A 115,343-nucleotide genomic window follows, 5' to 3' on the forward strand; every position below is an offset into this window, starting at 1 on the left:
TATTGTGGTAACCGTTAATCCAGGAGTATGCCCCGGAGCCAGCTGAAAACTGAAACAATCATACAATGGATTGTTGAAGTCATAGAACTTCAACTTGGGCTTAATGACTTTTAATATATTTTGGAGTGCCGGAATAATCTGACCAAGCAATTCCGGTTTAGACTTCAAGGCACTATTATTAAAATCTTTAATGGAGGCATTCATCCAGAAATCATATTCAGTTTTTGAAATGAAAATGGCTGCATTCGGGAAAACAAGAGTGTTTTGCTTATCTACTACTCCTCCAATATGATCAGGGTGTGCATGAGAAATAAAAACATCAGTAATATCTTTTGCCGAGAAACCTGCCTTTTGGAGGCTTTTCAACAAAAATCCAGATCTTTCATCAGCAAAAATTCCCATTCCTGTATCCAGTAAAATCAATCTGTTCTTTGTTTTAACCAGTAGAAAATTCAGGGCCATATCAATATAATCTTCCGATCTAAAATGATCTTTAAGAATGGTTTTCAATTCTGAAACTTTTCCTCGTGGAGCAAATGAATTTAAATCTGTTTCATGGATATATCCGCCTGTAAGGACAAACAATTCCAACTCTCCCAATTTTATTTTTTTAAAACCGGATAAATCATCTTCAAGGTTTTCCGAATCCGTCTTTGTGTCTGCAAAAACATTAGAAAAGGGAACAAAACTCAATGCTCCCGCCAATAAACCGTTTTTTAATAAGTCTCTTCTATTCATATTGTAATGTGGTGTTTTTCAATTTGTATATCCAACAAAAAAATGAGTTTCTGTAATTCAGAAACCCAGTTTGAGTAGAATCTTTAGTTGTTTACTAATTTCATAGAGCCTTCGCTGTATCTATCTCCTACATTTGGATATTTTTTCAGAATGGCATCAATGGTGTCCAAGTCGGATTGGGAAAAATCAATAGTAGCGGCTGCAATATTTTCTTCCAGATACTTGATTCGTTTGGTTCCCGGAATTGGAATAATATCATCTCCTTGGTTCAGTACCCAAGCCAATGCCAATTGAGTCCCTTTCACGCCTTTGGAAGCTGCAAAATCATTAATTTCATTAGCCAGCTTAGTGTTATTCTCCAGATATTCCTGTTGATAACGAGGTAATGATTTTCTGAAATCATCATCTCCAAGGTTTTGTACTTCATTGATATTCGCAAAAAGACCTCTTGCCAGTGGTGAATATGGCACCAAAGAAATTCCTAATTCTCTGATGGTTGGCAATATTTCACTTTCAACATCCTTGGTAAGGATAGAATATTCTGATTGTAAAGCAGTAATTGGGTGAATTTTATTGGCTTTTCTTATTGATTCTGCTGAGGCTTCAGATAGACCGATATATTTTACTTTTCCGGCTTTTACCAATTCAGCCATTGCTCCTACTGTTTCTTCTACAGGTACATTGGGATCAACTCTGTGTGCATAATACAAGTCTATGGTATCTATTTTTAATCTTTGAAGACTTAAATCCACTGCTTGTTTAATCCATTCCGGGGAGCCGTCAAAATAGGTACCCGGAGCACCACTATGGCTGGCTTTCCCATCTTTAAACCTGAATCCAAATTTAGTTGCAATAAAAATCTTATCTCTGTTGGGAATTAAGACCTTGGAGATCAGCTTTTCATTTTCTCCGTTGGCATACATATCTGCAGTATCCCAAAAGTTAACACCTAAATCTAATGCTCGATGTAAGGTATTGATACTTTCCTGTTCATCTGCGGGCCCATAGGCAAAGCTCATTCCCATACAACCTAATCCAATAGCAGAAAGCTGCTCTCCTGTATTTCCTAATTTTCTAAATTTCATGATGGTTTTGATTTTAATTTTACAAGACAAAATTAGAGTATACAGCATCTATCTTTGGTATAGAATTCAAACCAAGAACTATAAAATTCAAACAAGGTTCATTCTAAGGGCATTGGGGGTTACTCCAGTTTGTTTTTTAAAGTAATTGGTAAAATAAGCCGGTTCTTCAAAGCCCAATCCATACGCTATTTCAGCAACATTCCAATCTGTGTGAGTCAACAGGGCATTGGCTTCCTGAATAATTCGTCCTGTAATCTGCTGACTCGTGGTTTTTCCTGTAATCTCTTTCACTGAACGGTTTAAAGAGTTGACATGAATGGAAAGACTCTGTGCATAATCATTCGGAGTTTTTAGCTTTAAAAATGCCTCCGGACTATCAATCGGAAATTGTCTTTCCAGCAGTTCCATAAATAAAGAAGCAACTCTTTGTGATGCATTTTGATAAGGCTCAAAGGTTTCTGCCGGATGCATTCTCATCGTCTCATGAATCATCAGATGGAGATAGGCTCTAAGCATATCATATTTATGAATGTAATCCGACTGAATTTCTGTCATCATTTTGGTATACAAATCCGAAAGTATTTCCTGCTGCATTTCTTCTACAAAAAAAACCGGAGTTCCGCCAATCTTAAAAAGCGGAGAATCCTGAAGATTTCCCAAACGGCTTCCATTTTGCAAAAACTGTTCTGTAAAAAGGCAAAACCAGCCTTTCTGATCTTCATCATCAGCCTCCCAGGAGTAAGGAACAATAGGATTTGAAAACAACAATGCAGGGCGATCTACCTGAATCCACTTATCAGCATAATGAAGCTTTCCCTTTCCTATAATTAATGAAATTTTGTAGTAATCTCTCCTGCTATAAGGAGATAACAGAGAGCAGAATTCCCTTGAAAAAACATTAAAATGTCCCATCCCGTTTGTTCCGATACATTGCAATCCCTGATCAGGAGCATTTCGTTCATAAAAACCGCTTAATGATTCTGTTGATTCCATCTATCAAAGTTATAAAATTCAAACAAATTAAATTATAAAATTATTTTTTAACACTTATATTTCAATACTAATTTTACCCATAAAAAAGACTGACACGAATGCCAGTCAATTTAATAGTGAATATATAGAGTTGATAATGGTCTAATCCCAATCGCCATGGTGCCCATGATGCTTATTTTGTTTTTTATAATACTTGGAACGTTCTTTATAGTATTTCTCTTGCTGCTTACGGTATTTTTTATAGTCGTTCTTATTTCTTCCGTATACAATTACAGGATTTTGTCCTTTATAATATCTCTTCTTAAAAATGATGTATTTTTCTCTTCCCAGAATTCTTTCCAGCTCTGAATATCGATCTCCTCTCCATCTTCCGGGATCTACAACATACGCCCTGTTCCAGGAATCATAATCACGATATCTGTCATTCAATACATAAATTTGTTTAGTCTGCACACTCGAAAGCACTAAATCTGTGATTACATTTTGCCAGTTAACATCTGTAATGCTTCTCCTGTAATCATTATAATAATCTGATTGGGCATAGCTCATACTAAATGTCCCAATCAAAAATAAGGTTAACAATAACTTTTTCATTTCATTCCTCTTTTAAATTAAACATGATGACCTAGTCAATTAAAGTGCCAATAATTAAAAGGAATTGCCAATAATTGTTAACAAAAAGTATAAATAACTGATTATCTTTTAAATAATTTTATAAATTATTTATTTTATCCGTTGAATAAATTCCGCTTATCATTTTTTTGACTTCTTAAACAGTCGGGATAAGGGCTCTAATTTTCTATGCTCAAGATGCTTATTTTGAAATCTTTAGTTTTGTGATATTGCCGGGTGATCTTCATTACTACATCTGAGCAGGGTAAAGACCACTCCTATAGCTATTGAAGTTTAATAATAAAAAAAACTTAGCTCTACCCTAATTTTTAAATCTTTTAGTTTTCATTAGTATATCTATAAAATTCGTTAAGATTCCCAAAAACTATCATTTCATATCAATTAATTTTGTAATTTTAATGGAGAGAAGGTTTTCGGAAGTTCCTTAAATTATTTTTTAATCAACCAAATCTTAGTAATTATGGAAAGTATAAAGTTTATGGTATCTCCATATCAGGATGAATTGCAGCTACTCATTGATGGGCAAAAAGCAGGTTATATGTCCATAAAGGTTGATGGAAGACTGCTCATTGTTTATTACACCAAGCTTGACGAGGAACGTGAGGGGAAAGGCTATGCTAAGCTTCTGCTGGATGAATTAGTACGCTATGCGGAGGAAAAAGATTTGCTTGTAGACCCTGAATGTGATTTTGTTCGTCAGCAATTTGAAAATCATCCCGCAAGGTATAAAGACATTTGGCATGCCTAATCAGTCTTCCCACCAGGCTGTAAATTGTTGATTTGAATTGTTTAGATCAACTACCTCTCCAATCATCGGAGTAAGGACATCAAGGTCTTTTTCTTTTCCAAGACTTGTTATCTTTTGTAAAGGCTCATTCCAGGGGTGAAGTGCCAGTGCAAATTTGGCAGCATGAACCGGAATAATTTTTTTAGCATTAATATCCATACTTGCCTGTATTACATCTTCCGGTAATGTATGAATATATCTCCATGCTTCTCCGTACTGTCCATTTTCAAGAATAGCATAATCAAAAGGACCATATTTTTCCCCAATCATTTTGAAATGGAAATCATAGCCGCTATCTCCACCCCAAAAGAGTTTCTTTGTGGGGGTTTCCAGTACATAGGAAGTCCAAAGAGTGTCATTCTGCCGTACTCTTCTACCGGAAAAGTGCCTTGCTGGGGTAAAGACAATTTTTATATTATTCTTCAGTTCTACTTCTGCTCCCCACTCTTCTTCAATTAGCTGATTTTCTTTATATCCCCATCTTTCCAGGTGTACCCCCGCTCCCAGTGGAACAATAGCCTTATGAGTTCGATCCTTGATGGATTGCACTGTAGGATAATCCAAATGGTCAAAATGATCGTGGGTAATTATCAAATAATCTATTTCCGGAATGTCTTCTGGTTTATAGATATCCGATCCTTTAAATGCTTTGTTAAAATATTTAAATGGCGAACCATATAAGCTCAATACCGGATCTATAAGAAAAGATACCCCATCGGTCTGTATATAATATGATGAATGACCCAACCAAATGAAAACATTAGTGTCTTTATCAAGAGCTCTCAAATCTGTATGAATAGATGGAATTCCTTTCAAGGGTTTCAGTAGCGGATGCTTTTTGCCTAAAAAGAAATCATAGGTAACTTTTGACATTTTGTAGCCCTCAGCAATAGAAGGTGTATGGCTAATATTCTGAAATTGTTTATTTCTATACAGCTTTGACTGCTTAATACGTTCCAATCTCTTTCCTTTTGGCACTCCACCAAATGGTTTCCCGTTTATCACGATAAAATAGGTTACTATCAAGAGTGTTGCAATCGTAATAATCCAATAATACATCATTAGTAGTAAAATAATCACCAAAGGTATCAACTTTTAGATTTACATGAAAATATGAGGCATCTGGCTTTATTTTTTAACTAAATTTATCATGTATATCGGAAAATTTATTATTCATTTAAGTGATGATTAATTTTAAACTCTCTATTTTAGCAGCTTAAAAACTCAAAGGTATATTGAAAAATTACTCGGCAATATTTATTCTGGCTATGCTTTCGTCATGCGCTTCCATTAGAAGACACAATGAACAGCGGGCTTCATGTATTCCTCCTGACCAGCTTAAAGAGGATGTAGACTATGCTTATGCAAAGCTACAGCAAATGCACCCTCAGTTATATTGGTACATTCCCAAACAGGAATTGGAACAGAAATTTGATAGTCTTAAGAAAACCCTTAATGAGCCCCTTACTCCGCTACAGTTTTATTTTAAGTTTCAGCCGGTAATTGCGGGCATTCGTGAAGGACATCTTTCGTTAAGAATGCCAAGAAAAAAATTCACTAAAAAGGAAATAAAAAAACTGGAGCATAAAAAGGGATTGTTTAGCCGATTTGAATATTATATTTCTAATGATCAGATGTATATTATTCAAAACAATGACTCTATTGAAAACATCCAGCCGGGAACTGAGATTTTATCCATCAACAATGTTCCTGTCTCAGACTATATAAAAAAATACAGAAGCCTGATCAGCAGTGATGGCTATAATACTACGTTTCAACCTTACTTTTTAAAGGATTTATTTTTCAACTACTACACGGCAGAAAACGGGCTTTCTGATAAGGCAGCCATTGAAACCCTTTATAAAGGAGAAAAGCATACCTATATTCTAAACAGGGAATCTAAATCTGATACCGATGTTGAAAAGGATAAGGAAATGAAGAAACGTACTGAGGATAAAAAATTGAATGACTATGTGGCTGCCAGCAATTCTTATAACCGAAGTTTTAAATTTTTGGATAAAGACAGTACCATTGCCTATATCAAAGTGAAAAGTTTTTCAAGAGAATATTCCGAGGAATTTTATAAAAAGACATTTTCAAAGATCAAAAGCGCGAAGGCAAGTTACCTCATCATAGATGTTCGTAATAATTATGGGGGTTCTCTGTATGAGATTAATAATCTGTACTCCTATTTGACAGATAAGCCTTTCACCTTGATAAAACCCTCTCAAGTGACATCGAGAGATGTTCCTTTAAGAACTAATTATTTCAGAAAAAGTACCCCGCTGGAATTTGCATTTAAAAGCATAGCTTACCCAAGTTATTTCTTTGCTCAAGCGTTTAGTACTTATACGAAAGATGGAAAGGTTTTCTATAAAATGAAAGCCGATAAGCCCACAAAACCTAATAAGGAAGCTTTCAACGGAAAGGTATTTGTACTCATTAATGGTGGAAGTTTTTCTGCTTCATCCATTATTACGGCAAAACTTAAGAATGATAAAAGAGCAACCCTTGTAGGGGAAGAAACAGGAGGTGCCAATGATGGGACAGTAGCTGGTTTTTATTCTTATCAGAAACTTCCCAATTCTGAAATAAAATTTCCTATCGGACTGCTTCTTGTACAACCCGACATTAATTTTTCAGACTCTAAAAAGGGAGTTGTTCCAGATGTAGTTATTCATGAAAGCATGCAGGATATCATTGATAAAAAAGATCCACAGCTTGACTGGATAAGGAATGAAATTTCTCGGGAAAAGACCAATTGATTATTCCTGCTTATCTATTTTGTTTGAACAGACATTGAATTATAGATTATATAAAATAAGACTCGGCGGGCTTTCAGCCCGCCGAGTCTTATTTTATGCCTTTAGTTCCTCCAAAAGAGTTTCAATATACTTGATATATCGTCCATAATAGCGATAAAACCAAAATCTTCCGCATACGAAAAGCAAGAATAATCCTCCTATCACAGAACCTATTAATATGAGCGCAATTTTCACCTCTCCCAGAGGTTTTGGCCAGGGTATAAATTCTAATACAATAAGCATTTCGCATACGATAAACGGAGCAAAGCTAATGTAATAAGACAGATAGTACTGCTTATTCAGATTGAGCTGATTAACAAGATCCTTTAAAGATTCGTACGTTTTAAGCTCCGTATTGCTGATATCGTTATATAGCTTAAAAAATTTACTAAAAAAGAAAATGGTAACAATAAGCATTGAAGCAACCAAAACGGTTATGTACAGCTGGAACTTAAAGGGTTTACATAGTGAGCAAACCATAAATGCAAAAACAAAGATAGCAATGACCCACCAAAATTCTGCACGCATATTCTTTCGTACTTTTTCAAGAGGAAGATTAATTTTATTTTTTTGTTCTATGCTTATTTCCGGAGTCTTATCTACAATATCTTCGTTCCAGGCATTTTTCAATTCATCTATATTCATTGGATTAGTGATTTAATGTTGGTTAATTTTATGTTGGTTTAAGATATCTTTAAGTTTATTTTTTGCACGGTTCATTTTTACTCTTACGTTCCCCTCAGAGATTCCTATTTCCTCGGCAATCTGCTTTCCTGAAAAATCCTCAAGATAATAGAATATAAAGGCTTTATCAATGGGGTTCAGTTGATGGATGGCCTTATACATCTCTGCCAGGCGCTCTTCCTTATCATAGTCATAATCTTCCTGAGAGATTACATAATTAGAAAGGTCTTCATTAGCTATAAAGCTTCTTCTTTTATCTGTTTTAAGGAAAATAATGGCTGTATTTAATGCAATCACAACCAGGTAGAAAATTCACTCTGCCCTTTGAAGCTCGGATATGCTTTCCAAATCTGATAAGTGATCTCCTGAAAAAGATCGTCCTGATCATCTTTTTCAGACCTATACATTTTGGAAATCTTAAAAATGATTCCCTTATGTTTTTTAATCTTCTGGATAAACTCTTGCTCTAATGAGGTCATAGCTTGTTACTCTATAGAGTTAGTTTCTGTTAATAAAAATTGTTACAAAAAAATAGTAAGAAAAATAAAAAAGCCCGACAGAGAAGTCTGTCAGGGCTGCATAATATTGTTGTTTTTAATTCAATCTGTTTAGTGCTCTTTGCAGCGTTGTTATATTGATTAAATCCAATTTAGCTCCGATAATAATGATGATTAAAAGAACCAATGTCAGAAACAAAATAATAAAAATGTATACGGATACAAACCATATCACTGTATTCAGAATATTCCCCTTGATTCCTAATTTGTTCATAAAAAACTTCTGAGATCGCTCAAACCAGGTCTTTTTCTTTTCAGTCCTAGGCAGTACTTCCACTCCATTAAGCTCATCTATTAAAAGTATCACATCATCTATATATCTTCCATACATATAATAGATCCAGTATTTTATAATAAAGCAAACCAGCAGCAGTGTAATCAGAAAACTAATCCCGAAGATCGCCAGATTATATTCCATATCAAAATGAAAATTAATCTTAATCAAGGATAAGAGAAATGCAAGTGGAATGTAGGAAATATAATAGGAAATATAGATTTCTTTCGATATCAGCAACTGGGTTTTAAGGTTAAACAGATCATAATTGGTATTAATGCTGTTTTTTTGAAGCAATTTATAAAGCTTAAGAAAGCGGGAATAAAAGTAAACGATAAAAACAATGGTCAAAACCGTGACAAATGTTGAGATGGTCCTAATGTTAGAGTCCATAGAAGCAAATGGAAAACTGGTAAAAAGTAACGGCAATGTGACCACCATCAGCCAAAACTCGGTTTTCATATTTATTTTCAGCATTTGAAGCGGAGAATGAATCTCACGCTGTTTTTCCAGGGAAATTTCAGGGGGATCCTGCCCTGTATCTTTATTCCAAAGTTCTTTAAAGTTGTCTAACTCCATAGTGTAATCTATTAATTTGAACCCATACCTTGCTTAGCAATGATCTCCTTTAGTCTTTCCTTTGCTCTTTTAAGCTTCACTCTTGCATTCACTTCAGTAATTCCTAATTGGCAGGCAATTTCTCTTCCCGAAAAATCTTCCAAAAAGAAAAAAATCAAAGCTTTGTCAATAGGACTCAGTTGGTGAATAGCCTCATACATCATCTTCATATTCTTATCATCCGTGTCATTATAAGGTTCCTGTCTGGCATTCAGTACATCAATGTTTTGATTCTGTATAAAACTACGTTTTTTTTCACTTCGCAAAAAAACAATTGCTGTGTTGAGCGCAGTTCTGTACAGCCATGTTGAGAAATCACTCCTCTTTTGAAAATCGCCGTATGATTTCCAGGCTTGGTAAATAATCTCCTGATAGAGATCATTTTGGTCGTCCTTATTATCCATATACATTTTAGAGATCTTGAAAACAACACCTTTGTGCTTTTCAATTTTCTCTAAAAATTCTTTTTCGGGTGAAGACATGATTTACACACTAATCCATAGGCAACGTTAAAAAACGTCCCCTTATTATAACACAATACTCAATTTCCAGCTATTAAGTTAAAAAATCCTTAAAAAACAAAGGTGTTTATTAAGGATTTTTATTTTATGTTAAATACAACTTGAGATATGAACTAGAAAATATAGTCAGTACTTAAGAAGTTGGAATCATGTTCTCTCACAATGGTATTTAATAATGCTTTGTTGGATTCTGTCAGTTTTGCAGCCACTAAAGATCGAATTGAAAATGAACGGAGGGCATCAAAAACAGAAAGTGTTCCCTCTGCACTATCCTTTCTACCGGTAAACGGGAATACATCCGGACCACGCTGTGCCTGGCAATTGATATTCACGCGGCTTACCAAATTCACAAAAGGATCAATGAGTTTGGCTACCTCATGCGGATCTTCACTGAAAATACTTACCTGCATTCCATGGGAAGCATTTACCTGATAATCTATAGGCTCTTCAATATCCTCAAACGGTACAACAGGAATCACAGGACCAAACTGCTCTTCATGATACAGCTTCATATCACTGTTCACAGGATATACCACTGCCGGAAACACAAAAGATTCTTCCGTATAGCCTCCGTCTTTGTTCAAAACCGCAGCCCCTTTCGATAATGCATCATCAATACATTCTTTCAAATAAGGAGGTTTATTCACTTCCGGAAGCGGGGTAACTTTCACATCCTTTTCCCATGGCAATCCGGCTTTTAAGGCAGAAACGGCTTCACTTAACTTTGTGGTAAATTCTGCTGCAATTTCTTTCTGAACAAAGATTAGCTTGAGGGCTGTACAACGTTGTCCGTTAAAGGAAAGTGCTCCCAAAATACATTCACTCACCGCCACATCAAGATTAGCATTTTTGGTTACAATCGCCGCATTTTTAGCATCAAGACTTAAAATTGCTCTTAACCGATTAACTTTTGGATGCAGCTTTTTCAGCCCGTTAGCCACTTTACTTGATCCGATAAAGGCTAGTACGTTGACTTTTCCGCTTTCCATGATTGGGGTAATGATCTCTGAGCCTTTTCCATACAAAGTATTCACTGTGCCCTTCGGGAAAGCTTCTTTAAATGCGTTCAATAAAGGATAATGAGCCAATACGCCATGTTTTGGAAGTTTAAACAGGATTGTATTTCCCATGATCAGTGCAGGAATCAATGTAGTAAAGATCTCATTTAACGGATAATTGAATGGCCCCATGCTCAACACTACTCCAAGCGGTGCTCTTCTGATTTGCGCAATGGTTCCCTCAGCCTCCTGGAAACGAGAAGATTCTCTATCCAGATCCTTAAGCGCATCTATTGTCTGGTTGATGTAATCTACGGTACGATCAAATTCCTTGGTAGAGTCCGCCAGCGTTTTTCCGATCTCCCACATCAATAATTTAATGATCAGATCACGTTGCTGAATCATCAGGTAGACAAACTTCTGCATACATTTGATTCTTCCCTCCACAGACATCGTGGGCCATTCACCCAGGCCGTTATCATAGGCTTTTACACAGGCTTCAAGAACTTCCATTGCTTCATCAGGACCAATATTAGGAATACTTCCCAATAACTTCCTTTCCAATCCGTTTTCTGTCGGAATACAAACCGGAGAATAAATATTTTGGGTATCCCCTTTCCACTCTACTAATTCACCATTGAGAAGATAGACTTTCTGATGGATTTCAGGAACTTTGAATTCTTCGGGAATTTCGGTTTCACTTTTAAAAATATCTTGAAATGATGCATTGTTTGCTGAACTCATATTTTTAGTATTTAATAATTTGAATCTGAATTTTTGAAGAATAAAGGTAGACGTAAAAATTGATTTTAAGAATAATGATTTAATAGATTTGCTCTATTTAAAAGCTATTTGAATGAAAATTAACTCAGCTAACTGAAAAAAGAATAATTTTGCTAAAAATAAATTTCAATGTTTTCAAAAATAGTTTTCAGCACATTATTTTTCTTATCAGCGTTTAGTTTTGCTCAAAATACCAAAACAGCCAATACCGTTTTGATGAGAGGAACACCTGTACGTACGTATTCCAAATTGCCAACGCTAAATAAGCCGGCTCCGAAATTTACCCTTACAGACGTGGATATGAAAGAACAAACTTTAGATTCTTACAAAGGAAAATATGTGATTCTTAATATTTTCCCAAGTGTAGACACAGGAGTTTGTTCAGCATCTGTTCACCATTTCAATGAGGATGCAGGAAATCTTCCTAACACGGTGGTTCTTTGTATTTCTAAGGATCTACCATTTGCCCAAAAGAGATTTTGTGGGGCGGAAGGAATCAAAAATGTGGTTATGCTTTCTGACTTTCGTTCTGATTTCGGATGGAACTATGGGGTAGAAATGATAGATTCTCCTATGAAAGGTCTTCTCAGCAGAGCTGTAGTAGTGATTGATCCATCAGGAAACATTATTTATGAAGAGCAGGTACCGGATATTTCCCAAGAACCAAATTATGAAGCAGCTATTAATGCTGTAAAGGGATAAATTTCTTTCTAAAAAATAATTTAAAACCTCTGATAATATGAATGATCAGGGGTTTTTGTTTTTAGTTGTAATCACAATCACTCCATTTTTAGCTTCCTTTCCATATAATTTTATTCCTTCTTTACCCGAAAAAGAATTAATTGTCTCTATAGTATCATAGTTCAACACTCTTAGATCTTCAAGAGAAATATTTTTATTATCCAGGAAAATTAATGGTTCTGCTGCAGGCATTGAAGAGGGGGCTCCCATAGTTCTCGCTGTATAGTTCGTATCATGGATAACCGGAGAATCTCTTAACAATTCCACATGTTTTATTTCCTGAGGTTTTAGTTCTTGTGCATTTACTGTGGCTAAAGCACCAGTTGCAACCAATAATCCTAATGCCAGTTTACCCGCAATTGAAACATTTAAATTTCTACCCAGCTGATCTTCCCTGAATCTACCACATATATTTTCATCCGAATTAAAGCTACTAATCAGATTTTCATCCGAAAAGTCTGTAAAATCGTGAACGGTTTTGGAACAGACTGAACAGAATTTTCCTTTTTCATCGGAAGTCATATTCTCCCAATTCTCATGACATGGTTTAGGTATGATTAGTTTCATGTTTCCTTTTATTTATAAGGATGCTCTATTAATAAATAAGGTTGGAAAGATATTAAAACAATTCTAATTTTCAATTAGTATTTATAGGTATAGTTGGAAATCGCAAGGGCGCAAAGTTTTTTAATCTTAAAACTTTTTTAGACGCAAGAAAATCATTGATTTTCGGCAAGTGGGGACTATACTTTATTTGCTCGCAGATTGAGCGGATTAGGCGGATTTTTCACAAGCATCTGCCTACGTGAGGTTTAAAAAATATACATTGTTCGATTTTATAACAAATAAAATCTCTGCGCTTTAACGCAACCTCTTTTTTATTATCATTTTGCGCCTTTGCGAGTCCAACTATAAAAGTTTTGCCGTTCAAGAAAAAAACATTTAAGATTCTATCAGCATGCTCCCATCTTTCAAAGTCGTATACTCCTGCCCCACTTGTTCCGATACGCTTTTCAAATCATAATGATCAAATACCTGAGGAATATAAAATTTCTCATGAGCAAACAATCCATAGTGAATAGGAACCAGTTTTTTAGCATGTAATAAATGAGCTGCTGTAAAGGCTTCTTTTAGATTGAGGGAAGCGGGAACGGGACTATATTCCAATCCGATGACTTCAAAATTGACAACGACTCCATTTACCGGCAGAAATGCGTAATCTATGTTGGGGTTTTCTTTTCCAAGCTTCCAGAATTGGTTGTGCCAGATGGTATCTCCGCCATGAAATATTTTTGTAGTTGGGTCTTCCACAATCCATGAGGACTGAATTTCTCCTACTCCATCCATTGCAAATACAGGTTTAAAGGTGATATTGTTTTCTGTGAATGTTTCATCCAGATTTAATACGATCATTTGAACATCATCATCAAATTTTCTTACAAAGGGCTCTAATCCTGAGTAGATAATCAACTTTCCGTTCTTTTTTAAGCATTTTCTGATGACACTTTTGTCAAAATGGTCTAGATGTAAATGGGTAAACAAGATGTAATCTGCTTGTACATGATCTGAGAATTTCAATAGTTCTTCCACAGCTTCTCCCAAGACAGGTTTATAGTAGGAAAAATCTTCTACGGCATCTATCAGGATAGTTTTGTTTTGGGAAACAAGCTTTATGCCTGCCCAGTTTAACTTTTGTATTTCCATTTTCTTTTTTCACAAAGGAAGAGACTTATGGAAGGCTAAACAATAAACAAAAGTTAATTAATTCTCTTTCGGATTCGGCTTAATGAGATAGGAGTAATCCCGATGTAGGAAGCCAAATACTTTAATGGAATGTTCTGAATGTAGTGAGGTTTATTTTCCAGCAGATATTCGTAGAGATCCTGTGGGGTGTTTTTCAGCAGGAGCATTTCCCGCTTCATGGCAGCATTCAGTTTTCTGCTCAGATAATAGTTTTGTACGAAGCGACATTGAGGGTTAACGATAAACATTTCCTTTACCTCATCCAGGGTAATTTCCCATGCCAGCCCTTTATTGATGGATTCATAAATAGCATCAGATCCTTTTTCTTCCACGGTAAAAATATCTCCAGGAAAGTAAAACTCTGCACAGACTTCTGTATCTATGTCTGAGGTGCTATTGATATAATATTTTCGGACAAGCCCATCTTCTACAAGATAGGCTTTGTTGTCCGAGAATCTATTTTTTCTTGAAAACTCAACTTCAGCAAATTTTTCCCAAACAGGATCACCATCCTCTACATTCAGGTGTGAAAACAGTGTTTTATTAATACTTGCCAATGCTGAATCAATTATAATTTACAGTAAATTTTCATCTACAAGGTTCGGAAGGGTCACCTTTAGATTAGGCTCAGCCTCCATTGCTCTTTTAATAGCGAAAATAGCCCCTTCATTTCTTGCCCAGCTTCTTCTGGAGATTCCGTTATTCACGTCCCAGAAAAGCATAGACTTTAATCTTCTGTCTGCATCATCACTTCCGTCCAAGAGCATTCCGAAGCCTCCGTTAATTACTTCTCCCCAGCCTACTCCGCCACCATTGTGAATAGAAACCCAGGTTGCCCCACGGAAACTGTCACCAATAACATTGTGAATAGCCATATCTGCAGTAAATCTGGAACCATCATAGATATTGGAAGTTTCTCTATAAGGAGAGTCTGTTCCCGAAACATCATGATGATCTCTACCCAGTACTACAGGTCCTATTTCTCTATTTTTAATAGCTTTATTGAATGCTTCTGCAATCTTCATCCTTCCTTCTGCATCTGCATAAAGGATTCTTGCCTGAGAGCCTACAACCAGCTTGTTTTCCTGTGCTCCTTTAATCCACTGAATATTATCCTTCATCTGTTGTTGGATTTCTTCAGGGGAATTTTTAATCATTTCCTCTAATACTGTGCATGCAATATGGTCCGTTTTCTGTAAATCTTCAGGATTTCCACTTGCACATACCCAACGGAATGGTCCAAAACCATAATCAAAGCACATAGGTCCCATGATATCCTGAACATAGCTAGGATATTTGAACTCTCTTCCCAATGTTGGATTTTCTGACATTACATCTGCTCCTGCTCTGGAAGCCTCCAATAGGAAAGCATTTCCGTAATCGAAGAAGTATGTTCCTTTTTGGGTGTGTTTATTGATTGCTGCAGCGTGTCTTCTTAATGTTTCCTGAACTTTTTCCTTGAATAATTCAGGGTTCTCAGCCATCATTGCATTGGACTCCTCGAAGCTTTGCCCTGCCGGATAATATCCACCAGCCCAAGGATTATGAAGAGAGGTCTGATCTGAACCGATATCAATTCTTAAATCTTCCTGATCAAACTTTTCCCAAACTTCAACAATATTTCCAAGGTAAGCCAGGGAAACAGTTTCTTTATTTTGTTGTGCTTCTCTTACTCTTTTCACCAACTCATCAAGATTCTCATGGATCTCATTGACCCATTTCTGTTCGTGACGGATTTTCGTGATTTTTGGATTTACTTCCGCACATACGGTAACGCATCCTGCAATATTTCCTGCTTTAGGCTGAGCACCACTCATTCCTCCAAGACCAGACGTTACAAAAAGACCTCCATTTGGTTCTTTATTGATCTTTCTGAACGCGTTTAAAACCGTAATGGTAGTTCCATGAACAATTCCCTGAGGTCCGATATACATATAACTTCCCGCTGTCATTTGTCCATATTGAGTCACTCCAAGTGCGTTGAATTTCTCCCAGTCATCCGGTTTTGAATAATTTGGAATCATCATCCCGTTTGTGACCACTACTCTTGGCGCATCTTTATGAGAGGGGAATAATCCCATCGGATGTCCGGAATACATCACCAATGTCTGTTCATTGGTCATTTCAGACAAATATTTCATGGTCAACAGATACTGTGCCCAGTTAGAGAATACGGCTCCGTTTCCACCATAAGTAATTAACTCGTGAGGGTGCTGGGCAACTGCGTAATCCAAATTGTTCTGAATCATTAGCATAATCGCTTTTGCCTGCTCAGACTTCCCAGGATAATCTGCAATAGATCTCGACTTCATTTCATAATCCGGACGGAAACGATACATATAAATTCTTCCATAGTCTTCCAGCTCCTGCTTAAATTCAGGAATTAGCTCTGCATGAAACTTTGGATCGAAGTAGCGTAAAGCATTCTTTAATGCCAGCTTTTTCTCCTCCTCGCCTAAGATTTCCTTACGCTTTGGAGCATGGTTTATAGTAGTCTCGTATAATTTTGTTTGTGGCAGCTGATTGGGTATCCCCTGCTGTATCTGTTCTTGGAATGTCATATTGCTATTTAAAGTTCTATGTTTAAACAATGTTTGAAGTTTTAAAGATATTCAAATTAGGAAATATAGGCAAGTAAACAAGGGAAAATGATTGATGATAAAGCCTTAGCATTACTGTTTATTTACCATCTTTCTATTTAATACTCTATTTGAATAGATGAACCTTAATTCCCCTCTCTTGGAGGGGAATTTTGTACTTACGAATAGGTTCGTTATTCTAAATAAAAAAAACCTCACTGAAAATCAGTAAGGCAGGTATTGTAGGTATTTAAAATCTAAGTTAAAACATCATCATTTTGCTCTTCATGGTCATCTTGGTTGTCGCTAAGGCTCCAATAATTATTTTCTTCATCTTCCTCTCCTATTTCTTCCATTTTATCATCATCTTCTGCACCGGGAATATCCAGTCCTTTATCTATTTTATCATCATCTGCATATTCATCAAAAATAGGATTTCCATCGCCATCAAGCGAAATATGTTTTTCTTTTTTAAATATATCTTCGGTGGGATCATAATCCATGCGTTCCAACCTTTCGTTCTGTTCATTTATATTGTTTTCTGGTGCCATAATTTTTAGGTTTTAATGTTTATATATTCAGAACAAAAATAATTCCAAGTTGCTATGAAGGATGGGAATAAACTTCCGGATTGGCACAATGAGGCATTTGCTCCCCTTTTGAAAAGGCTATCAAATTCTCTGCAGCCAGCCTGGCCATTCCGTTTCTGGCTTCAATGGTAGCAGAACCGATATGCGGAAGAATACATACGCTTGACAACTCCAGGATTGGATCATCGGCTGACATGGGTTCAGGATTGGTCACATCAAGTCCTGCTCCCCATATTTTTCCCTCCACCAGTGCGTTGTATAAGTCTTTCTGCTGATGAAAACCTCCTCTTGCGGTATTAATAAAAATAGAATTTGGTTTCATCTTTTCAAATACTGAATGATTAAAAAGATTGGCGTGTTCAGGTGTAAAATTGGCATGAATACTCAATACATCAGAATTTTCAATTAATTCGTCAAATGAAACATAAGTTGCTGCCAGTTCTTTTTCCGCTTGTTCATTATGACTCCTGTTGTGATAAATAATCTTCATATCAAAGGCCTTTCTGGCTTTTTCGGCCATTTCAAAACCAATTCTTCCCAGTCCGAAGATTCCTAGGGTTTTCCCGTAAAGTTCTTGCCCCAGGGCGTGTAAAGGATCAAATGTATTCCAATTGCCTTCCTTTACTTTCTGAAAGTTATAACTAGCTCTTCTTGCCACCGACTGCATCAGTAGGAAAGCAACATCTGAAGTGGCTCTGCTCAACACATCCGGTGTATTGCCAATCGGAATATTTCTTTGAGAAGCCTCTTTGGTATCAACATGATCAAATCCTACGGAATACAGTGCAATGGCTTTAACATTCGGGCAGGTCTCAAAAAATGTTTTATCATATTTAAAATCACCACCGACATTTAAAATGACATCTGTATTTTGACTGTACTTCAACCATTCGTCATAAGACAGGTTCTCATTTGCAGGAAATACAATCTTTACTCCTGCTTCTTCCAACATTTTGATCCCAATTTCAGGGATCATTTTATTTATAAAGACTTTCATTGTTAATGGATTAATGAATTTAAATAAAAAAACCTCACTCGCAAAAAGTAAGGTTATTCAACTTTAATATTAAAAAAATTATTTCTTTTCATCCGAATGATTTTATTCTTCTCCGTGCCTATGCAATTTATTGAATCTACTCTCAAATATTGCTGCATTATTTTAGAGGTTAGGGACTTAAGAGTATCCAATTTTCATTCCGAAATAGGTTAAAATCATTTTAATATTGACTTATTTTTTATTGATTGGTATTTCCCAGCATAGGAACAAATTTGTAAGCTCCAAATTCTTCTTTTTCGAATTCTGTAGGTCCTATCTTTGTAAACCTGAATAAAACCTGTTCATCTGTAGGACCTAATGGAATAACCATTTTGCCTCCTACTTTCAATTGTTTTAAAAGTTCTGTAGGTAAGGTTGAAGCCCCGCAGGTTACAATAATTTTATCAAAAGGAGCAAAAGTCGGAAGTCCGGCAAAACCATCTCCAAAGCTTTGAAACTTGGGGTATAAATGAAGTTCTCTAAGCTTATTTTTTGAGAAATCAAATAGATCTTTCTGCCTTTCCACCGTATATACATGGGCTTTCATTGCCAATAAAACTGCGGTCTGGTAACCACATCCCGTTCCAATTTCCAGTACTTTTTCTCCGGCTGTTATCTGTAATAACTCAGATTGTTCCGCTACCGTTGAGGGATGAGAAATGGTTTGATGTGCCAGAATCGGGAAAGCTCTGTCTTCATAGGCAAAGTCTTCAAAAATACTTTCGATGAAAAGGTGTCTCGGAACTTCATTCATTGCCGAAAGTACATTTTCATCCGAAATACCAATTCTGTATCTAAGATATTCTACTAAATTCTTTCTTTTTCCTTTATGTACAAACGAATCCTGCATCATTATTTAAATAATAGTTATTACGGTTACCGCTATTAGTGTTACAAAAGTAACAAAACAAACCGTACTAATCAACCTAGGCATAGTCCTTTTCTCCTATTATTTCCGCAAAAAAATAAAGCAATCAAAAAATGACTGCTTTATTTTTATTTCTTAATTCCATCTTATCGGATAAGGTCCATAAAAATCGCTGAAGGTATTATCAGCACATCTTTTTCTAACAAAAAAGTTATAGTTCATTGTTTTACTTAACCCTACATAGATGGCTTTTTGACCTGCAAACACCAAATCTCCACTTGCCGGAGGAGCTGAACTTGTTGTCAAAACCGTTTCATATGCAGAAACCCCATCATTTTCCCAGGATACTGTAGCATCAAAAATAGAAGAATTCTCAGAAGAAGTTGTTTTTGAATACGTTGCATACTCTGGTTTTACACAAGTTGTTGTTTTGCTGGCCAAAACGGTAACAGGCCCCGCCCAGTTGCTCCAGCCAATATCTATTCCGCAATTTTTTCTCACATAAAGGTCATATTTATTATCTTTATATAGAGGGAGATTATAGAAATTCTTATTGGTGACAACGGTGATTCCCTTTCCTAAAGAAAAACCATGCTCCCCATACTGCACTTCATAATATCCTTCGCCCTGACTAATAATGCTCCAGGAAAGCTGGTTATTTCCTTTTTCAAAATTCAAATTTGTTGGGGTTCCACATTTAGCCTGCGGGTCATATGGACTATCTCCTATACATCCTGCAGTACATAATCCAAAGAAGAGTACAATCGAAATTAGTCTTTTCATCGTTATTTTTGAGACCGTGAATTTACTGTAATTTCTTTAATGTCTGAATATGTTCAAACTTAAATATCTTCAAGTGAAAAGTCATATATTTTATAAATGTACATTCACTATCTTTACAAAAATTTAATACAGCTATGTTAAAAGCAGGTTTGGTAGGTGCCGGACACTTGGGAAAAATACACTTAAGACTTCTTAATCAATCTGATAGATATGAGTTTGTAGGTTTCCACGATAAAGATGTTGAAAACGGAAAAAAATTAGAAGCCGAATTCGGATATAAATATTTTGAAAATTTTGATGAATTGCTGGAGCAGATTGATATGCTGGACATTGTCACCCCGACAATTTACCACTATGATTATGCTTTAAAAGCGATTGAAAAAGGACTTCATTTCTTTATTGAAAAACCGGTAACCCAAACTCTTGAACAGGCAGAAGAAATCCTGCGTCTATGTCAGGAGAACGGTATTAAAGCACAGGTAGGACATGTTGAAAGATATAATCCTGCTTTTATTGCGACTAAGGAGTATATCAACAATCCAATGTTCATTGAAATTCACCGTTTGGCAGAATTTAATCCTCGTGGAACTGATGTTTCTGTGGTATTGGACCTTATGATCCACGATTTGGACATCTTATTAAGCATGGCTAAATCTAAGGTAAAAAACATCCATGCAAGCGGAGTTTGTGTGGTAAGCAAAACACCGGATATTGCCAATGCCAGAATAGAGTTTGAAAACGGATGTGTTGCCAATCTTACGACTTCCAGAATTTCTATGAAAGCCATGAGAAAAAGCAGATTCTTCCAGAAAGATGCTTATATTTCAGTAGATTTCCTTGAGAAAAAAGCAGAGGTCATCAGAATGAAGGATGCTCCTGAAACTCCCACTCCATTTGATATGATTATTGAAAATGCGGATGGAGAGAAAAATCAGATTTTGTTTGAATATCCAAATATTCAGCCTAACAATGCGATTCTTGATGAACTGAATTCGTTTGCAGATGCCATTACAGATGATAAAAATGTGGAAGTTTCTCTTGAAGACGGAACTGAGGCGTTAAAGATTGCCTTACAGATTATGAAATTGATTTCTTAATTATTAAGGTTTAAATATATATAAAAGGCTGTCTTTTTGAGACAGCTTTTTTCTTTACAATTTATTGCAAACTCAGAAAGTCTAATAGATTTTTTCAAGGTTTATAATGTTATGGCTTCCCTTATCACAACAGGAAATATTAATTTTAATTATTTGAAATAGAATCACAATAATTATCTTAAATTGCAATTCCATTTTTAACCTTTAAAAAGAGGACTTTACCTTTAGCCTTATGAAAAAAATAGCATTTCTTTTTCTTTTAATTTCGGCATTTGCATCATCACAGAAATCTGAATTGGAACAGAAAATAAGTTCTATTACAAAAGGTAAAAAAGCTACGGTGGGGGTTTCCGTTCTTGGGTTTGAAAACAGTTTTAAATACAGTGAAAACGGGGATCAAAAGTTACCACTGATGAGTGTTTTCAAGTTTCACATTGCCTGTGCTGCGCTGAATCTTATCGATAAGGGTCAATTATCACTGGACCAAAAAGTATTCATCAAAAAAGCCGATCTTCATGAAAAAACATGGTCTCCGTTTCGGGAAAAGTATCCTAATGGAAATATTGAAATTACTTTACATGAAATCATTGACTATACGGTAGCTTTAAGCGATAATAATCTTTGTGATGTACTCATAAAACTTGTTGGAGGTACCAAAGCCATCCAGCAATTTATGAATTCTAAAGGAGTAAAAGACTTCCAGATCAAATATACTGAACATGACATGGCTCTAAATGACTGGAAAGCATTGTATGAAAATTACAGCACGACCAATTCTACTGTACAAATGCTGAAAACATTCTATGACGGAAAATTGCTTTCCAAAAAATCTACAGATTATCTCATGCAAATTATGCTGGGGACTAAAACAGGAACCAATAAAATTATAGAACAACTCCCCAAAGGAACTCCTGTTGCCCATAAAACGGGGTCTTCGGGTAAACCCAATAATATTCTTACCGTTGCAGAAAATGACATGGGAGTCATCACTCTTCCCAATGGAAAACACTATGCAATTGCCATATTTGTAGTCAATTCTACAGAGGTAGAATCAACAAACTGCAAAATTGTGTCTGATATTTCCAAAGCGGTTTGGGACAATTTTAATAAGTAAAATAATAAGCTTAATTTTAGAGCAGAGAATTAGATCCATTCTTTGAATTCATCAGTATGAAAAAAGTAATATTAGCGGCGGCTTTATTTTGTTTTACATTCATCTTTTCACAGAAGAATCAAAACTATTTAGAGATTAGCTATGGAAGTGTTTGCTGTGGTCCTCTTTCTGAAAAACCAGTCATCAGTTTCTTAAAAGAGTTTAAGAAAAAAAATCAAATAAGAAGTCTGGAAATTCTTATGCAGAAAGGAATGGGAAGAGAGGGAGAATTTAACCTGTATGTTGGTACAGATTTTCTTACAACCAATCAAAGAAGTCGCCTTGTAAGGGGAATTACAGCAGCTGTTTCCAATCAGAACAACAACAGAAAAAGTGAAAACAATGGTAATGTAAACTTTGATCCGACAACCATTGTACACCAACAGGATCTTATAAAAGGAAAAAATTTAACTATCTATAAAAAATAAAGGAAAATGATCAAAAACATTGTAGTTATCGGAGCTGGAACCATGGGAAATGGTATTGCACACACTTTCGCACAAAGCGGTTTTAAGGTAAATCTTGTAGATGTATCTCAAGATGCCTTAGACAGAGGGTTGAAAACCATTACTACGAACCTTGACAGAATAATTGCAAAGGGTAACCTTACGGAAGAACAAAAAGCGGAAACACTAGGAAACATCACTACTTTCACAGCACTTAATGATGCAGTTGGAGCGGCAGATCTTATTGTAGAAGCTGCTACAGAGAATATGGATCTTAAATTAAAGATCTTCGGTCAAATGGATGAATTGGCTCCTGCTGATTGTATCCTTGCAACGAATACCTCTTCTATTTCCATTACTAAAATTGCTGCAGCTACTAAAAGAGCTGATAAAGTAATCGGAATGCACTTTATGAATCCTGTTCCTATCATGAAGCTTGTAGAGATCATTAAAGGATACTCCACTTCTAAGGAGACTTTTGATGCCATCTATGAAATGAGCAAAACTTTAGGTAAGGTTCCTGTAGAAGTAAATGATTATCCTGGTTTTGTGGCTAACAGAATTCTTATGCCAATGATTAATGAATCTATCGAGACACTTTACAACGGTGTGGCCGGAGTTGAAGAAATTGATACGGTAATGAAATTAGGAATGGCTCATCCAATGGGACCTCTTCAATTGGCAGATTTCATTGGTCTTGATGTATGTCTTGCCATCCTTAATGTGATGTATGACGGTTTCAAGAACCCTAAATATGCTCCAAATCCGCTGCTTGTAAACATGGTAACTGCTGGAAAACTGGGGGTAAAATCAGGGGAAGGCTTCTACGATTATTCTGAAAGCAAAAAAGCTGAAAAAGTTTCAAAAATGTTTTTGAAATAATTTTAAGTCAATAATTTTATTTATCTTTGAGAAAGTTAAAACATTAAAAAAATGAAATTACCAAAGTTTTTATTGGCAGATAATTCGGAATTTCCAGAAGATCTATTCGTAGTCCACACAGAATATCCAAGATTTATCCTAAACGTTGAGGAAGAGGAAGTTGAATGGTTAGATGATCTAGAAGGAGATGATGAAGAGACTATGGCAGACGAAGCTACAAAAGTAGTAGAAGCAGCATTCAAATGGTGTGATGAAGAGTTGGCTAAGTACGACGAAGAAGAGGAAGATTAATTACATAACACTCTAAACATAAAAAAGGAACTCAAATTGAGTTCCTTTTGTTTTATTCTGATTTGTTGAATTTCAACAATAAAAGATTGTCTTTATAAAGTTCTAAGGTATTCCCGGAAATTACGTACTTGTTGGCTTTCCCCATCATATCCATAAAGTTCTGTTCTACTCCAATGTTGTTACACATCATTTTTGTAGATCCCATCTGACCGGCAGAGAAGCTCCCTGAAGCAGGATCTATTTGTGCAGTTCCAAAATAGTTATTACAACCTGCATTTCCTGTGATCTTTTCTCCTTCAATATTCAATGTTGGAATTTTACCTTTTACATTGTCAGCCAAAGTCCATTTTGTATTGGCAAGAGCCGCCTGAGCTTTTCCTACTTTAGAGGCAGATGCACTGGTCATAGTTCCACATGAAGCTAATACCGCTGCTGTACATATACTTAAAAAAAGATTTTTCATTTTTTTCTTTTTGAATTAATCCAAATTTACGGATTTTATATTATTTAAACGGTTTCTGTAGAATTTTATTGTTCTTTAACAGTGGCTATTTTGGCTTTATTTTAAACACAAATACCATGAATAGCTTCATACCTAGCATCACTTTATCATAGACATCAGTCAATACCTATAAAAATATCACAAAAAAAACGGACTTAAAAAAAGCCCGTTTTATATATCTGTTATCTCTTATAATTAAGATCTTAATTCTGCATTGAATTCTTTCTGGAAAGACTTAATCAGGGAATCCATTACTTCTGTGATTTCCTTTTCTTCCAGTGTTTTTTCTTCGTTTAATAGCTCGAAGCTCATGGCATAAGATTTCTTGCTTTCAGGAAGATTTTTACCTTCGTATACATCGAATAGGTTAATACTCTTAATGAAAGGAGACTTATTTTTCTTTGCTGTCTGGTATAGTTCCTGATAGTTTACATTCTTATCAATCAATAAAGCAAGGTCTCTTCTGATCTTGTTGAATTTAGGAATATCCTTAAACTTCAATTCGTTTTTAGAACGTAATTCCTGTGCAAACTCAAGTTCAATTTCTGCATAGAAACAATCCTGGTCAATATCGAAATCCTTTAAAAGAGCCGGAGCAACTTTTCCGATTCTTACCAATGCTTTTCCATCTGCTTCATAAGTAAGGGCATCAGAGAATCTGTCATCAGATAAAGCTACTTCTTTGTAGTTGATCCCTAATCTTTCTAATAAAACTTTAACATAAGCTTTCAGATTGTAAAAGCTTACTGCTGATTTAGGCTGTAACCAGTTCTCTGCAACATCTCTTCCGGAAACAATAATCGCTAATTGTTTTCTTTCTTCGTATTTATCTTTTTTGTGATAGATCTTTCCGAATTCGAAGAACTTGATATCCTGATTCTTTCTGTTGATGTTATATACTGTATTCTGAAGAAGTCCTTCTAATAAGGATTTTCTCATGAATGCAAGATCACCACTTAGAGGGTTTAATAATTTCACTGCATCCGTTTCGTCTTTTACTGAAGTTAATGAGTTATTCATTACTTCATTGAAACCAAGACTTTGTAAAGTTCTTGCCCAGCTGTTTTCCAATTCATCCTGATCGTTGGCACTTAGCTTAACAGGGGTAAATGAAATTTTTTGCGGGGCATCAATTTTATTGTAACCGTAAATTCTTAAAATCTCCTCAATCACATCAATTTCTCTTGTTACATCTGCTCTGTAAGCAGGAACAGAGATTTCAAAACCGTTAGGAATTTCATTTAAAACCTGAATTTCCAATGCCTTTAAAATTTCCTTTACTTTTTCTCTGTGAATTTTTGTTCCTAAAATCTGCTCAATTTTAGAGAATCTAAGGATCACATAGCTATCCTCAATTTTTTTAGGATATTCTTCCAGCAATTCTCCAACTAGTTTCCCTTCTGCTATCTCCTGAATCATTTTAATAGCGTGAGTAATTGCTGTTCTTGTAATATTTGGATCTACCCCTCTCTCAAATCTGAAAGATGCATCTGTATTCAAGCTGTGAAGTTTTGCTCCTTTTCTTACTGCAATTGGATTGAAGTAAGCACTTTCAAGGAATATTGTTTTTGTAGTTTCAGATACTCCGGAGTTTTCTCCTCCGAAAACACCTGCAATACACATTGGATTATCTTTACCATCCTTGATCATGATTTCGGAACCATTCAATGTTCTTTCCACACCATCCAGGGTAGTAAACTTTGTTCCAGGTTTTACAACTCCTACTTTCACTTTTTTGTCTGCAATTTTATCTGCATCAAATGCGTGAAGCGGCTGTCCGTATCCGTGAAGAATATAGTTGGTAATATCTACTACGTTATTAATTGGGCTTAATCCGATTGCTTTTAGCCTGTCTTTTAACCAAGCCGGAGATTCTGCAACTTTTACATTCTCAATAACAGCTCCGATATATCTTGGACATAGCTCTGCGTCTTCAATTTCCAGTTTGAAATCATGAGTTCCTTCGTTATTTAAAACTTCTGAAGCTACTTTGTGGAACTTCGACTTCAATTGGTTGGTAGAAAGATAGGCATTCAGATCTCTTGCAACACCGTAGTGAGACATAGCATCTGTTCTGTTTGGTGTTAAACCAATTTCAAAAACCTCATCATTTGTCAATTCAAAATAGTCTGCAAAATTCTTTCCTACTTCATATTTGGTTTCATCCAACACCATGATTCCTCCATGATCTTCGCTAAGACCAAGTTCATCCTCCGCACAGATCATCCCCTGAGAAACCTCACCTCTGATTTTTGCTTCCTTAATTTCAAAAAAGTTTCCAGTTTTGTCATAGATTTTTGTCCCAACAACTGCTACAGGAACAGTTTGTCCTGCATCTACATTAGGAGCTCCGCAAACGATATTCAATACCTTTCCGTTTCCTACATCTACTGTTGTTTTCTTTAGTTTGTCAGCATTAGGATGTTTTTCACAGGTCAAAACCCTACCTACGACAATACCTTCCAGACTACCTCTTACACTTTCAAATTTATCTATCCCTTCAACCTCAAGACCTATATCTGTAAGGAATTCACCGATTCTTTCAGTTTTCAATTCCGTTGTCACAAAGTCCTTCAGCCAGTTGTTTGATATTTTCATTTGTTTATCTATCTACTTTTTTAATTGGTCAGATGAAACCGAAAGGTTCGCCTGCTTTATTTTGAAACTTTTATTTGAAACATCACGCAATTATTTTACGTAATTTTTCGAGGTACAAATGTCGTGTTTTTTTGAGAAATACAGAAATTTAGAAACAACTTTAAGACAAATAATTTTGATTCATTTCTCTTCGGAAGATTGGATAAATCGCTATTTTATTGACTTCATCTTAAAAATTCTTAATTGACAGCTGGCTTAACCACTTTCTTTACACTATCCGAAAACAATACAAGTCCGGCCGCCATCATGATAATATCCTTCAATACAAGACGTCCCGCTCCCGATAAATACGGAAATCCATACTGAGGGGTTGGGTAATCTCCCCCAAGATTAGGGACATAGACTTCCGGGGTCGTAACAAGAAATGAAAGTGTAACCAATGACATTAAAAATGTTAAAGCTCCTCCTATGGCACCTATTTTAGGAAACCAAATTCCCGATAATACTAAAACACCTATGATTAGAATCATTGCACCCAATCCGTATGAAAACCCATATGTTCCATTTTCCGTATGCCAGTCAATGTTTTTCTTGACTACTTTTCCTTCCGGATTTTTGTATAGTGTATATTCTGAAACCAGCTTTTGGTCATCATTAAGGGCCTTATTCCCTGCATTTTTATAAAAGAAACTCATCAGTGGGCTGTTGGCAACAAAGGAAACAATTCCGTCTGCCTCATATTGAAAAGCTTTAAGCCCGCCAATCCAGGCCATAACGATGAATATTGAAATTCTCAGAAAGTTGAAGAAATAAGTATCCAGTCTTAATAAACGGTAGTATAGTCTGCTGTTTTGCATATGATTTACTTTTTTTAACAAAGGTATTTACATACACAGCGCCTTAACATAGATATTTCAGGACATTACATGGACATTTTTGCCACTACAGAAATTCCTACTTTCTCTCTATATTTTTTGGGGGAGCAGCCTACAGATTTTTTAAAATACCTGCTGAAGTAAAATTCATCACCGAATCCTAGTTCCGAGGCAATTTCCTTTATGGAACGATAGGTTAAATGAAGCAATTTTTTGGCTTCCAGAATGATTCTTTCATTAATAAGCTGGGAAGGTGTTTTGGAAAATTTTTTTTTAACGGCTTTACTTAGAGTATTGTTCGTAATACTAAGCTTATCACTATAAAATGAGAGTTCCTTTTCATCCTTGAAATGAATTTCCAGCAGTTTCTGAAATTCAACAGTATTTTTACTGGGGAGCTTTTCATTGGAAACAGAACTACGTTCAATGCCGCTCTTTTGTTTACTGCATAAAGCAAGAATCAATTGGATGTAAGTCTTGATGATGGATTGTGAAAACAGATGGTCTTCAGATTCTTCTTTTTTGATATGTTTAAAAAGTTCCAGAATATAATCAAAACTGTCCTTTGTAAGCTCTATCCCCGGATTCATGTAAATATTATTGAAAAGAAGTCCGTTGCAGGCTACTTCTTCTTTATGATATTCAATGCAGTAATAATCGCCATGAAAGAAAAGAACATTAATATTTTCTTCAGATTCTGAGACTAATCTCAACTTTTGATAAGGTGAAAGAAACAGGATATTGTATCCATTATAAGAATAATTGATATCATCCACAGAAAAAAGACCCAACCCCTGCCACAAAACAACACTATAGTTTTCAGTGGTAAAATCTGAAAGAAAATCTGAAGGATGATAAGACTGTATTCTTGCTTCCATGATTTAAGATAAATTTCTTATTGAGTATAAAAAATAAAAGCCGGAAATTTAATTCCAGCTTTTATCTATTTGTCATTTAATATTACAATCCGATTACCGGCATTGATAACATTAAGATATTTTCGTTTTCTTCAAGACCATCAAGAGGCTCAATAATCCCCGGTCTGTTGGGTTGAGACATTTTCATGGTAATATCGTCAGAACCTAAGATCGTTAACATTTCAGTTAAGAATTTAGAGCTGAATCCGATATTGATATCTTCTCCGTTGTAGTCACAAGGTATCTGCATATCTGCCTTGTTTGCATATTCAGTATCTTCTGCATGCAGGTGAAGAATGTTTCCTGAAAGCTTAAATCTTACCTGATTGGTAGATTTGTTAGACATGATAGATGCTCTTTTGATCGCTCCCAGCAACAGGTTTCTGTTGATGGTCAATACATTTGGATTTTCCTTAGGAATTACCGCTGTATAGTTTGGATATTTTCCATCAATCAGTCTACAGATCCAGATATGCTTATCAAAAGTAAATTTAGCCATATTCTCATTGAAGTCGATTTTAACGTCTTCATTGGAACTTGCCAGAATATTCTTAAAAATATTCAACGGTTTTTTAGGCATGATAAACTCCATTGGTTCAGCATTCATAAGGTCTGTTCTTTTATAAACAACCAATCTGTGAGAATCTGTAGAAACAAAGTTGGTTTCATTTTCTCCAAACTGGAACAGAACTCCTGTCATTACCGGACGTAGAGAGTCATTACTTGTAGCAAATAATGTATTGGTTAAAGCTTCAGACAAAACACCTGCTGGCATTGTCACACTTTGTGATGCATCAAATTCTGGTAGCTCAGGGTAGTCATCAGCGTTGTCCAATGCTACTGCGAAATTATCTTTTTCATCTAAAATCTCAAGCTGGCTTCCAGTTCCCTCCGCATTGTCCTTTACAACAAATGTTAAAGGCTGTTCTCCATATGTCTTGATAAAATCCTGAAAAATTTTAGCAGGAACGGCAAATTTACCTGAATCATCAGACTTCACTTCCAAAGAAGTTACAAGAGTCGTCTCGCCGTCAGATGCTGTAATGGTAACATTATTTCCGTCTAATTCAAAAAGATAGTTTTCTAAAATCGGTCTCGATTGAGAGCTTGATATTACGCCACTTACAGTTTGCAACGCCTTCTGCAGTTCACCACTTGAAATAATAAATTTCATAGATTTATAAAATAAGTTTCTACAAATATAATAAATACATACAACAAAGAAAAAAATAATAGGGAGGAGTTTTGAACAAACATCGTCAATCTGTTTTAAGACCTGATATTATGTTCGCATTTCCAAGGGCTTCCACTTTTTTATCAAAAATATAGCTTTTGAAATCACTCCCATTGATTTTTCAATCCTGTATTCCAAATATAGCAGATTAAATTCAACAATCAAAGTACAAAACCTATCTTTGTTGAAAAAAGTAAAAGAGCCATGCAAAAACCGCAACTCCATAAAAGTTTTCTCAATGCTTTCCGCGGTGTTTTGGTGATGCTAAAAACGGAAAGGAATTTCCGGATTGAGTTTCTGGCTTTTCTTATCAATCTGTTTTTAATTTTTTATTTAAAACTATCCAACATTGATGCAGCTATTATTCTCATTGCCTCAGTGGCTGTTTTAAGTGCTGAAATTTTCAATACTGCCATTGAAAAGATCTGTGACATCATTCAGCCTGATTTCGACAAAAGAATAGGCTTTATTAAGGACATTTCAGCAGGAGCCGTAGTATTATTGGCTGCCATTTCTATAGTTATTGGCATCCTTGTTTACGGGAAATATATTTTTTAAGCGGTTCATCCCATCAAATTTTCATAAAATTCATATAAAGTTCCATTCATTTAATAATTTTTATTAAGTTCGCCAAAAATTCATTTTATGAAAAAGATAGTCGCTGGAATTTTAATATTGGGAACTCTTTCATCATGCAGCCTTGGTGATGATACTCCAACAGGAAATAATAACAACAATATTTATGACACTAATATTGTTGGACTTTGGAAAATACAAACTGAATATCAGATTTCAGGATCCGATAAGTCAACGGTAATCCATGAAAACACTCCTGATGATTGCAAAAAAAAGGGAACTTATGAATTTCGGAATGATGGAAAGTATTATATGAATGACTATAATACAGTGGGTTCCGCTTGCCAGAAAACAGAATCTACTCTTCCCTATTTTTATGATTCGACACAGATGAAACTTACCATTAACAATAATAATGCTGAAGTTCTGGATCTTTCCACCAGTAAACTTGTCATTTTAACTCCTGCTAACTATGATTATAATGGTGATAATACCAATGACTATATAAAAACTGTTTTTTATAAATAACCAGTGTAATAAAAATACTGAAGCCTCCTGATCATTTTTCAATGCTGGAGGCTTTTTTATGGTTAAATGGATAATGAAGTATTGCTATTTGCTTTATTGTATTGCAATAAAAATATCTACTTCTGCGTCTTCAGGATTCATTGCTTTTTCTCCATATATTTCAAAGTCGGCTGTAAATGTTCTGCCCAGATCCATGTTCCAGATTTTGATCCATTCGTTGATCACCAGATTTTCTGCTAAATTTCCCTTAGGTGTAAATTTCACATAGTCTCCACCATCAAAGGATTTACCAACCATTCCTTCTGGAACATGATCCAGACTGGCTACTTTGCATCCAAGGATTGTGGTATAAGGTTTTGTATGGTCTTTTTCATAATCTGTATAGATAGAATAAACTGCATTATCGATCTTATTGGGAATATTCTCCACAATATTTTCTTTCATTAATTGTTCCCACAACACCGGAATATCCTTTGCGGCCTGATTATTTTCATTGGTAGTTCTTACCGCAATTCCTATCACCTTAAAAGGCTCGACTTTCACGTTATTCATGTTTTAATTTTTCTTTTGTCTTTACCAAAGATAGAAATGAATTGTGACAACTGTTTGTCAGCAGGATTTCTGATAGCATTCAAATAAACAGTACGGAAAACTCATGCAAATTTTAAGTTTTGGCTAAAGCCTATGGATTGGTGGTTTAAAAATAAAACGGGCTAAAGCCCGTTTCTATTGATCTATTATTGTAATATTTATCGTTCTGTGTTTTATCTTAATCAATTCTAAGAAATGGAGATTATACTCCTACATAGATAAATCCTTTTTCTCCGGATTTAAAAATGGTTTCGATTCTTTTGTAATCATCTACTTCATATTCGTCCGCCTGAAGAATTTCATTCTCTGTGACTTCAAAAAGCATTCCTTCTACTTGATCTTGTTCATTTCCTGAGAACTCCAGAACGGGATGGTATTTCTGACCACTTTTCCGTAATACTTCAGGGTCTGTAATTTCAAGCATCCTTAGCGTATACCCTGATAGGGACTCTTTTTTCCCTTGTAAAATTCGTCCAAAGGTTTCAAGTTGAACCTGCTCTTTCTGCAATGTTCCGTAAGAAAATAAATGGGGCATTATAAGTATTTTTCAATGATTGGGATTGCAATTTCAGCCATCATTCCATAGCCTTTTTCATTCGGATGCACTCCGTCGGCGGAAAGCAAAATTTCTTTATCGGCCAAGATTGCTGTATAAAAATCTATGTATATTAAAGAATGATCCTGGGCAACATCCTTGAGAATTTGGTTGTAGGCAACTACTTCTTCGTTGGTCCTTACCTTCCCTGAACCGACTGCTACTCCATCTATATTTTTTGAAACCGGAAGAATACTTACCAAATAAATATCCTTTGAGAACTCTTTTGCATGTTGAACGGCTTTTATCATATTACTTTTAAATGTTTCCGGCTCTACCACCTGTACCCCTTCTTTTTTGGCAAGATCATTGGCTCCATAACTTATAAAAACCAAATTTCCGTCTGCTGAATTTCTAGCCTCTATTTCAGTGGTCATTCTCTTTAATAATCCTTCTGTAGTTTCCCCACCAATTCCCAGATTAAATAAAATTAATTCATCACCATTTCCCTCGTGGAATTTTTGCAGGGCATATCTTTTTAAAATATCAACCCAGCCCCCGAAAACGCCGTCATATTCTCCATACGTTATACTGTCTCCAAAGAACAGTCCATATACAATTTTCTTCATTCAATTCGTTCTTTTATTTATTATCTAAACCTGTTCAATGACTCAGGCTAAAAGCATTTAAAAATAGTATTCAAAGTAAAATAAAATCTTCTGAATACGCTCCATCTCTGTATGTTTTTTTAACATCTTTTTTAGGAAAAACAGACAAGTAAGAAGTTATAATTAAACTTCCGCCTTCTTATTTTATCAATCTAAGGTGAGGCTAATATTAGAATGAGACTGAATAATTTCAATTAAGACATCAAACAACGTCTGTCCTTTTCCTTTCATCAAATCATTCAATTTTTGCTGAATCAGTTCTCTATTAAACGGTTTTCCCTGTCTGATTTTATTCTCATAGAATTCTTGAGTAGCCTTAAACCCCAGATCTTCTTTTGATTTTTGAGATTCTTTCCAGACGATTTCAACTTCTTCATTGTTATCAAAAACACCGAAGCCTCCGTAAAGGATATCGTCAAAGCCATCCAAGGTTCCTACTTTCCAGTCAGTATCTTTCATTAAGACATCGGAAACTTCTTCATAGAATTCTGCTAAAGACGAAAAATGACCGCCATTGATGACGATCATTTTTCTTTTATTGTTATTTGAAGTATTCAACACCGTTTTTGAATATGTTGTGATAATTCGCGGTTGGTATATTCTTCATGAGACCCTCTGCAAAACGCTCCGGATGGCCCATCCTTCCGTAGATCTTTCCACATGGGCTTGTGATTCCTTCAATTCCGAATAATGAATTATTAGGGTTGAATGGCATTCCGTGGGCAATGTTTCCATCAAGATCAATGTATTGGGTTGCAATCTGTCCGTTTTCATATAACTTCTTGATTTCCTCTTCTGAAGCCATGAAACGTCCTTCACCGTGAGAAATAGGAATAGTGAACGTTTGACCTTTCATTCCTTTTAACCAAGGGCTTTCGTCATTTACAACCTGTACTGTTACCATCTGAGAGATATGTCTTCTGATAGCATTGTGAGCCAAGGTTGGTGAGTTTTCATCCAGATCCTTGATTCTTCCGTAAGGCAGCAATCCTGATTTAACAAGCGCCTGGAACCCGTTACAGATCCCGACGATTATCCCATCTCTGTCCAGTAATTCATGAACCGCATTTCTCATTTTTTCGTTTTTCAGAACGTTTACAATGAATTTTGCAGAACCATCCGGCTCATCACCGGCTGAGAACCCCCCTGAGAAAGCTAGAATCTGGGATGTTCTGATCTCTTCTACCCAAGCATCAATACTTTCATCCAGTAACTGGTGATTAATATTGATTAAAGGTAGGCTGCTTACTACAGCACCTTCTTTCTGGAATGCATTCAGCGTGTCATACTCACAGTTTGTCCCCGGAAATACTGGAGCAAAAACTTTAGGCTGTGCTATTCCATGTTTTTTGATAATGATATTTCTTGGATGGATTGAGTTTGACTTTTCGTCAATTTCCATCGTTATTTTTTCTTTTTCTACTGTTGGGAAAAGGCTTTCGAATGTACTGGTATTGGCAGACACAAGATCCAAGATACTAGATTCAAGATTGTTAATTTTCAAAATCCCTGAATCTTTTACTTCTCCAATCAACTGAAGAGCTGTTGAGCTTAATTCTTCTTTTGATTCAATGATTAAACTACCGATATTTTTAGCTAATAAAACAGTTTCATCAGCATTGATCTCAGCACCCAATCTGTTTCCGAAGCTCATTTTAGCTGCAGCTACTGCAACTCCACCCTCTTTCACTGTTTTTACAGAAACTATTTTTCCTGACTTGATGTTTTCAAAGATGAATTCATATACTTCTTTTAATGCATCATAATTCGGAAGACCACTTTCCTGAGAAATATGGTTAAAGAAATACAACTTGTTCCCCGCCGTTTTAAATTCAGGTGAAATGATATTTTGTTTGTCTCCGTTAGCACATGCAAAAGAGATCAAAGTTGGAGGAACATTCAGGTCCTGATAGGTCCCACTCATTGAATCTTTACCTCCAATGGCTGCAAGGCCAAGGTTGATCTGTGCGTCATAGGCTCCTAAAAGTGAAGCTAAAGGTTTACCCCATTTTTCAGGAGACTGGCCCAGCTTTTCGAAGTACTCCTGGAAGCTTAATCTGATATTTTTGTAATCACCCCCCATGGCAACAATCTTCGCCACACTTTCTACCACAGCATAAGATGCTCCTAATAGTGAGTTTTGCTTTGATATCTCAGCATCAAATCCCCAGCTTGCCAAGGAAACGGTTTTGATATCTTTTGCTCCTAAGACAGGGAGTGCCTGTACACTTCCTTCCATTAGGGTTTGCTGATATTTTCCTCCTAAAGGCATCGCAACAGTTGTTCCTCCTACTGAAGAGTCGAACATTTCCAATAATCCTTTTTGGGAAGCTACATTTTTATCTTTTAAAATGGTGATGAAGTTTTCTGCAGTGAATGCTTTCGTTTCTGCTTTTACTTCTCCAAGGTGATTGATTTTTACTTCCTGAGATTTTGAACATCCGTTGGTATCCAGAAATTCTCTTGAAAGGTCTACAATTTTGTCTCCTTTCCAGAACATCTGCATTCTTCCTGAATCTGTTACTTTTGCTACTTCTACGGCAACAATATTTTCAGCTTCACAGAACTTGATGAACTTTTCTTTATCTTTTGGTTCTACCACAACTGCCATTCTTTCCTGAGATTCGGAAATAGCTAATTCTGTTCCGTTTAATCCTTCATATTTTAATGGCAATACATCAAGGTTTACTTCCAGAGAGTCTGCAATCTCACCAATTGCCACAGAAACTCCACCGGCACCAAAGTCATTTGATTTCTTGATTAATCTTGTTACTTCAGGGTTTCTGAAAAGTCTTTGAATCTTACGCTCTTCTACGGCATTTCCTTTCTGAACTTCTGAACTCATGGTGTGAATAGAGGTTTCATCCTGTTCTTTTGAACTTCCGCTTGCTCCTCCAACACCGTCACGACCTGTAGCGCCTCCTAAAATGATAATTGAATCACCGTTTTCAGGCTTTTCACGTCTTACCCAATCAATAGGAACCGCTCCGGTAACGAAGCCTACTTCCATTCTCTTGGCTTTGTAGCCTTCATCATAGATTTCGGAAACCATTGTAGTGGCTAATCCGATCTGGTTACCGTAAGATGAGTATCCGTTGGCAGCTTGCTTTGTAATTGTTTTTTGAGGTAATTTACCTGGTAAGGTTTTATCAACTGATTCTAAAACGTCTGCAGCCCCTGTTAATCTCATCGCCTGGAACACGAAAGATCTTCCGGACAATGGATCTCTGATAGCTCCTCCCAAACATGTTGATGCTCCTCCAAAAGGTTCAATTTCTGTTGGGTGATTGTGGGTTTCGTTTTTGAATAATAAATACCAAGGTTCTTTTTTACCATCGTATTCTGCTTCAATCTGGATGGTACATGCATTGATCTCATCAGAAATCACCAGGTTATCCAGATTTCCAGTTTTATGGAAGTATTTACCACATACTGTTGCCAGATCCATTAAAGAGATTGGTTTCAGCTCACGGCCTAAGAATTTTCTTTTTTCGATATAATCATTGAAAATGGTTTCCAAGGTATGCTTGAAGTCTCCTTCAAACTGAATGTCTGACAATTCTGTTTCGAAAGTCGTGTGACGACAGTGGTCGCTCCAGTAGGTATCTAATACTTTAAGTTCAGTTTCTGTAGGGTTTCTCTGCTCAGTTTTAAAGTAGTCCTGAATAAATTTCAGGTCATCTAAGCCTAATGCAAACCCATGATTGTTATAGAAGTTTTCAAGCTCAGCATCGTTGAAATTGATGAAATTTTCGTGGATCAAAACCTTTGAAGGTGTTTCGTCTGCAGGAATATCCAGAATGGAAAGATCTTTTTCCTGAGATTCTACTTTATTGATCAAAAGATCCTTGATTTTAACAAGATCAGCTTCAGACACTCCTTCAAATTCGATCAGTTTACCACTTCTTACTTTTGACTTTTCATTTTCTGTCAGCAAAGCAATACACTGTTGTGCAGAGTCTGCTCTCTGATCATACTGGCCAGGCAAAAATTCCATACTGAAATGGGTATTTTTTGCAGGGTTTTCTGTGTGTAAAATATCAGTAACAGGGTCTACGAAAGTGTTGTTTACCACTTTTTCAAATTCTCCATCATTCAAATTGAAGATGTCATACACATTGTAGACTTTTACACTTTGAATTGCCGGAACAACCGCTTTTACTTCATCAAAAATTTTTGGACTTTCAACATCGAAAATTCCTCTTTTTTCTACGAAAATTCTTTTGTTATTAGACATTAGATGTCAGATTTTAATATTAGATTTATTTTTCTTTTTACTTTCTGAGTTCAGAGCATCCGTATGAGATTACTGTCTACGCTGGTTGCTCTTTTGGGTGTTACCATCCACCCTATAATATTGATTACAAATTTACTCTTTTTACTTTCTTTTTCCTCAATCTTTTTTTTATAATACCAATGCCAGATTATTATCTTTGGTGCCATCATTATTGGATGCATTTTTAGAAGCTCCAATCCATTCTTCTTTATTCAATACAAATTTAAAAGAATAGGGCTTTCCTTTTTCAAATTGAGAGACAGGAACCTCCAATTCATAGAGATTTTTATCCTTTTTGATCATCTGATATCCTTTATTTTCAGAATCCCAATTATTGAAACTTCCTGCTACAGCAACGGTATTGATCAGGTTTCCGTTCAGGTTTTTCGGATGCGTGTAAGAAAAAACGATTTTATCTCCCTTTACGGAATATCCATACACCTGCTTTTTATCTGAAGTTGAAGTAAGATCGGCTACTAAACTGTCCGTCCCATTATAAAGCGCGGTAAATGTTTCAGGTCCATTGATGTTCACGATTATACAAATTCCAATATTCAGCTCAGGAAATACAGTAAACAAGCTATTTATTCCATAGGATCCACCATGTTTAAATCCTCTTTTACCATGTTCAGTAATCCAGTATTTATCCCAAAAATATCCATACCATCCTTCTTTACTGTTGTTAATGTTTCTTTGAGACTCCTGTACTATTTTATCTTGTGGATTCAGTTCTTCTTTTAAAAACTTCACCATATCTCCCATTGTAGATTCGGTTTTCGAACCACCTGAACCCCATAAAAGGCTTTGTCCCACAGGCATCAGACGATAATTTTCATGATATCCATTAGCCTGAGCTTCATTTTTACCAAGTTCGAGTTTGGTATGATTCATTCCAGCTTTTGAGAAAATATTTTCTTTTAAAAGCGTTTCATAGCTTTTTCCGTAAATATTTTCCAGCATCAGACCAGCCAACTCAAGGCTTAAATTACTATAATTGTATTCTTTACCTGGCTCCATGTTTAGTTTGACAGTCGCCAGATCTTTTTTAAAGTCTTCTTTTGTATATCTTTCGTTAAGCTTCTCATAAAGAAAAGGAGTTTCATCCGTCATTTTTTTCCTTAATTCATCATCGTTAGGAAGATTTCTTGGAAGCGCTGTTTCGTAAGAGATTAAGTTTTTTATTTTTATGGGAACACCATTATATTCTAAGTTAGGGTAAGATCCTTTCAAGTATTTTCGAACATCATCATCAAGACTTATTTTACCCTCCAATACTGCCTGTGCCAATAACTGTCCTGTAAAAAGCTTGGTAATGGAAGCTATTGCAAAATAAGTAGTATCGTCTGCTTTATTTCCTTTTCCTTTGTCTATTTCACCAAAGTGCTTGGTGTAGATTTTTCCATCTTTAATGATTCCGACAGAAACAGAATATGCTTTGGACTCTTTTACCACTTTCTGAGCAGCAGCATCTATGATTGAGTAGACTTTTTTATCACTTTGTGCATGGTTCTTTGCAAATGCCAAGGCAAAAATAAATATAAGTATGCTTTTTCTCATTAAGTTTAATTCTGGTTATTTTTTGAATTTATTCGGGTTATTAGAATGTTTTTTTTGGTATTCTTCTGCTTGTTTGATCTCCTCTTTCAGCCATTTTCCGAAAGGAATCATTTTATCTTCATAATTTATTGTAAAAACGCTTTTCCCATCTTCTGACACAAAAAATTTCAGATCATCAAATGCTGCTAAGTTTGTTTTCTTATTATCATAGGTATTGATCTGATAATACGGAAAGTTTTCCTGTGGTCTTTCTACAATTTCAAAAAGAAGTTTTTTTTCATCTTCAGACATTTCATTATAAATGTTGACATAATGAACTGCCGAGATTATTTTATTGTATTTTTCAAAGAATTGAAGGATATTTTTTTCTTTTTCACTGTATTGAAATGAATATGGATAATATTTTCCATCGATATCAATGTCTTTCTCTGAATGTTTTGTAAGCGGCTGAACAGTTTCTCCTTTGATATTCATCACTCCCCAAGTACCCCCTACGATTGCAGGATGCTCATCATCTGTTTTCTCCCAGTCACAACCATCACAGAATACGGCATATCCATAATTAAAAGATGCTGAAAAGTCATGATTAGGCTGAATGACGGTTTTTCCATTTCTGTCTGCAAATCCTATTTTTCCATTTTTTACAAACCTCCTTAGTCCTTCTGAAAAATAGTCTGCTCCGTTATCGTACAAATAAGGTTTGTACAAAAAATTACCTTTTCTGTCATAAACGTATCCAAAGCTATTTTTTTCATATTTGTCGTTTCTTTTCCCACCAGGAAAGAGAATGGTTTCATTGCCAATTCCATCTTGCAGTAATTCTCCGTCTTTGATTCCGGTATAATCTTTAAATTCTGCAGGAATGATGATTTTTCCAGTCTGGTCTTTAACTCCTATTAAAGAATCTTTGGAAATAAAATACCTCAGTGCTTCTTTCTTCTGAGAGAAAAACAGTACGGGAATCATTGCAATCAATAAAAGGGTTTTGTTCATGGCAGGTTAGAAATAAAAAATGCAGCCCAAAAAGGCTGCATCCTGTTTTATACTTTAAGATCAGCTTCTAATCCTATCAAGTCTTTATTTTGGTCTATAATCGGCTGCACTTCATTCTTGACAAATTCTTCTGTCTGAATCGGTGCGAACCCAATAAAGTTCTTCGGATCTAAAACTTCTTTTAATTTTGATTTATCTAACTTTAAAGAATCATCATTTAGGATTCTTTCGATAAGGTCATTTTCTTTCCCTTCCTCTTTTACTTTCTTGGAAGCTTCCATAGAATGAACTCTGATGACTTCGTGAATTTCCTGACGGTCACCACCTGCTTTCACTTCTTCCATGATAATATATTCTGTTGCCATGAAAGGAAGTTCTTCTTCAATGTGCTTGTTGATTCTGTTAGGATACACTACAATTCCGTTCATAATATTGTTCCAGATCAATAAGATGGCATCTACTGCCAGGAACGCCTGTGGAATAGTTAATCTCTTGTTTGCAGAATCATCCAGTGTTCTTTCAAACCACTGGGTAGAAGCTACCATTGCAGAACTCGTCGTTAAGGACATTACATATTTTGCCAATGCTCCAATTCTTTCACTTCTCATTGGATTACGCTTGTAGGCCATTGCCGATGAACCGATCTGGTTTTTCTCGAATGGTTCTTCAATTTCCTTAAGATTTTGAAGTAAACGTAAATCGTTCGTGAATTTGTGAGCAGACTGAGCGATATTTCCTAATAAGGCAACAACCTTAGCATCAATTTTTCTGTCATAAGTTTGTCCGGAAACTCCGAAAACTTTTTCAAAACCGAATCTTTTTGAAAGTTCTTTATCTAAGTGTTTTACTTTAGAATAATCACCGTTGAAAAGCTCAAGGAAACTGGCAGCCGTTCCTGTAGTTCCTTTTACGCCTCTGAAACGAAGGGTTTCCAGGAAGAAATCAAGCTCTTCAATATCAAGAACTAAACTCTGTAACCAAAGTGTAGCTCTTTTCCCAACCGTTGTTAACTGAGCTGGCTGGAAGTGGGTGAATCCTAACGTTGGAAGATCTTTATATTGAATGGCAAAATCTGCCAAGTTTTTCATTACGTTAACTAACTTTTTCTTTAGAATTAAAAGTCCGTCACGAATTTGAATTAAGTCTGTATTGTCTCCTACAAAAGCTGAAGTAGCTCCCAAGTGGATAATTCCCTTTGCTGAAGGTGCCACATCACCATACGTGTGAACGTGAGCCATTACATCATGACGGAATTTCTTTTCGTATTCTGCTGCTTTATCAAAATCGATATTTTCAGCATTAGCCTTTAATTCAGCGATTTGTTCGTCTGTAATGTCAAGACCTAAGTCTTTTTCGATCTCTGCTAAAGCGATCCAAAGCTTTCTCCAGGTACGGAATTTGTTATTATGTGAGAAATTAAACAACATTTCTTCACTGGAATAGCGCTCTTCCAATGGATTTTTGTAGGAATTCATTCTTTCTTTTACTTTTTAGATGTACAAAAATACGGTTTTTCAGTGAGAGATAAAAATCTTGCTTTTATGATTTTTGTAGTCTTTATTATGGGAAGACCTTCTGAAATTTTCTCGGCTATAAATCCAGTAAGATTTCCATTTTTATCAACTGTTGTTCTTCCTTGCTTGATACTTGTAGTTTTTATAACTACCCACTCCAAAGACTACATTATCCGTCTTTAGATGGTTCATCCCAAATGGGTAATAGTCATTGGCATCTGTAATCTCCAGAGCTCCTGCGCTGTTTTTGGCAAAGCTTACCCTCGCGTTTCCTAAATGATTCCTATACTGGTAAATATACATTTTTCTTTGAATTACAGCATCCTAAATGAAGCGCCCTTGAAAAATAGTATGATACAAGACAAAATCATAATAGGAAGATTCTATTATGATTTAAATATTTTTGAGTGAGTAAACTATTCAATCTTTTTAAGGACAAGATATAAAAACAAAAACCCCTCGCAATTTGTGAGGGTTTATTTTTTGTGAGAGTTTATTTTTATCTGCTCAAAGTTACAAACTTTGCGCAGCGGGGGATTTTTCTATTTCATCAGGAAGAAGAGTCTTTTGAGAACAAAAAAACAACAGTATTGTATCTTCTTTTAATCAGTAGTAAAATAAATAATGACAGCCTTTTCAATATAATGCAGATGGTCTCAAAACAGACAGAGGGAAGATTTAACGTCGTACCGATTGCACATTCAGGGGCGTGGATACAGGAGCATCTTTGGGAGTATCAGGGGTTTTTCCAAAAAGTGATGATTCCTGAAAATTCAATATTCCAGGCAGATGTTCCAACGGTAATCCATTGGCACAAAGAACAACTGTACTCAGATACCTGCGCAATGCAGTACAGGGACTGTAATGAACTGTATAATAAGTATAAACTATTGCGCTCACAGGAAGAACTAAAATCCAATGAGGGTTTAGGGTTGATTCTGAGTGCGCTCTTTTATAGGATTGGCGCCATATTTCCGTATGCAACTCTTGGTTACCGTCCCAACGACATCAACATCCGGATTCTCTGGAAGCTCTGCGAGTACGCAGACCCAAAGGTCAAAAACCTTGACTACCTTATCCAAAAACTGCCGTTTGATTTCTTCGAGTTCATTAATCCAAACAAAAACCTGTACAGGAACTCCCAATTCCTTGACGAAGACACTCTTTTCATCCTCGATGAACTGGCGCAGGGTTTCCTTGACATTTTGGATGGTCATCTTGAATGGTCATTTTGTTAATTAAGAACAATGAAGCCAACTCAATTGAGTTGGCTTACTTATTATATCCAGATTAAAAATCCAAGCTATTGAGTATCTTTATTTTTTTGCTGTTCGATATATTCTTCAGAATAAGGTCCTGTGTGATTTTGTTTTGCTTGTGCAAATAATAAATAATATGAAAATAGCATATTGCTAATTATCAAGATTATCACACTCCAAACAATTAACCCTCCTTTTTTATTTTTCTCTTTTGGTAACTTATCAAAGTTATTGACCATACCTTTCCATTGATTGTTATGATGAAAAATAAAATAATTGGGGATGACTATAAATAAAATTCCTATCCAAACAATTGTATTACCTAATTCTTGATGATTATCCGTAAAAATAGAATAATATATAAATAGCGGAAACAATGTAAAAAAACATAATACATCTAAAACCAAACCTGCTTTCCAATCACTCCAAAACTTTCCTCCCGATAAATCTGAAGTATATTCTATAGAACGGTAAATTTTATAAAAGAAATAATAATAGGCACTTTTTATCTTTTTCATATCTATATACTTATTATTGTTTCATTGCTCCAGGAAACATTTGATAATCAGGATTTATAGCTTTATTTTCCTGATACAATCTATCTTGGTCTGCTGCTGCTCCAGCCCATCCACCAGGATAAAATGCGTCTATTCCAAAATAAGCTGCAGAAACTACCGCACCAGGAGGACCGCCCCAAACCCCAATAGCTCCCATTGTTGTATTCAATCCTGCTTTTGCCGGATGAACAGCATTTGGAGAATTAGGATTTTGAGTATAATTATACACACCAACTCCGTCCATTGCAACACCTGCGAAAAAAGAAGCCTTACCTGCAATACCTCCCCATTTCCCAAACTTAGAAATTGGAACAGTTGCATCTGTCATTGCTGATTTACCAAACAAGCTAAGATTTCTGCCCGTTAACTGATAATTTCCTGATAACCCTCTCCTGATACCTTGGGAGTACATTTGGTCTGAATTTAAAACACCTTTAAATCCTGATAAAGTAGCCCCTGTCCCAAAAGCCCAATTCGCTTGCCCTCCAGGACCATACCAATTTGTAGTTTCTTTTGGTTTTCCCGAAGCTATAATTAGTGCAGATTCCTGAACTCCATCGTTAGCATAAGTTTCACTGGAACCTTCAGTTCCTTTTGTATAACTAACGTGGTTGGTCTTATCATTAATTGAATATGAACCGTCTTTATTTTTAGTGATTCCTCCACTAATATCGTGTTCTCTCCTGTACTCTCTCGCTTCTCTTCTTGTTTCGAATAATCCTGTTGGGTCTGAAAAATTAACTGGATTATCAAATCCGAAACGATATGGAGTTAATGTAGGTAATATTTCAGAAAGCCTGTCCATTCCCGTAAATCTACCAATGTCCGGCATATAATGACGGAAGTCCATTGCGTACATCCCGGTCTCCTGAAGTTCCTTTCCGTTGTACTTATAATTCTTGTAAGAACCTTGTCCATAAAACGAATTCCCTGTCTTCAAATGGTTCATCCCAAAAGGATAATAGTCATTGGCATCTGTAATCTCCAGAGCTCCTGCGCTGTTTTTGGCAAAGCTTACCCTCGCGTTTCCTAAATGATCTTTGTACTGGTAAATATACTGATCTTTTTTATAATCATAATATCCCTCGGCAGTAGGGAAAAATACAAGATCTTCATCCTTTGCGGGAACCACAATGAGGCCTCCTCCACCGCCAATGGGAGGGTCAATACCAGGTTCTAAAGGCTTGATAATTCCATCCATAGTATAGGCCTGCGTTTCCATGGCCTTGGACATCTCCCTGCTGGCAAGCAACAGCTCAGTACTTCCGCCTCCTGTGGTTGTTCTGTTTACATACTGAAACCCGTCAAGGTAATCTGAAACGGTATTAACGGTATAGCAGTTTGTAATGCCGCACTCCATCATGGAGTTTGTCTTTTGAAGCTTTGTTCCGTTGGCCGTATACTTGTAGCCAATAGCTCCATCCTGCAACCCGGAAACCTCAATTCTTTGAGGCAGGTTAAGGAAATTGTACTTGATGGAGGTTAGTTTTTTATCCCTCATATTCTCCATATTTCCGTTCGGGTCATAGGTAATGGTATTTCCACCGCCCTCATACCCTGACGGGTTGGTGGATATATCATTGATGCTGGTAAGCCTGTTTCCTGTGTAATTATAGGTAAGCCTGTCGATGACCGTTGCCGTTGTACTATTCTCAATGACAGAAGTTCTGTACATGTTGGTAATGTTTCCATTAAGGTCATAGTCGATTGCCTCGGTATGTTCCTTGCTCCATGGGTTGTTGGGGTTCTGGTAGTATCCTGCAGTCAGCCTGTTTAGTGTATCATAGGCATAGCTATACCTCTTCGGTTCCAAGGGAGGATTGGCTCCGGGTGACTCCATTGTTCTCCAATCAACCTCCACAATGTTTCCGTTATACATGGGCTTTACATTCTTTCCAATAAATAGTGCCTGGTCAGGGTTGGTGGTTCCATTCTTGTGATTATATTTGATCTTGTAGGAAAATAGCTTTCCGTTCAAAGTAGGGGCAGACATGTCATTTTTATTAATATCCGTCATCCATCCCCTGATATTGTAGGCATAATCCATGCTTTGCAGGTTATTGCCTACTTTTTTATTGATGAGTTGGGAAAGTTCGTTGTACTTATTCTGAGCTAAAATTTCCACAGGATTGGAGTCTACCTGATGCTTGTGTACCAGCAGCCTATTTTGGTGGTCATACTCAAAGTTCTCCGTGATTATCCTTTCCGTATCCGTATTTAACCTTTTGTGCCTTGTAACAACGGTTTGGGGAACCCCAGCAAAGTCCAGCTTGGACTCCGTCCTTGTATATCCTCCCAAGTGATTGATGGAATGGGTTTGGATTTCCCGCCCCTTAAGGTCATACCATATATAGTCCCTGGTCCAGTTGGTATCAGTAATGTTTCTTACATAGCTGGCGGTAGGCAGTCCTTTTGTACTGCGGCTTGTCATTACACCATTTATTTCCATAGGCGTGGGTGTTAGAACTCCCTGCCCCAGAACTGGCCCTGATTGTAACAATGGAAGATCTGGAGGATACTCGTCATAGTATTTCACGGTAAGTATGGCTATACTCTCCGTAGGAAATACCTTCTTTGTGTAATAGATGTTCATGTCATTCTGAACAATTGGAGTGGAACTTGTCTCCTCGTTGTTCCCTGCATTGGATGCCATTGTGTTGACCAAATCCTGTATTACATGCCTTTTATCGGTATTGGCAAAGAAGCCGGTATATACAGTTCTTCCAAGCTTGTCATACTTGGTAAAGATCCAGCCCTTGGCTCCAAAGTTAGTATTGATGGTCCTCAGGTTGCCATCCTGAACTAAAACAATTCTGTCCTGCTTGTCATACACCATAAACTCCCAATCCTTTCCCGGAAGCTTCTTCTCAACCAGCCTGTTTTTGCCATCATAGCGGTACTGGTAGTATAAATTGTCTAGTGTGGAGGGAGATAATGATCCGGAGACCGATGCCAATGGAGGAATAACAAAGGCCAATTGGTCGTACTCATTGTAAACATAGTAGGTATCTGCATTTTCTGTGGCGCTTAATACTTTTCTTACCAAAATGGTTTGTCCCTTGCCATTCTTAAACTCGATGGTTTTGTTCTCATCCTCATCGGTAACTACATTCTTGTAGAGCTGTCCGCTTTTGTAGAATCCGTTTTCAGAGTTCGGATCAGTAGCTGGGCTGACGGTTGATTGGGTGGCTCCGTTCACCCATGAGGTAGTGGTGGTGAACTTTTTTACCTCTCCTGTGGTATTGGCTTCATACTGGAACTTGACGGGTTTGTTGGCCCAGTCAGTACCTACCTGGATCTGCTGCTGGATTCTGCTCAATGGAGAACTTTCCAGGATCTTTTCTGAATAGATCTTTTCTGAGCCGTAAATACCCGGCTGGGCAGCATTGGACAATGGGTCTGCAATAATGGCTCCATTCATGGTATTGGCCTGTGGAACAGGCAGGTAATCCAACACCTGTCTTCCAAAGCCATCGTATTCAATCTTGGTGACAACGTCCCTGCCCAGTGGAGAAGCCTTTACGTTCACCACTTGCTTTGGACGTCCTAATCCATCAAAATACTGAACGGTTTCCGATGTTTTCGTAGGAGAAGTTCCATTATAGTCGAGATAGATTTTGGTTTGAATATAGTTTTCTGTAGGGGTAAGCTGTGCCTGAACCAACTGGGTGATCAGCAGCATACCTATGGGGATTATTATTTTCTTCATCAGTGTTAGTTTTTATAGTGGTAGTTGAATTCCTTTAATAATTTACCTGTCTGGCTGCCTTCTCGGATTTCCTTAAGTCTATTGGCGGAGTCATACAGATAAACCTCCCTGATTCCGGATGGCGGGGTAATACTTCTCACCCCAATCAAAGGGTCATAGCTGTAGGTCGTGACCTGGTAGTTGGACAGGCTGTTTCTAAAGGTGTCAAGAGCAGTCAGAAATCCTGTTTCATTATTACCCGGGACATCTTGTCCATCTGTATCGGATGCTGTTACTATGGCACTGATCAATGAGTCGGGAATGTCTTCCAGCTTTGCATTTTCAATCTTGGCAATGGGCTTGGTTTTACCATATCCCCAGATGATGACCGTTGATACTCCATTGCTAATGGTGTACTGTTGCAAATTACCCTTGGAGTCATATTTATCATAGGAAATTTCCTCTCTAGGAATATCATTATTCTGAAGATCATAAGACTGCACAGAAGTGGGAAATACATGAGCGAGATTATCATATTTCGTCTCTGTCTTGGAAATAACTTTTCCTGAAAGATCATTGATGTTCTGCTTTTTTAAAGTTTTGGTTTCTAATGGAACGCTTATCATATTAGCAGTGATCAGCTTTTGATTTCCTTTTTCATGAGCATATTGATAGCTGGTTTCCTGGCTTGTACCATCTGAATAGGTGGTCTTTTCAAAGGTGACCTGATGATGGCTTAGACTCTCATTGGCAGTGTTTATGATAGTGGTCTTTACAGGTAGTCCATTTTCATATTCTGTCTTGACCTTTTGGTAGTTTTTGATCATTGCACCATAAAAGAAAGCTGTCCTGTATATATTAGGGGATTGATTGGAAAAGTCAAATTCATTTACATAGTTCCCCCATTTATAGATAGGAATACTTTTAATATAATGGGAAAAAAGATAGCTTGGAGGTGTTTGGGCCGGAGGTAGCGAAATCAACTCTGTAGGAGGGGCGTTTGATGTGATATTACCATCAAACATTCTATAATATCTGTAGGGATGAAATTCCTCTCCTGAAAAGTTATACTTATTTTCAAGGGTTTCCACTGTTTTTCCGGCAGCATCATAGCTTGTTGTTTTCAGATTCAACCCTCTTGCCCAATCCATATCATTAGGCAAATGATAGGGAAATTTATAGTAGCTTCCTCCATCCGGGGAGTTACTGAAATTATATTTTCTGGTCCAAAGTACAGTGTTGTCTGCAGATAAAAAAGATTCTGTTACCTGGGAATAGCCTACCTGCCCGCCATTGTTAAAGCTTGACATGGGTTGTATCCTGTTTGACAGTTGTCCTACTACCATGGGAATATTTCCATATTTTTTCATAATGAGCATATAGTCAGGAATTCCTAAAAGCTTTCCGGAGGTTGTACCATTATCCAAGGTATAGGTAAATTTTCTTTTGGTAATCTTTCCATTGTTGTCATTGGTCTCAATGCCGGAAATTCTTCGCCCTCCTCCCACAAAGCTATTAAGAGAGACATTGGGCCTATATTCTGTCCAGCGCAGCAATACCGAAAAAGGGTTGCTTTCCATATTTTCGGAATCATTGAGGGTAAAACTCGAATTGGAAACCTCCAGACGATAACTTCCACTCTCCATGGGAGGATTGATCATCTCAACATTATTACCCTGGGTAATATTGTAGGTTACTAAAGGATTACCTGTATTTTTATCAAATCGGTGAAGCCGCACCTTGGTTTTACAGTCTGCTGTTTCCACAGAGGTACATCCGGCTCCCAGCATGGCATTAAATGAAAATTTCGGTTTGTAGATATTATTAATTTCAAATTCTTTTATGTATTTTCCGAGGGTGGTACTGCCGTTGCTTAAAACAAAATATTCTGATCCCTTGGCAATGGCTGTAGCCTTATTATCATATAGAATTCTTGATGGATTGGCCAGTATAAATTCAGAAAAATAGGGCGAAACCAAGACATTATTATCTTCGTAGTAAAAACTCTCACTTCCTCCTGTAGGGTAAGTTATTTTTGTCAAAATACCGGCCTCAGCATTGCTCCCATGCACATCTCGATTACCATCCTTAATATCTGTAAAGATGTTCATGCTATTTTGCACTCCATTATAATATCCCCAGTAATCAATGGAGTTGGAATGGCGGTTGGGCAGTTCCTTGGGGTTATACTCAAGCTTATAGGAGGAAACAATGCCGTCATCCCTTCCTGCTTCATCAACTTGATTTAAAAACAATCGTTTGTCTGATTTTGGATCTTCCTGAAGAACCAGCGAATGAATATTCATGTGATTTCCATCACCCAGACGATAGCTTTGTATAAAAGATATCTTTTTTATTTGTGCTCCTCCATTATCCTTTAGTATGATGGTATTTAATGCTTTTCCTCCTTTCAGATCTTCCCGTTCTGACGAATGGTATACAAACGACAAACTCCCTTGAGGAAAAGAAATTTTTTGAAGTACCTGCTGTGTGGTTCTTGTAGTGCTTAGGGATATGGAACCCACATTATCCCCTTTGTTTAGGTCTGACTTTGAATAGGTAACCACCTGCTCAGGGGTATAATCAAATAGATAGCTTTCCTTTTGTGTTTTTATCTCCTTTAGATGCCAAGCTGTCTTATATCCATTTTCCTGGGCAGGTGTACTTGCTGAAACGGGGGCAATTAATTTTGAATTGATGGAGGTCACAATATCATAGGCTGAATTTATGCCGGCAGAATCTTTCCCAAAGTAATAGTTGTTCCCTTGTTCATCGGTTATGACAATTTTATTAATTCTAAGATTTCCGGCATTCATATTCTCGTAATCGATCTCAACTTTCCAGTCATCGAAGCCCTGAACAACCGCTTTCTTGGTAACATTGTCAATAATAAATTTCCCTGATCTTCCAAGAAAGCTAATGAAAAATAAATCCGGATCCTCATCCACAGGTGCTACATCATCTCCAAAACTTATATTTTCATCATAGAGTTGCTTTCTCAAGGCTGCATTGGCTTCAAAATCCGAATTATAGGAATAGGTAAGGTATCCCCGCCCATTTTCATCAGGCCGCTGTCTTACCTGACGGGTTATTAATCCTCCTGTACTTAGGCTCCATCCTGCACCTACCGATGAAGCAGCTTCACCTACTCGAACTCCCTTGGTGTCATACTGTATGGACACATTCAAGGGAATATCCCCGGCATTTATATTGAATAGAGGAATGCTGACATTTGCCGAACCTCTGTAGTAGGAAACCGGACTCTCTACAAACTTTGCTATAGAAGCAGCATTGGGTGATGGAGGAATAATTGTTGGAATATATTGGGCATTCATTGTTGAATATAAAAGGAGAATTGTTCCTAACGTTATAATCTTTCTTTTCATCGTAATTATTTCTTAATCAGTTTAGCATTTGCAGTCTTATTACTATCAGTCTTGATGGTCACCAGATAAGCCCCCTGAACCAGAGCCTGTGTATTGATCTTCGTTACCTTGTTCTTGGTTTTCAAATTTTGTAGTTGTCTTCCGCTCATGTCATAGAGTAGAATATCAGCCTCCTTGAAATCGAAGCCTATTTCAACGTAGGCATAATCAGAGACAGGGTTTGGATAGATCTTGATGTCATATTTTTCAATCAAGTCACTCACCTGCTTGTCCCCTAGCTTTACAATCTTCCAGTTCTCTTTTCCTAGTTCTTCAGCACTCGTTCCTGCCAAGATAATGGAACCATCCCTGTTGAGTCTTACATCTGAAAGTCTTTCCTCACGCTTCTTGGATTCTCCCTTGATGTACTTTCTCCATTGCTCATTTCCAGCTCCGTCCAGGTATAGTAACCAAAATGTTTCATCTCCCTCTTCCATTCTACCCTCAGTCTGCGTATAGCCGCCCAATAAAATCCCTTTCGTTAAGTCCTGATCCCGAATCACATTCATTCCCATTAGGACATCCCTGTTTCCAAAGGTGTAGGACTTCTGCCACTGTTCATCCCCATGCTCATTCAAGGATACGATCCAAAGGTCTGTTCCCTCTTCAATTCCCACGGTCTTGTTTCCTGATCTTTCCGATCTGGATTCTCCGCCAATAATGTAGCCATTGGAAGTCAATGCAAGGGTTCTGATGTGGTCATCTCCCTTTCCGCCAAGGTTCCTTTCCCATTCAACCTTGCCATTCTTGTCGAGCTTAATGATCCAATAGTCGCCCTCACCAAAGTTTTCGCTTTGCTTGGAGGTTGTAGACGTCTGGTTGCTGTTAGTTGGTTTCTCTGTTGATTGTCCATTATTATTGACAATCCCACTTCTGGAATAGATGCCCAATAATGCACCGCCATCCCTTGTGGGAATCATTTTTTCAACCTCGTCAAGGCCTCTTCCCCCCAAAATGAGTTGGGAAAGCTCCTTGCCATTTTTGTCAAGTTTCACCACCCATACATCCTTGGAGCCCTGTCCCTTGGGGGAGTTTTGAATGTTTCCAGCCACAATGAATCCCTGATCCGTGGTTTGGATCACGGATCTTGCTTCCTCATCCGAGGAGCTTCCCAGGGTTTTCTGCCATAGCTCATCCCCAAATTCATTGATGCGGATCAACCAAATATCTGAACCGCCCCTGGAGTCATCCTTTTTATCCAGTCCCTTGCCTGAATAGGAGGTTCCCGCCAAAAGAAATCCACCATCCTGGGTGGTTACCGTTGCTGAAAGATAGTCGTGGTTGTTTCCTGAGAAGTATTTTTCAAAAACCGATTCTCCCTGCTGGTTCAGTTTTACCAGATGGAAGTCGTAGCCGTTGTTTTGCCTGCTGTTTTGTTGGATTTTGTCGCCCTGAATGGAGCTTCCCGTAATCAGGTACTGCTGATCGATGGTGGTGGTCACCTGGCTTAGAAAGTCCTGTGTGGAGGACTTGATGTCCCGTTGCCATAGAACTTCCTGGGCAGATACCCCCACACAGCGCACAAGGTAAATGCACCGAGATAGATCTTTTTCATCTTATGTTTTTTAAGTTAGAGATTAGTTTTATTATATAGCTGTAAATTTAATATTTTTCATGAGTTAAAGCGCGTAGTAGAGGGATTTGATATAAAAATCATCTACCGATATATTTTATCATGCTATAATCATCTGGAAACAAAGATATTTTAAGGAAACGACAGAACATGGCGTATTATTTTCACCCTGAAAACAATTGATTATCTGATAATTATACCCTTACAATGGAATAAAACGGGCTCTACGTCCCTTTTTTTATCAGATATTCTTAGAATAGATTTATAATTCCAGATTAATATTTGCAATTTGATGCCTAGCCCCGATAGAAACGGTTACCCCGCAATAAGCGATGGCTTTTCCGCTTTGGCATGAGGAGTATAAGTGGATAGCGGGATTAAGCTCCTAAAATATTGAATATGTATCATAAAAAAAGTCACCCTTTCGAGTGACCTGAATCTTTTTTGACGATTTATTGTTATTGATAGATGACAACATCATCTTTTTTAATCTGGTACCCCTTTTTTTTGTACGGGACCAAAACATACGTTTCTTTAATATAGTTTCCACTTTTCCACATTTTGCTTTTCCCTTCTTTGTCAAGAATAATGCTTTTTGCATTTCCTTCCGGGATAAAAATTTCAGCTCTTTTCATATCCTTACTAAAAATAACAGCTGTCATTGAAGTGGAGTTTTTATCTGAGTCCACTTCCTTTAATTTGATTTTCTGTTCAAAAACCTTTACACAAACATTCTTGATTTGTGAATACGTAAAACCCGCTGAAGCTCTGCACCCATGAACATCTACATCACCTCCTACAATTGGAGATCTTTGCTGGGTAAAGACTAAAGAACTAAGGAACACTGCGCCCAATAAAATAGTTTTTCTCATATTGAAATATTAATAGTTTGAGTTTTGAAAAATAACAACAGTAATAAGGTATTAGTTAACCCAAGATACAAAAAACCTCTCAAAATGAGAGGTTTATAAATATATTTTTTAGTCTGGATAATTTTAACGTACTCTATCCCACAAGTTGATGCTGCTTCATCCGCTAAAAACAAAGAGACCGTCTTAACAGACGGTCTTCTATTGAATTTTATAAAATCTGGATTTACTGATAAATCACAACATTGTCTTTCTTAAGCTGATATCCGCTTTTTTTGTAAGGAACCAATACATATCCATCTTTTTTCCAAGCTTTTGCTTTTCCGTTTCCTGCTCTGGTAAGAATTACACTTCCTCCCTCTGCATCTTTAACGAAAACTTCAGCTTTGTTTTTGTCTTTACTGAAAATAACCGCAGCAATATAATCTCCTTTTGAAGCTACTTCTTTTAACTTGATTTTTTCTTCAAAAGTTCTTACACAGTCTTTTTTGATCTGAGAGTACGTATATCCTGCTGACCCAATACATCCGTGAGCATCTTTATCACCACCTAATACAGGTGTTTTTTGTGCGAATACTAAACTCCCAAGGAACATTGTGCTAAGTAAAATTGTTTTTTTCATGTTGTTTTCCATTATTATAATCACTACACTGGGTATTATTAAAAATCATGCCAAAAAAACATAAAACACATTTCTGTGAATAACTTTTCACCTATTTATTTTGTCCAGTTTATTTTTGAATGTTTCACCTCATCAGAGCTTGTTCCGATCATAAGATCAAAGTCCCCTGATTCCCAGTCGTATTTCAAGTCTCCATTGTAAAATTTCAGTTTTTCCGGAGAGATATCAAAGGTTACTTTCCTAGATTCTCCTTTTTTCAAAAATATTTTCTGGAAGCCTTTTAATTCTTTTACCGGTCTCGTAATACTCCCAACCATATCTCTGATATACAGCTGAACCACTTCTGCTCCATCATAGTTTCCGGTATTGGTAACGGTAACAGATGCCTGAATAGCCTGATCTCCTTTTGGATTAGCATTGGAAACACTAATATCTGAATAATTAAATTTGGTATAGCTCAATCCGTATCCAAATGAATATAATGGCGTATTACATTCATCCATATAGTTTGAACGGAATCTTTGATATTCACATTTATCTACTGATTTCTGATCTAATGGACGGCCTGTATTCTTCGCATTATAATAGATAGGAATTTGTCCTAAGCTTCTTGGGAACGTCATGGGAAGCTTCCCTGATGGGTTTACTTTTCCGAAAAGGATATCTGCCATAGCATTTCCGGCTTCTGAACCCGGGAACCATGCATTTAGAATAGCATCAGGAGTATCCTTCACATTCGTTAAAGCTAATGGGCGTCCTGTGAAAAGGATCATCGCGATTGGCTTTCCTGTCTTTTTCAACTCGTTTAGAAGGTCTACCTGAGACTGGGGGATCGTGATTTCAGATCTTGATGAAGATTCTCCACTCATTTCAGCTGATTCTCCAATAGCCAAAACAATAACATCTGCTTTGTTGGCGATATCAACGGCTTCTTTTAATAATTCTTCTTTTGAACGATTATCTCTATCGGTTTTCTTTCCGTGGGCTGCATAGATTTCTTCTAGTTTTGCATTATAATCTATGTTTGCTCCTTTAGCAGAAAGGAATTTCACTTCTTTACCGTAATTAGCCTGAAGCCCCTGCATTAAATTAACGGAAACATTGTGCTTGGTAGCTACACTCCAGGTTCCTGCCATATTGATCGAGTTATTAACCAATGGTCCGATTACCGCTACGGTTCCGGATTTCTTCAAAGGCAGTACCTGATTTTCATTTTTCAGTAAAACCATTGATTGAGCGGCAACATTTCTCGCAACATTACGGTTTTCCATACTGTACACTTCTTTTGCAGCTAATTTTGCATCACCGTGTTTGTATGGATTGTCAAATAATCCTAAATCATATTTTGCTTCAAGAACTCTTCTTGCTGCAATGTCTATCTCCGCTTGTGTAACTTTTCCCTCAGATAAAGATTTTTTTAATGTTGTTAAAAAGCCTTCACCCACCATATCCATATCAACTCCAGCCTTCAACGCTAAGGCTGAAACCTGCTGAAGATCTCCCATTCCGTGGTCAACCATTTCATTGATACCGGTATAATCGGTCACTACAAAACCTTTAAATTTCCATTGATTTCTCAATACTTCCGTCTGAAGCCATCTGTTTCCTGTTGCAGGAACTCCATCAACCTCATTGAAAGAAGCCATTACCGAAGCTACCCCTGCATCAACAGCTGCTTTATAAGGTGGAAAATATTCGTTGAACATTCTCACATGGCTCATATCTACAGTGTTATAATCTCTTCCTGATTCACCAGCTCCGTATAATGCAAAATGCTTTACACAAGCCAATATATTTGTACCATTGGCAAGGTCTTTACCTTGATAACCGTACACCATATTTTTTGAGATTTCACTTCCAAGGTACGGATCTTCTCCAGAGCCTTCAGAAACTCTTCCCCATCTTGGTTCACGCGAGATATCAACCATTGGAGAAAATGTCCAGTTAATTCCGTCAGAAGCCGCTTCTTTGGCCGCTACTCTTGCCGATTGCTGTACCAGATTCATATCCCATGATGCAGCTAATCCTAATGGTATTGGGAAAGTGGTTTCATAACCATGGATAACATCCATTCCAAAAATCATAGGAATTTTCAAACGGCTTTTTTCTACGGCTACTTTCTGAACAGCCTTGATTTTATCTGCTCCTTTTATATTGAATAGTCCTCCTACTAATCCTTGCTCTACCTTTTTTCCAATATCCGAACTTTGAGCCATTCCGGTCGTAAAGTCTCCGGAAGTGGGAAGGTTCAGCTGGCCGATTTTTTCATCCAAAGTCATTTTAGATAAGAGATTATCTACAAAGGCCTTCTTTTTTGCCTGATATTGTGCAGTCTGATACGACTGTACGGGCTTGTCTACCATTTCCTGAGCTGAAAACACCGGCGAAAGTGCTATGGCTGCAAGTATAATTAACTTTTTCATAAATCTATCTTCTTAAATTATTGTTTTATTTTTCTTTCTTTTTTGACAACATCCATTCATACAGTTGTGGGTTTGAATAAGCGGAGTCCCATGAATTATGATTATCATTAGGGAAAACGATTAATTCTGCCGTTGGATTTACAGGATGAAGTTTTTGATAAAATTTGAAAGCATTCTCCGGAAGAACAATATCATCCATCCCTCCGTGAAAGATTTTCATATTCAAATTCTTAAATTGATCGATATTAGCAGTCATAAACTGATCTGTTGGTGCACAAACCGAAACTACCGCAGCAAACATTTCAGGATGTTCCATGGCTAGTTTCAATGTTCCCCATCCGCCCATTGAAAGTCCTGTGAGATAAATTCTGGAGGCATCAATTTTATATTTCTTCTGAATTTCTTTAATCAAATTATAGACAGTTACCGTATCCCACCAAGTATCTGCCGGACATTGCGGCGCCAGAATAGCCACGGGTTCCTTAATCAGGTTTTTATAGGTGAAAGGGCTATGTGCTTTTACAGCTTCAAGATCATTCCCTCTCTCCCCTGAACCATGAAGAAAGACAATCAAAGGAACATTTCCCTTAGTCTTTTGCGGGTAATCCAGAATGTAGGAGATCTTTTCGGTCTTTTTTATTTCTTTGTTCAGCTCTGCTTTTATTTCCTGAGCATTCAGCGGTAAGGAAAATGCAAGAAGCAAAAGGGGAATGTGCTTTAATTTCATACTGCTATTAGATTTAGGCTGAAGCCTTTTGGTTTTTGATTTTATTTAAATGAACTCTTGTCCATTTCTATTGAATTTTATTCTCTCTCTGATTTCACAGATTAGATAGGTTATTATATTTGAAAACAAATAAAAATCTGCATTATCAGTTAAACAAGTGAGCTTTATTATTTTATTCCATATTTGGAGGACTGAAAACTTAATTTCTTTAATCCTTGTTGAATTTCCGGAGCATTCATAAATAACTTCCAAAGAAATCCTGTTCTGTAGTTTTCAACCATTGGAGCTATTGTTCCCTGATCAATTGCCAGATATCTTGGGGTAAACCAATTGTTGTAATTGATGGAAGTGGCATCATAAGGTCCTGCCGAACCTATGAATTCTGGCTTTTGAGTGTACATAAACCTTAGGAAATCCATTGATTCTTTTGGGGTGTATGGGAAGCTGCTTAAGGCTGCTGTAGGGGTTATTATTCCGTTATCATTTCCCGGCATGTGAGCTGTATAGCCTGTACTTCCGTCTTCATTTCTGGTATATCCTGCTGTGAGTCCCCAATAGTTTGGCCCATAGCCTTTCCATTGTTTTGGATTTTCAACACAGTATTTATAGTCAATAAGAGTTTGGTTTTTATTGATATCAAAGTAATTTTTCACTAATTTATCTGATAATCCTGTCGGATCAAGACCAATATAGGAGTATTGTGCCCAGAACAATGGGCCGCCATATTCTTCGGCATAATTGTGTTTTACATACAGAGGAAGTCCGTATTTTGTTTTGTCTGTAAGGTAGGTTCCATTTCTGGTCCAGCCTTTATAATAGGTTTCAGCATCTATAGAATGAGTAGGTGAAGATGCTGCCAGAATATAAGTAATTAAGCATTCATTATATCCTTCAAGAGGAAAGTTCATTTCCCATTGATATTCCGGTGACCAGTGCCAATAAAGGACTTTTTCACCACCTTTTGTGTACCAGTTCCATTGAATTCCTTTCCAAAGTTCATCACATTTTTTGGCTAAAGCCTTTTCTTCTGTGTTTCCGTTTTTAAAATATTCGCGGACCATCAGTATTCCTGAGGTAAGAAATGCGGTTTCTACAAGGTCTCCGCCATTATCTTTTTTACCAAAAGGAACTGTTTTTCCAGTTTCCCCGTTGATCCAATGTGGCCAAGCTCCTTTATGACGTTCTGCCTTTGCAAGAAAATCCATAATATGGGTAAGCCTCTTCACGGCTTCTTTTCTTGGAACGAATCCTCTTTCTACCCCAACCAGAATGGTTGCCAGTCCAAATCCCGAGCCTCCTGTTGTAATAACATGCTTGTCATTATCAGGATAGATATTATCTTCATGATAGCGTTCTCTTCCCAGCATTGAGTTAGGTTCAGCATAGTCCCAGAAATATTTCAAGGCGTCTTTCTGTACCCTGTCCATCAGCTGTTCATCGGTAATGTTACTTTTAACAGTTGTGTGTTGGCTAGTTTTCGGTTTAGAAACTTGAGCATTTTTGCATGAATAAGTAAAAAACAAAGAGGTTATGGCAATTGAAAGTAGGCTGCTTTTCATTGGTATCATTGGTTTACTGGTTAATAAAGATAGAGGAGAATTTTCACTCTCCTCTAAGCTTATGACAAGTTATTTTAGTATCCTGGGTTTTGTGTAAATACCCCGGCACTTTCAGTTATTGCATCAAACGGAATTGGGAACACTTCGTTTTTCCCAACTTTGAATCCATAAGAAGCGAGTACGGTAGCAGCCTGTCCTGTTCTTACTAAGTCTACAAAACGGTCTCCTTCCATAGCCAGCTCTACTCTACGCTCGTTCCAAATTGCAGTTCTAAGAGTACCTTGAGTGGAAGCAGTAGTTCCTGCCAGTTTCGCTCTGGTTCTAACCCTATCAAGATTCGTAACGGCAGCAGCAGTATTACCAAGTTCATTAGCAGCTTCTGCATTAATCAGAAGAATTTCTGCAAATCTTAATATTCTGATATTCTGAATAGATCCATAGCCACAAGCACTCTTATTCAAAGCTTTTGGTACATATACTTTTTGGTTATAAGTAGTTACAGAGTTTGCATCACCCATCGCAATTAAATCACCCTCTGGAGTAGTTTCCCCATTTCTAAGTATCGTAAGTTCTTTTCTGATGTCACCAGGTTCGAAAGCACTTTCAAGAGCACTTGATGGAGTAAAGAATCCCCAACCAAACTGATCTCTTACTCCCTGTACTTCAGCATACTGACTTCCTTTAAATGGAGGCATACAGTCACAGTTTACTTCAAAAACAGATTCTTTTCCAAATTCTCCTGATGGTCTGAATACATGATTGAAATCTGGATCTAAATCATAACCCATAGCCATCACCTGATTAGAAGTATCATATGCTTTTTTCCAATCTTTTTTATAGAGATACACTTTTGAAAGTAGACCTAATGCCGCTCCTTTCGTCACCCTTCCTAACTCTGAAGCAGGATAAGTTTGAGGAAGAATTTCTGCTGCACTGGTAAGATCAGAAATAATAAAATTATAGACTTCTTCTACTGAATTTCTAGGAATTTTATAGTTGGACTGAAGCCCATCAAAAATAGGAACTCCACCGTAGATTCTTACTAGATTAAAATAAATGTAAGCTCTCAGCATTTTTGCTTCTGCAACCAATCTCGTTCTTAATGCAGAATCCATTTCAATTTTTGGAACATTCGTAATCACCTGATTACAGCTGTTTACAGCCTGCCACTGTCCAATCCAATATCCTCTTACTCCCTCGTCACTAACGGTATACGTAAAGTTATCATATACATTAATAAAAGAAGCATCTCCGGGGTTAGACCCTTTAACAACGTCATCTGCAGGTACTCCAAATACAAACTGATATGGGAATGCCGAATTTTCCCAACTTCTCAGAAAGCTATAGATAGCATTAGTTGCCTGCATAGCATCCTCTTGCGTTTTGAAAAATTCGGAAGCCTCCGTATACCCTTCTTGCTTTATGTCTAAATAATCATTGCAACTAGCTGCAAGTGATAATAATGCGATTGATAAAAATATCTTTTTCATAACTCTTTCTTATTAAAATGTTAAATTAAGACCAACAGTATAAATTGCCGATATTGGATAAATGTTATTATCCACACCCATTTGTACTCTGTCTGTATTCATGATCTCTGGTGAGAATCCTTTGTATTTAAAACTTGTCCAAGGATTCTGAGCACTTACATATAATCTTAATTTTGTAATAGACATAGATTTTACAAATGATTGAGGTAAATTGTATCCTACCTGAATATTTCTGATTCTGATATAACTTCCATCTTCTACGTAAAAGCTATTTGGTGCAATAATAGCTTGATTATTGGTTGCCATCGGATAAGCATTGGATGTTCCCTCACCATGCCATCTGTTATTATAGAAATCTAAATCCCAGCTTTCATTTCCGTAACGCTGCTCTCTGTTGAAATTGTAAATTTTGTTTCCAAAAACACCTTGAAAGTCAATAGCGAAATCAAAGTCATATACATTCATATTAAAACCAAACCCGTAAGTTCCTTTAGGAATAGGACTTCCTAAAAACGTTTTATCTCTAACATCAATCACACCGTTTCCATCAAGATCTGCAAATTTAAACCCACCAGCTTGTGCTCCATTCTGAGTAGCCCAGGCATCAACTTCTCCCTGATTCTGGAAAATTCCTGCTACCTGATATCCATAATAGGAACCTACTGCCTGACCTTCTTGTAATCTGATGATTGAATTGCCATATAAGCTAGCTCCTGCATTCAAATAAGATCCATTGAAAACAGAAGTAATCTGATTCTTCAAAGTGGTCATATTTCCATACACCCCAATTTTCACATGATCACTAATATTAGTATCATAACTAACAGAGAATTCTAAACCTTTATTATTAAAAGAGTATGCATTGGTGATATAGTTATTCCAGTTAGCAGCACCGGAAACCATTCCCTGAACAATACCATATACTACATCCTTGGTATCTTTATCAAAATAAGTAGCATCAACTTTCAACTTGTTATTGAACAATGCCATTTCTAATCCAAAATCCTTACCTGTTGTTGTTTCCCAACCAATGTTTGGGTCAATAACATAGTCAATTGTCTGTGCAGGATATCCGGCATTTCCATAATATGCACCGGCTTCTATAATACTTGTATTTAAAGTATATGCTCTCTGAACATCAGGATTTCCAAGTTTACCCCAGCTAGCTCTTAATTTTAAAAGATTAAAAACATTCTGCTCACTCATGAAGTTTTCTTTGGAAACAACCCATCCGGCACTAACAGCTGGGAATACGCGGTATCTGTCATTCGCTGAATACTTAGAAGTACCATCTCTACGAATAGATGCATTTACCAAATATTTTCCATCATAGTCATAATTAAGTCTTCCAAAAAGGGATTCAATTCTATCCTGATATGGAATAACATTTCTTTCTTTTGTATCAAAACCAGTTCTATAGATATCAGTTCCGTTAGAAATATCCAGAGAAGAATTGTTACCGTTATAGTTAACATTCAAAGCTTCTGCATAAGCCTGAGAGTAAGAGTTTCTGGTTCTGGAGAAACCTGCCATCAATTCCAGATTATGTTTTCCAAAATCTTTTTTCCAACCTAATGTATTATCCCAGATATAGTTTCTGGTTCTGGAATCTCTTGTTATTAATTTATTTGGTTTTTGATCAGCAACAGGAACATAGCCAAATGTTGGAGTATACTCGTACTTATTTGAATTAATATTATCAGAACTATAGCTGATTCTTAAAGTAAAGTCTTTTAGGAATTTATATTCCCCCCAAATGTTATTCAACAGTCTTTGCTCTCTGGTCTGAGATCTGAAGAGGTCCATTTTTGCTCTGGAGTTAGGGACCTTAGCCAATGTAAAATATTGGTAGTCTCCTGTAGCCGGGTTAATTGGTGCATACACAGGCGGAGATGAGTAAGCATCCAATAATGTATTATGCACATTATCTGTACGCATCTTTGAAAAAGTGAAATTGTTCCCGATTGTGATATTATCGGTTATCTTATAACTAAGATTCACTTTAGTAGTAAACCTGTTAAATCCACTTCCGGAATTAATACCTTGTCCTGCTGCTAAATTCCCTTCATCCTGAAGATTTCCCGCACTTACGTAATAATTTAGTTTTCCAAGATTACCTGAAGCAGAAATATCGTTAGAGTTAATGATGCTTGTTCTTAAAATTTCTTTGAACCAATCTGTATCTGCTGGAAAAGAAGACCTGCCTAGAAACACAGGATCTTTTACTTTATCATTGATTAGTTTCTCATTATACAATTGTAGATACTGATCCGAATTAACCATTTTAGGAACATTAGTTACCGTTTTAATTCCTAAATAGGAGTTAAAATTGAAAACTGGTTTTTTACCTCTTCCTGTTTTGGTTTTAATAATCACAGCACCGTTAGATGCTCTTGCCCCATAAATTGCCAAACTCGAAGGATCTTTCAGTACACTCATGGATTCAATATCCTGAGGACTTAAGAAAGAGATATCGTCAGTAATCATACCGTCAACAATAAAGACAGTTTTACCTGTTAAAGAACTGATCCCTCTGATATCCACCCTAGGTGAGGCTCCCGGTGCTCCAGAATTTAGTACCTGAACTCCAGATAATCTTCCTTGGATAGAGCTAATGGGGTTGGCATTAGGTTTATTTGCTAAATCTTTAGCAGAAACGATACCGATGCTTCCGGTCACGTTTTCCTTTTTTTGAGATCCATATCCAATCAAAACTACTTCTTCGATCTTCTGCTCTTTTGCAGCCGTATCTTTAGGAGTAGTCTGGGCATTGACATTCATACCAAAGTATAGAACAGCAATGAGACATGAATACTTTAAATTACTTTGTTTCATATAGTTTCAATTTTATTCGTACAATCAAATTTTATTAATGTTTCATTTTGAAACAATTTATTTTCTCAAAAGAAGACATTAGCCAAAAATATAAAAAAAACCGAATCATGTTAAAATATCTTAAAAATTTAAAAACAACAGTATTTTATTATGTAAAAACACATAATAAATCAATATAAATAAACAATAATGTAAAATAATTGTCAATTAACAAAAATATCTTCAATAAAGAAATAAAATTTTCAACAAAAAAAATCACCAAATAGCACTCCAACATTTAATATTTTGTTAAATAGATAATAGTATTTACCTTTGGTGCAGTTTTTGAAAAAAGCAATAAAAAGATCAATGAAAAAATATATCATTGCAGCCGCTCTTATTATGGGAACCGGTGCTGTTATTACAACCACGGTACAATCCTGTACAACCCTGGCCACTTCGGATATGGGACTTTCCATTATCAAAAAAATGCTGCTCAATGGTATTGATAAGGGAATGGGTATCTACACCAACAAGGAAGCCTTTTTACAAAATAATATGGTAGACAAGGCTCTTCCGAAACAACTTAGAGAGATCAACTCTATGCTGGAAAAAATTGCTCCGTCATTGGTAGCCAAGGAAAGGGATTATATTGCACAGGCGGCAGCCTATACCGTAAACACATCAAGACCTATACTACAAGGCGCTGTAAACAGTTTAAATGCTCAGGACGTAACCCGAATTATTCAGGGAACTACAGCAACACAAATCCTAAAAGAGAAAACATCTCAACAGCTTATCGCAGCCATCGCTCCAAAAGTAGACGAGAAACTGAATGAATACGGAATTGTGAAAACAATTAATACAGCCTTATCCGGAAGCAATTTTCTGGGAAGTCTTTTGGGGGGAAATCAAAATACTGTAAATGCAGGAGGGCTAAGCCAGCTTGCCTCTGAACAACTGGTAACCGGGCTCTTCAATATTATAGAAGATTACGAACATGAGAACTCTAAATCCCTATTAGGACCATTTGGGAAATAAGAAAAATTTCGCTATATTTATATTATATTAACAATTGCAGATGGATATATTACAAGGAAATCAACACGCTAGTCCTCAAGATTTCTATAAGTCTTTAAAGGAAAAACTGGAAGGTCATCATGATTTTCCTGAGGATTATTTATTTAAATTTATTATCCCTACAGACCAGACAAAACTTACTGAAATTTACAGGGTTTTTGATGGCATAAAATTTACATTGGGAAACCGCGAAAGCAAAAATGGAAAATACACTGCCTGTAATATCAATGCATTTGTATTGGATGCAGATCAGGTGGTGAAGATTTATAAAGAAGTAGCAAAAGTAGAAGGCGTTATTCTATTGTAAAGATGAAGAGACTGTCAATTGTTTGACAGTCTTTTTTTATTTTCAGATTCTGAATTTTAATAGAAATAGCTTTATTAAATAAGATTATCCCAAATAAAAATGACCGCTTCAAAGATTGAAACGGCCATTTTATTTTGATGTGACTTTATTATTTTTCAATAAAGAATTTTACATTTTCAATAGGTCTTCCCAGCATTGCAACTGAGCCTTTTACTATAATAGGTCTCTGGATCAGTGAGGGATTCTCAGATAAAATTTTAATCCATTCTTCTTCAGAATGATTTTTATCTGCATAATGATCAATATACAGCTTATCTGTCTTACGAATGATATGAAAAACACTTTGATTAAGCTTCTTCAATACTGTTTTGATCTCCAAAACACTCAATGGGTCTTCGACGATATTAATGATCTCAAAAGACACTCCGTTTTCATCAAGATACTCTAATACAGCATTTGATTTTGAACAGCTTCCGTTATGTAAAACCTTAACTAACATTTCTAATTATTTTTAAAAATTAAACTTGTCTAAAACAAATTTAATAAGAATTCAATAGATGCTCTCTTAATATTCTAATAAAAATTTGTTAAAACAAACCATGCAGTTCTGTTTCTATCTTTTCAAGAATTAACCCAAAATCCTCAGGCTTTTCTACGAAATCCAGATCATCTACTTCAATGATTAAAAGCTTTCCTTCTGTATAGTTGGAAATCCATTTTTCATATTTCTGGTTTAGTTTTGAAAGGTATTCAATGCTGATTGATGCTTCGTACTCACGCCCTCTCTTATAGATTTTTTTTACCAGGTTCGGAACATCTGATTTTAGATAAATTAAAAGATCGGGTGCTGAAACAAAGGTCTTCATCAAGTCGAAAACTGACGAATAATTATTGAAATCCCTGTCAGAAAGAAGATTCATGTCATTTAAGTTTTCTGCAAAAATATGTGCATCTTCATAAATAGTACGGTCCTGAATAATATTTTTACCGCTTTCTCTGATCTCTTTTACCTGACGGAATCTGCTTCCCAAGAAATATACCTGCAGTGCAAAACTCCATTTGCTCATATCTGAATAAAAATCCTCCAGATAAGGATTATGGTCTACATCTTCAAATTGTGCATCCCATCCGTAATGCTTAGAAAGCATCGTGGTTAAAGTTGTTTTTCCCGCTCCAATGTTTCCTGTAACTGCAATGTGCATATTCTTTTTCCTTGTATTTACTGATTAATTGATAAGTTTTTCCATGCCTTCTGTCTGAACTTCGGATACATCCTGAATCAAGTTTTCCAACGTATTGTCAGAGGTTTTTCTTTCTGCATCTTCCTCCTTTGGCTTTTCATCCTTATTCTCTGCAGGTTTTTCTGTAGATTGCTGAGGAGATTCCGGCTGAGGTTCCTGTTCTTTTTGCTGGCTGGCTGCCTTTACTTTTTCAAGACTGTAAAGATAGAGTTTGTTCCCATTTATTTCAAAATAAGAAAGGATGTTTTTATCCACAATTTGCGCTTCAGGATCTTCAAAAACAGTCACCATGCCCTTTTCTGGAATATATTTTAGGATAGAATTATTGGCAATAACCAAAATATTATCATTCTCTCTTCTAAAACGTTTTCCATTATCCACAGGGGCCTCAAACAGCTTTTCAAACTTAAGGTTATAGATTCTGAGATCTTTTTTTGTTAGGATGTAAACTTTAGTTTCGTACACCAGCAGATCCATCAGATCTTCAAAGCTGGCATCAAAAGGGAATGAATTGATAGTGGTTTCATTTCTGAAATTATACTGTATCAAGCGTTTTGTACTGTCATCCAACAGCCAAAGCTGCTGAAGGTCCTCAGCATAAGCCATCCGGATGAAGCCAAATTTCTGCTTAAAGTCAATACGCTGAATCTCATTCATATTTTGATCCACAAACTTCATTTCCTGAGCATTTTCAGAAAACAAAGGGACATTCAGAGGGTTTTGTACACTTTGAACTTTATAAGGTACCGTGAGCATCATTTTACCAATCTGCTTCCCCAGAGAATCGTATTTGGTAAAACTGAAATCTTTATTTCTGTAGATATATAGGTTTCCGTAGTCATCAGCAAGCATATCCTTTGCTTCCTTCAGTTTTAAGGTATCTAAAGGAAGAACTTTCTGCGCCGTAGATGAGCAGAAAATAAAAATGCATATCAGATAGAGTAATCTCAAAATTCTTTTTACTAAGATAGCGTTCCTTATGGAACGCTACCAATTTACATACTTTATTTTATTCGGATAGAAATTGTTATAAAACTTTTCTTATTTAATAGCAACTTCATAAATCTTTGGCCAGTTCTTACCTGTTACCAGCATATTTTCTCCTTTAAAGGCAATTCCGTTAAGTACATCATCACTTCCCTTGGTATTTTGCTTCGCAATTTCTGTAAAGTCAAAAGTACCTACAACTTCTCCGTTAGCAGGATTAATTTTTAGGATGATTGGCTTTTGCCATACGTTGGCATAAAGAAAGCCATTGTGATATTCCAGTTCATTTAACTGATCATAGGCCTGAGCACTACCTGCCACAGCAATGTATTTAATCAGTTTTGAAGGATCATTCGGATCAAGGAAATATAAAAGTTTACTTCCGTCAGATGCAATTAGGTTTTTTCCATCATACGTTAGTCCCCAACCCTCACCCAATACATTCGGATAAGCGAATTCTGAAAGGAGTTTTAATGAACTTTTATCATAAACATACCCTTTCTTGCTCTGCCATGTCAGCTGATATACCTTGTCTCCTACAATGGTACTTCCCTCAGAAAAATCCTCTGCTGCCTGTTTAGTGGAAGCAAGTGGAGTTGTTGTACCCAATGTATATTTTAAGATTTGTGAAGAACCATTTTGCCCATCACTTTCATAGATTGTATTTCCCTCAGCCTGAAAACCTTGTACAAAATTCTTTGGATCATGTGGATATTCGGCCACGATCTGATAGGAAATATTTTTCTCAGGATTCTTTGCAAATACGTTGATTGTCGCATCCTGATTCAATATTTCTCCTCCTTTTGTTTTGATATTAAAAGTAACCGCGTTATCCCCTAGCGTGAAAAACTTCGGATCAATGGTTAGATCTGTTGTTTCTTTATCTCCAAAGCTGATGGTTACACTTTCTGCATTTTCTGTCACTTCTTTAGGAAGCTGTAGTTTATCACCAAAGTGATATCCCTTCGTTTCCATTGAATTATTATAGTTATTCAATGTATTAAGAATCTCTTTATCATTATTACAAGAAGCCAGTAATAAAATCGCTGCGAACCCTGCTATTATATTTTTTTTCATTGATATTCTAAATATTTCCCCAAAAATAGCAAATTTTATTCCGTATTGCCAATATTATCCCTCGGTTCGCCAAATTGTACTCTATATTCATTGTTATCATACATGGCAAACTCCCTTATTTCCCATTCAAAAGTTTCAATTTCATAACAGATTTTAGTTTTTGTTTTAAGCTCCTCCCCTAGTTCATCCACTTTGCCTGTATTGAAATAAAATGATCCCGTGAAGCCGATTGTAACCTGATTTTTATGTTTATTGGGGAGAGTAAGCATGATATATACCTCATTTTTCCGAAGTGAGACCGAATACTATTTCTCAACTCAAAGCCGAGAACCGGGATGTAAAACCCTATTGTTTCATCAGGTTTTTGTCCAAAGCATTGGACGAAGTCCGGTAAACCGACTCATGATACTTGTCGTTCAAAGGTATCTTTATGGATCTTCATATTGATTGAAATCCAAATTTCATTATCAATTTGGACTTCATTGTTAATATCCGGCTCAGCGATAAAACCTACTTTTTTATAGCATTCAATAGCGCCGGTGTTCCATTCATAGACATTGAGTTCTGCCAGATCTCTATTGAAATGACTAAATCCATATTTCAAGAGTTCATGCATCACTTTTTTACCATACCCTTTTCCCCGATTGTTTTCATCCCAAATCAAAATTCGACCCAGGAGAAACGTTTCTTCCTTTAAAAATATCTGAGCGTGACCAATGGTATGTTTACCAAGCAGATCAACTATTTTAAATAATGTTCTGTTTTCGTCAGACAAATCACCTGCAAGCTGATCTTCGGTGAGTGGAAAATGGTATTTAGGCCCGGCAAACTGAAGAAGTGTTCTTTCGTCCTTAATTTTTGAAATCAACGTCTGAACATCATCTATGGTAAAAGGCTGTAATTCTATCATCTTCTTATTTTTCTAAATATTCCTTTAAGCTTTGTCCTAAAATAGAGTTCCAGCCTCCTGTAAAGTTTTCTCTTGAAAAGCCATCTCCTAAATCCTTAAAGTTTTCAATATTCTCATGGATTAATTTTACTAAAGTCCCATCATCTTCTGGCTGTAAATCCCATGTTACAGTTGTTTTCAGCTCCGAAAAATCAGGGTAAGCCCAAGTGTGCATCAGTTTTTTATTGGGAACAATTTCAAGAATCTCACATTGATGATGGTATTTGTTCTCACCTCCGGGTTCATAGAAATTAAATATACTTCCTGCTTTCAATTCAAAATCTTGGATATCAAAATACCAGGATTTCATTTCATTTTGATTAGTCAATGCATTCCAAACTTTTTCAATTGGAGCGTTAATCTTGTATTGAACGGTGATGGGTGTATTCATATTGCTACAGTTTTTAATAGACTACTAAAGTGTTTTTAACCACAAATTGAAGACTCAACGAAGGTAAAAGTCACAAAAGATTTTAACACTTAAGCTATTTTAAAGTTAATATTCTTAGTATTGAAAAGGGTACATCAATTTTGAAAATCTATAAATTTTCACTTTGTGAACCCTGTGCAAGTTAACCTTAATTTTAGATTTAGTTAAATCCTCTTGTGACTTTTCCGGTATATTTTTTTATATATTCATATACCTTTTACAAAGCATTCAATATGGGATCAGTGAGAGAAACCAGTGATCTTCGCTTCATCAAAATCCAACTGCATTTCAATGGTTCTCATCACATGATCATCAAATATTTTCTCTCTTTTCATCCTGTGCAGTTCGTTTCGCTGAGCCTGGATAATCTGACGTAAGACATCTTTATTTTGATTAATAGCTGTCACATAATCTCCTGTGGAAGCCATACATTGAGCTTTATCTGCCATCAGCATCATTTCATTTTCGAGCTTATGCTTTTGATGGCGTACCAGGCTATTAGACACAGCCAGCTCAGAAAAATCATTGTCTAATTTATGCAAAGCTGTTTCCTTTAATTTACGCATCAGGATCACTTCTTGTTTTTCCTCCGGCAACTCACTTCCGGCGTCTTGTATATTCAATAGTTTTAGAATCGGACTAAGCAATAATCCCTGCCCAACCAGTGTAATCAATATAATAACGAAGGTTACAAATAAAATAATATTTCGGTGTGGAAATGCTTCCCCATTAGGCAGGAAAGCAGGAATTGACAATGCCGCCGCGAGTGAAACTACTCCTCGCATTGCTGCAAAACTGATAATAAAAGGTTCTCGCCAGTCTGGCTTGGGAGCTTTTAATCTCAATTCCTTGGAGCACAGTCTTGGAAAATACATTAGTGCATAACTGTATATTATTCGTGTTCCGATAATGGCCCCACCAATGACAACGCTATAGAAAATTCCTTCTGAGATGGTATAATCTTTAAGTCCCTCAACTACGATTGGCAATTCAAGACCGATCAGAATAAAGATGATGGTATTCATCAGAAATATCAGTACGCTCCATACGTTTCCGGATTGTATCCTTGAGGTATGGCTCAGATAGCAATGTGAGTTGTAGGACATCAATAGTCCTCCAGCCACTACAGCCAATACTCCTGAAAAGTGGAAATGCTCAGCTCCAACATACATGATGTAAGGAACAATAAGCGTAATAACAGTATCGATATTAGAGTTTGTAGGAATGATTCTCAACAATGCCCCAAAAGAAAATCCTACTGCTACCCCAATGGCAATTCCTCCAATGGCCATGGTAAAGAAGTCCTGAACAGCATCTCTCCAGATAAACTGTCCTGAAATGACCGCTGCCAGAGCAAATTTAAATACAATTAAACTGGATGCATCATTAATCAGACTTTCTCCTTCCAGGATATTGGTGATCTTTTTAGGAATCTTCATGTGTTTCAAGACTGAAGTAGCTGCTACAGCATCGGGTGGTGAATTTACACCTCCCAACAAGAATCCCATTGCCAACGTGAGCCCCGGAATAATAGAGGACGAAAGATAAGCAACCACTATTGACGTTAAAAACACCAATCCAAACGCCATGGAAAAAATCTGTTTTCTCCATTTATGAAAGTCCTGCCATGAGGTAAACCATGCTGCTTCAAACAAAATAGGAGGCAGAAAAATAAGAAATACGAGATCGGGCTCTATCTCTACACGAGGCATTCCCGGAACAAAGCTTATTAACAGCCCTGCAATCACAAGAAAGATTGGATAAGCCACCTTAAGTTTTTGTCCAATCATTACCAATATCATTACAGACAGTAATACTACAATGGATATTATAACATAGCTGTGAATCATTTTGATTTAGTTTTTTTAAGTATTATTTTTTTTGTTATTACGACTAAAAATTTCGAAAAAATTAGCTAAGGCAAATACTTTTTAAATTTAAACCTTATAGGCTTCTTTTTTATCTCACGCAGATTTACGTTAGACGATTCTTATTTTTTTATCTTTTAATGTTAAAGTACAATATTGTTTTTTGGAGTAATTGCTGGTGGAAGATCAGTTTCATCCAGCATATCTCTCATATCAATCTCTATGGTACGGCTGATTTGGGTAATAGGAACATCGTTTGGACTTCCTTCAAAAGGATTTACCGACGCCTCTCCTACACTATCCAGGGTATGAAAGCACCATGTTACCAGTAATGAGAAAGGAATATTAAACCAAAGTGTCCACCCCTCTACCATGGTTCCTTCTCCTAGTTTGTCAAATTCTTTTAATAACCCGAAGGGTACAAAAACAATGAACAATAACAAAAGATAGGTTGTAATGGAAGAAAAGTTTCTTGGATAAGGAAAGTTCTTAATTCTTTCTGCTTTTCCCTGACTATCGGTAAATTTCACCAATTGCTGGTTGATCTGCGTCCATTGAAAGTCATTAACTTCTCCTTTTTCATAAGCCTCAGACAATTCCTTGCTTTGACTGGCCATAAGTTGTGTTGCTCTATTTTTTTTACTTAATATATATTGAAGTTCTGGCTCAGAAAGGTATTTTTTCAGCTCATCATCGAGTTTTGAAAGTCGTTCCGGAATATCATATTTCTTGGCATATTCGTCAAACTGAGATGTCCCCATATTTTCCCAAGCCCTTGGTTCTCTAAGCTGAAATCTAAGGGCAGTAAGCCATGCATAATGACGGAGAAACATTGTTTTTACTTTATTTGAATCTTTGGCGGCAAGGGAATCTCTCAGAATATATCCGAAACTTCGGCTATCATTGATAATGGCTCCATAAATTTGTCTGGCTTCCCAGAGCCTGCTGTAACTGGCATTATTTTTAAATCCTACAATAAAGGCCACAGCAGTTCCCATGATAGCAATCGGCTGCCAGGGCACGGAAACGAATTTCAGACCTAAAAAATACAGAACTGTAGGAATGGCTGCCAAAAAAGTTAAGGCATAAATACTTCGCCGTGTCCAGCTGATAAACTCTCGCGATCCAAATCTTTTTCCTGAATGCATATGTGTTATTTTTTGTGTTAATTATGTAATGATGTTATTCGAATAATATTTTCCATCAGGGCATTCAGCAGAAACAGTGAGGATTAGTTTTTAGTAAACGGAATGTTGTTGTAAAAACCAATCTGAATCTGTCCTCTATTCCTGTTTTCCTGAATCTGGTTCATATATCCTGCTTCAATTCGCATGTTTTTATTGATGACATATCCCAGCGCTCCATATACTCTGTTTCTGTCAAAAACCGGACTGTTGAGATGCAGGAAAATTTCGTTGTATACGGATGCATACAATGTTTTCGGCAGCATTTCTTTTTGGGTGATCGGAATATTCAATCCTAACATATAACGGAATCTCATCCTAAAATCATCTTCCAGAAAACGCTCTTCCAAACGATACCGGTGTTGAAGATTAAAGCGTCCAAACTTCTGCTTGGTGATATACTGCTGGAATATCCTGTGCTCTATATTTTCTCTTTTTTCGCCGTTGGCGTAAGGCTGGCTCAGAATGAATCCGTATCCCAACAACACGTTATTGTTGTTTTCTGTAAGATCATATCCAATCCCTGTACGGATTAAAAGCTGTTCAAGATCTCCAATCCCATCAAAGTTTCTATATTGAACTTCATTGTGCCAGTTGAGTTTCTTACTGATCTTATTATTCCCAAAATACATATACCAGGCACCCAGATCACTTTTTTGTGCAAATGTAAAAACGGATCCCAAACCCAATACCGTAAATGCCAACTTCGTAAAAACCTTTCTCATGCTTATCAATTACTATTATCTATCGTTTTAAACAAAATTAATATTTTAAATCAATAATAGCAAGTGATATTTTAGGATGGGTTTAATAGAGGTTTTATATTAAGCCACTTTAAATCTGACACTTTAAGCCCTATCAACCGGGAATCTGCTCTATCAGGATATCTTTTCGTTCTTTATCAAAATAAGTACAGGTCATGCCATTCAGATTCATTACCCATCCTTCAATCCCGTTTTCTGCACAGTCATTGCAAAATGTCATGTAATCTGTTCCTCCTTGCTGATGGAGTTTTAATCTTATTTTAAAATGGTCAAGGTTTACCTTTTCGGAAACAATAAGGTTATCATATTTACGCCCTGTCTGGGCAGATTGATTATCAGTATCAAAGTATTCCGTATTTCCATCACCAACATAGGCCGTATAGTGAGAAACGCCCAGTTTTTTTATTGCTTTGATGTATTGAGGAAAGTCAGCACCACTTTTTACTTTTTGATGTGCTGCTGTAATGTCGTTAATTGTAAATTTCATCTTTTCTATTTTCTATCGGTTAGTCTTTTACTTCAAAATGAAGACTAATTTAATCAGAAAATATCAATAAAATTTAATCGAGTCTGCCTTTTAGGTAATTTGTATCTACAATTTTACTTTCAATAGCGTACACTACCAGACCGGCTGTATTTTTAGCTCCTGTCTTCAGAAGGAGATTATTACGGTGTCCTTCTACGGTTCTTGAACTTATAAAAAGTTGCTCTGCAATTTCAGGGGTGCTGTATTGTTGACAGATCAGTTCCAATACTTCCTTTTCTCTTTTAGAAATGTGATTGGCATCAAAGATACTGGAAACCCTCTTCTTAGGCTCAGTCAAATTCTGATGCAAAGCTTCCATTACTTCGATATTATAATAAAATCCTTTTTGGTGTACTTCTTTAATAGCATTAACCAATTCTGAGGGATTTGAATTTTTTTTCAAAAAAGAACATGCCCCGGACTGGATCATATTGACAATAAAAGCTTTCGTATTATAGCTGGTAAGGGCTATAATTTTGACCTGGGGATATTTGATATGGATCTCTTTCGTGGCTTCTACTCCGTTAACTTCCGGCATATTGAGATCCATCAATATAACATCCGGTAACTTTTCAAAGGTAATAAATGCATCCAGCAATTCTCTTCCATTACTGAAGTCACGCACCAGCACAATGCCTTTTTCTCTCTCTATCAGCAATGAAATTCCTTGACGAAACAGTGCTTCATCATCTACAATCATCAGGTGAATGGTATCTTTTTCCATCTTATAATCAATTAAAATGTAAACTCTACGATAATTCCTTTGCTGTTTTCACTTTCCATCTTCAATGTACCATTGATAAGTTCTACCCTACTTCTTATGTTCCGTAATCCCAACCCTCCTTTCATTACATCCTCATTGGGACTAAATCCTTTACCATTATCTTTATAAATACATATATTTTTCCCATCCTTTCCTTTAAATACGATGTCAATATGAGTACTTTCCCCGTGTTTTATAGAATTATTGATCAATTCCTGAAGTATCCTAAAGATATGCAAATTTTTTTCATCTTCAGCTTTTGCAAAATACAGGTTGTTGGCGTAAGAAATTTGCACTGTTTTAGACATGTTGATTTCTGAGCACAATGCATCTATGGCTGCATGCAATCCAAATTTTTCGAGAATCGGAGGAAGTAGGTCATGAGAGATCTGCCTGGCGCTTTCTGCTGTGGTATTGATAAGATTGATGATTTTATTTTTCAGTTCATTATATTCCTCCTTTGTTAGAGTATCAAAGTCCAGCAGATGGATATGCAAAGAAACTACACTCAGTTTTGAGCTGATATCATCATGCAGGTCCTGAGCAATCCGTAACCGTTCTTTTTCCTGGGAACTTATAATGGCATGGGTGAGGTCTTTCTCATACCTGAGTTCCAGTTCTTTCTTTTGAAGAAGATTCTTTGTTATTTTTTTATTTGAAAAATAATAGAATATGACCAACGTAACCGCCAGCAAAGTAAAAGCCAAAAAGGTATATACTATAGTGGAAATAATTGTATTTTCATTCATATTGTAAGATCATAACAGTAATTACACATTTTTTCTGCGGGAAAAAAAGTACTCGGCAAAAATAAAAAGTTGATAAATGATAAACATCACCACATTGAAAACCCAGATTTCTCTGTGCAGATTTGTATTCATTACCGTATAGAGATTTCCGGATAGGAATATCACCGTACTGCTTATCAGGTACAGCAAAAGCCCAAGGCTTATATAGTTGTATTTCTTTTCAATATCCAATATATTGTATAAATGAAACAATGCCAGAATAATAAGAGAATAGGACGTCACAAATATTTCAAATAAGTTAAATACATAATATTTCTCCGGATCTATTATATACTGCACGATTAGAACCGAAGGGATACCCACTAAAAGGAATCGTGCTATATTTTTTTGATATTTTTCAGTTAAAATTTCATGAAAAAAAAGACCCAGCAACAAAAACTGAACAATCAGATAATAATGAGAAAAAAACAGATTATTGATCCTCTGATAATTTAAAACATAAAATACTATTTCGCAGATTAATATCCACGCCAGATAGCTTATAAAAAATGCATAGGCTCTTCCAGAATGGGAAAAGCCTATACAGTATACTGCCAGATTGATAAGCAGAATGCCTTTTCCAATTAATGACAATATTTCAATCCAATGATCCAATGATCTATAGTTTTAGATTATTACTCCCACCATGGTTTACCTTTTGAGCATACGCTTGGGCATGGTGTAGTCATATCATAGACATAATCTCCGTTATCATAGTTCACTATATCATACCCTTCACTATTTACCCCTACCATTAGAAATTTGTATACTCCATCATCGTCAATCGCATTATATCCCCGATAGTTTTCAAATCCTTTATCTTTATAAAAAATATCAAACACATCTTTTGAGGGGATCATGTGCGCTTTTATTTCAAGTCCTGAAGTTAATTCTTTTACCTGCCATCTTATAATCCATCTTTTGGCCTCTTCAAATGACACTGCATGTTTAGGTAATTCCATAGGTATTTGTTTTAAATGTTATAGGTTTTGTATAAAATGAAGTTATGAAAAAAACAAATTATATACTCAAAATAAATTTATTTTATTTTCAATAGCATCAATCTCATCTATTTTATTCAAAAATAAAACAATATGAATAACCAGAAATACGTATTTCTACCTGTTTTACAATTCGGAATTTAATACGCTGTTTTCATCTGTTATTTCACCGTTACTTTGGGGTATTATTTAAAGTGATACCAACACAGAGAGCCCCACAACACTCCTGACATTCTGATATCTTCTATATCTATTTTAAAAAATACTCACTATAAGAAATCTACATCATGAAAAAAATTATCCTTTTTACAATTCTTATCTTTTTAAGTAAGATCGTAGACATCAGTGCACAAACAAGCACTATTACTTTTGAAAATACAGTTAATGGCAGCACAACTTTTACCGATAATAGTTATACTTTCAATATTGTTTCACAAGCAGGTTTTTTTAAAGTACAGAAAAACTACCCAGGTACCGGCTGGAACGGAACAGCCAATGATAATGCCTATATTGATAATACAGGAAGCACTAATGTCAATTCACCATCTTTCAGTGTTAAGAGCAATTCTTCATTTAAAGTATCAAAATTTTGGGTGTTCTTAAGCAATACTGCATTAAACCAATCTACCTCATCGGGAACGTTGATCATTACAGGAAAATTAAGCGGAGTTACAAAGTTTTCCACCACCAAAACTTCCGGTTTCAATACAACATTCAATGCTACAACAGGAACAACAGGCAATTTCAATGGATTTACATTGATTGATCTTACGAATCTTAATAATCAGAATTACAGCAATATAAGTATTGACGAGATCCAACTGCAATCAACCGGCGGTTATCTTTATATGTGTCTGGATGCATTTACGTGGTCAAAAGCTCCAACATTAGGAACTGTAGAAATTCTGTCCCAAAAGAAGACAAGTGTTTACCCTAACCCTTCTTCCGGAGTTTTCTATATGAATCTTGAAAAAAACAGTAAGATTACTTTATATGATCAATCGGGAAAACTTGTGAAATCAACAGAAGCTGTTAAAGGAGACAATAAGATTGATATTACTCAACTGCCCGATGGAATTTACCTCATGAGATCCGAATCAGAAAGCTATAAAGTTATTAAAAAGAATTAATCTTATTATTCAGTAAAGCAACCCACAACAGGTACTAAAAAAACCGACAGATGTCTGTCGGTTTCGTTATTTTTTAACCAAAATCAGTTTTATGGATGCTGCTGCATTTTGGCAGGATCATCATAGTTTACCATCCAGTTGATTCCGAATTTATCGGTAAACATTCCAAAATAAGCTCCCCAGAAAGTATCTGCCATTGGCATTGTGACCTGTCCGCCATCAGAAAGGCCATTGAAAATTTTTCCTGCTTCTTCTTTGGATTCTGCATTTACAGAAATAGCAAAATTGTTTCCGGCCTGAAAGCTAGATGCCCATTCTCCGCCGGTGTCACTCCCCATTAATATTGTTTCTTTTGAAATTGGAAGACTTACATGCATTATCCTGTCCTTATCTCCCTCAGAGGTTTCTTTTCCCTCCATGGGAGGCATTTCTCCAAAAGTTCCGATGTAAGGATATTCTCCTCCAAAAACTGACTTATAGAAGTCGAATGCTTCCCTACAGTTTCCATTGAATGTTAAATAAACGTTTACTGATGCCATGATTGTTTTTATTAGTTAAGTTTTAATGAGTTTTATTGTAAGCAGATCTTTATCTGTGTTGGTCTATTAAAATCATGTTTCCATCCGGATCTTTCAAGTAGATATGTTCCGGTCCTGAAGTAGTTTCATCAGCTTCCTTATCCATTTCAATCCCATCTTTCTTTAAACGCTTCTGAATCTCACGTACATCATCAAAGGATTCAAGATTATGTGCATTTTGATCCCATCCCGGATTGAAAGTAAGCATATTTCCGTCAAACATTGCCTGAAACAGACCTATCAGGGTAGATCCGTTTTTCATGATCAGGTAGTTTTGCTCCGTACTTCCTGCCATTGTTGTAAAGCCCAGTTTTTCATAAAAATCATTGGACTTTTGAAGATCTTTTACACTTAAGCTTATTGAAAATGCTCCTAGTTTCATATGTATTATTTAAAATTGAGGTTTAGCGTTAGGTCTAAAAAGGTTAGTTCCTTTTTAGTAATTATTGTTTTTATGAGTAAGATTATTCGATACGGATAACACGACTAATGATATGGGTTTACTTTTCTTCTGATTACTGATTTTTCAAATGAGTTTTGAATTCCAAAGTTCCGTCATAGCTTTTCCAATCGCCAATAAGTTCTATATATTGCCCTTCGATTTTCTCTGTTTTCTTATTCCATTTGAAATTATAAACAAATCGTCCCTTAAAGACTCCTGAATGTTTTCCTTTACTCTCTTCAGCCAATTCATATTCCCCAAATACAGTTCCCTGTCTTTTGGAGTCTTTATATTTTGAAATGGTAATTTTCCCCTCAAGTTTTGCATAATTGGTATCTACAAGGGAATATCCTGAAACAAAATACTCCTGATCATTCTTTCTATTCTGTTCAGAAATATTGATTTTAAGTTTCAGTTCCTGTCCCTTATTTCCAATCGTGCCAATATAGGGTTTGCTGTTATTCAGCCATGCATTTGAAATATCCGGCATCTGCCCCAAAACAAAATTGGCAGCCAGCATAAAGAGCAATAAAAGTTTTTTCATATAGTGTTTTTTAAACGCCAAATTGTGCCAGGTGATGGTTAAGATGCTTTGCAAACATATTATTCCATTCCTGAGCATTTAATTTCCCGAAAGAAAAAGACTCTTTACCATCAAAAGCTTCTGCTCCTAGCTGTTGAGTCTTTTGAATAAAACCAATCAGTCTTATTTTTTCTTCTTCAAAGTTCTTTCTTCCTGTTATTAAAAACTGAGGTGCAGTGGGAGAATCCCTTGAGTATGCTTTTTCACCTACCACCTTAGGCTTCACAAAGGTCTTCAGAATAAATTTTGCGATGGATCCCGGTTTTTTATGTTTTTCCGGTTCGTATATCATTTCATAGGTTACAGAACAGTGAGCCAACATCTGATCCACTGTCATTTTTCCCCATAATCCATGCGTGTCTTCTATAAGTCTGTTTATTCTATCAATATAGTTTTGAGCATCTTTTGCGTCAAATACATTTTCCATATACTTTCTAAATTAACTAAAGACAAATATATCAGTTTTTTCGTTTGATTTTATATTGGAATAAATATTTCGTTCCCAGGTTTTGGGTTCGTTTTTGAAAATTCGAAAGTAAGAGGATTTTATAAATCTGGCACACCAGAATAAATGAGAATAAATCTATAGTGATTAGCCATAGTGTTTGCATTCTCATCTTTATTTTCTACAAGGGAAACTGTTCTATATAACCATTCACACCTTTCAGAAAGGGTGGCAAATCGAAGATTTCGCAGATGGTTTAAGGTATTGTTGTTCTCTCCTAAATATATTGTATAAATAGGTTACTCTTCCTTAGAATTTTCCTCCATTGCAATTTCTTGTGGAGCTGCTTTTTTAAAGATAAACCAAAGCTTGATCTTTAAAGCAATCCATCCTATAATGGCATACACAACCAGAAGAATACTTAAGTGTTCCAAATATGGGAAAGTAAGTTCTACAGATCCTTTTTGAATCAATAAGATTTTAAAAGCCTGTAAAAAGGGAGTTAACGGAATGATATTGGCGATAAACTGAACAAATGCAGGCATCGCACTTAAAGGCCATGTAAAACCACTGATGATAAAGGCGGGAGATGCTATTACCATAAGGATCTGGGTTGCTTTCAAGGCATCCGGAATCAATATACTTATAAATACACCAAGGAATGATGCTGAACCTACAAAAACGGCTGTCAGAAGAATAAAGTTAAGGATTCCCTCCGGCATCGGAACCCTGAAAATCATATGCATAAAGTAATAGATGCCTACAATCAGAATGGAAGATATCCAGATTGGGATTACCTTGATCAGCATGGTTGGGAATGCCCATTTTTTCATTTTCTTGTATTCCTTTACAAAAGATCCTCTTTCAAATTCGGCGGCAAAGCTTACTGCCATTGCCAACAAAATAACCTGTTGTAATACCACAGCCAGCATTGCAGGCCACATAAAGATAAGGTAGTTTCCGGTGGTATTGAAAAGAGTAATATAATTGGCTTTGAAAGGTTCATATTGTGTAGCAGCCTTTGCTGCAGGCATTCCTGCTTTTTGCAATGCCTTTATGGATGCTCCGGCAGAAAATGTTCCTATGGTAAGTTGTAATGCCTTGGAAGCAAAATTAGCCGTCAAAACGTTTCCTGTATTGATGTAAACATTCAGTTCAGGGTATTTTTTCTGAAGCATATCTCCTTCAAATCGAGATGGAATGATCACAACAGCTGCTGCTTCATGCTTAATCACTTCATCTTTTATGCTCAATGGCTCCTGAACATATTTGATAATGCTGATGCTTTTATTGTCATCCAGCATTTCTGTTAATTGGTTTGACAATGGCGTATTATCCCTGTCAATAACCAGTACAGGTGTATTTTCCACTTTTCCGCTTTTGTAGACAAACCCCAGCAAGGTTGCATAAAAAACCGGTGCCAAAAAGAACACGGTTCTTAAGGTAGAATTGCCGATAAAAAGCTTGAACTCACGTTTTAAAAGACGGAAAAATTCTTTCATCTGTATATTTTAATATTTTAAATGCCAGATGGAGCTTCATTCATATTTTTTTATGAAGAAAAGGAACCATCATGTTTCGTTTCAGATTATTTCAGGATAACATTAGCATTAACCAAAAGGCTTTTAGCTTTATTCATATCCTTAGGTTTTACCTTAATTTCGTAGATAGCATCCTGCAGCTGATAGTCGGGGTAAGCAGTGGTAATATCTGCATACCTTGTCAACTGCTTGATGTAAACAACGCTTCCCTCCAGATTCTCTTTGTTATAAACCACCTGCATATTGACATTCTGCCCTTTTTTATATTTTGAAATAGCACTTTCAGGAACGGTAAATCTGAAATAGGTACTTTCAGGAATGTACCCGTTGAATAATGCAAAACCTGCCGTTGCCAGTTCGCCGGTATTCAAACTTATGGTTTCTATATCCATATCATTGGTCGCAATAATGTACCTTTCAGAGTATGCTACATTCGCTTCCTGTAAAGCTCCCTTAGCCTGAGAGGCCTGCCCTGCCGCCATTTCCACCTTTTCAAAACGGGTTCCTCTGTTCACGTCATCCAATTCTGCCACCACAGCATCATACTGAGCCTTTGCCCCTTGAAGTTTTGCATACACCTCATCGTGGGCCTGAGGAGACATTAAGCTGTCACGGAACATATTATTGGCTCTTTTGTAGGATTTCTGTGCAAAGTCATATTGCTCTTTCAGTCCTTTATATTTTGCCTGAAGTTGTCTCAGCTGATCTGGTGTCGCTCCATTTTTAGCCATTTGTTCCTGGGCTGTAGCAGCATTTACGGCACCTTGAGCCTGTGCTATTTTAGCAGAAACCTCCGGAACATCAAGTTGTGCCAGTGTATCTCCTTTTTTCACAGTTTGTCCTTCAGAAACGTATATTTTTAAAATTCTTCCGGTAACCTTTGGGGCAAACGAGATTACATCCTTTTTGGTCTTTCCTTCCGGTTCCTTTATTTTCTCATTTTTTTTGTCGCAGCTTCCCAATAAAAACAGAGAAGCAATGAGTATAGATATATTTTTATGCATCATTTTAATTTTTAAGGGATTAAATAAAATTTGGTGATATCCAGCTCCTGAGTCGCCCTCATCAGTTCTATTCCCGCTCTTCTCTGGTTAAAAATTGCGTTCTGGTAATCCAGTTCTGCTGCTTCGAGGTCATTTTCGGCATCAATAAGCTGTGATGACTTGCTCATTCCGTATCTGAATTCTTTTTCAGCCTGTACCAATGCACTTTTTGCCAATTCTTTTTGCTTGGCCTTTAGTGTAATTTGTGCAGTAGCAATATCATAATTGGTTTGATTATTCGCCAGATTCAGGGTTAACTTTTTCAATGCATCTTCTTTCTGATTCTGCAATACTTCTTTTCCAACCTTGGCCGTTTCTTCAGCATGCTTACCCTCTTTTCCGTCAAAAATTTCCCATTTGAATCCAACTCCTGCGGTAATTAATGGAAAAACATTAATGTTATTAGGACTCCAGTCCAGCTTTTTACCCTCATATCCAAGTACGGGAACTGCCGGAACTACATTTTCAGAGCTCTTAATTCTGTTTCCATAAAGCCCGATATAGTATGCAGAAGCCATCAGCTGAACCTTGGGAATCATCCACGTTTTTTCTGCCTTTATTTTATAATTTGCGGCATTAATTCCATGTTCCAGAGCACGAATTTCAGCTCTTTGCTCTATTCCTTTTTCTGCAGCAAGCAATTCTACAGGCGACAATACCGGATCTATCATTCTTAGACGATCTCTACTGATTCCTGTTAAAATATAAAGCTGGGTAAGAAGCAGTTCTTTTTTCCCTTCATATTCTACCACTTTTGCATCTAAAGTTGCTTGGGCCAGTTCTATTTTTTTATGATCGTAAGGAGTAATTAAGCCATAACCTAATGCTTTATCCGCGGTCTTTTTGTTAATGTCAAGTCTTTTTTTACTTTCGTCAAGAACCTTTTTAGACTGATGGATCAATGCCAGCTGATCGTAGGCTCTGGAAATAGTAGCCATAACCTCATCCCTGGTTTTTTCCAAGAGGATATCCTCAGACTTTTTCTTTTCTTCAACTGCTTTTTTAAGGTATTTCACCTTACCTCCGGAATACAGAAGCATTTTGGCATCTGCCTTGGCAACGCCTGAAAATCCGGATACATTGAAGTTATTATTGAAAGTTCCCTCGGGGATATTAATAAAAGGAGCCAGATTAATTTCTGGTGACGTTAGTCTTGCAGTTCCGTTGAGATAACCCGCTTTACCACTTAATTCCAGCGTTGGAAGAAAGATATCTTTTAGTTTATGCTCGTCGAGATCGGTAAGTTTATTTTGGGTAATCTGCATTTTAAGATTCGAGTCCCGAACCATAGCACTATCCAGAAGTTCTTTAAAATCCGGCGCAGACTGTGCCCAGCCAAAAGCAGGAAAAGCAAAAAAACTAAACGTAAAAATCAATAAATTGTTTTTCATGGTTTATGTTTATAACAAATATAATGCAAAAATTGTTAAAATACCCACAGATTAGCAAATATAAACATGTATTTACAACAAGTTTAAAATACGTTTAAGTATAAAGCTCTTTAAAATAAAGCCTTATCAAAACCGTTTAAATCTTAATTAAAAACTAAAAAAATTGAAAAAAAATTTAACTCCACTTTTACTTATTTTCTTTTGTATTCTCTCAACCCGGAAAACAGAAGTCTTATTGTGTAAGATTAAATAAATACTAAGCATTGGTCATTAATGATTACCATTCAAACCTGAAATACCGGAAAAGAAAACTCCCCACATCACTGTGAGGAGTTTTCTATATAATTATAATAAGCTGATTTTACTTTTGAACTGCTTTTTTCATTGCAGCATCCGGACGCAAAACTCTGTAACGTACTTCTATATCTTTTGGAACATAGAATACCAATGGTAATTTACTGTTGTATCTTACAATTTCCGGCTTAAGAGTAACAAACTTTTTAGAAAGTTTCTGCCCAGGGCAACCCATTAATGTTCCAGCTGTTTCTCCTTTAGATTCTACTTCATAATAGTTATATCCCCATCCCTGAAGATCCTGAGTTTTCATCTCTCCCATCAGGAAATAGTTGTTACAATCTAACATTTTCTCGGCTCCTACAAAAACTTCAACTTTTAAATCATTTTCATTTTTTGCTACAGGTAGCTGAATATATACTTGCTTGTATCCTTCTTTAGCTTTGGGGAACATTTCAATTTGCAGTTTTTCAAACTTCTGAGCTTTGGTTTGTCCGAAAGCACTTACTCCTGCCATCAATACCAATCCTGTAATTAAAGTTTTTGAAAATTTCATTTTATTTGGTTTTAAATTTCACTTACCTCCCTATAGCCAAAAATCATTCCAAAATCTGAACACCGGTTCCTTTTGTATGTGCATTCATCTGTGGAGCATAGTAGTTCTGCATAGTGGTAATCCCATTGGAGAACTTTCCAGATGCATTTGCAACTACATCATATTCAAAGACATATTTTCCTTTTGGCATGTATTGAATATAGAAGTTGGTAGAAGCATCTTTCGTAGACTGGTAATAGCCCAAATTATTTTTCCATTGGTATCCGGATAACGCATCCAACGGTTCAAATCCTGCAGCACGCATGTCTTTAATATGAATAAATTCCATAGCACGGTCTGTATTCAATATCATTCTTACGGTTACCTTATCTCCTACTTTCAGTGGGGTTTCCGGTGAAATCTTCTGAAGCTCTTCCCCGTTTACGGTTTTCACTTTTTTATAAAGTTCCTTGGTTACGGAAATATAATTTTCAGATGATTTAATCTTATCGAGATCTTCATAATACTGCCAGAATAATCCTCCCTGAACAATTCCAGGTCCTGGTTTCGTAATTGTTACGGTTGCCAGGTTTTTGTCTATCGTCTCTGTTTTTACAGCTGACTTCACATAACCTGTTGCCTGAGTCTGAGGAACAAGCTCTTTTCCGCCCCAAACTATCGTTGCTTTATCACTTTCTGCTCCTGTCCATGATTTCCCTGAATTCAGGATGGTAAAGATCACTTCTGAAGTCCCTCTTGAGCTTCCCCATGAGTTCACTTCTTTCTGGGTTACCAGCCAGATCTTCATCTCCTCAATAAAGTTCTGATCATTAGATTTCAGCTTATTGAAAGCTTCCAATGCCCCTGCATGGTTGACTACTTTTGAGCCAAACCAACCCCAGTCATTCAAATTCTGCTTCCAGTAAATACCTTGTGTTTTGGTATCTGTAGAAGTTTCTTTAAGGTAAGTCATCAATTTATCCGATACCTCTTTCATTCCGTAGTCATTCATTAATAAAGCAGCGCGGTGAAGTCCAAAGAATGTAAAATCAGTAATCTTAGCCCCTTTTGCTTTTTGTTTCACCATAGATTTCAAGGTAGCTCCTTTTCCTTTTAACGGATATTGTTTTTCCCAGTAGTTTCGGGTATCAAGATAATCAAGAACCCAATTGCTCCAGACGTTTGTATTTTTAATATCTGAATATTTACTGATTTCAGTATCCACATACTGAATTAATTTCGCTACCAGTTCTTTCTGTTCAGAACCTTGATAATCTGCCACATTATCTTTTAGCCAGAAATTGATCTTTCCAAGGCTTTTAAGGATATACAATGATGTTCCGTAAGAACTTGGATATCCCGGATACCATGAGAATCCACCATCCGGATTTTGTAATTTCTTAACTTCATCCCAATCCTGACTGATAGAGTTTTTCATTGTATTAGCATCAAACAAGAGTGCCAGTTTCTGCATTTGTTCATTCTCATTCTTACTATCCAATACCCAAGGTGTTTCTTCCAGTAGCAGCTGTTTCAGTTCCTGATTTTTTTCAAGGTTTGAATTTAATAATCCTTTGCTTTGGTATTCTTCGAAAATAGTTTTCATTTTCGGGTTGGCCTTAAATATTTCTGAAGCCAGTACATCTGCAAACCATTTGTTGAAGATGACATCTGCAGAGCTATTTTGATCACTCTTCAAACTAGGAAGCGCAAACATAATTTCCCAGATTGGGTTGGTGGTCAACTCTAATGTATTGGAAACGTTTGAAATGGTTGTTGAAGCAGTATCTTTAAGGTTATCCAGTACAAATGTTTTGGTTTCTCCTTCTTTCACAAAAACTGGAACAGCATCAGTTACCAGCATCCTGTTCGGTAATACAGCAACCGCCTGTTGCTCTCCATCAGAATAGGCTCCTGCTTTGGCCACCACCTTTAAAATAATCGATGAGACATTGTTTGGAACTTTTAACTTCCAGGTTAATGCTCCGTTTCCGTTTTCGGCCAAATCAAAATTTTGAGTTCCTGAAGCTACACCAAATTTTGAAGAGATATTTTCGTTTGTGAATGCATCCAGAATTTGTAATTCTGCAGAGCCACTCAGTTTTTTATCAGTAAGGTTTGATAATTTTGACTGTAGGTTCAATTCATCGCCCTCTCTTAAGAATCTAGGATAGTTTGGTGTTACAGAGAATTCTTTCTGTGTTACCACTTCTTTTTCCTGGGTAGCAGCTCTGGCATCCTTGGTATGAGCAAGGAACATCAGCTTCCATTTTGTAAGAGCTTCCGGTGATGTGAATTCAAAGCTTACATTGCCTTCTGCATCTGTTTTCAGATTCGGATAGAAGAATGCTGTTTCATTTAAGTTCTGGCGTACAGGTACTTTATCTAAATTCCCCTCTAAATTTCCAGCCCCATCTGCATATGTTTTTCTCTCTTCTTCCGATAACTCTCTTCCCGAATTCAAAATGTTAACTGCATTATCATCCATTCTAGTAGCTTCTAATCTCATTGTTGGAGGATTTTCTCTCTTCGCTGCCTTTACAGGTGCTGGAACAGCACTAGAGTACCCTCTAACTTTAACCCCAGCTGCTCGCCCTTGTAATGAATATGAAAAATCACCATCAAACCAATTAAAATCAGGAACTTCAACATAATTTCCGTTATAGTATTCCTGTCTTTTCTGATATCTTTTCTGCAACAGGTAATCCTGCATCGTGTAAGATGAAATCATAGTAAATGGTGTGTATAACTTCTCCCAGTTATATTCATTTTTAGCAAACTGATCCAGAGACATATCATACATATTGGCCAATACCTCTGCATTTACTTTTTCCTTGTCATTTCCGGTAACTTTAATGGTCCATTTTTCTTTTGAATTAGGCTCCAGTTTATCTCTGAAAGTAACCGTTTCTATTTTTAAAGGCTTCTCAGTATCTTTTATTTTCAGGGCCGCGCTCTGTGTCTCCACATCGTTGAATGCAACCAATTGAAACTGAAGATTAAGTTCTGATACATTCTTCTCTTTTGGAATATTGGTGGTATACTCTAACATTCCATTTTTCAGCTGATGGGTTTCTGAAATGGTTTTTCCCGATCCGTCCTGAACAAAAATATTTACCAAAGCATCAGGAATGGCAGAATACACATAAACTTTTGCTTTCTCACCTCTTGTTACTTCATCCTTTGGAGCAATAACAGTAAGAAATGTTTTTTGAGCCGGTTTCAGAGAATTTTTATCCCAAACACTGAAGTATTGAGCTGATTTTATGGTATCTTTTCCTTCAATATTGAACAATTCCAGCTGATAATCTCCTGCTTCCAACTTCCCTAAATCAAGGTTCGTTGAAAGTTGTGTGTTATCTGTTGATGCCGGTTGTTGTTTATCAGCAATTACTTTTTCTGTTTTCCAGTTTTTAATCTCATCATTTTTATCAAACCTATCGTGTGGGAACTTGCTGATAAATTCATCTTTTGAATATTTCGGTAAATTCTGAACCTCAGACTGGAAGTTACTTCTAAAAATCCTGTCCGGAGCTATCAGCTTTGACAACTTCATCTGATATGGTTTTTTAAGATTTTGTTCGTTATAGTTTTTTGTTTCTACCTTAAGCTTTACATTTTCGTCACTGAAAGTATTTTTCAGCTCATCGGCCTTAATGTAATGGGAAACTGAAGCTACCTTTAACTGTGTATTGGCAGACTGTGTTTCACCGTTAATATCTGTAACGGAAGCATTGATCTCATAGTTATCAATCTGTATTCCCTCTAGTTTTTCATCTTTCTTCAGATCCAGACGAATAACAAATTCTCCTTTTTCATTGGTCTTAGCTTCTCCCAGAATTGAGTTTTCGTTGTCGTCACCTCTTGGATACCACCAGAAATATCGCCATCTGATATTGTGCTTCTTGATTTCATAGCTCACTGTCGTATTGCTTAGCGCTACCCCTGAGAACATTGAGGCTTTCCCTTTAAGCTCTATGGTCTGACCGTATTTATATTCGTCTTTTACAGGCTCAAAGGTTACTTCAAATTTTGGTCTTTTGTACTCCTCTACTCGGATGTCCTTATATCCGTTGCTTGTACCATCTGTATTCAGATAGAAAACCCCGTTTAATTTTCCTTTTGGCAGCGTAAAGCTTCCATGATAGGTTCCAAATTCATTGGTTGTAAACTTCTGTGAAGAAACCTCCTGATTATTAGCGTCCAATAAGGTTATTTTTTGAGCTAATCCTGAAGCTACGGATTCAACCTCTTTGTTCAGTTGTACATTGATTACTTTGAAGTATACCATCTGTCCTGGTCGGTAGATAGCCCTGTCTGTGAAGATCTGCGCTTTGGATCTAGACTCCTTATTTGGGTTATAATCTTCTGTATTGGTTCTGTTTCCATATACCTGCATGATCTGGAAATCATTGGTCTTAGGCTGTTGGATCAGAAACGTTCTGTAATATTCTTTGCTGGTAGTAGCAGGAAGTTGGAAAACTCCTTTTTCGTTGGTTTTACCTGCAAGTTTGTTAACCGAGTTATTACCTGCAAATTCATGAAAGGTAAGATTTTCACTTATAACAGGCTTTCCGTTTTCACTGTTCACCAGTTTCAACTCATCTGAAAGCGAGTTTTTAGAAGACTTGTTTTGGTAAATGATCTTGCTTCCGGAAACAATGAAGTAAAAATTCTGTTGAGAATCAACATCATTAGTTTTATCATTTTCACCGCCCACTGAATATTCTACAACATAAATTCCTGACGGAAGTGGTTTAATTTCCAATGAAGTTTTATGAAGCTTATAATCCTTAGCATCTGAAAGCTGGTAATTTTCTTTTCTCACCAGGCTCTTTTTTATATTTTTGAAGTTCGTGCTTCCATAGGAATTTTGTACATATTTCATCAATGATGTAAAATCTTCTTTTACTTCATAAATATTTAAAGAAAAATCTGTAACATTTTGAGATTCTGCTACAAAATGAATAGGTAGATTATTTTGGGTCTGCTTTTCATACTTGATGGTTAACGACGGATTTTTAATCTGTGTTTCCTTACTTTTAATATTTCCAATGAAAGGAGATTTTGGATACTCACTTTTTGCCTGTTCTGCAATAGCTAGAGCTTCCTTAAATTTATCTTTCATCACAAGTTCAGTCATGATATCTTCCATGACCACCACTTTGTAATCTCCCTCTACATTAGATTTAGCAAGATTCTGAAGCTGTTCAAGTTTATCTTTACATTGATTGAAGTTGCAATTTTCAACCAATTTTTCTTTCATGAAATACAACTTGGAATTTCCGTTGTTTGAAGCAATCAAATCATCGAAAATGGCATTGATTGAGGTTCGGTTTTCTGCAAGCTCATTTTTGGTAAAAAGATTATTCTCCGATAAAAAGCCAATCTTTTTAAGTGCATACCAATCGTAAAGGCTTGGGAAGTAGGCAATATCTTTTGTCTCTGAAAACAACGTCTTATACTTTTCCAAGGAAGCCTTTTTCAGGTCCTGTTTCTGCTGATCCAGATCCTGATAATTTTTGGTTAAATAATTTTTAAAATCAAGCTTTGACCATGTCTCAATCTGTGAAACATCTTGTGTATTGATATTGGTTCTTCCATTGATCTTCCAATAGTTCTGGTTGTAGTAATCCTGAAAAAAACCGTTCAGGAGAACTTTGTAAACTAATTTCTCTTCTCCTTTCAGTTTTCCTTCGGCATCCTGTAGCTTACTGAAGAATTTTGAAACCGAATCATTCTTTTCATCGTCTACAGTTTGCTGTACAATGCTGAACTCTGCTTTCAGGGAACGGATCAGCTGAATTGTATTATTTTCTTTCATGGCTTTGTTTTCTAGTTCCAAAATAATGGGAAGATTAGATTTATAAGCTCCTTTCTGACTATTTTCTGCTATCTTTTTCCACTGGTCGTCATAATATTTCTGCGCGAAAACCGGTGAAAAGCCCAGTGATAAAAGCGAAAGCATAAATATCTTGGAAAATCTTTTCATATATATTAAATTTGATAAATGAACATTTTAAAAATACTGAAAAAATCCGTTATAGACAGTCAAGTTTACGTATCCTTAATGGGAACCCTTTTTGCAGTATTTTTCATGAAAGAGCAAAACACATTCCGTTTGCCCACTATTCTTCTAATTTTCATCACCTATTTCAGTGGTTATCTTTATACTAAGTATCAATACACAAGGCATTTTTTCAAAATACTGGTTTTAAATGCAGTTGCAGGAGTTGTCTGTGCCTTTCTCATCATTCACAATCACAATGAAATAAGACTATTGAAATGGTTTGTCATTGTAGTTCTTGGATTGTTATACAACAGTTTTTTTCTTGATGTTTATATCCGAAAAATTCCGTTGCTTAAAGTATTCTATGTGGGGCTAGTCTGGGCATTGGTTAATTGCTGGCTTACCCTTCCGGAATTCAGTCTGCCTATTTTTTTGATCAGTTTCTTCTACATCACAGCTTTGGTACTTCCCTTTGACATTCGGGATATGAATAGTGATACCGTAAAGACTTTTCCCATGTTAATAGGCATTCAAAACACAAAGTACATTGCCTATGGTCTTGTTTTCATAAGCAGCCTTATAGGTGTTTTTTACCTTAAACCACTGTATGCCGCTTCATTTTTTTTAGCCACTATTATCACCTGCATTCTTATTTATTTCTCTGAAAATAAAAGAGATGACTCATATTTTTCATTCGGTGTGGAAACTTGTTCAGCACTTCCTTTTTTATTTTTACTAATAATGGAGTATTTTTGACGAATGATTATCAAGAAGCTTTCCCTTTACAATTTCAAGAACCACTCTGAGAAAAAGTTTGAATTTTCCCCGCAGATCAACTGTTTTGTGGGCAATAACGGAGCGGGAAAGACCAATATTCTGGACGCCCTTCATTATTTATCCGTAGGTAAAAGCTTTTTGGGGAATACAGACCTCAATAACATCAAAAGAGGAGAAGATTTTTTTACGCTTGATGCTGAAATTCAGAACGAAGATAGTGAAGATATCATTAGAATTACCCAGCCTAAGGAGGCCAAAAAAGTCATCAAAAAAAATGATAAAAGCTATGACAGACTTGCAGATCATATCGGTTATTTACCTAGTGTGATGATTTCTCCTTATGATTCCAACCTTATTTCAGATTCCGGAGAAAGCAGAAGAAAGTTTCTGGATTCCATGATTTCTCAAACTGATTCAGAATATCTTTTTGACCTGATCCAATACCAAAAAACCATTCAGCAGAGAAATGCCTTACTGAAATATTTTGCCAAAAATAGAGTCTGGGACAAGGATTCTCTGGAAATTTATGATGAACCGATCGCTCGATTTGGAACCAAGATTTTTAATAAGAGAAAAGTATTTGTAGAGCGCTTAAATCCTATTGTACAGAATTTTTATCAAATTATTTCCGGAGGAAAAGAGACTGTTTCAGTGATCTATGAATCTCATTTACTGGAAAATACTTTTGCAGAGCTTTTAAAGGAAAGCCTTGAAAAAGACCGTATGCTTACCTACACTTCCAGGGGAATTCACAAGGACGATCTTCTTTTTGAGATGGATCATGTTCTCATCAAGAAAATTGGTTCTCAGGGACAGCAGAAGTCATTCCTTATTTCACTTAAACTTGCTCAAATGAGCCTTGTTAAAGAACTTACCAAGAAAACTCCTATTCTTCTACTGGATGATATTTTTGATAAACTTGATGATACAAGAGTTTCTCAATTAATTGAATTGGTAAACAGGGAAAGTTTTGGACAGATATTCATTACGGATACTCACAGAGAGCGAACCGAAAGTGTGGTAAAAAAAATTAATGAGGAAAGTATTATATTTGAGGTATGATCTCTAGGATTTTTATTATCGTATTTTCACTGTTATTTACGTTTTCATTCAGCCAAAAAAAGAAGAAAGCGAAAAATTTACTTGCTGAGATCCACAGATACCAGCATGGTGAAATTAATACAAGCTATAAACCTATTCCTTTACAGAAAAGGGTATCCAGATTTCCGTTTGATAAAACGACCAAGGTTAAAATTATTTTCTACAATCTAAACTATAAAGGAGCAAAAGGTTATACACCGCCGCCTCCTCCGGTAACCAAGCAGGATTCCATTAACTTAAAGACTTATTATGAGAACCTTAAAAAATATAAATCTGTTGAGATAAAAGACCTTATTAAGGATATCAACCCCAAAGGTATACAGGAGTCAAAAACACTAAACTTAACTGAAATTTCAGAACTCAGTGATGTTTTGTATAATACCTGCCACAAATATTATGTTTCCTATACTTCTCAAAGCGGATGTTTTTTTCCAAGAAATGCGATCTTGTTTTATGATGAAAGTGATAGGGTTTTTGCTTATTTTGAAATTTGTTTTGAATGCTCGGGAATAGAATCTTTTCCAAAGGATATGATGGATTCTTTCGAGGCCTGTGAATTTCTTTATCCTGATCTTGAGAAGTTTTTTAAAAATAAAGGTTTAACAACCGAATACGTACCGTAAAAGTAATATGAAGAAGAAAAAGCGCGAATATCAATCCTCTGAACTTGTAAAATCTTTTGCAAGAATCTATGGTTTTGAAGATAAGCTGATAGCTTTTGACATTAAAGACTTCCTTGAGGACTATCTTGATGAAAGCCTTTTCCGTGAGATTAAAAGTGTGAATATTGAAAATAAATGCATTATTATTAAAATTGATTCTCCATTACTTAAAAATGACTTCAAAATGCGTAAGACATTCTATCTGAAGAAGTTTCAGGATAAATTTGGGACAGAGCAATTTCATGATCTTCAGATATTCTAGAATTTTTCCTGTGTATCTATATTGTAAGTAAGTATTGTTTAAAATTATATCACTATACTTAGAAATAATTTGATATATTTAAAGTTCATAAAAAATTATTTTATCATGAAAAAAATACTTACATCGAAGAAATTATCCAGAAACAATTTAAAGGCTATTCAAGGTGCAGGGCAAATGGTATGTTGTCTTGTAAGCTGTGGAGATACCAGTCAATGTATTTTTTGGGAACAATTACCCGCAGAATGTCCAGAGTTTCCTTACTGTCTTTAAAAGCTATACCATAGACTAAAATAAAACGAGACGACCTTAATAAGATCGTCTCGTTTTATTTTTATTAATGTTCTTCTGATTTATTAGAAATCGTACTGCTCATCAGGTCATCCGCTTTTTTATCGAGTCCTGAGCTTAGTGGCAAGAAAAATTTCAATGGATGCTTTGTAAAATATCTGAAAATTTCTTTGTAGATTTCACTCACCTGTCCGAAATTCATCTTTCTTGATCTAAAAGCAAGGAACATAGATAAACTGAAACTTACCAGGAAGTTGAAAAATCCGATTAAGAAAACCGTTACAAAAGACATCCAGAATGTATAGGAATCTACAGAGAAATCTTTTCCGTACAATCCCAGTGCAAAGTTTCCGGCTGCAAAGGTAATGTGTCTGATATCAAGATCAAGCCCAAAGAACATTCCTACAGGCGCTGTAGCACCAAGGAAAACTCCAAACCAAAAGTTGGAAACAATTCCCGGCCAGTTCTTGGCATAATACTTAGACAGGCCTTTAGCAAATTTTTTTCCGAAGAAGCTTCTGATAGAAAGGTTTTTCGCTATTCTCTCCGGAATCTGATAAAATACGGAGTTGTTTCCTATATTCCCTGAAATAATCCCTGAAATAAAAAGGTAAAAACCCGCAATACTGGCATGCAGAATGGCCTTGGATTTAAAAGGATCAAGATCCTTTAATAATTTATCTGATCTTTCGACAGCCAGATTTTGGGAGAAGAATACATCCAGTCCATAAATAATGGCCAAAGCCACCGGAAAGGCAAGCAATACGTTCCCAACAAAGGCGATAAACTGACTTCTGAAAAGCTTTGACACAAGGTGTGCAAATTCGGTGTTATTTCTTTTGTTATTTCCTTCTTCAGACAATACCTTGGTCATCGTAGCAGCAGTCATAGCCGGCTGTTTTGTTGCCAGTGTAAAACCCATCAAATAGATCATGACAAATCCCATGGCATAGTTCATTGAATAAAGGAATGCGTGTGAGAAATCACTTCCCGGAATATACCCGTACAGCATTTTCAATACACAGAGTGCACCCACAATGATACCTCCTCCACTGGCCTTATAAAACATGGTCATATACTCCTTTCTGGTAGAAGTAATATAATGGGTTCCTGTTTCTGCAGTATGATTGGTAATAAGGTGAGAAATCAACCTTGTACTATCGTTGATAAGATCTGCAATATTATTTTTATGAGATTTATAATTCAGGATATTAAAAACCAATTGCTTGGATCTAATAAGAACATCTTCTTCATTATCAATAACCAACAGCTGTACGATCTCATAGATTCTATCGGTCTGTTGTTTGATCTTCAGCAAGGATTGGTTAATCTTTCCTGAAATACCATACTTCGCAGAATTTTTAAAAGCGATATTAACAAATTCAATGCATTGCTCTGAATAGATCTTAATCTGCTTATATCTGCTGTCCTTGGAATGCAGTTGTAATTCAGGATCTTTTACCAAGTCTTCTGCCAATGTTTCCAGCTCGTTTTGAAGAGCTAAAAACGGGTTATCCAGATTTCTGTACTGTGGCGCCATTCTTACGACATCCACTTCCATGGCCATTCCTGTTACCCTCCAGGAAAGGATATTCATAGAGAAGATAAGTTCCTTTTTTACATTGGGTTTGGTAATAAAATCTGCAGCGCCTAAAAGATTCAAAAATTCATTAATTTCATTTTCAGGAAGATTATGAAGATATTCAAGATCTTTTTTCGGTCTAAGACTTATATTATCAATCATATACCACACCGTTTTTTCATTTTCAACGGGTGGTAAAACCTTGTTCAGGATCCTTTTTTTAAGTTCCGGGAAAAAGGCATTTTCTGAAAGAATATTCGCTTCTGTCAATGACAGGTTGAATGGTCTTCCTTTAAAAATATTATGAATGTAATGTTTAAAGTTTTCTGCAAAGTTCGGATTGCTTCTCAGGAAATTGATCACATCTGTAAAGTCTGCCCTTTTTACGCTCTCTAAAAACTCTGCAAAAGGTTCTAAAGAAAGGGTTTCGTTCTTAAAAGAAAAATATTTTTTAAGAACTGACTCAAAATTTGTGCTGGAATTAAAGAATTTCATTAGTACAAAGATACTATTTCAAACTCACATTCCTCATCTGTCTCATGATCCAATTATGTTTCTTTCTTAGATATGGGGATGGATTCTTTGGATCATACTTCTTTGGATTGGGCAGTACAGCGGCAATCCATGCTGCATCTGAAGCACTTAGATCTTTGGATGATTTTCCAAAATAATATTGTGCTGCCGCCTCTACACCAAATACTCCCTGTCCCATTTCAATGGAATTCAGGTATCTTTCAAGGATGATATCCTTACTCCATACTTTTTCAATAATAAAAGTATAAACGGCTTCTAATCCTTTTCTTACCCAGCTTCTGCCCTGCCAAAGGAAAACATTCTTTGCCGTCTGCTGAGAAATGGTACTTCCCCCTCTTATTTTTTTTCCTTTTTCATTATACTTCATCGCTTTTTCAATGGCTGTATAATCAAATCCATCATGATCAAAGAATTTTTGGTCCTCTGAAGCAATTACTGCTTTCTTTACATTATTTCCCATTTCATCATAGGAAATATAATCTCTGTGTAGTTTTCCGTATTCAAAAAGCCCTCCTATCTGGGTAAGGGTTATAGGCGGATTAAAAAATCTGCCCCAGATGATAAAAACCACGTTCAGAACAAGAACGATGAAAATAAGCTGTTTAATTTTTTTCCACATAACTTTTAAAAAGGAAAGGCAAAAATAAGCAAATACTCCGATTTACTGCAACTCTTTCATATAGGTAAGTTGATAATCCTGCAAAAGTTCAGGATGAAAGATTTTGATATAGTCTTTCAGGATCAAATCAGCTCTTACCACTCCACTTTCAAAGAAGTCATTCGCTTTTTGTTTTTCCTTTCCTGCAATGGTATAGATTTTACCTTTATTGAATACATCCAGCTTTCCGTAGAAAGGATTCATTCCCAGCATTTCCTTTTTTGAAGTATGGCTTCCGGCATTTACCCAGTACTGAACACCTCCTGCCTTGGCATATACCTCTTCAAAACTCATGGTAAGGGCTTTTTCCTCTTTATTATCTTTCATAATATAATTCGCGTTGGCGTCAGCAATATAATGAGCCACAGAAGTATTTCCACCCGGAAGGTACCATACATCACCGTACATTTCATTGGCTAATACTACAGGCTTTTCTTTTGCTTTCAATGCCATTTGCTTCAGGTCATTATAGTTTTTCTCTACCTCCTGATATTTGGTTTCCGCTTCTTTCTCCTTTCCTAAAAATTCTCCAAAGAGCTTTATGTAGGCTGTTTTTTGTAGTGGCTGCTGCTCCATATACTCATCCAAAAACACAACCTGAATTCCATTGTTCTTCAGTAATTGATAGGTATTGTCAAAACTTGCAATATAATTGGTAAAAATAGCATCCGGCTTCATGGAAATAATTTTTTCCACGTCATATTTCTGCTCGCTTCCTACATTTTGAATTTTCCCTTCTTTAAGCAGGTTCTGAATCTTCTCTGAATAAATATATTCCGGACTTGAAACTCCTATAATCAGATTTTCTGCTCCCAGTTCTGAAATATACCCTGCCATACTTGCATTCAGTAGGATAATCTTCTTGAAAGGAGTTTGATTTTTATTAAAATTATAGGTGAAATTTCCCGATTTTAACTCCAAGACACCGTCCTGATCTTTAAATTGGGTACGACTCGAGATATTTGTCCAATCTGAGGACGAAATTTTTGTTTCTCTTTTACAGGCAATTAGCGAAAATACCGTAAATAAAAGTAAAATTTTCTGTTTCATCTTTCAAAGAAAAGAAAAAAGTGCTATATTTGCAAACCCTTAAACAACAAGGCAACACAAGGCCTCGTGGCGCAACTGAATAGCGCATCTGATTACGGCTCAGAAGGTTACAGGTTTGAATCCTGTCGAGGTCACTTTAGGAGACAACTATTTAATAGTTGTCTCTCTTTTTATACCCATAAACACTTCTTTATCAATATCTTAAAATCTATCGATGTTTTAAGCGTAAAATGCTTGATCTGTTTTAAACATATAATTTGAAATTGCGTCAACAATAATCTTATACAATATTAAATTTTAAACAAAAAAAATCCCGAATTAACCGGGATTTTGATTTTCTGATATTCAAATTTATTTGATCTCTACAGGAACTGAGATTTTATCCCAATCCATTGTGAATCCATTATTGTTTATTTTATACACTAAAGCTTCCTGTGTTGCTGGTAAAGCTTTTGTTTTAACATCAACACGTAAAGCATCTTTAGCTTGTTCGTATTTATAAGCGCCCCATTGTTTTGGCTCCTTGTTAAAAATCACAGTCCAGGTTCCACTTTGTTTAGGGATTAAGAAAAAGCTGTATTTACCTGCTGGCAGTGATTTACCCTGAACAGTAATGTCTTTATCCGTTTCGAAAGTAGTTGCTTCATTGGCACCCGCACGCCAAACTTTATCATAAGCTTCCAAACCACCCCAGATTGTACGCCCTTTAACAGAAGGACTGCTATAGGCTATCGTAATGGTTGCATCTTTAATTTTTCCCGTAGCAGTAGCTGGAGGGCTGGCAGGTTTTTTAGTGTCCTGTGCAAAGGCATTCAAGGAGATTGTCATTGTCGCCACAAGGACGGCAGCAGATTTAATGATGGTTTTCATAATATTTTTATTTGTTTATTGTTGTTCGTTTACGAATTTACTGCTTTCTGCTTATAAAACAGTAATCCGATTGCCGAAAATATAATGACCGCCGCAGCCCCGATTACATTAAGCCAAAGGAAAGAAACGACATCAAACTTATAAACGGCAATAACCGCAATTTCTGATAAAATTGCAGCAATAAATACATTTGAGCCTGTGATTTTTTTATAGTAAAATGCGACCAGAAAAATCCCCAATATCGGGCCATAGAAAAGAGAACCCAATACATTAACCGCTTCAATAAGGGAACCCATTTGAGTGGCAAACATGGCGACGCCAATGGAGAAAATACCCCACGCTAAAGTATGCAGGCGACTGTACTTCAATTCGGTGGCATCATCAGGAATTTCTTTTTTAAATATCAAATGAACATCTTTTAATGAGCAGGCGGCAAGGGAATTCAGTGCTGCAGAAATGGAACCCCAGCTGGCCAGAAAAATGACGGCAAACAGTAAACCGATCATCCCTACAGGCAAGGTATTTTTCACAAAATACAGGAAGATATAATTGGTATCCGTCTTCTCTGCATTATAGTTTGAACTATTGATCGCTTCCTCTACCCTGCCGTGAAGTTCTTTTACCTGGGTTTGTGTATTTTTAAAATCCTGAATTGTTTTGTTAAGTTGGGGAGAATGAGTTTCTTTCAACTTTAGAATTTCTTTCGATTCTGCATTAAATTTTATTTGCAGATTCTGATGTTCTTTTTCAAAAACCGCAGCCTGTTCAGGTTTTGTTTCCTTTAAATATTGATAAGACCGTTCGTTAAAATAAATCGGAGCCGGTTTTAGAGAAAAGAAAGCGAAAAGTAAAGCACCAATCAGGAGAATAGCAAACTGCATCGGAATCTTAACCAATCCGTTCAACAGCAAACCCATTTTTGCATTGGTATTATCCTTCGCAGTAATATACCTCCCCACCTGACTCTGATCCGTCCCGAAGTAAGAAAGCGCCAGAAAAAAACCACCAATGAGCCCGCTCCAAATATTGTATTTATCTTTCCAGTCGAATTCTGTGGTGATTACATTGAGCTTTCCGGATTTCCCAGCCAGATACAACGCATCGTTAAAACCAATTCCATTCGGCATATTTTCAATAAGCAAATACCCTGCAAAAGCCATTGTTCCCAGGATAATGAGAAACTGTAATTTTTGAGTGTGAGCAATTGCCTTTGCCCCGCCAACATAGGTATAAATCAACAGAATCCCCCCTGTTAAGACATTGGTTAAATAAATATTCCAGTTTAAAACGCTTGACAAGATAATACTGGGAGCATAAATGCTGATTCCTGTTGATAAGCCTCTGGAAAAAAGAAAAAGCATTGAAGTAAGCACCCTTGTTTTCTTATCAAAACGGTTTTCTAAATATTCATAGGCAGTATAAACATTTAAACGCTGAAAAATCGGGATGAAAGTGATGCAGATCACAATCATTGCCAAAGGCAAACCAAAGTAATACTGAACGAAACGCATGCCGTCTGTATACGCCTGACCCGGTGCTGAAAGAAATGTAATGGCACTTGCCTGCGTGGCCATAATCCCTATCAGCACAATGTACCAAGGCATTTTATTATCTGCCTTCAGGTAGGATTCGTTGCTTTTTTGGCCACGACCGATGAATACGCCGTAAACCACCACTGCAACAAGTGTAACAATGAGAACTGTCCAATCTATATTACTCATGCCCAAAATTTAGTAAATAAATAATAAAATGCAATCTGCAATACTAATGCAGCTGCTAATAATAGGTACCAGGTATTCCAATTTTTAAGTGGCTTTTTCATTCGTTTTTCTGTGCAGATAAAAAGTTTAAAAATAAACGTGCCGCCCCCACATTTCCCGCAGGCAGCTGTCTGAAAAATGCCAACGGCGTATAAATAAAATTACCCTTTCCGTATCTGGCATATAAAGTTGATCCCTGCAGAGGCTCTTCATCTGCATCGCGCATTTCAAAAAGCGGTTCATACGCTGCATCCCATTGAGCAGGGAAATAGGCACCACGCTCCTGTACCCAGCCTTTAAAATCATCCGCAGTAATTTTGTTCGGAAAGTTCAGTAATTTATGATTTGGATTTAAAAACGTAACCGCAGCATTTTCTTCAGTAACCCGCTTATTGGCAATACTGAAATTGTACATTCCCAATTGGTTAACGGTTGTATCCTGGTTGGTGTTATACTGCATCACCAAATTACCTCCGGCTTTTGCATAAGACCATAAAAAAGGCATCCAGCGGCCCAGCTTTTTCTCTGTGTTATTGGCCCGAACCCCCAATACGACGGCATCATATTGCGATAGCTTGTTTTGACTGCCGTTTCCGCCGGATTCATCTATGGTGCCATAAAAATCTTCGTCTTTCAAGACATCTACCTGAATACCTGCAATGCGTAGGAACTCAGGAATGAAATCGCCTGCTCCTTCTATGTAACCCACTTTTTTAATCTTCGCCTGAATATCACCTTTCATTACGGGTACAGATGCAGGTGCAAAATATTGTAAGGAGGGTAAATGCGGGTACTGAATTAATACTTGTTTTTTGTTATAAGTGACTCCATCTGCTACAAAATTGGCATCCAATTGCAAGCGAGATGAATGTATTGCGGTAAGCTTAGCTTTTGGAATAACGTAATCGATGGTGGTATCTTTTCCATTGAGCAAACTTACATCAGTACCACCTAATTGTTCACCGTTATACATCAGGTTTAGAATGCCTTTATTGTACTGTCTGTTAGCATTAACCTTAACATTTAAACTCAAATGTAAATCTTCATTTTCTTTAACCACATAAAGCGGTTGTGTAAATTTCAGTTCCAATGCAGGAACAATACGCAAGGCTTCGACCACATCACCCCGCACCGGATCTAATTTTTTGAAAGATAAAGGGAGTTTAACCTGAAACTTTTCCGAACCTATTTTTAAACCAAGCAAAACATTCAGTGGTGATTCTGCCTCTGGCAAACCGATTAAAGTATCGTTTGGAACAGAGAAAGTTCCCGCGTTCGTAGGAGATTTTGCCAGCCAGTACGGTTCTGTGAGTACTGCATCTGCAGGAATCTGAATGTCGTGCTGAATGGTAATTAAAGAATCTTTTGATAGTTTTCTGTTGAAATTCTCTGACTGAGTTACCCATTGTACATCTTCTAAAACGACAGGATTGGCAGCTCTTGAAATCAAATTCAACCTGAAATTGTAATGATCTCCGGCAACAGCCTCAGCCTGATTGGTAACCACCTCGCCCATGAAGCCTGCACAACTTAAAATGATATGGTCAAGAGATTTAATTTTATCGTTTTTCAGATCTGCATCTTTAAGAGCAGCAACCTTTTTCCGCAAAGCAAGCAAAGCAGGCAAGCTGCGGTCTGGATTATTGAAATTGAAAGCGGAAATAATTTCATCTAACGAATGGTCTATATCAGCGTTTCCTTGTGAAGTCCAGGTTTTAACAACTCCATCAAAAAGCGTTGCTTTTGCAGGTTCGCCAATAACGTGGGCAAAATATTCTGTTCTGATGCCGGCTACAGACTGTGTTCCTGCCCCCTGACTTTTATGTAAACTTCTGCTTAATCCTGCCAATTCGCCATAGCCCATTCCGAGTTGCGCATCATATTGCCCAACGGTAACCTTCAGTTGATTTTCAGCGGTCGTATTGACCCCGCCAAAGCGGAAAGTATTCCACAATACGCGTTTTGGCTGCCATGCATTCACATATTTTAGTTGATCTGGGAAAGCCGTTTTGTCTCCTGCCAGCTTAAAAGCTTTTTCCGCAACCACAGCCGAAGCGGCATGTTGTCCGTGTCCTGCCGCAGCAGTAGGAGGAAAACGACAAATGATCACATCCGGACGGAATTTTCGGATGACCCAAACTACATCCGCTATAATGCTATTTTCATTCCATTGTTTAAAGGTATCCGTAGTATTTTTAGAGAACCCGAAGTCGATTGCACGGGTGAAAAACTGTTGGGCCCCATCTAACTTTCTTGCCTCTAAAAGCTCATGTGTTCTGATTAAACCTAACGCAGCTCCTTGCTCTGTACCTAATAAATTCTGACCACCATCCCCTCTCGTTAAAGACAAATAGCCCGTTTCTACATTTTGGTCGTTGATTAACCAGGAGAGTAACCCTGTATTTTCATCATCAGGATGAGCCGCAAGGTATAAAACTTTAGGCAGCTGTTTAAGGGTTTTGAGTTCACGATAAATTTCAGATGATTTGGAGGGCCGAACCTGTTGGGCCGTACAAAAAACCGTACAAAATCCAAGGATAAATACAGTGCTTACTTTTTTGAACATTTAATTTTACTTTGCAGGGCAAATATAAGTAAATCATCTTTCTTTCAACCTTAAAAGAATCAGACTGTGAATTTCACAAAAAAACTGTTTAATTTTTATTAAACCACAAAAGACACAAAAGATTGAAACACTTAAGTGAGCTTAAGAGGATATCCTGGCGTACAATAAGTCCACATAAGTTTTAAAAATCTTTGATTTTTTTCTTCAATGTACTTTTATACTGTATTATTTTAAACCTTCTTAAGTGTCCTAAAGTGTTAAAAAAATAAAAACTTTTGTGACTTTTGTGGTTACATTTAAACAGACTGTATGTACGAATCAGAGTTTGCAAGGAAAACAAAAAACTCCTTATGTTTTTCTAATTGTATTCCGTGTAAGATAGATATAATTAAACATACAAAATGTGGCTACCGCCCCAAAAGTATGCCATAAAAAGTGGGTTCCGAAACTCAACCATTCCCCTTTATCAACGATGCGGAAAGTGAGTGCAAGAGCAAATGACAATAAAGCAAAGCCTACCCATTTACCTGCTTTCCATTGAGTATAAATTAAATAACTCAATACCGAAAAAAGCACAAATGAGGCCATGATTGCGTAATTTACGTTGATAAAAAGAGAAGTGTTATCTACCAAAATCCAATTTCTCAATGCAAACATAAGTACTATATAGACGAGAACCATTACAACAGCATAGTACCATCTGATACTCTGAGCTAAAAAATAAAATCCGGCAGACAAACACAGCAACATAATGGGCATCCAATCCATCATGATAAATACCGGCCATTGTCTGAATGAATGGTAAACAGTTCCCCCTATGGCACCAATGTATAATAAAACCAAACAGTAGGTTAAAAAAGGATATTCTTTAAAACTGCCCTTTATTTTAATGGTCCAAAAAATGGCCAAGGCTAAAAACAATACAGCTGTTATGGCATTGAATGGCTCAGGGAAAAGCTGAGCCATATTTGTTTCTTTATATAACATGCCTCCGTCCGGAGGTATTGGGTTTATGGGCATTGTCTTTTTTTTTATATCATATTTACAGGCATGCTTTAGAGGGCAAAATACAAACACAAGCCCTTTTTCTAAACATTAGTAAAGCCTATATACTTCTTCTAAATATAGAAAAAATTATGGCATTATATACCTGGATCTATTTTATAAAAATGTTAATTCTACTTCTTATACCAATAAAAACAAAAATTTGGGGATATCTGTATTCCCAGCTCACCCTTTTATTTATGTTCAACTTTCTTATTCTGAATGGGTGTCAGCCGTCTTCTTTTCTCTCCTTCTTTGAAGAATAAGGTGTGCGGCATCCAGCATTTTAACCGTATGGATGTAGGGCATAACGATATTCCTTTCCGGTAGGTTTTCATAGATGCCCATTGAGAAATAGACGATTCCGGACATAAAATAATCAAATTCCTTGAGGGTGTATTCCCTGAATGCTGTTTTGAAAACCAGCAGAGGATTCCGGTATTCCTTTTCCGAAAGCAAACCAAGAACCCACGGGGAAACCTTTTCCGGTCTGGTATCAATAATCCATTTTCTTTCCTTGAGCATAATGAGATATCCTGCCCGGATCAGCGACCGCATCGACTGGTGAAACTGAAAGATAACTGCCGGATCTTCATGGATCCAACTATTCCTCTTTACCGCATAATTCATAATGTTGCTGAGCCTTTCCTTGGAAACATCCAGCTCATTGAACTGAAAAAATATCTCCATAAGCTGTAATCCTGATTGCTTCTTAGGCACTGCCCAACATGGCGACTCAAAGTCTGTTCTGGTCTTTTTCATGGGTTTGTATTTTTGTGATAAGTTTCTGTTCATACTTTGTCATTCCGCAGGAATAATTTTAAAACACTTTAGCCCACTTAAGAAAGGTTACTATCTTACTGCATCAGTAAGTAGACTTTAGAAGAAAATCAAAGATTTTCATAAAACTTAGGTGTACTTCATATCCCAAAAGCTGGAAACTTAAAATAACTAAAGTGTTTAAAAAACTTTTCTGCCTTTTAACTTCATTGAATCTTCGATTTTTGTTTTACATAAAAAGCTTTAAACAAGCTTAGTTGTAAAAAGGGAGGAAGCCCTGCTAATGCCGGACTTCCCGCCCTACAAGACAAAAAAATAAAAACTTATGATAGAATTTGTGTTTTTCAGAAAGCCCTTAGGCCGCAACGGGTTGTACACTCCATTGTAACATACATGATACTTGATGGGGTAAAGCGGGCTTAGAAAAGATGATTGTAGAAAAGCTGAACAGCATGAAATAAAAACGGCATGGGACTCTACAATATCCGCCCTAGGTACTGGTATACCGTGTACACAGATAAGAGAGCCCACGCCTAGGTCGTGAGCCAACTTACTTATCCTCTCGTGTACTAAAATTACCAGTTTTGGGGCGAGATTCTAAGCAATAGCTTCTATATTTCTTTGAAGTATCGCAAAATTACTTTAATAAGTAATCTTTTCCAAATATATATAAAATCACATTGTAAACCAAATGGATTACAAAAGTTTTTATCAAATATTCTAAAATTGTTGAATGAGCAGCCTTAGCAAAGACGATATTGAACTTAGAAATAAGATAACTCAAAGATTAATTAATCTGAGAAAGTCTACCGGATTGAATCAAAGTGATTTCGCCAAACTTCATGATATCGACAGACAACAAGTAAACAGATGGGAAAGTTTTGAAAGTGAACGAGGTGTTACCATTTACACCATAAATAGATTCTGTATACTTTTAAAAATTACATTACAAGATTTTTTTAATGATCCATTATTCAAATAAATCCTGACGAGAGTTGGGATTTTTTTATGCTGAAATTTTCGAAATTTTTAAGCAATTCCGTGAAAATACTGATTGAAAATTTTAAGGAGGATTTTATTTTTGGTATTTACGGGAAGCCATAATAGAAGAAACAGTTAAGCTCCTATATTTGGATTTTCTAAACTAATATAAAACTAATGCCAAAATTTAACATTTATAAAATTAATATTGCTAATAGACAAGCACTTATTAATAAGCTCCATTCAGTTAATATGGAACAAACCGGCAACCTTGAAATAAACGGTTATCAATTAGATTTTTATCTATCCACAAACCCCGACTCAGTAGAAATATGGTGGACTGATCTCTACAGTAGATTTATTCAAAATAACCCTAGACCTGAAAATTTGATTTATTATGCATGCCTATTATTATATAGAGATGAAATATGTTATGCTATTAGTTTAGGTAAAACTCACTTTTATCTGAAAGACTTCTGTGACTCAGAATTTGGAATTAATTTAGCAGAACGTATAATTGACGTAGAAAATCTTAGATTAAAAAATTCTAAATTTTATAAATCAAAAAAAAATAAAACTATTACGTCTTTCTCAAATAATACAGCATTAGATTATGATAGTGGGGAATCTCTTCACTTTTTGAAATCTAAAACTATTGATTCATTGCAATGGGGAAATATTGCCAGCTTTGGTCATTCTGTCCAATTAAATTTAGACATTAATATCAATGACTTACCATCCTTAATCAATCGAATAGAAAATAAGTTACAAGAACCTGTTTTAGCAAACTTTCCAAAGGCTGAGTCAATTAAAGATCATGTTGAAATAGAAAGGTTAGATGCAATGATTTCAAATGCAATTATTAGTAATGACCCAAATGTTGGAAATGAAGAGTTTGATTTATCAGGAATTGATTTTATTTTTACTGATAATACTCTTTTCCAATTTAAATTAAAAGGAACAAATATTGAGAGTGAAATATACTTGGATTTATCTATTGAAAATCTTAAAGAATTTATTTTAAACAATCATATTGACTTGCATCAAAATTTAAATGATATTCAAGTTAAGTTTTTAAGAGAAGAAGGTAGAAATTTTACAAAGACTGTAAAAACGATTTTACAATATATCACAGACGAACGGGAAACTTTAATTGATGGTAAATGGCATAAGTTCAATCAATCTTATATTAATCTACTGAATGATAAAGTGAAAAAAATTTTACTAAATTATGATCCTTCAATGAATTATAATGCAAATATTGAAGAAGATGTTTTTAATAACCAAAGAGAAGCAGAAGGATACAAAAATCTTCACACTGAAAACATTATGCTAGCGAGAAGATATAAAGTTGAAAAAATGGACCTATATAAAGATGATACTTTGTTCTTTGTTAAAAAAGGTACTCCAAAGACATTAAATTATGTAATTGACCAAGCTATGAACACATTACAACTTCTCAAAAACAATGAATTTATAATTGAAGAAAATGGAGAAGAAATGGGCGTAAAAAAAATATGTTTATGGTTTTTAATTGATAGAGTTACTAATGTGAATACTTTAGCAGATTTCAATTCACTAATTTTTATAATGAAACTAAATAATTTATATAAAGAAGTTGTAGACTCCAGTTTATTGTTAGAATGCAATATTAATTATTATAATAGGGCTTAACATACAGGATTCCAAATGTAATACAACTCATTATTAAAAGTTATAAAATTATTTAATATTATAATTTTATTCAATGGAAAACGAAATGGTAAAAAAGAGGTATTAAAAATCTTAAAAGAAAATATTGCCTCAAAATTAGGAACAACAGAAAATAATAAAGGTAATTATACGCTAGTTTACACTAGCTTGTTAAAAATAAAAGAGGGCTAAAATTAATTAGTCCTCTTTATTGATTAATTCATAATCCGTTATATATCTTTTTATTTCTTCTGATTTAACAGTTGTTTCAGGATAGTATAATGTCTTTATAGTAAATTTATAATTCTCTTTCCCAATATTTACATAATCATTTTTTATCTTTTCGAGTATTGATGTTTCAAATTTCCCCCTTATTGAAATATCTTCACTAGGAGCATAAATCTTAAAAGAAGGTTCTTTTGAATCAATATCAATCTCTCTAAATATACCTTCAATAATTTCGATATCTTCAATCACATCAAATGACTCATCAATAATAGCCTTAGCTATTTTAGCTTTATTTTCATCTAATATGGCATACTTAACTTCTTTCGTAATAGGATTGGCATAGGCGGTGTTAAGAGTAGCCTTGTTATCTATTATTGTTTTAATAATTAATGAATATTCCTTTATGTATTTTGTATCTTTAGTAGAATTGATGACTTTTTTAAAATCTTCTTGATTTTGAGCATTTAATAAATCTATCATTGTATTAATTGCAATATCTTCTTTTTCTAAAAATAAATCATTAGAATAATTAATCTCAATAGTAATACCTAATGATGCTTGTCTCAAGTTTGAGAAAGCAAGATATTTATCAGCATTTCTGCTATCAAAACCTACTAAATTTTTAATTATATCAACTAAAGGTGTAAATACTTTAAAAAAAGCATAAGGTTTTATAGATGACTTTAAATTTTCACTTTGCAAATAAAAATCAAATATTAAATTTTGTTTTTTCTCTGAGTAATTTAAGATATACGTATCACTTAATTCAACTTCTTTTATTGAATAGTCAAAATTATAATTATACCAATCAGGCACTAAATCATATTCAGCAATATTATTTGCAGGGATAAGAAAAGCATTTAATGTATCACCTGTATGTAAATCATAATCTATAACATATACTGAACCATTTTCTGGTTTTGAAAAAGCTTGATAAACTGATATCTTATTTTCAAAAAGATTCTGAAGTTTTTCTTTACTTATCTGAAGGTAAGACCTTGTTTCAACATCAGCTTCTCCATTAGAATATGTCAAATAACTTAAATAAAAATTCCCTATTTCATCTTGCTCAAGTAATAATATAGGCTCTTCTGAAAAATCAAAAGCCTCTACCACACTTAATTTAAGTGGAAATTCAGGAATATTATATTTAGAATTAATTATCATTATATTCTACAATGTTTAGTGTATTGTTACTTTCAAAATTTGCATTTTCATAAAACCACGTACTTATATGCCCATCATTTTTATTCAAGTCAGACTTACCATGTTCTTTAACTAAATTATATTTAGCAATATAATTTCCTATCTGATTTCCTCTTTTAATCGATGCTTTTATGGCAACTTTTGCATTTTCCAAAGTATTATAAAAAGATATTGCATAAGCCTTACATAATTTTTGATACCTTACATTTTCAGGGTAAAGTTTTGCATATATTATAAAATCGTCATCACATGGAGTATCAGATTTTGTTACTCTATATACCTCGGATTCCAAATCAACGGCTTTATCAGTAGGACATTTATCAGGAAGTTGTTCTTTCCACATAGTGCTTATTAATATATAATTTGGGATACAAATAATTACAAGGCTTTAAATATATAAAATATTCACTATATAAGATATGTAAATTTAAAAACTAAAAAAGTAATACACAAAAATGTTAATTTTCAGATTAAGATTCTTTATCTTTTTTCTTGGGTTTAAAGTTTAAAACCTTTTTCATATTCAAATCGAATTCCACTAATTTTAGCACATGTCTGCCATCAACTAAAGGAATATTGTCAATGTAAATTATTTCAGTTCCATCGAATGCAAAGTATTCATAATTCTCCCCGCTCTCCGAAGTCTCCTGACTTTGGAGCAAACTTAAAGGAAATAATCCTCTTACTTACTACCTCAAAGTCGGGAGACTTTCCACAGTAAAAGGTAATAGATCTAATTTATTTTTAACTACTGACACACTGCTGTCACGTTGCTACTGTAAGTTTGCATCATTAATTAATCTTTAAAAGAATAAAAAATGACAAACGAAATTAGCTCAGTATTTAAGTCAACCCATTTTCCCAACCCCACTCTTATTTCAGTCAATGGTGTAGAACTGGAAGTGTTTGAAGCAGGTAAAGAGAATGCTGGAAAACCTATTGTACTCTGCCACGGCTTTCCGGAACATGCTTTTTCCTGGCGTCATCAGGTGCCGGCATTGGTTGCAGCTGGGATCATGTGATCATTCCCAATCAGAGAGGTTATGGCAACTCATCCCGCCCGATCGAAGTCACTGAATATGATATTGTACACCTGACAGGTGACCTGGTCGCACTACTCGATTACTTTGGATATGAAGATGCTACTTTTATTGGTCACGATTGGGGAGCCAATGTTGTTTGGAACCTGGCACTATTGCATCCTGAGAGGGTAAATAAAATAATAAATCTGGCTTTGCCTTACCAAGAGCGCGGAGAACAACCATGGATTGAGTTGATGGAAGCCATATTTGGAGGAGACTTCTATTTTGTTCACTTCAATCGACAGCCAGGAGTAGCAGATGCTATAATGAATGAAAACACCTCTCAGTTCCTCCATAACATATTCCGCAAAAATGTCCCTCCAGCACCACCAGAGCCCGGAATGCTAATGATGAATCTTGCAAGAGCAGAAAATCCACTGGGGGAACCCTTAATGGGAGACAACGAACTATCTGTATTTGTTTCTGCTTTCGAATCATCAGGGTTTACAGGAAGTATAAATTGGTACAGAAACCTTGATAGAAACTGGCACTTAATGGCTGACGTACTCCCAATCATTCATCAAACAACTCTTATGATATATGGTGAACAGGACACGATTCCCAAATCTGAAAACCTAAAAAATATCGTTCCTAATCTGGATATTGTGAGTCTGGATTGTGGCCATTGGATTCAACAAGAAAAGCCAGAAGAAACTACCCAATCAATTTTAAAGTGGCTAGAACAACAGAATGCTTAACAAGGAAGTAGAAACATATAGTCCTCAAAGCCAAACAGGTTGGAACAATGGTTGGGAAAAACCACCGACCCGCTCTCCGAAGTCTCCTGACTTTGGAGCATATTTTACAAAACATTTTTAGTGGGATAGCTCAAAGTCAGGAGACTTTGCGCAGCTGGGACAAATATACACTTATTTCCAAAACACAAATTATGGTTTCCCGTAACCTTATTTAAAATGGTCTTATAATATTTCTACTCTCAAAATTGAAATGCTTAGGAAATTTTATTTCAAACAAATAATTAAAACTCGCTCTTATCTCCTCACAAGAACCACAAAATTCCTTAAAAACCTCACTACAAGAGCTGTAGGCCGTTCCAAAGAGCCTCTAGGTACTTCCCTAACCCCCTCCAGGGTCTTCCCAAGGGGCTATACCCCCTTAAGGAACGGCCTCTACCCCCTTACCTAAGGGGGTAGAACCACTTGTATAACGGGCTAGAGACACTTACCCAACGGGCTTCAGGCCGTTCTGCAAGGGGTATCACCCCTTATCCATACCCGATACAATATGTACACATTGTACACAATTGGGTGCAATTTGCATATTATGTGCAGTTATGGGTTTCCATAGTGCAGGACTCCATAAATGATTTACTTTTATCCTGTGATAGAAATCACACAAAAAAGAATTAATTATTATATTTACAAAAACACAAATGCTTATGAAGACAAATCTAGTCTGCGGACTTTTATTGTTAGGCATGCTTACTGTTTCCCTCAATTCCTGTAGGACAGATGAGATGCTGACAACCACAGAACAAACCCAAAAGGAAAAAATCGCCTTTTTTGAACGCTTTGAAAAGGAAAAGAGTCTTTCCAAAGATGCTGCATCCAATAACTATGCACTCCCCTTTGGAAACTCCATGTTAGCCTACTTTAATAATTATCCGGAAAAGAAAACCGAACTGGAAAATAAGTATGGAATAGTTGATTTGAGGGTTTCCTCACAGGATATGGATTTGGAGAATGGCAGAAAGCTATTAATGTTCCCCATGCTTACAAATGGAAAAGTAACAGCCGTAATAGGCGGTGTGATTAATGAAGAAAGAGACTTTCTTTACTTTGATGTTTATAAGGATGGACATCCTGATCGTGATTATCTTATCCAGACTTTTCAGGAACATTATAATTCCCTTTCACTGGGTAGGACTATTGATGTAGGGGAAGTTGTTATTATTGTAAAAAAACCAGAACTAACAAAGCCTGATCCGTGGGATGATTTGGGTGGTGATGGTGGTCATGACATGGATGGTGGAAATGGTGACTATGGAGACGGTAGTGGAAGCAGTGGAAGTTCTGGCACACCTAACACGAATCCTCCAACCGATCCATGTGCAAAAATGAAAAGCCAAAATACACCTGAATTTCAATCTAAAGTTGGTGTATTGGAAACTAATCTAGATGAGAAAAAAGAAACGGGTTGGGTTGAAAAAAAAGATGGAACTTTTGAATATAAAGACACTGCATCTACAAATAATGACTCAAATTCTCTATCATTAGGTGACCCAACAAAAGATATGAAAGGTTATATGCATACACATGTCAATGATTTTCTAGATGACGATGGAGGTATGCGAAAAGGGTTTAAAATATTTTCTCCGGCAGATGTTATATATTTTAACCAGATGGTAGCTCTAGCACAGCAAAATGGTACGCCTTTAGATGACATCTATGCTATTATGGTTTCAGGTAAAGGAAATTATCAGATTAGATTTACAGGAAATAGCAATCAGATTAAAACTTTATATGCGAATACAAAAACAGAGTACAATGATATGTATAAAGAATACTTTAAAGTGAATAAAGATAGGTCAGATGAAATGAATTTTTTAAAGTTTATTGAAGAGATGATGTACGTAAAGGGTGTAACCCTTGTAAAAATAAATAGTGATGGTACAACTGTGAAAAAAAATCTAAATTCAACAAAAACTGATGTGTCTGAGACACCTTGTCAATAATAAAAAATACTACTATGAAATATATAATAACTTTTGTTTTATATCTCGGGACTTTTTTTTGCAATGCACAAACAATCACCCTGAAACAATTATCAGAATGCCAAGATGACCTATATCCATGCCCCAATTATACAAATGTAAAGGATAATACCAATCTATTAGGGAAATTTGTTGGAACTTGGAAAGGAACTTCTGTAGATGGAAGAACTTACGAATTTCGATTTACCAAGATAGAAGATTATGGAGGTTGGCTTAATGAAAAATTTTGGGATATTTTAGTAGCGAGAATGACTATTAAAAAAAGTGATGGATCAATATTAGAAAGTACAATGAGTGTTTCTGATGCCAACACTCATTTTAGAGGTTACTACTTTGATAAAAGTTTAACCAAGTATTTGCTGTATTATTCAGGAAATGCAGAATGTAATGATAAAGGAGATGTCTATATATCTTTCCCTGATCCTAATAATTTAAATCAAATGAGGCTTATTTTTATGCAAGACAGAGATATTATAGCCAGTTGTCCAAGTGGATATAAAACACTAATGCCAGATGGAAAAGCTATAATGCTTACAAAACAATAACAAAAAATCCCAGTTCAGGCTGGGATTTTCTATTTCATCAAGAATGCTTCGATTATTGTTCCACGTCTTTCAATTTCTGCCGAAGCATGGTATTTTCATCACGCAATTGGGCTACAATTCTTTTATGTAGATTGATTTCATCGTTAAGGAGCTATACTTTATTCTCATAAAGTTCGGTGACTCCGATGTTTTTTATCTTATTGATACATTTCAAGACTACTATGACTCCAAGACAGTTTCCAGAAATAGCAACAACCCTATTGACGTAGGAGAAGTGATCATCAGAGTAACAAGACCGGTAAGGCTGACGATGTATGACGGATGGGCCGGAAATGGTGGCCCTGGTAATGGCGGACATGACATGGGTGGTGGCCCTGGTGATTATGGGGGGGGGGAAGTGGAAACAACCCGAATACACCCAATACTACAAATCCTTGTGAAAAAATGAAAGCAGAAAATCAGAGCAAAGCTTTCAAAGATAAGGTTGCAGATATTGACAAGAAAGAAAAGTTTGATAAGGATAAGGAATCTGGTTTTGTTGCTGCATACGGGCCAAATACAAATTATGAACCTTTAGCAAATAATAATGATAACCTAAAAATGCCAGAGGGAAATAAGTACTTTGGATTTATGCATGCTCATTTGGATAGTAAAGATGGTATTGTTAAAATTTTTTCACCTGCTGACATTTTCACTTTCCTCACAACTTGTGTAAGAAATGCTGAATCTAAGGGATCAATGTCAGATGCATATGCAATGGTTATTACCCCCGATAAGCTGAGTATGTATTAGCCCTAAACAAATCGAAAACTTAACTGAAATTTATTCTGATAAAATGGGTAATCCGAATATGTCTAGGGAGGGCTTGCAAAAAGAATTTCTTAAGTTTATGGAAAAGAGCATGAAAATTGATGGTGCCAAGCTATACGAGCAGGATAGCGATGGCAAGACTTCCGAGGTAAAAAAAGACGGACCAAAGGTCGATTGTCCTAAATAATATAATATAAAAAAATTATGAAAAAAATAGTTATTATACTTTTACTAGCCTGTGTAAATTTAATATTTGCGCAACAAGTTTTTCCATTAAATACACCTAAGGTTGATACTCCAAATGGAGCCTATTATAAGGATTTGGATGGAGAACTTAACCAATATGTAGGAACATGGAAAGGAAATTGGGAGGGAAAAATATTGTTTTTAGAATTGAGAAAAGTTAAAAAAAAATATCCATTAATTGATGGAAACTATTTTACGGATAAGATAGTAGGAGAACGCAAGATTATATCATCTAGTGGAATGGTAGAAGTTGATAGAATTGCTAATTTCGATGAAATCTCATCTGAATTTTCAGGTATGTTTGGACAAAAGAAAGACTATTCTCAGAAGTTTCTTCTATTCCAACCCAAGGATATGTGTAATAAAACCGCTAATATAAATATTAACTTTATCAATGTACAAAAAACCCAGATGCGATTAGAGTTTAAATATAATCCAAATGGTATTAATGAATCTTGCAAATACTATAACGACATTATGGTAGAGGGAAAAAGTTTTCCAATGAATTTTCCAAAAGACATCGTTCTAACAAAACAATAATTAACATTTTAACTACATAAAAAAAGCGCTCTAATTGAGCGCTTTTTTTATGTAGTTAGCTTATAGAGCATACTACCCCCGCTCTCCGAAGTCTCCTGACTTTGGAGCAAACTTAAAGGAAATAATCCTCTTACTTACTAGCTCAAAGTCAGGAGACTTTGCGCAGCGGAAACTAAACCTTATCAAAAATAATAAAACACAATATTTAAAAAATGATGAATAACAATCATTTCTCTTTATCACTTATATCCTATTTTTGTAAAAAAACTAATGGACAAATTAAGTTTTCTGGAAGTTATTGCTGCGATTGCTGTTTTTGTATCGCTGCTGCTTTCTGTTTTTTTATTAACGGTAAAAACAGAAAGAAAACTGGAAAACAGATTATTTGCAGCATTCCTTATCATTAATGCCATTGATATCAGCGGAATTTTTATGCATCTTTTTGTGGATAGCTACAATCTGAAAGCTTTCAAAATATCTGCGTATTTATTGGTCATGCCTCTGTTCTATCTGTATGTAAATGCTGTTTGCTATTCTAATTTCACCTTAAAAAGAAAGCATTTGCTGCATCTTGTTCCTTTTGTTGTGGCCAATTTAATGTTGGTTCCAAGACTTTATCTGGCAGAAGGTGCTGCAAAAGAAGACTTCTTTACAACGATGTGGAACTCGCCTGAAATGTTTGTGTATCAACTTATCGGGGAGCTGCAGTTTTTCTTTTATATCGTTGGCGTATTTATGATACTCAAAAAATACAAGAAGATTTATCTTGAAAACTACACCAATCCCAACACCCTGTTATACCAATGGCTGTTTCAGCTTACCCTCATTTTCTTATTCATCCATCTCTGTATTATTTTTAAAAACATCATCCGATATACCGCATACAACGATCTGTTTATTTGGCTTCATATTCTGGCAGGAACTTCCTTTTTACTGGCTGCCTGTTGGTTTATCTTAAAGGCATTAAATTATCCTGAGCTTTTTCGCAGAATTGATTCTACCTTACAACCGACAAAAGATTTTGCTGAAACGCTGGAAACTGAAAATACAACTGACGAAACAAAAAGCATTCAGATCGAACAGCTTAAAAAATTCATGACTGAAAAAGAACCTTTTTTAGAACCTTCATTAACGATTCAGGAATTGGCAGATCAGGTGAATATTCCGGTTCGTGAATTGTCTGTATTAATAAACCATCACCTCAATCAGCACTTTTTTGATTTCGTGAATGAATACCGCGTTAAAAAAGCAATGACGATTCTGAAAGATCCTACAAAAAAAGAATATACGGTGCTTGAAATCTTATATGAAGTGGGTTTCAATTCAAAATCTTCTTTTCATACTTCATTTAAAAAATATACGAACCAAACACCAACCGCGTTCAGAAATAGCTGATAATTAAACCATTGTAAATAATCGAACTTTGGATTGCAGATAATAGGACTCATTTTAACCAATAAAATGAGTCCGACTTTTTTATACGGACTTTTTTCAAGACTCTCTACAGCATATTTGCATCAGAATATCAAATTAAAATTCTGACCATGAAATATGTAATCCCTATTTTATTTTTTGCCTTACTTGGATGTAAAAGTGTTCACCCAATCGGTACACAAAATGTTGAACATGCCATTACAAAAAATGCTCTTCAGTTATTGAAGGACAAAAGATTTCATTCTGTTTCCGTTGCAGTGCTTAAAGATGGAACATCCACCATCAAACATTTTGGAGAACTAACGATTGGAAAAGGAAACACACCCAACGACTCCACTCTGTATGAACTAGCTTCTGTTACGAAAACCTTTACAGGATATATCGCCGCTAAAGCTGTACTTGACAAAAAAATACATTTGGAGGATGATATCAGAATCTATCTTAGCGAACCTTATCCTAATTTAGCATTTAAAGGGGAACCTGTCAGAATCAAACACCTCATCACCCATACCAGTGGATTTCCCAATTTTCCCATAAAAAGCGAAAATAAAAAGGCTTTTCTGGAGGGATTAAAACTCATCAACATTGAAACGAAGCCCGGAGAAAGATATTCCTATTCAAACACGGCTCCGGAACTGACTGCCTATATCCTTGAAAAAGTGTATCAAAAATCCTTTGAGGAACTGGTCATTGAGTTTATTTTGAAACCCAATAACATGAACCAAACTAAGTTTACCCTCACTGAAAATGACAGAACAAGACTGGTAAAAGGCTATAACGATAAAAACGAGCTAATGCCTAACTTCAACAGAACTTTATGGGGCGGAATTTCAGGATTGCATTCTACCACTACGGATTTGGTAAAATATATGAAGTTGCAGCTTGACCCATGCAATCCTA

Annotated in this window: 106 protein-coding genes, 1 tRNA gene and 1 pseudogene (2 of these 108 cut by a window edge); 31 read left to right on the plus strand and 77 right to left on the minus strand. The window is 36.1% G+C overall.

Annotated elements, in window-relative coordinates; genetic code table 11:
- The 4 genes from SCA31_RS14630 to SCA31_RS14645 form a co-directional block, all read right to left on the minus strand.
- Nucleotides 1-738, minus strand: partial view of an MBL fold metallo-hydrolase gene (locus SCA31_RS14630; protein WP_410697701.1) — the 5' portion only. 255 nt of this gene lie to the left of the window's left edge; the window shows 738 of its 993 coding nt (coding positions 1-738); it begins with the start codon at nt 736-738; the stop codon falls past the left edge of the window.
- 83 nt (nt 739-821) lie between these two features.
- Nucleotides 822-1,823, minus strand: coding sequence for an aldo/keto reductase (locus tag SCA31_RS14635; RefSeq protein WP_410697702.1), 1,002 nt, complete (start codon nt 1,821-1,823; stop codon nt 822-824).
- A gap of 87 nt (nt 1,824-1,910) precedes the next feature.
- Entirely contained in the window at nt 1,911-2,816 is a 906-nt protein-coding gene (locus SCA31_RS14640; protein WP_410697703.1) for a helix-turn-helix domain-containing protein, read from the minus strand.
- A gap of 141 nt (nt 2,817-2,957) precedes the next feature.
- On the minus strand, nt 2,958-3,410 hold the full coding sequence (locus SCA31_RS14645) for a hypothetical protein (RefSeq protein WP_410697704.1): 453 nt from the start codon (nt 3,408-3,410) through the stop codon (nt 2,958-2,960).
- A gap of 499 nt (nt 3,411-3,909) precedes the next feature.
- On the opposite strand from SCA31_RS14645, the gene SCA31_RS14650 reads away from it, so the two are divergent.
- On the plus strand, nt 3,910-4,197 hold the full coding sequence (locus SCA31_RS14650; protein ID WP_410697705.1) for a GNAT family N-acetyltransferase: 288 nt from the start codon (nt 3,910-3,912) through the stop codon (nt 4,195-4,197).
- On the opposite strand, the gene SCA31_RS14655 is transcribed toward SCA31_RS14650, so the two are convergent.
- Nucleotides 4,198-5,316, minus strand: coding sequence for an MBL fold metallo-hydrolase (locus SCA31_RS14655; RefSeq protein WP_410697706.1), 1,119 nt, complete (start codon nt 5,314-5,316; stop codon nt 4,198-4,200).
- A 155-nt stretch (nt 5,317-5,471) separates the two neighbouring features.
- Between SCA31_RS14655 and SCA31_RS14660 the strand changes: the two genes are divergently transcribed.
- Entirely contained in the window at nt 5,472-7,001 is a 1,530-nt protein-coding gene (locus tag SCA31_RS14660) for a S41 family peptidase (protein ID WP_410697707.1), read from the plus strand.
- A gap of 93 nt (nt 7,002-7,094) precedes the next feature.
- Here the strand turns inward: SCA31_RS14660 and SCA31_RS14665 are convergent, their stop codons facing one another.
- The 5 genes and pseudogenes from SCA31_RS14665 to SCA31_RS14685 all read right to left on the minus strand — a co-directional run bounded on the left by SCA31_RS14665 (nt 7,095) and on the right by SCA31_RS14685 (nt 11,436).
- The gene (locus tag SCA31_RS14665; protein WP_410697708.1) at nt 7,095-7,685 is read right to left on the minus strand and encodes a hypothetical protein; all 591 of its coding nucleotides are present in this window, start codon (nt 7,683-7,685) and stop codon (nt 7,095-7,097) included.
- Between the two features lie 12 nt (nt 7,686-7,697).
- Nucleotides 7,698-8,203, minus strand: a pseudogene (locus SCA31_RS14670) (RNA polymerase sigma factor).
- 115 nt (nt 8,204-8,318) lie between these two features.
- On the minus strand, nt 8,319-9,134 hold the full coding sequence (locus tag SCA31_RS14675) for a hypothetical protein (protein ID WP_410697709.1): 816 nt from the start codon (nt 9,132-9,134) through the stop codon (nt 8,319-8,321).
- A gap of 11 nt (nt 9,135-9,145) precedes the next feature.
- Nucleotides 9,146-9,655, minus strand: a complete 510-nt coding sequence (locus SCA31_RS14680; protein WP_410697710.1) for an RNA polymerase sigma factor — start codon at nt 9,653-9,655, stop codon at nt 9,146-9,148.
- Between the two features lie 152 nt (nt 9,656-9,807).
- Nucleotides 9,808-11,436, minus strand: a complete 1,629-nt coding sequence (locus tag SCA31_RS14685; protein WP_410697711.1) for an NADP-dependent glyceraldehyde-3-phosphate dehydrogenase — start codon at nt 11,434-11,436, stop codon at nt 9,808-9,810.
- A 168-nt stretch (nt 11,437-11,604) separates the two neighbouring features.
- On the opposite strand from SCA31_RS14685, the gene tpx reads away from it, so the two are divergent.
- Nucleotides 11,605-12,177: a thiol peroxidase gene (tpx, locus tag SCA31_RS14690; protein ID WP_410697712.1), complete on the plus strand. Its 573-nt coding sequence runs from the start codon at nt 11,605-11,607 to the stop codon at nt 12,175-12,177.
- A gap of 45 nt (nt 12,178-12,222) precedes the next feature.
- Here the strand turns inward: tpx and SCA31_RS14695 are convergent, their stop codons facing one another.
- The 8 genes from SCA31_RS14695 to SCA31_RS14730 all read right to left on the minus strand — a co-directional run bounded on the left by SCA31_RS14695 (nt 12,223) and on the right by SCA31_RS14730 (nt 19,815).
- On the minus strand, nt 12,223-12,783 hold the full coding sequence (locus SCA31_RS14695; protein WP_410697713.1) for a hypothetical protein: 561 nt from the start codon (nt 12,781-12,783) through the stop codon (nt 12,223-12,225).
- 375 nt (nt 12,784-13,158) lie between these two features.
- Nucleotides 13,159-13,920 (minus strand): MBL fold metallo-hydrolase, encoded by a 762-nt coding sequence (locus SCA31_RS14700; RefSeq protein ID WP_410697714.1) that lies wholly within the window; start codon nt 13,918-13,920, stop codon nt 13,159-13,161.
- Nucleotides 13,921-13,973: 53 nt separating this feature from the next.
- Nucleotides 13,974-14,516, minus strand: coding sequence for a Crp/Fnr family transcriptional regulator (locus SCA31_RS14705; RefSeq protein ID WP_410697715.1), 543 nt, complete (start codon nt 14,514-14,516; stop codon nt 13,974-13,976).
- Nucleotides 14,517-14,534: 18 nt separating this feature from the next.
- The gene (locus SCA31_RS14710) at nt 14,535-16,520 is read right to left on the minus strand and encodes a urocanate hydratase (RefSeq protein WP_410697716.1); all 1,986 of its coding nucleotides are present in this window, start codon (nt 16,518-16,520) and stop codon (nt 14,535-14,537) included.
- Nucleotides 16,521-16,795: 275 nt separating this feature from the next.
- A complete protein-coding gene (locus tag SCA31_RS14715; protein ID WP_410697717.1) occupies nt 16,796-17,089 on the minus strand; it encodes a hypothetical protein in 294 nt (97 codons plus the stop codon).
- A gap of 52 nt (nt 17,090-17,141) precedes the next feature.
- Complete coding sequence (locus SCA31_RS14720) at nt 17,142-18,125, minus strand: 2-hydroxyacid dehydrogenase (RefSeq protein ID WP_410697718.1); 984 nt, start codon at nt 18,123-18,125, stop codon at nt 17,142-17,144.
- 238 nt (nt 18,126-18,363) lie between these two features.
- Nucleotides 18,364-19,014 carry a protein-L-isoaspartate(D-aspartate) O-methyltransferase gene (locus tag SCA31_RS14725; RefSeq protein ID WP_410697811.1) on the minus strand — a complete coding sequence of 217 codons (651 nt, stop codon included), beginning with the start codon at nt 19,012-19,014 and terminating at the stop codon, nt 18,364-18,366.
- A 153-nt stretch (nt 19,015-19,167) separates the two neighbouring features.
- Nucleotides 19,168-19,815: a hypothetical protein gene (locus SCA31_RS14730; protein WP_410697719.1), complete on the minus strand. Its 648-nt coding sequence runs from the start codon at nt 19,813-19,815 to the stop codon at nt 19,168-19,170.
- 134 nt (nt 19,816-19,949) lie between these two features.
- On the opposite strand from SCA31_RS14730, the gene SCA31_RS14735 reads away from it, so the two are divergent.
- From SCA31_RS14735 to SCA31_RS14755, 5 genes are all read left to right on the plus strand, one after another.
- A complete protein-coding gene (locus tag SCA31_RS14735) occupies nt 19,950-20,912 on the plus strand; it encodes a Gfo/Idh/MocA family protein (protein WP_410697720.1) in 963 nt (320 codons plus the stop codon).
- 232 nt (nt 20,913-21,144) lie between these two features.
- Nucleotides 21,145-22,026, plus strand: a complete 882-nt coding sequence (gene bla-A / locus SCA31_RS14740; protein WP_410697721.1) for a CGA/CIA family class A beta-lactamase — start codon at nt 21,145-21,147, stop codon at nt 22,024-22,026.
- Between the two features lie 56 nt (nt 22,027-22,082).
- Complete coding sequence (locus SCA31_RS14745) at nt 22,083-22,493, plus strand: hypothetical protein (protein ID WP_410697722.1); 411 nt, start codon at nt 22,083-22,085, stop codon at nt 22,491-22,493.
- Between the two features lie 9 nt (nt 22,494-22,502).
- Nucleotides 22,503-23,393 carry a 3-hydroxybutyryl-CoA dehydrogenase gene (locus SCA31_RS14750; protein WP_410697812.1) on the plus strand — a complete coding sequence of 297 codons (891 nt, stop codon included), beginning with the start codon at nt 22,503-22,505 and terminating at the stop codon, nt 23,391-23,393.
- Nucleotides 23,394-23,444: 51 nt separating this feature from the next.
- Entirely contained in the window at nt 23,445-23,684 is a 240-nt protein-coding gene (locus SCA31_RS14755) for a hypothetical protein (protein WP_002977986.1), read from the plus strand.
- Nucleotides 23,685-23,736: 52 nt separating this feature from the next.
- Here SCA31_RS14755 and SCA31_RS14760 read toward each other — a convergent pair whose 3' ends face one another.
- The 5 genes from SCA31_RS14760 to dnaN form a co-directional block, all read right to left on the minus strand.
- Nucleotides 23,737-24,147 (minus strand): META domain-containing protein, encoded by a 411-nt coding sequence (locus tag SCA31_RS14760; RefSeq protein ID WP_076351238.1) that lies wholly within the window; start codon nt 24,145-24,147, stop codon nt 23,737-23,739.
- Nucleotides 24,148-24,381: 234 nt separating this feature from the next.
- Nucleotides 24,382-26,784, minus strand: coding sequence for a phenylalanine--tRNA ligase subunit beta (gene pheT, locus SCA31_RS14765; protein WP_410697723.1), 2,403 nt, complete (start codon nt 26,782-26,784; stop codon nt 24,382-24,384).
- 239 nt (nt 26,785-27,023) lie between these two features.
- Nucleotides 27,024-27,641 carry a DUF417 family protein gene (locus SCA31_RS14770; RefSeq protein ID WP_410697724.1) on the minus strand — a complete coding sequence of 206 codons (618 nt, stop codon included), beginning with the start codon at nt 27,639-27,641 and terminating at the stop codon, nt 27,024-27,026.
- 65 nt (nt 27,642-27,706) lie between these two features.
- Nucleotides 27,707-28,537, minus strand: a complete 831-nt coding sequence (locus SCA31_RS14775; protein WP_410697725.1) for a helix-turn-helix domain-containing protein — start codon at nt 28,535-28,537, stop codon at nt 27,707-27,709.
- A gap of 82 nt (nt 28,538-28,619) precedes the next feature.
- A complete protein-coding gene (dnaN, locus tag SCA31_RS14780) occupies nt 28,620-29,750 on the minus strand; it encodes a DNA polymerase III subunit beta (RefSeq protein WP_076351230.1) in 1,131 nt (376 codons plus the stop codon).
- Between the two features lie 264 nt (nt 29,751-30,014).
- Between dnaN and SCA31_RS14785 the strand changes: the two genes are divergently transcribed.
- Together SCA31_RS14785 and SCA31_RS14790 are read left to right on the plus strand one after the other, a co-directional pair.
- Nucleotides 30,015-30,368 (plus strand): diacylglycerol kinase family protein, encoded by a 354-nt coding sequence (locus SCA31_RS14785; RefSeq protein WP_410697726.1) that lies wholly within the window; start codon nt 30,015-30,017, stop codon nt 30,366-30,368.
- Nucleotides 30,369-30,455: 87 nt separating this feature from the next.
- Nucleotides 30,456-30,914 carry a lipocalin family protein gene (locus tag SCA31_RS14790; RefSeq protein ID WP_410697727.1) on the plus strand — a complete coding sequence of 153 codons (459 nt, stop codon included), beginning with the start codon at nt 30,456-30,458 and terminating at the stop codon, nt 30,912-30,914.
- Nucleotides 30,915-31,007: 93 nt separating this feature from the next.
- On the opposite strand, the gene SCA31_RS14795 is transcribed toward SCA31_RS14790, so the two are convergent.
- The 9 genes from SCA31_RS14795 to SCA31_RS14835 form a co-directional block, all read right to left on the minus strand.
- Nucleotides 31,008-31,466, minus strand: coding sequence for a GyrI-like domain-containing protein (locus SCA31_RS14795; RefSeq protein WP_410697728.1), 459 nt, complete (start codon nt 31,464-31,466; stop codon nt 31,008-31,010).
- A gap of 241 nt (nt 31,467-31,707) precedes the next feature.
- Nucleotides 31,708-32,040 carry a gamma-glutamylcyclotransferase family protein gene (locus SCA31_RS14800; protein WP_410697729.1) on the minus strand — a complete coding sequence of 111 codons (333 nt, stop codon included), beginning with the start codon at nt 32,038-32,040 and terminating at the stop codon, nt 31,708-31,710.
- Nucleotides 32,040-32,669: an SGNH/GDSL hydrolase family protein gene (locus SCA31_RS14805; RefSeq protein WP_410697730.1), complete on the minus strand. Its 630-nt coding sequence runs from the start codon at nt 32,667-32,669 to the stop codon at nt 32,040-32,042. Before SCA31_RS14805 ends, SCA31_RS14800 begins: the two co-directional genes overlap by 1 nt.
- A 186-nt stretch (nt 32,670-32,855) precedes the next feature.
- On the minus strand, nt 32,856-33,269 hold the full coding sequence (locus SCA31_RS14810; RefSeq protein ID WP_410697731.1) for a ribonuclease inhibitor: 414 nt from the start codon (nt 33,267-33,269) through the stop codon (nt 32,856-32,858).
- Complete coding sequence (locus tag SCA31_RS14815; RefSeq protein ID WP_410697732.1) at nt 33,250-36,945, minus strand: phosphoribosylformylglycinamidine synthase; 3,696 nt, start codon at nt 36,943-36,945, stop codon at nt 33,250-33,252. The genes SCA31_RS14810 and SCA31_RS14815 overlap by 20 nt, the downstream gene beginning before the upstream one ends.
- Nucleotides 36,946-37,113: 168 nt before the next feature.
- Nucleotides 37,114-38,541, minus strand: a complete 1,428-nt coding sequence (locus SCA31_RS14820) for a serine hydrolase (protein WP_410697733.1) — start codon at nt 38,539-38,541, stop codon at nt 37,114-37,116.
- A 15-nt stretch (nt 38,542-38,556) separates the two neighbouring features.
- Complete coding sequence (locus tag SCA31_RS14825) at nt 38,557-39,534, minus strand: WG repeat-containing protein (RefSeq protein WP_410697734.1); 978 nt, start codon at nt 39,532-39,534, stop codon at nt 38,557-38,559.
- 47 nt (nt 39,535-39,581) lie between these two features.
- On the minus strand, nt 39,582-41,009 hold the full coding sequence (gene purB, locus SCA31_RS14830; RefSeq protein WP_410697735.1) for an adenylosuccinate lyase: 1,428 nt from the start codon (nt 41,007-41,009) through the stop codon (nt 39,582-39,584).
- A 144-nt stretch (nt 41,010-41,153) separates the two neighbouring features.
- Nucleotides 41,154-41,351, minus strand: coding sequence for a hypothetical protein (locus SCA31_RS14835; RefSeq protein ID WP_410697736.1), 198 nt, complete (start codon nt 41,349-41,351; stop codon nt 41,154-41,156).
- A gap of 287 nt (nt 41,352-41,638) precedes the next feature.
- On the opposite strand from SCA31_RS14835, the gene SCA31_RS14840 reads away from it, so the two are divergent.
- On the plus strand, nt 41,639-42,286 hold the full coding sequence (locus tag SCA31_RS14840) for a hypothetical protein (RefSeq protein ID WP_410697737.1): 648 nt from the start codon (nt 41,639-41,641) through the stop codon (nt 42,284-42,286).
- Between the two features lie 65 nt (nt 42,287-42,351).
- On the opposite strand, the gene SCA31_RS14845 is transcribed toward SCA31_RS14840, so the two are convergent.
- From SCA31_RS14845 to SCA31_RS14895, 11 genes are all read right to left on the minus strand, one after another.
- The gene (locus SCA31_RS14845; protein WP_410697738.1) at nt 42,352-42,825 is read right to left on the minus strand and encodes a hypothetical protein; all 474 of its coding nucleotides are present in this window, start codon (nt 42,823-42,825) and stop codon (nt 42,352-42,354) included.
- Nucleotides 42,826-42,838: 13 nt separating this feature from the next.
- The gene (locus SCA31_RS14850) at nt 42,839-46,573 is read right to left on the minus strand and encodes a DUF6443 domain-containing protein (RefSeq protein ID WP_410697739.1); all 3,735 of its coding nucleotides are present in this window, start codon (nt 46,571-46,573) and stop codon (nt 42,839-42,841) included.
- Nucleotides 46,574-46,578: 5 nt separating this feature from the next.
- Nucleotides 46,579-49,938, minus strand: a complete 3,360-nt coding sequence (locus tag SCA31_RS14855; protein ID WP_410697740.1) for a hypothetical protein — start codon at nt 49,936-49,938, stop codon at nt 46,579-46,581.
- Between the two features lie 5 nt (nt 49,939-49,943).
- Nucleotides 49,944-51,491, minus strand: coding sequence for a T9SS type A sorting domain-containing protein (locus tag SCA31_RS14860; protein ID WP_410697741.1), 1,548 nt, complete (start codon nt 51,489-51,491; stop codon nt 49,944-49,946).
- Nucleotides 51,492-52,008: 517 nt separating this feature from the next.
- A complete protein-coding gene (locus SCA31_RS14865; protein WP_410697742.1) occupies nt 52,009-52,422 on the minus strand; it encodes a hypothetical protein in 414 nt (137 codons plus the stop codon).
- A gap of 223 nt (nt 52,423-52,645) precedes the next feature.
- Nucleotides 52,646-53,041, minus strand: a complete 396-nt coding sequence (locus tag SCA31_RS14870; RefSeq protein ID WP_410697743.1) for a hypothetical protein — start codon at nt 53,039-53,041, stop codon at nt 52,646-52,648.
- Nucleotides 53,042-53,136: 95 nt separating this feature from the next.
- Nucleotides 53,137-55,464 carry a beta-glucosidase BglX gene (bglX, locus tag SCA31_RS14875; RefSeq protein ID WP_410697744.1) on the minus strand — a complete coding sequence of 776 codons (2,328 nt, stop codon included), beginning with the start codon at nt 55,462-55,464 and terminating at the stop codon, nt 53,137-53,139.
- 25 nt (nt 55,465-55,489) lie between these two features.
- On the minus strand, nt 55,490-56,191 hold the full coding sequence (locus SCA31_RS14880; RefSeq protein WP_410697745.1) for a prolyl oligopeptidase family serine peptidase: 702 nt from the start codon (nt 56,189-56,191) through the stop codon (nt 55,490-55,492).
- A 167-nt stretch (nt 56,192-56,358) separates the two neighbouring features.
- The gene (locus SCA31_RS14885) at nt 56,359-57,750 is read right to left on the minus strand and encodes a glucoamylase family protein (protein ID WP_410697746.1); all 1,392 of its coding nucleotides are present in this window, start codon (nt 57,748-57,750) and stop codon (nt 56,359-56,361) included.
- A gap of 74 nt (nt 57,751-57,824) precedes the next feature.
- The gene (locus SCA31_RS14890; RefSeq protein WP_410697747.1) at nt 57,825-59,240 is read right to left on the minus strand and encodes a RagB/SusD family nutrient uptake outer membrane protein; all 1,416 of its coding nucleotides are present in this window, start codon (nt 59,238-59,240) and stop codon (nt 57,825-57,827) included.
- A gap of 12 nt (nt 59,241-59,252) precedes the next feature.
- Nucleotides 59,253-62,075, minus strand: a complete 2,823-nt coding sequence (locus SCA31_RS14895; protein WP_410697748.1) for a SusC/RagA family TonB-linked outer membrane protein — start codon at nt 62,073-62,075, stop codon at nt 59,253-59,255.
- Nucleotides 62,076-62,423: 348 nt separating this feature from the next.
- On the opposite strand from SCA31_RS14895, the gene SCA31_RS14900 reads away from it, so the two are divergent.
- Together SCA31_RS14900 and SCA31_RS14905 are read left to right on the plus strand one after the other, a co-directional pair.
- Nucleotides 62,424-63,095, plus strand: coding sequence for a DUF4197 family protein (locus SCA31_RS14900; protein ID WP_410697749.1), 672 nt, complete (start codon nt 62,424-62,426; stop codon nt 63,093-63,095).
- A 40-nt stretch (nt 63,096-63,135) separates the two neighbouring features.
- Nucleotides 63,136-63,441: a DUF493 family protein gene (locus SCA31_RS14905; RefSeq protein WP_410697750.1), complete on the plus strand. Its 306-nt coding sequence runs from the start codon at nt 63,136-63,138 to the stop codon at nt 63,439-63,441.
- Nucleotides 63,442-63,589: 148 nt separating this feature from the next.
- Here the strand turns inward: SCA31_RS14905 and SCA31_RS14910 are convergent, their stop codons facing one another.
- From SCA31_RS14910 to SCA31_RS14980, 15 genes are all read right to left on the minus strand, one after another.
- Entirely contained in the window at nt 63,590-63,940 is a 351-nt protein-coding gene (locus SCA31_RS14910; RefSeq protein WP_410697751.1) for an ArsC/Spx/MgsR family protein, read from the minus strand.
- 88 nt (nt 63,941-64,028) lie between these two features.
- Nucleotides 64,029-64,643 carry a deoxynucleoside kinase gene (locus tag SCA31_RS14915; protein WP_076351190.1) on the minus strand — a complete coding sequence of 205 codons (615 nt, stop codon included), beginning with the start codon at nt 64,641-64,643 and terminating at the stop codon, nt 64,029-64,031.
- Nucleotides 64,644-64,667: 24 nt separating this feature from the next.
- Entirely contained in the window at nt 64,668-65,633 is a 966-nt protein-coding gene (locus SCA31_RS14920) for a hypothetical protein (protein WP_410697752.1), read from the minus strand.
- Between the two features lie 90 nt (nt 65,634-65,723).
- A complete protein-coding gene (locus tag SCA31_RS14925; RefSeq protein WP_410697753.1) occupies nt 65,724-66,746 on the minus strand; it encodes a glutaminyl-peptide cyclotransferase in 1,023 nt (340 codons plus the stop codon).
- A 35-nt stretch (nt 66,747-66,781) separates the two neighbouring features.
- On the minus strand, nt 66,782-67,015 hold the full coding sequence (locus SCA31_RS14930; protein ID WP_410697754.1) for a hypothetical protein: 234 nt from the start codon (nt 67,013-67,015) through the stop codon (nt 66,782-66,784).
- Between the two features lie 131 nt (nt 67,016-67,146).
- Nucleotides 67,147-67,656 (minus strand): GNAT family N-acetyltransferase, encoded by a 510-nt coding sequence (locus SCA31_RS14935; protein ID WP_410697755.1) that lies wholly within the window; start codon nt 67,654-67,656, stop codon nt 67,147-67,149.
- A 4-nt stretch (nt 67,657-67,660) separates the two neighbouring features.
- On the minus strand, nt 67,661-68,086 hold the full coding sequence (locus tag SCA31_RS14940) for an SRPBCC family protein (protein WP_410697756.1): 426 nt from the start codon (nt 68,084-68,086) through the stop codon (nt 67,661-67,663).
- Between the two features lie 278 nt (nt 68,087-68,364).
- Entirely contained in the window at nt 68,365-69,975 is a 1,611-nt protein-coding gene (locus SCA31_RS14945; RefSeq protein WP_410697757.1) for a Na+/H+ antiporter, read from the minus strand.
- A gap of 161 nt (nt 69,976-70,136) precedes the next feature.
- A complete protein-coding gene (locus tag SCA31_RS14950) occupies nt 70,137-71,141 on the minus strand; it encodes a bestrophin family protein (RefSeq protein ID WP_410697758.1) in 1,005 nt (334 codons plus the stop codon).
- Between the two features lie 83 nt (nt 71,142-71,224).
- Nucleotides 71,225-71,902: a DUF2490 domain-containing protein gene (locus tag SCA31_RS14955; RefSeq protein WP_410697759.1), complete on the minus strand. Its 678-nt coding sequence runs from the start codon at nt 71,900-71,902 to the stop codon at nt 71,225-71,227.
- 133 nt (nt 71,903-72,035) lie between these two features.
- On the minus strand, nt 72,036-72,428 hold the full coding sequence (locus tag SCA31_RS14960) for a DUF1398 domain-containing protein (RefSeq protein WP_410697760.1): 393 nt from the start codon (nt 72,426-72,428) through the stop codon (nt 72,036-72,038).
- Nucleotides 72,429-72,501: 73 nt separating this feature from the next.
- Entirely contained in the window at nt 72,502-73,191 is a 690-nt protein-coding gene (locus SCA31_RS14965) for a response regulator (protein WP_410697761.1), read from the minus strand.
- Nucleotides 73,192-73,202: 11 nt separating this feature from the next.
- On the minus strand, nt 73,203-73,979 hold the full coding sequence (locus SCA31_RS14970; protein ID WP_410697762.1) for a sensor histidine kinase: 777 nt from the start codon (nt 73,977-73,979) through the stop codon (nt 73,203-73,205).
- 21 nt (nt 73,980-74,000) lie between these two features.
- Nucleotides 74,001-74,633, minus strand: a complete 633-nt coding sequence (locus SCA31_RS14975; RefSeq protein WP_410697763.1) for a hypothetical protein — start codon at nt 74,631-74,633, stop codon at nt 74,001-74,003.
- Nucleotides 74,634-74,653: 20 nt separating this feature from the next.
- On the minus strand, nt 74,654-74,980 hold the full coding sequence (locus tag SCA31_RS14980; RefSeq protein ID WP_410697764.1) for a hypothetical protein: 327 nt from the start codon (nt 74,978-74,980) through the stop codon (nt 74,654-74,656).
- Between the two features lie 326 nt (nt 74,981-75,306).
- On the opposite strand from SCA31_RS14980, the gene SCA31_RS14985 reads away from it, so the two are divergent.
- On the plus strand, nt 75,307-76,149 hold the full coding sequence (locus SCA31_RS14985; protein ID WP_410697765.1) for a T9SS type A sorting domain-containing protein: 843 nt from the start codon (nt 75,307-75,309) through the stop codon (nt 76,147-76,149).
- An 89-nt stretch (nt 76,150-76,238) separates the two neighbouring features.
- Here the strand turns inward: SCA31_RS14985 and SCA31_RS14990 are convergent, their stop codons facing one another.
- The 9 genes from SCA31_RS14990 to SCA31_RS15030 form a co-directional block, all read right to left on the minus strand.
- A complete protein-coding gene (locus SCA31_RS14990; RefSeq protein ID WP_410697766.1) occupies nt 76,239-76,688 on the minus strand; it encodes a VOC family protein in 450 nt (149 codons plus the stop codon).
- Nucleotides 76,689-76,737: 49 nt separating this feature from the next.
- Nucleotides 76,738-77,109, minus strand: a complete 372-nt coding sequence (locus SCA31_RS14995; protein WP_410697767.1) for a VOC family protein — start codon at nt 77,107-77,109, stop codon at nt 76,738-76,740.
- Nucleotides 77,110-77,242: 133 nt separating this feature from the next.
- Complete coding sequence (locus SCA31_RS15000) at nt 77,243-77,713, minus strand: hypothetical protein (RefSeq protein ID WP_410697768.1); 471 nt, start codon at nt 77,711-77,713, stop codon at nt 77,243-77,245.
- A gap of 10 nt (nt 77,714-77,723) precedes the next feature.
- Complete coding sequence (locus SCA31_RS15005) at nt 77,724-78,179, minus strand: DUF1569 domain-containing protein (RefSeq protein ID WP_410697769.1); 456 nt, start codon at nt 78,177-78,179, stop codon at nt 77,724-77,726.
- Between the two features lie 317 nt (nt 78,180-78,496).
- Nucleotides 78,497-79,699 (minus strand): ABC transporter permease, encoded by a 1,203-nt coding sequence (locus SCA31_RS15010; RefSeq protein ID WP_410697770.1) that lies wholly within the window; start codon nt 79,697-79,699, stop codon nt 78,497-78,499.
- Nucleotides 79,700-79,785: 86 nt separating this feature from the next.
- Entirely contained in the window at nt 79,786-80,742 is a 957-nt protein-coding gene (locus SCA31_RS15015) for an HlyD family secretion protein (RefSeq protein WP_410697771.1), read from the minus strand.
- Nucleotides 80,743-80,753: 11 nt separating this feature from the next.
- Nucleotides 80,754-82,172 (minus strand): TolC family protein, encoded by a 1,419-nt coding sequence (locus SCA31_RS15020; protein WP_410697772.1) that lies wholly within the window; start codon nt 82,170-82,172, stop codon nt 80,754-80,756.
- 361 nt (nt 82,173-82,533) lie between these two features.
- Nucleotides 82,534-83,022 (minus strand): ecotin, encoded by a 489-nt coding sequence (locus tag SCA31_RS15025; protein WP_410697773.1) that lies wholly within the window; start codon nt 83,020-83,022, stop codon nt 82,534-82,536.
- A gap of 43 nt (nt 83,023-83,065) precedes the next feature.
- Nucleotides 83,066-88,993, minus strand: coding sequence for an alpha-2-macroglobulin family protein (locus SCA31_RS15030; RefSeq protein ID WP_410697774.1), 5,928 nt, complete (start codon nt 88,991-88,993; stop codon nt 83,066-83,068).
- Nucleotides 88,994-89,011: 18 nt separating this feature from the next.
- On the opposite strand from SCA31_RS15030, the gene SCA31_RS15035 reads away from it, so the two are divergent.
- From SCA31_RS15035 to SCA31_RS15055, 5 genes are all read left to right on the plus strand, one after another.
- Entirely contained in the window at nt 89,012-89,767 is a 756-nt protein-coding gene (locus SCA31_RS15035; RefSeq protein WP_410697775.1) for a hypothetical protein, read from the plus strand.
- A 3-nt stretch (nt 89,768-89,770) separates the two neighbouring features.
- On the plus strand, nt 89,771-90,850 hold the full coding sequence (recF, locus tag SCA31_RS15040) for a DNA replication/repair protein RecF (RefSeq protein WP_410697776.1): 1,080 nt from the start codon (nt 89,771-89,773) through the stop codon (nt 90,848-90,850).
- Entirely contained in the window at nt 90,847-91,512 is a 666-nt protein-coding gene (locus SCA31_RS15045; RefSeq protein ID WP_410697777.1) for a hypothetical protein, read from the plus strand. Before recF ends, SCA31_RS15045 begins: the two co-directional genes overlap by 4 nt.
- 7 nt (nt 91,513-91,519) lie before the next feature.
- Nucleotides 91,520-91,813: a hypothetical protein gene (locus SCA31_RS15050; protein ID WP_076351152.1), complete on the plus strand. Its 294-nt coding sequence runs from the start codon at nt 91,520-91,522 to the stop codon at nt 91,811-91,813.
- A gap of 105 nt (nt 91,814-91,918) precedes the next feature.
- Nucleotides 91,919-92,083 (plus strand): bacteriocin-like protein, encoded by a 165-nt coding sequence (locus SCA31_RS15055; RefSeq protein WP_410697778.1) that lies wholly within the window; start codon nt 91,919-91,921, stop codon nt 92,081-92,083.
- A 64-nt stretch (nt 92,084-92,147) separates the two neighbouring features.
- On the opposite strand, the gene SCA31_RS15060 is transcribed toward SCA31_RS15055, so the two are convergent.
- The 3 genes from SCA31_RS15060 to SCA31_RS15070 are packed head-to-tail and all read right to left on the minus strand — an operon-like array spanning nt 92,148 to nt 95,925.
- Entirely contained in the window at nt 92,148-94,178 is a 2,031-nt protein-coding gene (locus SCA31_RS15060; RefSeq protein ID WP_410697779.1) for a recombinase, read from the minus strand.
- Nucleotides 94,179-94,191: 13 nt separating this feature from the next.
- Nucleotides 94,192-94,836: a monofunctional biosynthetic peptidoglycan transglycosylase gene (gene mtgA, locus SCA31_RS15065; protein WP_410697780.1), complete on the minus strand. Its 645-nt coding sequence runs from the start codon at nt 94,834-94,836 to the stop codon at nt 94,192-94,194.
- A 42-nt stretch (nt 94,837-94,878) separates the two neighbouring features.
- Nucleotides 94,879-95,925 (minus strand): ABC transporter substrate-binding protein, encoded by a 1,047-nt coding sequence (locus SCA31_RS15070; protein WP_410697781.1) that lies wholly within the window; start codon nt 95,923-95,925, stop codon nt 94,879-94,881.
- A 60-nt stretch (nt 95,926-95,985) separates the two neighbouring features.
- Between SCA31_RS15070 and SCA31_RS15075 the strand changes: the two genes are divergently transcribed.
- A tRNA-Arg gene (locus tag SCA31_RS15075) sits at nt 95,986-96,059 on the plus strand.
- 217 nt (nt 96,060-96,276) lie between these two features.
- Here SCA31_RS15075 and SCA31_RS15080 read toward each other — a convergent pair.
- The 5 genes from SCA31_RS15080 to SCA31_RS15100 form a co-directional block, all read right to left on the minus strand.
- Nucleotides 96,277-96,795: a DUF2911 domain-containing protein gene (locus SCA31_RS15080; protein WP_410697782.1), complete on the minus strand. Its 519-nt coding sequence runs from the start codon at nt 96,793-96,795 to the stop codon at nt 96,277-96,279.
- A gap of 29 nt (nt 96,796-96,824) precedes the next feature.
- A complete protein-coding gene (locus SCA31_RS15085; protein WP_410697783.1) occupies nt 96,825-98,516 on the minus strand; it encodes a sodium:solute symporter in 1,692 nt (563 codons plus the stop codon).
- A gap of 97 nt (nt 98,517-98,613) precedes the next feature.
- On the minus strand, nt 98,614-101,121 hold the full coding sequence (locus tag SCA31_RS15090; protein WP_410697784.1) for a PIG-L family deacetylase: 2,508 nt from the start codon (nt 101,119-101,121) through the stop codon (nt 98,614-98,616).
- A gap of 348 nt (nt 101,122-101,469) precedes the next feature.
- On the minus strand, nt 101,470-102,141 hold the full coding sequence (locus tag SCA31_RS15095; RefSeq protein WP_410697785.1) for a hypothetical protein: 672 nt from the start codon (nt 102,139-102,141) through the stop codon (nt 101,470-101,472).
- A gap of 237 nt (nt 102,142-102,378) precedes the next feature.
- Entirely contained in the window at nt 102,379-102,927 is a 549-nt protein-coding gene (locus SCA31_RS15100; RefSeq protein ID WP_410697786.1) for a hypothetical protein, read from the minus strand.
- A 751-nt stretch (nt 102,928-103,678) separates the two neighbouring features.
- On the opposite strand from SCA31_RS15100, the gene SCA31_RS15105 reads away from it, so the two are divergent.
- Both SCA31_RS15105 and SCA31_RS15110 read left to right on the plus strand, forming a co-directional pair.
- Nucleotides 103,679-103,927 carry a helix-turn-helix transcriptional regulator gene (locus SCA31_RS15105; RefSeq protein ID WP_410697787.1) on the plus strand — a complete coding sequence of 83 codons (249 nt, stop codon included), beginning with the start codon at nt 103,679-103,681 and terminating at the stop codon, nt 103,925-103,927.
- 176 nt (nt 103,928-104,103) lie between these two features.
- Nucleotides 104,104-105,600, plus strand: a complete 1,497-nt coding sequence (locus SCA31_RS15110) for a DUF6119 family protein (protein ID WP_410697788.1) — start codon at nt 104,104-104,106, stop codon at nt 105,598-105,600.
- 216 nt (nt 105,601-105,816) lie between these two features.
- Here the strand turns inward: SCA31_RS15110 and SCA31_RS15115 are convergent, their stop codons facing one another.
- Nucleotides 105,817-107,013, minus strand: coding sequence for a DUF6575 domain-containing protein (locus SCA31_RS15115; protein ID WP_410697789.1), 1,197 nt, complete (start codon nt 107,011-107,013; stop codon nt 105,817-105,819).
- Entirely contained in the window at nt 107,003-107,395 is a 393-nt protein-coding gene (locus SCA31_RS15120; RefSeq protein ID WP_410697790.1) for a hypothetical protein, read from the minus strand. The genes SCA31_RS15115 and SCA31_RS15120 overlap by 11 nt, the downstream gene beginning before the upstream one ends.
- Nucleotides 107,396-107,870: 475 nt before the next feature.
- Between SCA31_RS15120 and SCA31_RS15125 the strand changes: the two genes are divergently transcribed.
- The 9 genes from SCA31_RS15125 to SCA31_RS15165 form a co-directional block, all read left to right on the plus strand.
- A complete protein-coding gene (locus SCA31_RS15125) occupies nt 107,871-108,074 on the plus strand; it encodes an alpha/beta fold hydrolase (protein ID WP_410697791.1) in 204 nt (67 codons plus the stop codon).
- The gene (locus tag SCA31_RS15130; RefSeq protein ID WP_410697792.1) at nt 108,071-108,832 is read left to right on the plus strand and encodes an alpha/beta hydrolase; all 762 of its coding nucleotides are present in this window, start codon (nt 108,071-108,073) and stop codon (nt 108,830-108,832) included. Before SCA31_RS15125 ends, SCA31_RS15130 begins: the two co-directional genes overlap by 4 nt.
- A gap of 701 nt (nt 108,833-109,533) precedes the next feature.
- Nucleotides 109,534-110,829 (plus strand): hypothetical protein, encoded by a 1,296-nt coding sequence (locus tag SCA31_RS15135; RefSeq protein ID WP_410697793.1) that lies wholly within the window; start codon nt 109,534-109,536, stop codon nt 110,827-110,829.
- 14 nt (nt 110,830-110,843) lie between these two features.
- A complete protein-coding gene (locus SCA31_RS15140; RefSeq protein WP_410697794.1) occupies nt 110,844-111,413 on the plus strand; it encodes a DUF6705 family protein in 570 nt (189 codons plus the stop codon).
- Nucleotides 111,414-111,687: 274 nt separating this feature from the next.
- Nucleotides 111,688-111,861 carry a hypothetical protein gene (locus tag SCA31_RS15145; RefSeq protein WP_410697795.1) on the plus strand — a complete coding sequence of 58 codons (174 nt, stop codon included), beginning with the start codon at nt 111,688-111,690 and terminating at the stop codon, nt 111,859-111,861.
- A complete protein-coding gene (locus SCA31_RS15150) occupies nt 111,858-112,205 on the plus strand; it encodes a hypothetical protein (RefSeq protein ID WP_410697796.1) in 348 nt (115 codons plus the stop codon). Before SCA31_RS15145 ends, SCA31_RS15150 begins: the two co-directional genes overlap by 4 nt.
- Before the next feature lie 222 nt (nt 112,206-112,427).
- Nucleotides 112,428-113,009 carry a DUF6705 family protein gene (locus SCA31_RS15155; protein WP_410697797.1) on the plus strand — a complete coding sequence of 194 codons (582 nt, stop codon included), beginning with the start codon at nt 112,428-112,430 and terminating at the stop codon, nt 113,007-113,009.
- Between the two features lie 270 nt (nt 113,010-113,279).
- Nucleotides 113,280-114,404, plus strand: a complete 1,125-nt coding sequence (locus SCA31_RS15160; RefSeq protein ID WP_410697798.1) for a helix-turn-helix domain-containing protein — start codon at nt 113,280-113,282, stop codon at nt 114,402-114,404.
- A gap of 149 nt (nt 114,405-114,553) precedes the next feature.
- Nucleotides 114,554-115,343: the 5' portion of a serine hydrolase domain-containing protein gene (locus SCA31_RS15165; protein ID WP_410697799.1), read on the plus strand. 263 nt of this gene lie beyond the right edge of the window; 790 of the gene's 1,053 nt are visible here — the first part of the coding sequence; the start codon lies at nt 114,554-114,556; the stop codon falls past the right edge of the window.

This window comes from Chryseobacterium sp. SIMBA_028 (assembly GCF_046535285.1).
Classification (GTDB): Bacteria; Bacteroidota; Bacteroidia; order Flavobacteriales; family Weeksellaceae; genus Chryseobacterium.

Coding starts and splice junctions, on each gene's coding strand:
- SCA31_RS15120 (WP_410697790.1), bottom strand. CDS start 107,395: ATGTGGAAAGAACAACTTCCTGATAAATGTCCTACTGATAAAGCCGTT.
- SCA31_RS14790 (WP_410697727.1), top strand. CDS start 30,456: ATGAAAAAGATAGTCGCTGGAATTTTAATATTGGGAACTCTTTCATCA.
- SCA31_RS14895 (WP_410697748.1), bottom strand. CDS start 62,075: ATGAAACAAAGTAATTTAAAGTATTCATGTCTCATTGCTGTTCTATAC.
- SCA31_RS14645 (WP_410697704.1), bottom strand. CDS start 3,410: ATGAAAAAGTTATTGTTAACCTTATTTTTGATTGGGACATTTAGTATG.
- SCA31_RS14725 (WP_410697811.1), bottom strand. CDS start 19,014: ATGCAGGATTCGTTTGTACATAAAGGAAAAAGAAAGAATTTAGTAGAA.
- bla-A (WP_410697721.1), top strand. CDS start 21,145: ATGAAAAAAATAGCATTTCTTTTTCTTTTAATTTCGGCATTTGCATCA.
- SCA31_RS14720 (WP_410697718.1), bottom strand. CDS start 18,125: ATGAAAGTCTTTATAAATAAAATGATCCCTGAAATTGGGATCAAAATG.
- SCA31_RS15105 (WP_410697787.1), top strand. CDS start 103,679: ATGAGCAGCCTTAGCAAAGACGATATTGAACTTAGAAATAAGATAACT.
- SCA31_RS14865 (WP_410697742.1), bottom strand. CDS start 52,422: ATGAGAAAAACTATTTTATTGGGCGCAGTGTTCCTTAGTTCTTTAGTC.
- SCA31_RS14760 (WP_076351238.1), bottom strand. CDS start 24,147: ATGAAAAATCTTTTTTTAAGTATATGTACAGCAGCGGTATTAGCTTCA.
- SCA31_RS14700 (WP_410697714.1), bottom strand. CDS start 13,920: ATGGAAATACAAAAGTTAAACTGGGCAGGCATAAAGCTTGTTTCCCAA.
- SCA31_RS14845 (WP_410697738.1), bottom strand. CDS start 42,825: ATGAAAAAGATAAAAAGTGCCTATTATTATTTCTTTTATAAAATTTAC.
- SCA31_RS14980 (WP_410697764.1), bottom strand. CDS start 74,980: ATGGAATTACCTAAACATGCAGTGTCATTTGAAGAGGCCAAAAGATGG.
- SCA31_RS14960 (WP_410697760.1), bottom strand. CDS start 72,428: ATGAAATTTACAATTAACGACATTACAGCAGCACATCAAAAAGTAAAA.
- SCA31_RS14795 (WP_410697728.1), bottom strand. CDS start 31,466: ATGAATAACGTGAAAGTCGAGCCTTTTAAGGTGATAGGAATTGCGGTA.
- SCA31_RS15085 (WP_410697783.1), bottom strand. CDS start 98,516: ATGAGTAATATAGATTGGACAGTTCTCATTGTTACACTTGTTGCAGTG.
- SCA31_RS15070 (WP_410697781.1), bottom strand. CDS start 95,925: ATGAAACAGAAAATTTTACTTTTATTTACGGTATTTTCGCTAATTGCC.
- SCA31_RS14880 (WP_410697745.1), bottom strand. CDS start 56,191: ATGAAATTAAAGCACATTCCCCTTTTGCTTCTTGCATTTTCCTTACCG.
- SCA31_RS15150 (WP_410697796.1), top strand. CDS start 111,858: ATGAAAGCAGAAAATCAGAGCAAAGCTTTCAAAGATAAGGTTGCAGAT.
- SCA31_RS15100 (WP_410697786.1), bottom strand. CDS start 102,927: ATGAAAAAGACCAGAACAGACTTTGAGTCGCCATGTTGGGCAGTGCCT.
- SCA31_RS14640 (WP_410697703.1), bottom strand. CDS start 2,816: ATGGAATCAACAGAATCATTAAGCGGTTTTTATGAACGAAATGCTCCT.
- SCA31_RS14905 (WP_410697750.1), top strand. CDS start 63,136: ATGGATATATTACAAGGAAATCAACACGCTAGTCCTCAAGATTTCTAT.
- SCA31_RS15060 (WP_410697779.1), bottom strand. CDS start 94,178: ATGAAATTCTTTAATTCCAGCACAAATTTTGAGTCAGTTCTTAAAAAA.
- SCA31_RS14915 (WP_076351190.1), bottom strand. CDS start 64,643: ATGCACATTGCAGTTACAGGAAACATTGGAGCGGGAAAAACAACTTTA.
- bglX (WP_410697744.1), bottom strand. CDS start 55,464: ATGAAAAAGTTAATTATACTTGCAGCCATAGCACTTTCGCCGGTGTTT.
- SCA31_RS14825 (WP_410697734.1), bottom strand. CDS start 39,534: ATGAACAAAACCCTTTTATTGATTGCAATGATTCCCGTACTGTTTTTC.
- SCA31_RS15115 (WP_410697789.1), bottom strand. CDS start 107,013: ATGATAATTAATTCTAAATATAATATTCCTGAATTTCCACTTAAATTA.
- SCA31_RS14710 (WP_410697716.1), bottom strand. CDS start 16,520: ATGACATTCCAAGAACAGATACAGCAGGGGATACCCAATCAGCTGCCA.
- recF (WP_410697776.1), top strand. CDS start 89,771: ATGATTATCAAGAAGCTTTCCCTTTACAATTTCAAGAACCACTCTGAG.
- SCA31_RS15000 (WP_410697768.1), bottom strand. CDS start 77,713: ATGAAAAAACTTTTATTGCTCTTTATGCTGGCTGCCAATTTTGTTTTG.
- SCA31_RS14995 (WP_410697767.1), bottom strand. CDS start 77,109: ATGAAACTAGGAGCATTTTCAATAAGCTTAAGTGTAAAAGATCTTCAA.
- SCA31_RS15010 (WP_410697770.1), bottom strand. CDS start 79,699: ATGAAAGAATTTTTCCGTCTTTTAAAACGTGAGTTCAAGCTTTTTATC.
- SCA31_RS14970 (WP_410697762.1), bottom strand. CDS start 73,979: ATGAATGAAAATACAATTATTTCCACTATAGTATATACCTTTTTGGCT.
- SCA31_RS14930 (WP_410697754.1), bottom strand. CDS start 67,015: ATGCTTACTCTCCCCAATAAACATAAAAATCAGGTTACAATCGGCTTC.
- SCA31_RS14900 (WP_410697749.1), top strand. CDS start 62,424: ATGAAAAAATATATCATTGCAGCCGCTCTTATTATGGGAACCGGTGCT.
- SCA31_RS14695 (WP_410697713.1), bottom strand. CDS start 12,783: ATGAAACTAATCATACCTAAACCATGTCATGAGAATTGGGAGAATATG.
- SCA31_RS15140 (WP_410697794.1), top strand. CDS start 110,844: ATGAAATATATAATAACTTTTGTTTTATATCTCGGGACTTTTTTTTGC.
- SCA31_RS14745 (WP_410697722.1), top strand. CDS start 22,083: ATGAAAAAAGTAATATTAGCGGCGGCTTTATTTTGTTTTACATTCATC.
- SCA31_RS14870 (WP_410697743.1), bottom strand. CDS start 53,041: ATGAAAAAAACAATTTTACTTAGCACAATGTTCCTTGGGAGTTTAGTA.
- SCA31_RS15110 (WP_410697788.1), top strand. CDS start 104,104: ATGCCAAAATTTAACATTTATAAAATTAATATTGCTAATAGACAAGCA.
- SCA31_RS15035 (WP_410697775.1), top strand. CDS start 89,012: ATGAACATTTTAAAAATACTGAAAAAATCCGTTATAGACAGTCAAGTT.
- SCA31_RS14965 (WP_410697761.1), bottom strand. CDS start 73,191: ATGGAAAAAGATACCATTCACCTGATGATTGTAGATGATGAAGCACTG.
- SCA31_RS14985 (WP_410697765.1), top strand. CDS start 75,307: ATGAAAAAAATTATCCTTTTTACAATTCTTATCTTTTTAAGTAAGATC.
- SCA31_RS14665 (WP_410697708.1), bottom strand. CDS start 7,685: ATGAATATAGATGAATTGAAAAATGCCTGGAACGAAGATATTGTAGAT.
- SCA31_RS14945 (WP_410697757.1), bottom strand. CDS start 69,975: ATGATTCACAGCTATGTTATAATATCCATTGTAGTATTACTGTCTGTA.
- SCA31_RS14835 (WP_410697736.1), bottom strand. CDS start 41,351: ATGTATATTTACCAGTATAGGAATCATTTAGGAAACGCGAGGGTAAGC.
- SCA31_RS15160 (WP_410697798.1), top strand. CDS start 113,280: ATGGACAAATTAAGTTTTCTGGAAGTTATTGCTGCGATTGCTGTTTTT.
- SCA31_RS15135 (WP_410697793.1), top strand. CDS start 109,534: ATGAAGACAAATCTAGTCTGCGGACTTTTATTGTTAGGCATGCTTACT.
- SCA31_RS15155 (WP_410697797.1), top strand. CDS start 112,428: ATGAAAAAAATAGTTATTATACTTTTACTAGCCTGTGTAAATTTAATA.
- SCA31_RS14885 (WP_410697746.1), bottom strand. CDS start 57,750: ATGAAAAGCAGCCTACTTTCAATTGCCATAACCTCTTTGTTTTTTACT.
- SCA31_RS14650 (WP_410697705.1), top strand. CDS start 3,910: ATGGAAAGTATAAAGTTTATGGTATCTCCATATCAGGATGAATTGCAG.
- SCA31_RS14770 (WP_410697724.1), bottom strand. CDS start 27,641: ATGCAAAACAGCAGACTATACTACCGTTTATTAAGACTGGATACTTAT.
- SCA31_RS15005 (WP_410697769.1), bottom strand. CDS start 78,179: ATGGAAAATGTATTTGACGCAAAAGATGCTCAAAACTATATTGATAGA.
- mtgA (WP_410697780.1), bottom strand. CDS start 94,836: ATGTGGAAAAAAATTAAACAGCTTATTTTCATCGTTCTTGTTCTGAAC.
- SCA31_RS14925 (WP_410697753.1), bottom strand. CDS start 66,746: ATGAAAAAAAATATAATAGCAGGGTTCGCAGCGATTTTATTACTGGCT.
- SCA31_RS14950 (WP_410697758.1), bottom strand. CDS start 71,141: ATGCATTCAGGAAAAAGATTTGGATCGCGAGAGTTTATCAGCTGGACA.
- SCA31_RS14675 (WP_410697709.1), bottom strand. CDS start 9,134: ATGGAGTTAGACAACTTTAAAGAACTTTGGAATAAAGATACAGGGCAG.
- SCA31_RS14855 (WP_410697740.1), bottom strand. CDS start 49,938: ATGAAAAGAAAGATTATAACGTTAGGAACAATTCTCCTTTTATATTCA.
- SCA31_RS15125 (WP_410697791.1), top strand. CDS start 107,871: ATGACAAACGAAATTAGCTCAGTATTTAAGTCAACCCATTTTCCCAAC.
- SCA31_RS14990 (WP_410697766.1), bottom strand. CDS start 76,688: ATGGCATCAGTAAACGTTTATTTAACATTCAATGGAAACTGTAGGGAA.
- SCA31_RS14685 (WP_410697711.1), bottom strand. CDS start 11,436: ATGAGTTCAGCAAACAATGCATCATTTCAAGATATTTTTAAAAGTGAA.
- SCA31_RS14935 (WP_410697755.1), bottom strand. CDS start 67,656: ATGATAGAATTACAGCCTTTTACCATAGATGATGTTCAGACGTTGATT.
- purB (WP_410697735.1), bottom strand. CDS start 41,009: ATGAATTCCTACAAAAATCCATTGGAAGAGCGCTATTCCAGTGAAGAA.
- SCA31_RS14820 (WP_410697733.1), bottom strand. CDS start 38,541: ATGAGAAAAAGCATACTTATATTTATTTTTGCCTTGGCATTTGCAAAG.
- SCA31_RS14715 (WP_410697717.1), bottom strand. CDS start 17,089: ATGGCACCAGAAAACAATATAAATGAACAGAACGAAAGGTTGGAACGC.
- tpx (WP_410697712.1), top strand. CDS start 11,605: ATGTTTTCAAAAATAGTTTTCAGCACATTATTTTTCTTATCAGCGTTT.
- SCA31_RS14850 (WP_410697739.1), bottom strand. CDS start 46,573: ATGAAGAAAATAATAATCCCCATAGGTATGCTGCTGATCACCCAGTTG.
- SCA31_RS14755 (WP_002977986.1), top strand. CDS start 23,445: ATGAAATTACCAAAGTTTTTATTGGCAGATAATTCGGAATTTCCAGAA.
- SCA31_RS15050 (WP_076351152.1), top strand. CDS start 91,520: ATGAAGAAGAAAAAGCGCGAATATCAATCCTCTGAACTTGTAAAATCT.
- SCA31_RS14680 (WP_410697710.1), bottom strand. CDS start 9,655: ATGTCTTCACCCGAAAAAGAATTTTTAGAGAAAATTGAAAAGCACAAA.
- SCA31_RS14775 (WP_410697725.1), bottom strand. CDS start 28,537: ATGGAAGCAAGAATACAGTCTTATCATCCTTCAGATTTTCTTTCAGAT.
- SCA31_RS14910 (WP_410697751.1), bottom strand. CDS start 63,940: ATGTTAGTTAAGGTTTTACATAACGGAAGCTGTTCAAAATCAAATGCT.
- SCA31_RS15020 (WP_410697772.1), bottom strand. CDS start 82,172: ATGAAAAACAATTTATTGATTTTTACGTTTAGTTTTTTTGCTTTTCCT.
- dnaN (WP_076351230.1), bottom strand. CDS start 29,750: ATGAAATTTATTATTTCAAGTGGTGAACTGCAGAAGGCGTTGCAAACT.
- SCA31_RS15080 (WP_410697782.1), bottom strand. CDS start 96,795: ATGAAAACCATCATTAAATCTGCTGCCGTCCTTGTGGCGACAATGACA.
- SCA31_RS15045 (WP_410697777.1), top strand. CDS start 90,847: ATGATCTCTAGGATTTTTATTATCGTATTTTCACTGTTATTTACGTTT.
- SCA31_RS14635 (WP_410697702.1), bottom strand. CDS start 1,823: ATGAAATTTAGAAAATTAGGAAATACAGGAGAGCAGCTTTCTGCTATT.
- SCA31_RS15090 (WP_410697784.1), bottom strand. CDS start 101,121: ATGTTCAAAAAAGTAAGCACTGTATTTATCCTTGGATTTTGTACGGTT.
- SCA31_RS14890 (WP_410697747.1), bottom strand. CDS start 59,240: ATGAAAAAGATATTTTTATCAATCGCATTATTATCACTTGCAGCTAGT.
- SCA31_RS14735 (WP_410697720.1), top strand. CDS start 19,950: ATGTTAAAAGCAGGTTTGGTAGGTGCCGGACACTTGGGAAAAATACAC.
- SCA31_RS14815 (WP_410697732.1), bottom strand. CDS start 36,945: ATGTCTAATAACAAAAGAATTTTCGTAGAAAAAAGAGGAATTTTCGAT.
- SCA31_RS14730 (WP_410697719.1), bottom strand. CDS start 19,815: ATGAAAAGACTAATTTCGATTGTACTCTTCTTTGGATTATGTACTGCA.
- SCA31_RS15030 (WP_410697774.1), bottom strand. CDS start 88,993: ATGAAAAGATTTTCCAAGATATTTATGCTTTCGCTTTTATCACTGGGC.
- SCA31_RS14785 (WP_410697726.1), top strand. CDS start 30,015: ATGCAAAAACCGCAACTCCATAAAAGTTTTCTCAATGCTTTCCGCGGT.
- SCA31_RS14955 (WP_410697759.1), bottom strand. CDS start 71,902: ATGAGAAAGGTTTTTACGAAGTTGGCATTTACGGTATTGGGTTTGGGA.
- SCA31_RS14805 (WP_410697730.1), bottom strand. CDS start 32,669: ATGAAGAAAATTGTATATGGACTGTTCTTTGGAGACAGTATAACGTAT.
- SCA31_RS15055 (WP_410697778.1), top strand. CDS start 91,919: ATGAAAAAAATACTTACATCGAAGAAATTATCCAGAAACAATTTAAAG.
- SCA31_RS15015 (WP_410697771.1), bottom strand. CDS start 80,742: ATGCATAAAAATATATCTATACTCATTGCTTCTCTGTTTTTATTGGGA.
- SCA31_RS15095 (WP_410697785.1), bottom strand. CDS start 102,141: ATGCCCATAAACCCAATACCTCCGGACGGAGGCATGTTATATAAAGAA.
- pheT (WP_410697723.1), bottom strand. CDS start 26,784: ATGAAAATATCAAACAACTGGCTGAAGGACTTTGTGACAACGGAATTG.
- SCA31_RS15025 (WP_410697773.1), bottom strand. CDS start 83,022: ATGAAATTTTCAAAAACTTTAATTACAGGATTGGTATTGATGGCAGGA.
- SCA31_RS14940 (WP_410697756.1), bottom strand. CDS start 68,086: ATGAATACACCCATCACCGTTCAATACAAGATTAACGCTCCAATTGAA.
- SCA31_RS14800 (WP_410697729.1), bottom strand. CDS start 32,040: ATGCCCCATTTATTTTCTTACGGAACATTGCAGAAAGAGCAGGTTCAA.